We start from the raw sequence: 113,550 nt of genomic DNA, 5'->3' as shown, positions 1-113,550 counted from the left end.
TTTTATCGAAACCTGTCGTGCGGCAAATCAACCGGCCGATGTGCGCTTCCATAAAGGCTACGATCATAGCTATTACTTCATCGCCAGTTTTATTGGTGAGCATATTGCCTATCATGCGGCATTTTTGAAGTAAACCAAAGAAGTGATTCGTGAATCGAACAAACGTTGGAGTGAACGTTAATTTTTCATGTTAACGAAAATAAAAGGCATCAATCTGATGCCTTTTATTTTTATAAATAATAAAAAGTTCTATTAAAATTAGCTACTTCCTAGAATCAGCATAAGGAGGCCTTTGCAAAACCTCCTTGCTCACTCTACTTAAATATCTCCCCATTCCAATCCAAATCGCTGTAAATATTTCCTCAATCGGTCGCTGTCATTAACTTTTGCCCTTTCTGTTCGGGAGACGTTAAACAATGCACGGCCGGCGGCGGCCATGTTGGGGTGTTTGCGGCATTCGTCGATAACGTGTTGCAATTGTAGCTTGTCGAATAAATCCAATGTGTCCCAATCGACTTTATCGGGATAGTCTTGTATTTTTTCAGACGGCCTTTTATGTAGGAGACCGTCTGAAAAGGGTTCTTCCGACCATAACCATTTGAGGCGTTCGATTTCGGCTTGGACTTGTTCTACCTGTATCCTGCCTTGTGGCGCGAGTGTGGCCAGGCGCATGATGCTGGCGGCGAGGTCGCGGAAGTTGCCGCGCCATGGTGCTTGGTTGGAGTGGGCAAAGTCAAGGTAGACGGATAGGGCTTCTTTGTTGAAGCGGGTGGTTCGGCCGAGTTCTTGTGAGGCTAGGGCGAGCTGGTGTTCGACGTTGGGCTCGATGTCTTCGCGGCGGTTGGCGAGTGCGGGCAGTGGGTAATTCCAGATGTTGATGCGGGCGAATAGGTCTTCGCGGAAGCGTCCGGCGCGGATTTCGTGGCGCAGGTCGCGGTTGGTGCCGGCGATAAGTTGGAAGTCGCTTTTAACTTCGCTGTCGCTGCCGACGGGATAAAAGTGTTTTTCTTCAATGGCTTTGAGCAGCATGGCTTGCTCGTCTAAGCTCAATTCGCCGATTTCGTCTAAAAACAATACGCCGCCGTCAGCAGTTTTCAGATAGCCTTCACGTTTTTCTGCGGCGCCGGTAAAGGCGCCTTTTTTGTGGCCGAACAGGGCAGATGCTGCGCCGTCGCCGCGAAGGGTGGCGCAGTTTACATCGACAAACGTGCCTTTAATCAGATGGCGCGCTTTTTTTAATTCAAAAATCCTGCGTGCCAGCATGGATTTGCCTGCGCCTGTGGGGCCGGAAAGCAGAATGGGGGAAGGGGAATTGAGTGCGACTTGTTCGATTTCGGCAATCATGCGGTTGAAGGCGGTGTTTTGGGTGGAAATACCGCTTTTCAGGTAGCGCACTGCGTCATCGCGTACGGCGGCAAGGCGTTCTGCCAGTACGTCGTAACGAGCCAAGTCTAAATCGATGATTTCATAACTGCCAACATCGCCTGAAATCATGCTGCGTCTTTGATTTTTCGGTGGTGCAGTCTGGAGCAACACCCCCGGAATTTGACGCGATTCTACCAATAAGAACAGGCAGATTTGGGCAACGTGCGTACCTGTGGTGATGTGGGTGAGATAGGTTTCTTCTTCAATATTAAATGGATAGCTCGCGGCCCAGTCGTGCAGTTTGGTATAAACCTCGGAAAAATCCCACGGGTTTGCCAGCTCCATAGGTACGAGATTGACGACTGTGTGCGGCGATACCTGCTGAATATCGGCTTTTACATGATCTGCCAGTTCGCGGTATTTCTCCGCATAAAACAGCTCCATGCGGTCAAGATGAAAATCTTGACGTTGATTCATGGCGACATTCGGCCGCCATTTCAACCAACGCTCTTGATTGAAACCTTTATCCAGCACTGTACCGAGAAAGCTGATGGCGACTTGTTTTTTGGGGTGGGTATTCATGTTCAGACGGCCTTCAAATTATTTTTTCCAATACAAATTTGCCGTTTACTTAACTGCCAGCGTTTGTCCAAATCATCGAATCTCATCATATATTCTTTTATATTTTATTTTCTATATAACTATCTATAAATATATTTTTATTATTTTACGCTTCTTGCTGATAAAAGCTACTTTAAAATATATTTTCTTTATATTCAATAAATTAAAAATTATTTTTGTAAAAATTTTATTCTTGGCACGTTGTTGGCTATGTTGTGAATGTAACGATACAGCAGATGCTTCGGGAAATACAGTTACCGGAGAAAAATTTTCCGTAAATTTAGTTGCTGTGGAGTTACAGGGCGAATGCCAACAAGACTACATTTGGATTAACAGGTTCGAATCCTGTCTCGTCTGATAGACGTTGAACGTCTTGTTTATTTAGTCGCCCACCCTTTTCCAATATGGCAGGCAAATGCCTAGGGAAACTACAACATGGATACCCTTGTGTCGCAGGTTCGAGTCCTGCCTCTGTTGTTCCAAATAGCAGAGTAGCTCAGTTGGTAGAGCGAAGGCATGTTTCCCTGAAAAACTTGTTGCGTGCCATATTACTTTATACGGCAGTAGGCTGATGCTTGAAGAGAGTACATTAACCTTTCACGTTAAAACCGTTTCTCTTCATGTTTATCTGCTACGCTGCCATCATTCGAGGCCGTCTGAAATATTCAGGCGGACCGATATAAAAACCGTTTTTGGTGCATTCGGCAAATGCCGGAGGAATTACAGCCTGTAAAGCTCGAGGTCGCGGGTTCGAATCCCGTCTCTGCCGCCAACTATGGCAGAGTAGCTCAGAGGATAGAGCGCGTAAAAATTTCTTCACTCTTCGTTGCCAGATGTGCCACCCCTTATGGGCGAATGCCATTAGGATTACATTCCTTTCTTGCTACAAACCCGAATGATCCTAATAAAACTAGTCGCCCTACGGCAGTAGGCGGATGCCCGGAAGAGAATACATTAGCTTTCAGTTAAAAACGCTTCTCTTCATCTTTAGCCGCCACACTGCCACCCATTCAAGGCCGTCTGAAAAACAAAGCTAAAACAAGTTCAGACGGCCTCAAACCAACAATATGAAAGAAGATGAAAATGGCTAATACTACCTTGTTTCAATCGATTAAAAACCGTTTTACTAAAACCGATACCTATAACGAAGCCGGCGGCATCGCCTACACGCTGACGCCCAAACAACAGCTGGCACAGCTTGCCGCTACCGGTTGTCTGAACAATACTTTCTATGCCGATGCACAAAGCCAGCTTGACCAAGTGTTGAAATTGGCAGAAAGCCTGGATGCCGAGTTTATCGCCAAAACTGCCGTATATGCCCGTCAAAAAGGTTTTATGAAAGATATGCCTGCGCTGTTGCTTGCCGTGTTGGCGCAAAAAGATGTGAACATGCTCGCCCGCGTATTCGACCAAGTAGTGGACAACGGTAAAATGTTGCGTAACTTCGCACAAATCATCCGTAGCGGCGCAGTCGGCAGAAAATCTTTCGGCAACCGTCCGAAAAAACTGATGCAGACTTGGCTTTTGACCGCCACCGAAAAACAACTGTTGAACGCCGCCGTCGGCAATTCGCCGTCGCTGGCAGACGTGGTCAAAATGGTGCATCCCAAACCGCGTGAAGCATGGCGTGCCGCATGGTTTGCATGGCTGATCGGCAAACCGTACGACCGCGAAGCATTGCCGCCCATTACCCGCGCTTTTGAAGACTACAAACAAAGCCGAGAAGGCGAATTGCCCAATGTTCCTTTCCAAATGCTTACAGCTTTAGACTTGAACAGCGGCGACTGGGCGCAAATCGCCCGCAACGGCTCATGGCAGCAGGTTCGTCAAAACCTGAACACTTTCCTGCGCCACGAAGTGTTTGCGAAAAGCAAAAACATCAAAATGGTGGCAGAAAAACTGCGTGACGAAACCGCCATTGCCCGTGCCCGCGTCCTGCCTTACCAATTGCTGACCGCGTATCAGGCAACATCTAATCAAATGCCGTTTGAAATCCGCGAAGCGCTGCAAGATGCGATGGAAACCGCCGTACAAAACGTACCGGCCATTCGAGGCAAAGTCGTAGTTTGCCCGGACGTCTCCGGCTCTATGCACAGCCCGGTTACCGGCTATCGCGGCAGTGCGTCCACCAAAACCCGCTGCATCGATATTGCCGCGCTCGTATCCGCCGCCATGTTGCGTACTAATCCGCAAGCCCGCGTGATACCGTTTGAACAAATCACGGTAAACGTGAAGCTCAACCCGCGCGACAGCATCATGACTAACGCCGAAAAACTCGCCAATGTCGGCGGCGGCGGAACGGCTTGCAGCGCACCGCTCGCTATGTTGAACCGTGAAAAAGCTGACGTGGATTTGGTTGTCATTGTGTCAGACAACGAAAGTTGGGCAGATGACAGTCAACAATGGGGCGCAACAACCAGCCTGATGAAAGAATGGGACATCCTGAAAAAACGCTGTCCAGAAGCCAAACTCGTTTGCCTGGATATCCAGCCTTACACTACGGCTCAAGCACGAAACCGTCAGGATATCTTGAACATCGGCGGCTTCTCCGACCAAGTATTCTCTCTGATTGGTTCCTTTGCCGAACGAGGTATGGGTACAGATTTCTGGGTAGAAGAGATTGAGAAAACACCGTTGGCAACTGTGAACTGAAGCTAAGGCCGTCTGAAAAAAGGGTAGAAATATTTTTCAGACGGCCTATTGATTCAGGACAAGTTGAGAAAAAGAATAAGGAAACAAAATGCAAAAATTTATCTTAATCCGCGGTCATCAAGGTTCGGGAAAATCGACTTTTGCCGAACAAAAAGCCGCCGAATTTAAAGCGCAGTATCCGGATGCAGAAGTTGTCCGTATTGAAAACGATTTGTTCATTACCGATGAATACGGTGAATATCGTTGGTCGGGCGAAGCGGTGGATAAGGCGCAGAAGCGCGGTAATGCCTTGATGACCGAAACTTTGAGGCTTGGGCGTCAAAATCCGAATCGAAATATTTTGATCATTAATTCCAATACCAACCAAAAAGCTTCGCGTTGCCGTCATTTATTGGATCAGGCGGAGAAAAGCGGTTTTGAAACAGAGGTCTACCGACTACACAATTTCTATCCCAACCTACACGGCGTAAAAGAGCATGACGTGTTGGCGGCGTATATCAAGTTGAACCAAAACCGTGTGGCAAACGAAATCCACATCGAGGCCGTGCAACCGGCAAATGCGGAACAGTTAGAAAAAATCGAACAGATGCAGGCTATCGAGCATAAGCCGCTGGTGTTTGATGAGGCACAGCAAACCTTTGTGACCGATCATTATCTGCAATACGGCAGCCGTAACTTTACTGCCAAAGCATCCAAGCGTTATCCTGAATTGCGCGTGTTGAAATACGCACGCAGTGTGTTCTATAACAACCGCTTTGATGATGCTTTGCTGGAAATGCGCGGTTTGATTATCGATGCGCATAATCGAATCATCGTGCGTCCGTTTAAAAAAGTGTTCAATTATTCGGAACGTATTGCCAAAGGCAGCCGTTACCCGATCCGAATCGGCGACGAGAGATTGGTGGACGCGGTAGTAAAAGTAAACGGCTTCCTCGGCTGCTGCACTTTCGTCTCGCTTTCAGACGACCATCCGTCTAAAGGCGCGGCGTTTGACGGCAAAGTGCTGTATTCGACTACCGGTTCGCTTGATAGCGCGTTTGCCGACATGACCGCAGCACACTGCGCGCAATACGAAACCTTGTTCCGTGCATATCCGAACCATACTTTTTTGTTTGAAATCACAGATGCGAAAGACGTACACATCATACGAGAAGAATTGGGCGAAACCTTAATCGGCTGCATTGAGGTGGCAACAGGCCGTCAGTTTAGCGAAGCGGAATTGGACGAAATCGGCAAACAATACGGCATCCGCCGTCCCGAAATGCTGAAAAATATCACGTTCGGCGAGCTGAAAGGCCGTCTGAAAAACGTGGAACACGAAGGCTTTATGGTATTTGATGCCCAAAACGGCGAAATGCTGTTCAAACTCAAATCGCCGTATTACCTGATTTCCAAGTTTTTAGGACGAAGCAACGAGGGCAATATCGACCGCAAACTCGACAAACGCCACGTCGATGAAGAGTTTTACCCCTTAATCGACTACATCCACGAGCATCAGGAAGCGTTCAATGCTATGCCGGAATTGGATAAAATCGCGTTCATTCAGGCGTTTTTGAAGCAGTTGTAAGGCCGTCTGAAAAAATGCTATATGCTTGTGTTAGTATAGCGCTGGCGGATGGAGTGTTTCATCTGCCATACTTTTAGTGAATAAGGAAAAACAATGAAAAAAACAAGTATCGTTAGGAAACTGATGCTCGCCATTGCTATGCTTCCGTTAGCTGTTCAAACTGCGCAGGCTGAGGAGTTTGGGTCTTTCGGTGCTCCGCCTAAAGGCTTCAAAGTCGGCTATCAAACCGCGCAAAATGGTGTGACATTGATAGAACTTGTGCCGCAGAAACAGACTGTGGAAGACTGGACGCAAATGGTCACGCTGCAATCCATGGCAGGTATGAAACCGGGTGTTGAGCAGTTTTTCGGCAATCTTTCAGCCTCATGGCAGAATGCCTGTCCGCAAAGTAGTGTCAACCCAATAACGGCAGGTGAAGAAAACGGCTATCCATTCGCTTTGGTGATGTTGTTTTGCGCCAACAATCCGCAAACCAGTAAACCTGAATTTACTTGGATAAAAGCCGTACAGGGTAACGAAGCTTTGTACGTGAAGCAATATGCTTTCCGTTACGAGCCGACGAAGGCCGAGTTGACCAATGCCGTCATGCATTTGCGCAATTTACGCGTCTGCGACAACAGCGCAGGACATCCTTGCAATAAAAAAGGAAAATAAGCATTTAAATATTTTCAGACGGCCTTACCGGTTTTGCTAAAGCGAAACGTAACAAGGCCGTCTGAAAACATATGGAGCAACACGTATTTATTTTCCGCGCTCGTACGCTTCAATTTCGCCAACCTTAGGCGCATAACCGCTGCTTGTGTCGTGGCGCAAATCCAACCAAATATCGACCAATGCCCAAGCAGCCGGAGCGGCAATCACGTTTTGCCCCATACATAAAACCTGAGCATTATAGTTTTCCACCGAGCCGCGGAGCGTGAGTAAATCGTGCGCTGTCGCTGCCCGTATGCCGCGCACTTTATTGGCGGCGATTGCCGTGCCCACGCCGGTACCGCAAATCAACAGCGCACGATCGGCGCGTCCTGCCGCGACTTCTTCGGCCGCGGCAAACGAGAGTTGCGGATAGGTTCCTTTTGGTGAGGATAAATCGACCAAGCTGCTGACGCGCGGGTCGTTTTGCAGATGCGCTTTGAGCGCGTCTTTCAATATTGCGCCGTTGGCCGGCGCGGCAATAACCAAACGCATAAAAACTCCTTGAAGCACACAATAAACATTATTCAGCATACGCCTGCGCGTGATACGATTCAAGCTTGCAACGCAGAGAGCACGGCATGAGCAAAACCTACTTCACATCAGACCTACATTTTTCACATAAAAACATTGCCAAATTCTGCCCGCAATTTCGACCGTTCGATAACGTGGAGCAGATGGATGAATTTTTAATCCGGACATGGAATGAAACCGTTACGCCTGAAGATACGGTGTACAACTTGGGCGATTTTTCCTTTGCCCAAGACTACAAGCAGATAGAGCGCGTTTTGTCGCGTTTGAACGGGCAACATCACTTGATTTACGGCAATCATGATCATGTGATTCGGCAGCATGCCGATTTTTTTCGCAGCCAAACCAAGCATGACGGGCATCCGCTGCTGTCGTCCATACGGCCGTATTTGAAACTCAAATCGCCGGAAATTAAGAATACGCTGGTTCTCTTTCACTATCCGATTCAGGAATGGGACGGCTGCTATCAGGGCTGGTATCACTTGTACGGCCATTTGCATGACAGGGTGGCGGAAATCAAAGGGCGTGCTTTAAATGTCGGATTTGATTTGCACGGCCGCTTTTTGACGGCGCAAGACGTCGATAAGTTTTTGTGTGATTTGCCTAAAATTTCGTATTTTGGTGAAGTTGGCTTGAAAGCCCAATCGCCGGAAGAAGCGGCAGAGCTGGTGTCTCGGAAACTGGCGCAGTTAAATCAGGTATAATTTCAGACGGCCTTTGCGGATTTTCGGCAAAGGCCGTCTGAATATCAATTTCCCATTTTTGAGTGATACATGGAAAACCTTTTGGCTTACTTACTACAAAAATCAGCCTCCCCAATCAAACCGGCAAGGACAAGTCATGAGCGGTAAGCCTTTGAAGTATCCTGTTTCCGCTTTGGTCGTTTTGCATGATAAAGACGGCAATATCCTGCTGATTGAACGCACGGCGCCGCAAGGTTTTTGGCAGTCAGTTACCGGCAGCTTGGAAGAGGGCGAGCGCATCGAAGAAACCGCATGGCGCGAAGTGTGGGAAGAAACCGGTATCCGCCTTGCAGACGGACAGCTGGAAAACTGGCACGACAGCACCGTTTATGAAATCTATCATCACTGGCGCCATCGCTATCCCAAAGGTGTTTTTGAAAACCGCGAACACATCTTCTCCGCCCAAATTCCGCGCGATACGCCCATCGTCCTGCAACCGGACGAACACGTTGCCTACGGTTGGTTTGGTGCGGAAGAGGCGGCGGAAAAAGTGTTTTCCCCTTCCAATAAACGCGCAATTTTAGAATTGGTCAAAAGGCTGAATGCCAAAAAGGCCGTCTGAATACGACAGTTTCACATTTTCAGACGGCCTTGGGTTTGTTATACTTTCGCCGTTTGACTCTCTTTAAAATCAAAGGAAACCATCATGGCAGACTTCAACAAAATCCTGACCCCGGGCGACGTGGACGGCGGCATCATCAACGTTGTCAACGAAATCCCTGCGGGCAGCAACCACAAAATCGAATGGAACCGCAAACTGGCCGCTTTCCAACTCGACCGCGTTGAACCGGCAATTTTCGCCAAACCGACCAACTACGGCTTCATTCCACAAACGTTGGACGAAGACGGCGACGAATTGGACGTATTGCTGGTTACCGAGCAGCCTTTGGCAACCGGTATTTTCCTGGAAGCACGCGTTATCGGCGTGATGAAATTCGTTGACGACGGCGAAGTGGACGACAAAATCGTCTGCGTTCCGGCCGATGACCGCAACAACGGCAACGCCTACAAAACTTTGGCCGATTTGCCGCAACAACTGATCAAACAAATCGAGTTCCACTTCAACCACTACAAAGACCTGAAAAAAGCAGGTACTACTAAAGTTGAATCTTGGGGCGATGTAGAAGAAGCGAAACAAGTCATCAAAGAATCTATCGAACGTTGGAACAAACAAGCCTAATCGGTTTGTCCCGTTCAATATCAAGGCCGTCTGAAAGCAAAGTTCAGACGGCCTTTTTATGTTTCAAACCAATATAACAAAATCGTCTTTAAAACAAACAAACCATTCTTTCTCATTTTCAGACGGCCTCATTAAAGTAACGCCTATATCAAAAATAAGGAGTGCTTCAATGACTGCTACCACAACCGACCCACGAGCCAAGCTGCCTGAGACGCCTTTGTCCGGTAACGAGGCCTTGAAAGAGCGCAGTGATTATCTGCACGGTACGATTAAGGAAGAGTTGAAAGATGATTTTACCGGCGGCTTTACCGCCGACAACTTTCAGCTTATCCGCTTCCACGGGATGTACGAACAGGACAACCGCGATATCCGTGCCGAGCGTACCGAACAAAAACTTGAGCCCTTAAAAAACATGATGTTGCGTTGCCGTTTGCCCGGCGGCATCATTACGCCGAAGCAGTGGCTGGGTATCGATAAATTTGCCGGTGAAAATACGATTTACGGCTCCATCCGCCTGACTAACCGTCAAACCTTCCAATACCACGGGATTCTGAAAACCGATTTAAAACAGGCACATCAGGCATTGCACAAACTAGGTTTGGATTCCATTGCCACAGCCAGCGATGTCAACCGCAATGTGTTGTGCACCAGTAATCCGGTGCAAAGCACGTTGCACCAAGAAGCTTACGAATGGGCGGCGCGCATCAGTATGCACCTTCTGCCGCGCACGATGGCATATGCCGATGTCTGGCTGGACGGCGAAAAAGTGTTCACGACCGAGCCGACCGAGCCTCGCAATAAAGAAATTGCCGATGAGGTCGAGCCGATTTTGGGTAAAACCTATTTGCCGCGCAAATTCAAAACTGCCGTCGTGATTCCGCCCGATAACGATGTGGACATTCATTCCAATGACTTGGGTTTTGTGGCGATTGCAGAAAACGGCAGGTTGGTGGGCTTCAATGTATTGGTCGGCGGCGGTTTATCCAGCGAACACGGTAATACCAAAACCTATCCGAACACTTCTTACGAATTTGGTTTCGTTCCGCTCGAATACACCCTCAACGCCGCCGAAGCCGTCGTCAGCACCCAGCGCGACTGGGGCAACCGCAGCGACCGTAAAGCAGCGCGTACACGCTATACGCTGCAACGCGTCGGTGTGGATGTGTTCAAAGAAGAAGTCGAAAGACGCATGGGCATTAAATTTGAACCCATCCGCCCTTACAAATTCACCCATCGCGGCGACCATATCGGCTGGGTACAAGGGCATGAAGGCAATTGGCATTTGACTTTGTTTATTGAGAATGGCCGTCTGCTCGATTATCCAGGCAGGCCGTTGAAAACAGGTATCCGCGAAATTGCCAAAATCCATCCCGGCGACTTCCGTCTGACGGCTAATCAAAATCTGGTGGTCGCCAATGTGCCACCGGAATTGAAAGACACGATTGATAAAATCGCCAAAGAACATGGATTAATCAGCAAATCGATTACCATCCAGCGTGAGAACTCGATGGCTTGCGTTGCCTTGCCGACTTGCCCGCTGGCGATGGCGGAGGCTGAGCGTTTCCTACCAACATTCTCCGATAAAATTGACGAAATGTTCGCCAAATATGGTTTGGAAGACGAATACATCGTTTTGCGCGTAACCGGTTGCCCCAACGGTTGCGGCCGCGCCATGCTGGCGGAAATTGGTTTGGTCGGCAAAGCGGTTGGCCGCTACAATCTTTACGCAGGCGGCAACCGTGAAGGCACACGCATTCCTCGCCTGTTTAAAGAAAATATTACCGAACCTGAAATCCTTGAAATTGTCGAAGACTGGGTGGCAGATTGGTCTCAAAACCGTTTGGATGAGGAAGGTTTTGGCGATTTCGCCATCCGTACAGGTATCGTCAAACCCGTATTGGATGCACCTCGCGATTTCTGGTCATAATGCATACAGACAGACCCACAAGTCTGCAATAAGAAAATAGAGAAGGGCTAAAGGCCGTCTGAAAAATCAGGATAACTGGTTTTCAGACGGCCTTTTATATTGGGAGCGTTTATAGCAAAGATGGGATATAAAACGAATCAGCGGCGACGGCCAAAGCCCCGGCCCATGCTGGGGCGGCGGTAGTTGGAAGGCTGACGCGCGGTTTCGCGGTAACGCTGTTGCTGTTGAGCGTTTTGTTGTTGGGCATTTTGCTGTTGGGCACGCAGGGTGCGCGTATTCAGCTGTTGGCTGGTACGTCCGTTTGGACGTGCGGTTTGATAATAGTTGGCACGGGCTTGACGTGCAATCGGGCTGTTTTGATTGCGTGCCTGTGTGAATTTGTTCGCCAATGCGTTGCCGATAAATGCACCGGCTGCCGCTCCCACCAAGCTTTGCAGCAGCCAGCTGCCGGTGGATTGGTCGTAGATGTATTGTTGGCCGTCTGTACCGGTTACCGGTTGGCCGTTGTTGCCGTTGGCTTGTGCTTCGGCAGGAATGGTGTCTTTCACGGCTTCAGGCGTGAGCTGGTAAACCGTATTGTCTTCTTGTTGGCCGTTTTGTTGTGCCAACTGTTGTTGCAATGCTTCGATTTGTTTTTGTTGCTGTTCAAGTTGCGCCTGGGTATTGTCTTTGCAGGCAGCGAGGGCGAAAGTGGAAAGGGCGGCTAAGGCAATCAGTTTTTTCATTGTTTTTCCTGAGAGAGGTTTGTCTTTGCCGAGATTTCGGCGGAGTGTGTTTGCCTAATATTAAACCATTTCCCTGTTTTTCAAGTGGTTTTACAAAATAATATTGGAAAGTTGCGCTGCAAATGCACGGCTGTTGGCGGCCAGATTGCCCAGTGCAGGCATTTCGTGTTCGGTTTCGATAATCAGTAGGTTGGCAGGGCGGCGGGTGTGCAGGGACATTTGCATTTCAGCGGGAGAGAAGGGCATGTGATGGCGTTTGGCGAAAGCTTCGGCGCGTTTGTTGGCGGTTTTGAGCATAGGCAGCAGGGTAATATCCAAATGGAAACGGCGTACTCCCAGAACCAAAATACGCGCTGCAAAGAAATCCGCTTCATCAGTAAAAACGCTGGGGCTGCTTTGATTGAAGTCGTGGCGCTCTGCGGCAATCAAAGTCGCGATGGTGCGCACTTGCGGAATCAGAGCTTCGCTGATGAGGCTGTCAGGCGAATCGGGCAAAGTGTGCATGTTGAGCATACTGTTGTGGCTGTTGCTGTCAACGACCATGCGGCAGGTGTGTAACATTTGGGTTTGGCTGTGGATTTTAGTTGAAGCGGTCATGGCTGTATTCCTTATTTCTTAAAAATGGGTGGATTTAAGCGGCCATGGTGGGTATAAAAAAAGCCGCTCAAATGAGGCGGCTCTAATTTGCGTATTTTTAACTTGGTCTGTTTCAGACAAGCGCAAAAAAGTACCGCACGTTTGTGTGGTACCAATAGAAGAAAGTAGCAGAGCGTTGCGCGGTTTGCATGATGAAAATACGTCTTTAATGTATAAAAGAATGAAACGTAGTTTAAAACAAGAATGCCAGTAATTTCAATATCCAATCGACAAAACCCACCAATAAATCTACAAGTTGTTGTAATCATTCCAATTTATTTTCTTTCGAGTGAGTCAAATTTGCACAATTATAAAGCAAAACCGGGTAAATTGATAACAATCCGAGCTGGCTCTTTAAAAAGGCCGTCTGAAATTTAGCTTTCAGACGGCCTTTATTTTTGTTTATCCAATCAATAAACGTCGCGTTGGTAGCGTTTGTCTTCGCGCAGGTCGTTGAGGTAGTCTTCGGCTTCGTCGTGGCTGAGTTTGCCTTGGGTTTCGATGACTTCGATCAGGGCGTTTTCGACATCGCGTGCCATGCGTGCGGCGTCGCCGCAGACGTAGATGTGTGCGCCTTGTTGCAGCCAGTTCCAAACTTCGGCGGCGCGTTCGGCGATTTTGTGTTGGACATAGACTTTATGTTCGCCTTGTCGGCTCCATGCGAGGTCGGCGCGGGTGAGTAGGTCGTCTTTGCGCCATTCGCTCCATTCGAGTTGGTAGAGGAAGTCGTCGGCCAGGCGTTGGTTGCCGAAGAAGAGCCAGTTTTTGCCGCTGTCGCCATTGGCTGCGCGTTGTTGCATAAAGGAGCGGAAGGGGGCGACACCTGTGCCTGCGCCGATCATGATGATGGGGGTATCGCCGTTTTGGGGCAGGCGGAAGTTGGGGTTGGGTTCGACAAAGACGCGGACTTCGCTGCCTTCTTCGAGGCGTTCGCCTAAGTAGCCGGATGCTGCACCGGTGTAGGTGTGGTCGTGGTGGTCGAAACGGACGACGCCTACGGTAAGGTGGACTTCTTCGCCGACTTCGCCTTGTGCGGAGGCGATGGAGTAAAGACGCGGGGTTTGTGGGCGGAATAGGCTGTATAGGGTTTGTGCATCCAGTGGGTGTGGATGGGCCGCAAATACGCCGACGGGCGGTGTGGTGGCAAGGTAGGCGTCCAGTTGGGCTTTATCTGCGGCTATGGTTTTGAGTTTTTCGTTGTTTGTTAATTCGGCGTATTGTTGGACGAAGGCGGGTGTATTTTGGGTAATGTCTGCGGATTCGGTCAGGGCTGTGCGGATGTCGGTTTCGCGGCCGTCTGAAAGTTGGACGGTTTCGTTGCCGTTCAGTTGGTTGAGGTCGAGGATTTCTTGAACGAGGTCGGCAGCATTAAGCGGCCATACGCCGAGCGCGTCGCCTGCCTGATAATGCAAACCTGAGCCGCAGAGGTCGATTTCGATGTGTTCGACGTCTTTTTCCGCGTCGCGCGAGGTGATTTTTTGGCGCACGGATAGGGTGGCTGTGTAGGGGTTTTCTTTGGTGTATGCGATGCCGCTTGGGGTAGCCGGGCTGTGTGCTGCGGTGTTTGCACTAGGGCTTGCTGCTTGGGCGGTCAATTCGGCTACTTTGGGTACGACGGCGGCTACCCATGCGTCGGCATTTGCTTGGAACTCTAAGTCGCAGATGCCCAAGTCGTTCAGACGGCCTGCGCCCAGTTCGGCAAATTTGGCATCAAAGTCTTTGCCTGCTTGGCAGAAGTTGGGATAGGAGGAGTCGCCAAGTCCTAAGACGGCAAAGGTGAGTTTGCTTAGGTCGGGTTTCTTTTTGCCGTAGATGAATTTGTACAGGGGCAGGGCTTCTTCGGGCGGTTCGCCTTCGCCTTGGGTGGAGGTAACCAAAAGGACGATGTCTTCGTCGGGCAGGGTTTTGCTTTTGAAATCACCTGCGCTGCTGAGGCGTGCTTCTACGCCGGCGGCTTGAAGTTTGGCGTGTAAGGATTCGGCAACGCTGCGTGCGTTGCCGGTTTGGGAGGCGGAGAGGACTAATACGCGGCGGCTGACTGTCGGGGCGGCTGCTTGCAGGGCAGATGGTTCGGCTGCTGCGCCGGATACGCCTTGGCTTTGCGCCCAGCAATAGCCGGAGAGCCAGGCAAGTTGGGTGGGGGATAGTGTGGAGAGTTGGACGGAGAGTTCGGGTGGAAGCGGATTGGCTTGGCTCATTTGGATTCCTTTGTTGGACGGCTATAACCGATTGTTTGAATAATGGACAATCGCCACTTTAAACAGGCCGTCTGAAAAAAGGAAAGAATGCTTGGTTTTAATTTAAGATGATTTCGTTATATTCGGGAAGGTATTAGGTCGTCTGGACATGCTCATTCAGACGGCCTTGGATTGGATAGAAACGAGATTTTCAGTTTCCGCTGGAGAGTTTCATCACTACGACACCTGAGATGATGAGAAATGCGCCGAGCCAGCGGCCGAAGTTGGCGGCATCGTTGAAAAATACAACGCCTACCAAAAAAGCCCCTGCCGAGCCTATGCCTGTCCAAACGGCATAGGCCGTCCCCATGGGTATGTTTTTTGGGCGAGGAATAGAAAAAATCTGTTGTCGACAATGCAGGCCAGGGCGGCTGCAATACCCTGCCAATGGTAGCCTTCTTGTTGAGCTAATTTCAGTCCCAAGGGGCAGCTGATTTCCAGTATTCCGGCCAGTATCAGATAAAGCCAACTCATAATGTGTGTCCTTGATATGTATTTTTGTGCGGCTGCGATTCTAGCCGATTTGGGGAGGGCTGTCTTTTCGCTGCAAAGTTTTCTTTGCTTAATATGTTGATTTTAAGATGAAACTTATAAAATGGATGATTGTTTTCAGACGGCCTTGGAAAAGTTAAAATAATTAATATAGAAACCATATATGTGCCGGGTTCGTTGCCTAGCTGTCCTTCTGAAAATCATCATGATTCATTTCTTATCTCAAAATATTTTATCTAAACAAGCCACTGCCATCGGGCTGCTTGCCGTTGCCTTGTGGAGCTTCGTCATTTCTCTGATACGCTCTTTGAGCCTGCATATGGGGGCAGTGGGCGGCGCGGCAATGATGTACACCTTGTCTACCGTATTGATTTGGCTGATTTTCGGCCGGCCGCATTTGCGCAATTACAACCGCAGCTATCTGTTTTGGGCGAGCGTGTTTTTTGTCGGCTGCGAATTGTGTTTGTCGCTGTCGGTCGGCTTTGCACAAAACGCAAGACAGGCGGTGGAAATCGGCATGGTCAATTATTTGTGGCCGACGTTTACCATCGTCGGGGCGGTATATTTCAACAAACAGCCGTCAAAATGGTGGATAGTCATCGGCTTTGTGCTGTCGTTTTTGGGGATTGCTACTGTACTGGGCGGCGATGTCGGCTTGTCGATTTCCGGCATCTACCACAATGTCCGCACCAATCCCGGCGGCTACATCATGGCATTTGCGGATGCAGTGTTTTGGGCGGCATATTGCACGCTGACGGCACGTGTGAAAGCGGAAGGCAGCAGCGTCGGCTTCTTCTTTGCGCTGGTGTCGATACTGTTGTGGATCGAATACTTTCTCAGCGGCGCGGATACGTTGAATTTTGATACTGTATCGCTCGGCTATGCCGTTGCCGCCGCAGCTTGTATGGGGCTGGGCTATGCAGTGTGGAATATCGGTATTTCGCGCGGCAATCTGACTGTATTGGCAGGCGCATCTTATTTCATTCCAGTGTTGTCTGCGGTGGTGTCATCGTTTGTGATTAGCGCGCCGTTGTCCATGACGTTTTGGCAGGGGGCGGGAATGGTGTGCTTAGGATCGATTGTATGTTGGTTGGCGACACGGAGAAAACGGATGGCGTGAGGCAATATCCCATAGCTTCGCGATATAACGAAAACAGCTTTTTTAACAACCAAACATTCTTTCCCATTTTCAGACGGCCTGTTTAAAGTAGAGACCAGTTTGAGAAATCACGAGAAATAGGAAAGAACCATGACCGCAACCACCGCCCCGCTTTTGCGCTTCATTACCGCCGGCAGCGTCGATGACGGCAAATCCACCCTCATCGGCCGCCTGCTCTACGACAGCAAAACCTTGCTGACCGACCAGCTCGACAAACTCAACCGCGCTGCTGAAAACGGCGAAACGCCCGACTTCGCCAGCCTGACAGACGGCCTTGCCGCCGAGCGCGAACAAGGCATTACCATTGACGTGGCCTACCGTTATTTCGCCACGCCCAAACGCAAATTCATTATTGCCGACACGCCGGGACACGAGCAATACACGCGCAATATGGTTACCGGCGCATCAACTGCCGATGCCGCCATTATTTTAGTCGATGCCACACGTGTCGATTTTTCCGGCAGCGAGCCCGTCCTCCTGCCGCAAACCAAACGCCACAGCGCAATTTTGAAGCTCTTGCGCTGCCCCAACATCATCGTCGCCGTCAACAAACTCGACCTGCTCGACTTTGACGAAGCCAAATATCAAGCCATTACCGAGGCCTATCGCAAACTGGCGGAACAAATCGGCCTCCAAGCCCAAATCCACTTCCTGCCCATCAGCGCCTTAAAAGGCGACAATATCGTCAATGCCAGCAGCCAAACCCCGTGGTATCAAGGTTTGCCGCTTTTACCTTTGCTTGAGAGCCTGCCGGTCAACCGTCAAAATGCCGCTGACCAAGCCGCACATTTTCCCGTACAACGTGTGGCGCGCCAAGACGGCAGCAGCAGCGACGATTTCCGCGGCTATCAAGGCAGATTGGAAGCAGGCCGTCTGAAAGTGGGCGATAAAGTTAAAGTTTTGCCCAGCGGCCATGTTGCCAAAGTTGCCGAAATCTATAATGCAAACGGCAAAACCGAATCTGCCGAGGCAGGGGAAGTGTTGACGGTCGTTTTGGATACAGACATCGATATTTCACGCGGCAACAGCATTGTTTCAGCCGATAGCGTCATTGTTCCCGAACAACAATTTCAAGCCGCGCTTTGCTGGTTTGACGATATTCCGCTCAATCTGCGCCGTAAATATTTGCTGAAGCACACTACCCAAACCACGCCCGTAAAAATCAGCGAAATTGCCTACGTTTGGGACGTGAATACCCTCAGCCGGGTTGAATCTGCCGAAACGCTCAAGCTCAACGATATCGGCAGCGTCAGCTTCAAAACCCAACAGCCGCTCGCCGCTGCCGCATACGAAGACAACCATGCTCAAGGCGCGTTTATTTTGATTGACGAAGCCACCAACCATACTGTCGCGGCAGGCATGATACGCAAAGTCAGCGAAACAAACAGTTTTGAAATTTAAAAGAAAAGTTGAAATAAAAAAAGGCCGTCTGTTGTTCAGACGGCCTGTTATTTTATCCAAGTCAGAAATGCTTATGCGCCGTAAACCGGATATTTATTGCACAAAGCAGTCACTTGTTCGCGGACTTTGGCGAGGTTGGCTTCATCTTCGGGATTGGCCAATACGTCGGCAACCAAGTTTGCCAATACGCGCGCGTCGGCTTCGTTAAAACCACGAGTGGTCATGGCGGCAGAGCCGATGCGGATGCCGGAGGTAACGAATGGTTTTTCCGGATCATTCGGGATGGCGTTTTTGTTGACAGTGATGTGAGCTTTGCCCAAAGCGGCTTCGGCGGCTTTACCGGTGATTTTCATCGGTTGCAGGTCAACAAGGAAAACGTGGCTTTCGGTACGGCCGGAAACGATGCGCAAACCACGTTTAACCAACTCTTCCGCCATGGCGGCAGCATTGATTTTCACTTGTTTTGCGTATTCTTTGAACTCAGGTTGCAACGCTTCTTTAAACGCTACGGCTTTGGCAGCGATAACGTGCATCAGCGGACCGCCTTGCAGGCTTGGGAAGATGGCAGAGTTCAGCGCTTTTTCGTGAGTATTGTCACGGCACAAAATCACACCGCCGCGAGGGCCGCGCAGGGTTTTGTGGGTGGTGGTGGTGACGAAGTCGCAGAATGGCACCGGGTTAGGATATTCGCCGCCGGCAATCAGGCCGGCATAGTGCGCCATGTCGACAAAGAGGTATGCGCCGACTTTATCGGCGATTTCGCGGAATTTCGCCCAGTCGATTTGTAGCGCGTAGGCAGATGCACCGGCCACAATCATTTTGGGTTTGTGTTCAAGAGCCAAGCGTTCTACTTCGGCATAATCGAGAACTTCGTTTTCATCCAAACCATAAGTAATGGCGTTGTAGAGTTTGCCGGAGATGTTAACGCTTGCGCCATGGGTCAAGTGGCCGCCGTGTGCCAGAGACATGCCCAAAATGGTGTCGCCCGGTTTCAAAACAGAAGCATATACGGCTTGGTTGGCTTGGGAGCCGGAGTGCGGTTGGACATTGACATATTCTGCGCCAAACAACTCTTTAGCACGGTCAATCGCTAATTGTTCAACAATATCAACGTATTCACAGCCACCGTAGTAGCGTTTGCCAGGATAGCCTTCAGCGTATTTGTTGGTCAATTGCGAACCTTGGGCTTCCATAACGGCACAGCTGACGTAGTTTTCAGAGGCGATCAGCTCGACATGGTCTTGCTGGCGCTTGTCTTCTTGGGCGATGGCTGCTGCCAAATCGGGGTCATATTGTGCAAGGGTAACGCTTTTTGAAAACATGTTCTCGATTCCTTTGTGATGGGCTGAAAATATAGGATGGAGTGCTGCGAATTGGTTCAAGATGAACTATTTTTCTTGCATTGTCAACAATTGTGTCGGGTGTTTGGTTTCAGACGGCCTGAGATTGAAGGGTTTATTTGAAAATATCATCTTGTTTTAAATGAAAATCCATTTTTTCCAGAAGCGCGGCTAAATCGGCTTCTGCTTGGGCGGCTTTAAGATTTTTTGCCAGTTCTACCAAGGCTACCGCATTTAATCGTTCTTTCTCCAGCCGTAGGGCTTCTTCGCTGAAGATTTTGATATTGTCTGCCGATTCGGCATCTATTTTTTCAAATGGATAAAACGATTCTTCGTGTACGGCCAAACCGTCGGGCAGGGGCGCGGCATGGTTGAAATCGGCATCATTGACCGGCATCCATGAAGGATGGTTCTCAAGCAGGATAAATTGTCCGTCCATGCCGTTGATATGACGGAATAGGGTGGTTCGGCCATTGTGTAAACGCATAAGCCCGATTGTATGCCCAAGTCGGCAAGCCGTCTATAAAGCCGTTTCTTTCTATTTTGGCGCTAACTTATGTTGATATTATTAATTTTGATGTAAAACAGTTTCGACTTAAAAAAGACTGGATAAAACGCCCGTGTTTGTTATAATGAAGCTAAAGATTGATTCGTCCTAGTTTTTGACAGCAGTACTTTTTTATTTAATTAACAAGAGAGGAAAACAAAATGTTTCCAGAATATCGCGATTTGATTTCTAAACTGAAACAAGAAGATGCACACTTTGCCCGTTTGTTTGACGAGCACAATGAGCTGGACGATAAAATCACCGGTTTGGTTAACAACCCTGTTACCAGCGGTGCCGAAGAGATTGAAGAGTTGAAAAAAGCCAAACTCAAACTCAAAGACGAATTGTATGCTCTTCTGCAAAAAGCAGCAGGCAAATAATTAAAAATTGAATAAGGCCGTCTGAACGGTATGATAGGAATCTCGGATTTCGTTTCATACTGTTTCAGACGGCCTTTTTACTTGTTTGGTATTTTGTTATTTCTATTAGCACAATTTAACTTTTAATTGTAAATCACTCTTAATTGCATTGAAAATTCTGTTAAGTTTATTTAAAATCCAAACTAATTTTCATTTTAATTTTAAACAAACAAAACCAAGAGAAACAATGCAATGAAAACATTCACACTCGCCATTTTGCCTTTGGCGTTAATTAGTGCATTCTCACACGCAGCTGAAGAGAAAGCCGTTGAGCAGGCTGAAGTCGATACCGTTTACGTTACTGCCGAGAAACAGTTGCAACAGTCGCTCGGCGTATCGCGTATTTCTAAAGACGACATCGACAAACGCCCTGCAGCCAATGATATTTCCGAATTTGTCCGCACCATGCCTGGGGTCAACCTGACCGGCAATACGGCAACAGGTCAGCGTGGCAACAAACGCCAAATCGACTTGCGCGGTATGGGCCCTGAAAACACTTTGATTTTGATTGACGGCAAGCCGGTTAATTCGCGCCAGTCCGAGCGTATCAGTATGCGCGGTGAACGCAATACGCGTGGCGACAGCAACTGGGTGCCGGTTGAAGAGATTGAATCCATTACCGTCTTGCGCGGTCCGGCAGCGACCCGTTACGGCTCTGGCGCGATGGGCGGCGTGGTCAATATTGTCACCAAAAAAGTGTCTAAAGAATTTAAAGGCCAAGTCAATCTGTATGCCAATCAGCCGCAAGACAGCAAAGAGGGCGCAACCCGCCGTATCGGCTTTAATTTGAGCGGCCCGATTATTCAAGATACTTTGGGCTTCCGCATTTACGGCAACCTGAATAAAACGGATGCAGATGCTGCCGATATTAATGCCGGACACGGTAATGACAGCGCGGCCGGTGTCGAAGGCGTACGCAATAAAGACATTGCAGGCCGTCTGCAATGGAAAATCAACCCAGCGCAAACGCTGATTTTAGACAGCAGTTACAGCCGTCAGGGCAATATCTACAACGGCGATACGCAAAACAGCAATCCGCGTTCTGCTTTGGTTAATTCTTTGGCTGACAACAAAGCCGAAACTGCCCGCTTATACCGTTCCGCTTATTCTTTAACGCATGATGGCGCGTGGGATTGGGGCGATACCAAAAACGTAATCAGTTATGAGCGCACGGTCAACAGCCACTTGCCTGAAGGTTTGGCAGGTGGTCCGGAAGGCAGCTATACAGGCTTGGATTTTGTTCAAAGCCGTCTGAAAAACCTGCGTTTCAGCAGCGAAGCAAATATTCCGTTTAAACTTGGTGTCGATAATGTATTGACGGTTGGTGCGGAATTTACTGACAGTAAATTGGACGATCCTGCTTCCAATACTCAGGGATTTAAAGACCAAGGTAAAACCGATGTGTTTAACGGTATCTCCGCAACGCGCGGCGGTAAGGCTTCGCAACGTAACTGGGCGGCCTACGTTGAAGACAATATTTCGTTGACCGACAAAACCCATCTGATTCCGGCCATCCGCTTCGACCACAACAGCGACAGCGGCAGTAACTGGAGTCCGGCTTTGAACTTCTCGCATCAAATCGGCGAAAACTGGTTGGTCAAAGGCGGTGTTGCCCGCGCGTACAAAGCACCAAACCTGTATCAAACCAATCCTGACTTTATCCTGTACACACGCGGTCAAGGCTGTCCGCTCAATGCGCCGAACAGCGTCCGTTGCTATTACATGGGCAACAACAATTTGAAACCTGAAACCAGTATCAATAAAGAGATTGGTCTTGAGTTCAACAAAAACGGCTGGCAGGCTTCCGCGACTTATTTCCATAATGCGTACCGCAATAAAATCGTAATTGGCGACCAGCTTATTGCCACCAGCAATATCGGCAACTGGCTCCTGCAATGGGAAAATACGCCGAAAGCGACTATTTCGGGTATCGAAGGCAACTTGGTGATTCCGTTGCATGACACACTCAAGTGGAGCAACAATTTCACTTATATGCACAAATCTGAAGATTATCAAGGCAATCCATTGTCTTTGGTGCCGAAACACACCATCAACAGCACATTGTCTTGGACACCGAACGAACGCTTCGATGCCAACCTGACCTTTACCCACTACGGTCGCACCAAGCCGCGCGGCGTGGCGATTAATAGATTGGAACGAGACGGCAATCCTCGTGCAGGCGTGGCAGCGTTGTCTTCCGAACACAGCCAAACCCAAGTCGGCTCTTACGGCATTTGGGGCATCAATGCAGGCTACAACTGGAACAAACGCGTGGCCGTCCGTGGCGGTATCAGCAATCTGTTTGACAAAAAACTGTATCGCACAACTGCCGGCGCACAAACTTATAACGAGCATGGCCGTGCTTTCTACGGCAGTTTGAAAGTATCGTTTTAAGTAGAGGCGTATTAAATCAGGCCGTCTGAAACGGTGTGAAATGAAATCTAGGATTTCTGACACATGGTTTCAGACGGCCTTTTTGATTTTAAATTTAGGAGTATTTGTTGTTACGGAATTTGCTTCACTTTTAAGAAAAGTAAAAGGGTGGCATTCGCCGCCCTGAGAATACAAACTACTTATTCGACCCAAGTCACCATTTCTTCAATCGGTTTGCGTGATTTTTTGGTGATTTCTTTGGCTCGATAGCCGAATGTTGCCGCTACGGATACACCCCATTCATTGGCATCAAACAGGCCTTCTGCTGCCAATACTTCGTTCATTTTATCGTAGTTGAAGCCTTCGATTGGACAGGAATCGATGCCGATGGCGGCTGCGCCTGTGAGCATATTGGCCAAAGCAATATAGGTCTGTTTACCGCTCCAGTCGAAGAGTGCGCGTTGGTCGTCGGCAATTTTAATGTCGGTTTCTTGGAAGCTTTTGTATCTTGCCAATGCTTTTTCCAGCTGCTCTCCTTGCAGACCCCTGCGTTCGGCAACACTGCGGAAGAACGGGGTATCGTAACGGGCATTTTTCTTGGCAAGGATAATCACCAGATGGCTGCAGTCGTCCAGTTGGAATTGCATCCCCCAGCTGAAAGGCTTGATTTTCTCACGCAGGGCTTTGTTTTGAATCACCAAGAATTTCCATGGCTCGGAGCCGACAGAGCTGGGCGAGAGGCGGGCAAATTCTAAAATCGCTGCAAAATCTTCTTGGCTGATTTTTTTGTTGGGATCGTAATAACGGGTGGAGCAGCGATTTTCGAATACTTGCAGCATTTGTTCGCGTGTAATTTTACTCATTGGTTTTTCCTAATAAATGAAGATGTTATTTTGACCGTTTTGCCGATATCCGGTTTGCGTGAATTGGAGGAGAAAATAGGATAGGGCAGCACTATGTTAAATCAAACCCTGCGGTTAGGCTATCTTTTAATTTTGAATTTCGCAGAAAAAATCGATTAAGTATCAATATGAATATGAAAAGGCCGTCTGAAATTTTAAAAGTGAAGTTTCAGACGGCCTTTGATTTCAAATCCTGATTACAGATGCGGATTCATCAGGTTTTCTGGTGAGAGGATGCGGTTGAGCTCTTCTTCGCTCAACAGGCCGCGCTCTAGTACGACTTCGCGTACGCCTTTGCCGGTTTGGGCGCAGATTTTGCCGACCAAATCGCCGCTGTGGTGGCCGATGTACGGATTCAGGTAAGTGACCAAACCGATGGAGTTGAAAACGTAGCGTTCGCAGATTTCGCGGTTGACCGTAATGCCTTTGACGCATTTTTCGGACAGGTTGACCGCGGCGTTGCCCAAGAGGGAAATAGTTTCAAACATACATTGGGCGATGACCGGCTCCATGACGTTCAGCTGCAACTGACCTGCTTCGGCCGCGAAAGTGATGGTGGTGTCGTTGCCGATGACTTTGAAGCACACTTGGTTGACGACTTCAGGAATTACCGGATTGACTTTGGCCGGCATGATGGAAGAACCGGCCTGCAATTCAGGCAGATTGATTTCTTTCAAACCGGCGCGCGGGCCGGAAGAGAGCAGGCGCAAGTCGTTACAGATTTTGGACAGTTTGACGGCTGTGCGTTTCAATGCGCCGTGTACCATCACATATGCGCCGCAGTCGGAGGTCGCTTCGATCAGGTTTTCAGTCAGTTTGCAAGGCAGGCCGCTGACTTCGGAGAGTTTCTCAACGACTAAAGCCGCATAGCCTTTGGGTGTATTCACGCCCGTACCGATGGCGGTAGCGCCGAGGTTGACTTCAAGCAGCAGGGAGCGGGTGCGGTCGAGGTTGAGGATTTCTTCTTCCAGCAATACTTGGAAAGATTGGAATTCTTGGCCGGCAGTCATCGGCACGGCATCTTGAAGTTGGGTGCGACCCATTTTCAAAACGTCTTTAAACTCTTCGGCTTTGGCGGCAAAGGCGTTTTTCAGGATAGCCAGTTTGTCGAGCAATTCGCCGATGCTGTAATACACGGCAAGGCGGAAGCCGGTAGGATAGGCGTCGTTGGTGGATTGGCTGGCGTTGACATGGTCCATCGGATTGACGATGTCGTAGCGGCCTTTTTCGTATCCCAACACTTCCAGTGCAAGGTTGGCAATGACTTCGTTGGTGTTCATGTTGACCGAAGTACCGGCGCCGCCTTGATAAACGTCGGACGGGAATTGGTCGAGGCAACGGCCTTTGACCAATACTTCATCGCAGGCTTTTTCGATGGCGGCCGCGATTTCCGGCTTGATGGCACCCAATGCGCCGTTGGCTTGCGCGGTGGCTTTTTTAACCATGACCATGCTGCGGACAAATTGCGGTACGTCGGAAATTTTTTGTGTGGAAATTTTAAAGTTTTCAATGGCGCGCAAAGTATGGATGCCCCAATATACTTCAGCAGGGATCTCGCGGTCGCCTAGTAAATCGTGTTCGATTCGTACAGTCATTTCTCTTACCTTCTCGTATAGTTGTGTTGGTGTGCATTATGCGTTTGGAACATTAGCCCAGTTCGGCAAGATTGTCCAGTCTATAAGGCTTAATCGTCAGGATGAAAGCGCGCCGCTTCGCGTTCCTTGGCAACCGTATCTTTGTCTTTCAGCTTCGCGCCCAGACCCAACATTTTTTCGTATTCGGATTGCGGTGTGCCGTCTTCCTGCATACCGAACGCGCTGGCATTGACCCAGAGGGCGAGTAGGGAAACGATAATGGCGAAAAAGCCGACGATATACCAAAACATTTTTTTCTTCCTTGTGTGTCTGCGTGTGCAGATTGTTGTGGTTTGTAAAGATGTGAATGTAGCACAAACGCGGTTGGGTTTAAATTCTTCTCCCGCATCCTTTCATTGATTTACCTGTAAGTGTTTAGAAAGGAAAAGGCCGTCTGAAAAGTAAGACTTTTCAGACGGCCTTGAGGCTTTGTCGGGAAGATTAGCCGCCGCATGCGCCGCAGCAACCGCCTTCGCCGTGGCCGCCACGTTTTTCTTCGTTATTGATAACGGGCAGCTCGGTTTCTTCGGTTTGCTCTTTTTTATCTTCAGGCAAATCGTTTACTTTGATTTTGTTTTCTTCGGCCATGATACATCCTTTCAATGGATTGAGGAGTGGAAAGATTCATAAAGATAGCATCTTTAAGCGGATAAACCAAGCAGTACAAAACTGCCTTGTGATAATGCCATGACTTGGAACAATAAATTTGCTTGTAAAAGCGTTAAGGCCGTCTGAAAAAATCCAATGAAGAGTGTTGGTTTTTATGGTTTGAAATGGCAGCAGAAAGATTTAAGAATGCTTGATCTGAAAGGATAAACTGACATTGATTTCAAAAAACAATACAATGTTATCATCATCTGGAACAGTCAATTTATCGGAGCATATATGTATTCACACCACAGCGAACGCCATTTTAGCGACCGTAACAACTGGCTTCGGGCAAGCGTATTGGGTGCCAATGACGGCCTGATTTCCACTGCCTCGCTGTTGACGGGCGTAGCCGCTGCCGCGCCAGATTTCCAAACCCTGCTGTTGACGGGCGTTTCGGCGCTTATCGGGGGCGCAGTGTCAATGGCGGCGGGGGAGTATGTTTCTGTGTCCAGCCAATCGGATACGGAAAAAGCCGATTTGCACAAAGAACGCCACGAATTGGCAAATAATCCTGATGCGGAATTGGAAGAGCTGACGGAAATTTACCGCCGCCGCGGTTTGTCCGACCCGCTCGCCGCAGAAGTGGCCAAAGCCTTGATGGAACACGATGCGCTCGCCGCCCACGCGCGCGACGAAATCGGCATTACCGAAACCTCTGCCGCCCAACCCATGCAGGCCGCGCTGGCTTCTGCCGCTTCATTTTGTGCCGGCGCGATTTTGCCTTTACTGGTTGCATTGACGGCTTCTAGTGCCATTGTTCCGGCCTTGGCGGTTTCCACTTTGTGCGGACTGGCCGGACTGGGCTATGTCTCCGCCAAACTTGGCGGCGCGCCCGTCGTTCCTGCCGTTTTGCGCGTGTGCCTGTGGGGCATTGCGGCATTGGTGATAACCGGATTTATTGGAAAATTGGCAGGCGTGGCTGTCTGAATTTAAGGCCTTATATTCTTTTAAACCTGTATCCAGTAAAATTGAAAATCTATTTGATCGCTAAAGGCCGTCTGAAAATTTTTCAGACGGCCTATGGTGCTTGTATTTACTTATTACAAACTGTTTTGTCATGACTTATCCGATTCCCAAACCCCGTGAAAAATCCCGTTGGCTTAATCTGTCTCAAGGCTCGTTGCCCTTGGCTTTGGCGCGTTATTTGCCGCATAAGCAGCTCAAGGTTGTCTTGACCCAAGATGCGGAACAGGCGCTACGCCTTCAGACGGCCTGGCTGTTTTTCCGTCCGCACGATACGGCAGTGTTTCTGCCGGACTGGGAAACGCTGCCTTACGAGCGTTTTTCGCCGCATCAGGATTTGGTGTCGGAGCGCTTGTCGGCATTGTGGCAGATTAAAAGCGGCGCGGCGGACGTGTTGTTCGTACCGGTTGCCACGGCGATGCAGAAGCTGCCGCCTGTGCCGTTTCTGGCAGGGCGCACGTTTTGGCTGAAAACAGGACAGACTTTGGATATAGGCCGTCTGAAAAGTGATTTGGTGGATGCGGGTTACAACCATGTTTCCCACGTTGTCGCGGCGGGCGAGTTTGCCGTGCGCGGCGGCATTGTCGATTTGTTCCCGATGGGCAGCGAAATGCCGTACCGCATTGATTTGTTTGACGATGAAATCGACAGCATCAAAACCTTTGACACTGAAACGCAGCGCACCATCTCCCCCGTTTCTGAAATCCGCCTGCTGCCGGCGCACGAGTTCCCCACCGACAGCGAGGCGCAAAAAATCTTCCGCAGCCGTTTCCGCGAGGAAGTCGATGGCAATCCGAACGATGCGGCTGTGTACAAAGCCGTCAGCAACGGCCATTTCGGTGCAGGCGTGGAATATTATCTGCCGCTGTTTTTTGAAAACGAGTTGGAAACGCTGTTTGACTATATCGGCGAAGATGCGTTGTTTGTTTCATTGGGCGATGTTCACGCCGAGACAAACCGCTTTTGGAGCGACGTCAAATCGCGTTACGCCATGGCGCAGGGCGATGAAACTTATCCGCCTTTGCTTCCACAGTATTTGTATCTCTCTGCTGATATTTTTGCAGGCCGTCTGAAAAACTACGGACAGGTGCTGCCCGATGTTTCCGGTAAGGAACATACTCTGCCCGACCTTGCCGTCAACCGCCAAGCAGATGAACCGTTGCAGGCATTGAAGGATTTTCAGACGGCCTTTGACGGACGAATTTTGCTGTGCGCTGAAAGTTTGGGACGGCGCGAAACCATGCTCGGTTTCTTGCAGCAAAACGGTTTGAAAGCCAAACCTGTATCCGATTGGCAGGGCTTTTTGTCGGCGCATGAGCCGCTGATGATTACAGTGGCGCCGTTGGCTTACGGGTTTAAATTAGAAGATCAAAACATCGCGGTTATTACCGAATCCGATCTTTATCAATATGTTGCCCGCTCGCGCAAACATCATCGTAAGAAACACGCCGCCGTTTCAGACGGCCTGTTGCGCGACCTTGCCGAAATCAATATCGGCGACCCTGTCGTGCACGAAGAACACGGCATCGGCCGATATATGGGCTTGGTCACAATGGACTTGGGCGGCGAAACCAACGAAATGATGTTGCTCGAATACGCGGGCGAAGCGCAGCTTTATGTGCCTGTTTCGCAACTGCATTTAATCAGCCGCTATTCAGGTCAGGCGCATGAAAACGTTACTTTGCACAAGCTCGGCAGCGGTGCGTGGAACAAGGCGAAACGCAAAGCCGCTGAGAAAGCGCGTGATACCGCCGCCGAGTTGCTCAACCTCTACGCCCAACGCGCCGCCCAATCGGGACACAAATTTGAAATCAACGAGTTGGACTATCAGGCGTTTGCCGACGGTTTCGGCTACGAAGAAACCGAAGACCAAGCCGCCGCCATTGCTGCCGTAATTAAAGACTTGACGCAGGCGAAGCCGATGGACCGCCTTGTGTGCGGTGATGTCGGCTTCGGCAAAACCGAGGTCGCCCTGCGCGCCGCGTTTGTGGCGGTGATGGGCGGCAAACAGGTCGCCGTACTCGCTCCGACCACGCTTCTGGTCGAGCAGCACGCGCAAAACTTTGCCGACCGCTTCGCCGATTTTCCCGTGAAAGTCGCCAGCCTTTCGCGTTTCAACAACAGCAAAGCCACCAAAGCCGCGCTGGAAGGCATGGCAGACGGCACGGTCGATATCGTTATCGGTACGCACAAATTGGTTCAGGACGACATAAAATTCAAAAACTTAGGTTTAGTGATTATCGACGAAGAACACCGCTTCGGCGTGCGCCAAAAAGAACAGCTCAAACGCCTGCGCGCCAATGTTGATATCCTCACCATGACCGCCACGCCGATTCCACGCACCCTCAGCATGGCGCTCGAAGGTCTGCGCGACTTCTCGCTGATTACCACCGCACCCAGCCGCCGCCTCGCCGTCAAAACCTTTGTCAAACCGTTCAGCGAAGGCAGCGTGCGCGAAGCCGTGTTGCGCGAACTTAAACGCGGTGGGCAGGTATTTTTCCTGCACAATGAAGTGGATACGATTGAAAATATGCGCGAGCGGCTGGAAACCCTGCTGCCCGAAGCCCGCATCGGCGTAGCGCACGGACAACTGCGCGAGCGCGAGCTGGAACAAGTCATGCGCGACTTTTTACAGCAACGATTTAACGTGTTGCTCTGTTCCACCATCATCGAAACCGGCATCGACATCCCCAACGCCAACACCATCATCATCAACCGCGCCGACAAATTCGGACTGGCACAATTGCACCAGCTTCGTGGGCGTGTCGGCCGCAGCCACCACCAAGCCTACGCCTACCTGCTCACGCCCGAATACATCACCAAAGACGCAGAAAAACGCCTCGACGCCATCGCGGCGGCAGACGAACTCGGCGCAGGTTTCACCCTCGCCATGCAGGATTTGGAAATCCGCGGCGCAGGCGAAATCCTTGGCGAAGGGCAGTCCGGCGAAATGATACAGGTCGGCTTCACGCTCTACACCGAAATGCTCAAACAAGCCGTGCGTGACCTCAAAAAAGGCCGCCAGCCCGACCTCGACGCACCGTTGGGCATCACCACCGAAATCAAACTGCACAGCCCCGCCCTGCTGCCTGAAAGCTACTGCCCCGACATCCACGAACGGCTCGTCCTCTACAAACGCCTCGCCGTCTGCGAAACCGTGCAGCAAATCAACGCCATACATGAAGAACTGGTCGACCGCTTCGGCCTGCCCGAACAACCCGTCAAAACCCTGATTGAAAGCCACCACTTACGGCTTGCGGCAAAAGAATTGGGTATAGATGCCATCGATGCGACCAGCGAAGCCGTCACCGTTACCTTCGGCAATCACCACCAAATCGACCCGACAGAAATCATCCTGCTGATTCAGACAGATAAAAAATACCGGCTGGCAGGGGCAGACAAGTTGAAGTTTACGGCTCAGATGGAGGATGTGGGGACGAGGATTAAGACGGTGAAGAGTGTGTTGAAGACTTTGAAAGAAAGAGTGATAGCAAACTAGGGGCTAGTGAAAAGAGGTCGTCTGAAATTTTGCAGACGACCTGCAATACCATTTATACAGAAAACAGAATATCATTGGTGATGTCTAGAACAAGTTTAGCCTGTATAAGTATAGTATGCACCATGAAGTACACATATAGTTTAAAAATTTCACACAACTATTTTTTTAGCAATCTATACTACCAAATTGTCAATCAATTTCAAAATAATTAGCATATAAAATATTAAATTAAAAAGGATACGCAATGCTTCATGCTGTTATACATGGTAAAAGCAGTCGCTGGTTAAAAGATGCTAAAAAGAAATTTTCTACTCAATCTGAAGGTAACCATCAACGCATACCACGAGAAGATGAAATTACATCTACTATTTTTGGAGTCATGAAATATCTTGATTCTAAAGCCATATACCGTTTTTTTCGTCTTTTATCTAGGCAAGATATTCCAAACAATATTCATATTACTCATGAAATTGTTTTTTGGAGCCGCAAACAACATAAATGGAAGGATAAATCAATAAAGATTACTGAGCCAGATTTGTTAGTATCTTTTTGTGTTGATGGAAAAAAGGAAAACTATATTGTTGAACTAAAATGGGGAATCAACTCTCATTTTATGGAAGATCAATTAGAGAGAGAGTGGGAGAATTTCCAAGAGGAGAAAACATGTTTAATTTATATAGCCAGTAGTATTCACCCTAATTTTTATGAAAAAAAGAAAAATTATCCTTGGTATGCAGTTACTTGGTTGCAGTTTTTAGAGATAGTGTTAGCAGAATGCAATAATACTGAATTAAAAAATTATCATATTTATATGAATGATCTAAAATTATTTTTAGAAAAGCTGAATATTAAACGATTTAATTTCTTTCCTTTACTTCGTATCCCAAGTTATTTAGTATGGGATAATAAAACATTTGAATTAGTAGATTTTACTAGGATCAATGTTCCTCAATTGAAAAACCAATGGAAGGTTAACAATGGATAATTATTTAGAACAAGGCAGGAATATTACAACTGCATTAAACGAATTGGATAAATTTTTTATAGAAATTAATGCACTAAAGTATCTACTAATCAATACGTTAGATAAATTTCTTGATAGTAGTACAAAATTTAAAGCTTCAAATCATAAAGAAAGTTATCATTATTCAAATAGCGGGTATTTAGTACCTTGGTGTAATATAAGTATCGCCATATTTGATAAGAAAAAAAGAAAATTAACCGATGATCTAGCTTATAGGTTTATTAACTTCCAATTTTCATTTAGTGATGAAAGTGTTGCAATTCCTAATCAAATAGATAGACCTCTAATTCATATTAGTTCATCAGGTATAAGGCATGATAGCGAATGGTTTATTAAATATCCAATAGAAGAAATTTTATATTTTGATGAAGAGCCTGGATCATTTTCGTTAGAAAATAATGCGATTATCTGGTCAAACTATGACTACGGAGATAAATTTTGGCATTATAGTATCGACTTATTGAAAATAAATTCCCATAACTTCCAAGAACTCTTAATTAACCCCGTATACCGTCTTTTACATGAAGAACCATTACAGATAGTACCAAACTCGGCCTTGGATAATGCTTTAATTCGATACGAAAACTTGGAAAGCATCATAAAATAATAATGTGAAACTAACTCAAATTTTTACCAACAATAAGCCATAGCCCGCATGAAAGCTGCAGATAGGGTGTGTACGGCACGAACGCACACGGGCTTTGAATGTAAAAAAGGTCGTCTGAAACAATTTTCCAGCTTTCAGACGACCTTTTGTCAAATATTATTGGCAGCGGCTCAATGCCAACCTTAAGCCCGATCCGATTTCTTCAGGGCTGTTATCCAATGATAAAATTACATCGTCTGCATCAATGGCATCCCACGTTTCCAGCTTGACATGGCGGCTCGGGCTGATTTTCAGGCAGCCGTTGTGCAGCCAAATATCTCCGCTCATCATGTTTTTAAATAGTGCACGTCAAACCTACATACAGGGGAGTGTGCGGCACGCATGCATGCTTTAAGTGTGAATACAGAAGCAGTATAAAAAGGTCGTCTGAAAATAGCAAAACTGTCAGATTAAATAATATCCACTCTACGGCTAATAAATTGATTAGGAAATGATGATGAAAATTAAGGCAACATGCTGGGAGTAACAGGCTTGATATTATCCGGCTGCTTTTTCACTGATGAAATTAAGTTGGAAGATATTCAGAATTTTAAAATTACTGTCAATGAAGCTAAGGATAATAGACAGGTGCATTTGACAGGCTTATTAGGCAATAGTGCAATGGGTATTTCAGATATCAAAACAACTAGCCGCAACGATGAGCTGAATATTACTTTATTTCAAAAATTAGCAGGTTCGGAATACTCAGGAACATTAGATAAAGAAATTGCTCTTGAAAGCAATATCAAGAAGATTACTTATGGTTCTAAACACGAGATGATATGGCAAGACTAAAAATTATAGTAGAGGCCGTCTGAAAAAGATTCAGACGGCCTTTAAAATTATAAATAGGATAGATTTTTTGACTATCCTATTTCGATAACATTTTAAGATTTTTCTGCACAAAAAAAGGAATACAGCAACTGTATCATCTCGGTTACCCTCGGGTCGGCAATGTAATATTGCCGTTCCCGATGGTTTACTTCAAACGATACCAAACCGGCTTCACGCAGTAGCGCTAATTGGCTGGACATTGCCGCTTGCGGCAGTCCGGATGATTCAGCCAACTCGGTTACATTGTGCGGCCTTTCATGTAGTTTGCACAATACGGCGAGACGGTTGGGATTGGCCAGAAGTTTGAGAAAAGCGGTGGCTTCTTCGTAGGGCGGTTGATTGTCGGCAATGGTCATTTTTCACGCTTTTCGGCAAATGAGGAGGTCGAATTATCAGTCATAATGGCCTCAGCAGCAACTTTCAGACGGCCTTTGCTTAATGATTCCATGGCATTTTGGCCAGCAGGCGAGCCATGCCGCAGAATCCGGTTAGCCCGGCCGTTAATAGGCCTGCGCCGACCATCACGTCTATCAGATAAAACCAAGGCGATACCAACCAACCTGCCAGCACGCCCAACAGAATCAAACTGCCCGCAATGGTTTGCACCTGCCGTATGATATCCGGTGCGGCACGGTCGGCAACAATAGGAAGCCCTGCAGCCTTCCATGCCAGTAAGCCGCCTTCTAGAATATAACATTCGCGACCTTGGCCAAGCGTTGACAATATTGTTTCTGCCCGTGTTGTACGTTTACCGCTCAGGCAATAAAAAATCAGGCATGGGGCTGTATCATCGGGCAGTTTGTCTCGCTGCCGTTCAGGCGGAAGGGATAATGCACCGACAATATGCCCGCCCCGATATTCGGCTTGGCTTCGGATGTCCACTGCCAACGCGCCCTCACGGATTTTTGCCATTGCTTCGGAAGGCGTGATTCGCGGGAGTTGTCCGACCGTACTCATGTTTTGCCTTCGTTATTTTTTGTTGATGCGGCAGGTGTTGATGCCCAATAAGCTGTACAGTGCGCAATTGCCAATCAGTGCTGTACCCAGGGGGATGATGCCCAGCCAACCCCACCAGCCAATTTGTCCGGTAGCGGCTGCAGCAATCAGCGCTACGCCGATAACAATACGGATTACGCGATCCAAAGTACCCAAGTTTCGTTTCATTTTATTGCTCCTTGTTTCAGAATGAATCATCTATAAATAAATATATATAATAAAAATCATATATTAGAAATATTATATCCCTAAAAATGACTTTGTCAAATTATTTGTAACCATGCAGTTTGGAATAGGGATAGGTATTGGTTTGTTTGGTTGGTGTAAATGATCGCTTAAGCATCTGATTTAAAATAAAAGAACGATATGATTTTTATATATAAAAAAGGCCGTCTGAAAACTGAATTTCAGACGGCCTTTGGTTTTAATAAGTTCGGTTATACAGTTTGTGAGTATGTAAACGAAGGGGCTTTTTTATTTGGAAGGTGGTTGGGCATATCCGTTATCGGCTGGAAATGCGTCAGGTTCGCTGGTTTTTTGTGTCGGTTCGTACAGTTCAAAAATTGCTGTACCAATTACACCGGTGTTTTTGATGGAGCCTTTATCCGAGTTTGCGGCGTAAGAGTCTTCTGGATTGCTGAATACAAAAGATGCTACAGCATCGTCACTTTTACGGAAGCCTTCGATTACCAGTGAATCATGTGGGTACAGAACATAGCCATCTGAGTATCTGCTGGCTGCTTGGCCTGAGACGACATCCAAACCATCTACGCTGGCTACGATTTCCAAAGTTTTATTGCTATTGTTCTTATAAACCAAACGGTATGACTGACCGTCTTTCCCTTGTAAAAAGTAGTTGCTGCCGTCGCGGAAGATTGGAAACAGGTCGCCATTGTCAGATTGTACGGATAATTCTACTTTACCTGCGGCTAAAGAAATCGAGTTGATTTTTTTACCACGATAATCTTTGGCAGAGTAATTCAATACGCCTTCTGCCAAAGGGTTTTTAGTAACACGGCGCAAATCTACGGAATGAACGGAAGACTGTACTTCATCTCCCCAGCTGGTCCCTAGTTTTTCTGCTGTTTCTACGCTTTGGTTGGCTATTTCTGATTCGGCTGTGGCAGGAGCTTCGGACGAGGGGGATTGTTGAGAACAAGCAGCCAAAATTGCAGCCAATAGCATTGGCAGCCACAATTTAAATTTTATTTTGAACATAATTGCTCCTGAGATAATTTAATTGGTTAACAATTTGAATACGTTAGATAATATGAAAATTATCCGTATTCTATCCTATTAATCTAATTGGGTAGAAAGCCTGGCTGTAAAAATAAGATAAATTATTTATAGCAATTAAAACATAATGGGATATCTCGAACTGATTTAAAAATAAACCGGACTTTGATTTTATGAGCTTGTATAGTCGATTAATCTGTTTCCGCATAAAAAGGCCGTCTGAAAAGTATCTTTCAGACGGCCTAAATATTTATGTTTTACAGCAAAGGACTCATCAGGCGGACGGCATTTTCCACGAGGCCGCGGAGTTTGGAGCGTTGTTGCCATGATTTGATGGCAATATAGCTGCTGTTTTTAAGGTAGCTGCGCTGCAGGTGGCAGATTTGTTTGGTGGTGTCGCGATCGTAGATAGCGAGGCTGATTTCTAGGTTGAGGAAGAAGCTGCGCATGTCCATGTTGACCGTGCCGAAGAGGGAGTAGTCTTCGTCAATGGTCATGGTTTTGGCATGTAGAAGACCGTCTTCAAACATGGCGATATTGACACCGGCTTCCAGCAACATAGGGTAGTAGGCGCGTGAGGCATAGCGCACCATCAGTGAATCGACTTTGGCAGGCAGTATCAGGGTCACTTTGACACCGCGTTTGGTGGCAACGGTTAATGCCATGAGAAGCGGCTCGTCGGGGACAAAGTAGGGGGTAGTGATCGTGATTTGTTTGGTGGCGGCATAGATGGCGCTGATGATGGTTTCGTAGATAACGAAGCTGCCTTGCTCGGGAGCGGATGGAATAATTTGGGCAACAATATCGCCTTGCTGCATTTTTTCAGGAAGGATTTGGGGCAGCAGGCTTTGGGCTTGGTTGAGGTATGTTTGTACGTTTTGGAGGTTTTCATCGGTTTCGACGGCGAGGTCGGCGAAGAAGACGGCAGACAGTTCCAAAACCATAGGACCTGTACAGCGCATCATGGCATCGACCCATTCTCCGACGCCGGAGTTTTGTTTGAAATAGCGTGGGTCGACGAGGTTGAAGCTGCCGGTATAACCGATTTTACTGTCGATAACGAGGATTTTACGGTGGTTGCGCAGGTCGGTGCGCGTGAATAATGTACGCCAGATGCCGACAGGCAATGAGGTATGTACTCCAACGCCTGCTTGGCGCAGTATCTCTATCCAATTGCTTTCAAAAAAACTCCTGCTGCCGACGGCGTCGGCCAGAATAGCGCAGTCAACGCCTCGATCTGCTGCAGCAAGAATTTCATTTAGAATTTCTTCGATGCGGCCTTTGGGCTCGATAATGTAAAAGGCCAGCAGGCAGGAATGGGTTGCGGCGCGTATGTCTGCAAGCATGCTGTCGATGATGGCATCGGTGGTGGAGAGCAGGCTCATGGCGTTGCCTTTGGTTGCACCCAGCCCCGTTCCTTTTTCGGCAACTTTACTGATGCCGTGGTAACGTGATTTGACTTGGTCGGCAATGTCGAGATAGATATCGGCTAGATGGGTGGCGGCAAAGTTGCGGTAGAAGCGGTTCATTTCTCCGGTACGTTTGGCGCGGGCAATGCCTAGACGAGGCTCGCCGATAAGGATGTAGGCGATGGTTCCGAATACGGGGAAAAGGAATAGGATAATCAGCCAGGCAAAGGTTGAGCCGATGTTTTTTTGTTTGTACAACACGCGCAGCATACAGACGAGTGCGGCGCAGGTGTGGGCGAAGATGAAAATTTCGGTCCAGGTGATGTCTTTTAAAAAATTCATATTCGGTAGCGGGAATGGATGTGTTTTTAAGTTTGAAGGTGTCAGCTGATAAGCTTCAGATATTAAGTATATAGAAAAACCGTCTGAAAGCAAATTTACTCGATAATCGTATTTTTGCTTTCAGACGGCCTTTGAGTTGCTTTAATTAACGGTGATACTGACGGGATAATTCGTGTACGGTATCGACCAAAATTTTGGCGTGTTCCGGATCAGCGTGTTGGTTGATGCCGTGTCCGAGGTTGAATACATGGCCGCTGCCGTTGCCGTAGTCGGCAAGGATGCGTGCGACTTCGGTGCGGATAGATTCCGGTGTGCCAAAGAGGGCGAACGGATCAAAATTGCCTTGCAGGGCAACTTGTTCGCCGACGCGACGGCGGGCTTCGCCGATGTTGCAAGTCCAGTCCAAGCCTAATGCGTCTGCGCCGATTTCTGCCATGCTTTCCAGCCATAAGCCGCCACCTTTCGCAAATACGATAACAGGCACGCGGCGGCCTTCGCTTTCGCGTTTGAGTCCGGCAACGATTTGTCGGATGTACTTCAGGCTGAATTCTTTAAATGCGGCATCGCTCAACACGCCGCCCCAAGTGTCGAAAATTTGTACGGCTTGTGCGCCGGCATCGATTTGGGCGTTGAGATAAGCGGTAACGGCTTGGGCATTGGTGTCAAGGACCTTATGCAGCAAATCAGGGCGTGAATACATCATGGTTTTGATGGTGCGGAATTCTTTGCTGCTGCCGCCTTCAACCATGTAGCAGGCGAGTGTGAACGGGCTGCCGGAGAAGCCGATCAGCGGAACTCGGCCGTCCAGTGCTTTACGGATGGAAGTCACTGCATCAAAGACGTATTGCAGTTTTTCCATGTCGGGAACTTGCAGTTTTGCAATGTCGGCTTCGTGTTGCAAGGCGCGTTCAAATTTCGGGCCTTCGCCTTCGGCAAAATACAGGCCCAAACCCATGGCATCGGGAACGGTCAGAATATCGGAAAACAGAATTGCTGCGTCCAGATCAAAACGTTCTAAAGGCTGGATGGTAACTTCGGTTGCCAGCTCGGTGTTTTTGCACAAATCGAGAAAGCTGCCTGCGCGTGCGCGCGTGGCTTTGTATTCCGGCAGATAGCGTCCGGCTTGGCGCATCATCCAGATGGGCGTGTATTCGACAGGCTGTTTGAGCAGGGCGCGGAGGAAAGTGTCGTTTTTCAGAGCAGTCATGATAAATAGGCTTTCTGATTTGGTGTGTTGGACAAAGTTCAGACGGCCTTAGATATGTATTGAGGCCGTCTGAAATGATTAAATGGTTGGTTCTGTTGTAGATTTCATATTGTCGCTTAATGCGAAATCAGCACATCAATTTGGTTGAGGGAGTGCTGCCGGATGTTCTTCTTCGGCCACGCTTTCCAAAACCAGATTGCGTTGTTCTTGCGCTTTTTGCGGTTGGTCGGTTTCATCAAACACGCGCGCTAGGACTAAATGTGCGGATACGCTGGGTTGCAGGGCGATGCTGGCTTCGAGGTAGCCTTGGGCTTTGCCCCAAAGTTTGCGGCCGTAGGCCAGTTGGCCAAGATACATCAACAGCGGTGCATTGTCGGGTTGTTCCTGCAGCCAAGAATCTGCCAAGTCGATGGCTTTTTGTTGCTCGCGCTCGCTTAGGAAACGCACGGATTCGACAAATGCTTCCAATAGCTCGGGTTGGCGGGTTTGCGGATAATGGGTTTTAACCCATTTGACCGCTTCGGCATACAAGCCCAAGCGCTCGTATTTTTCGGCAATCGCGACGCACAATTCGCCAGACTTCACACTTTCGGGAATCTGTTTCAAACAGGCTTTCAGACTGCCTGCATCGGTTGCTTCGCTTAAGAGGCGGCGATATGCCCAATTTTGATACTGTTCAGCTTCGTAATCGTTGATGGCGCCGGCTTTGACCAGTTTTTCCGCTTTTGCCAAGACATCTGAAGCATCGCCATGATCAAAGGCATAACGTAATTGCAGGCGGACCAGGCGGCTTAAGTTGCTATTGATTTTTGCTGCGGCTTCAAGGTTTTGTGCGGCAGTCGGATAATCGCGGCGGCTCAGTGCAGATTCGGCCAGCAAAAGATGGCGGGAAAGCTGTTGTTTTTGTGGCAGCTGTTCGATTTCGTGCAGGTAGTGGTCGCGCAATTCGAAGTTTTCCATTTGGTCGGCCGCGTGCGCGCCCAACATCAAAGCCAGGGTACGGTTGTCGCCTGCTTCTTTGTTTTGCAAGACTTTGGCGGCTTCTTGTTCGGCTTTTTCAAAACGGCCTTCAAAATATGCCAGACCTGCGCTGTTCAAAGAGGCAGAAGCCTGACGGCCTTTGCGGGCAATGCCGAAGCGTTGCATACGCGCCGGAATGTTCAAGAGGCCGAACACGAATTTAATCAGGAAATACAAGACGAATACGCTCAACAGCAGACCTAAAACAAAGGCATGCAGATTGATACGCAGCATGGTTTGCTCAACAACGACGTACACGTTGCCGGTATAAATGCCGGAAGCTAAGGCTAAACCGACGGCGGCGGCAAACAGAATGACAATCCAAACGACGGTTTTCATGCTTGCTCTCCTTTAATTTTGGCAGCAGGCTTGGTTTGGTTTTGTGGTTTGGCAGCTTCGGCGGCCGGTTCTTTTTTGTTTTCAGACGGCAAAGCAGGTGCTTCCAGAGATTGAGGTGCAGAAGCGGCAGCCGGTGCAGCAGTTGTGGCTTGCTCGGTAGTCGCAGCCGGAGCGGAAGCGGTTTTGTCGGCAGCTTGGGTTTGCGTAGCTTCTTCGGTCGTCATTTGTGTACGCGAACCTTCTTGATAAGCACGAACTGCGCTTAAGCTGGCTTTCAGGCTGTCGTCTGAAATCATGCGGACATCAAGGGCTTTGAGTTCGGCCAACTCTTTCAGCCATGACTGCGTAGCAGGGGATTTGCTGTCAAAGTATTGCTTCACGCTTGCTTCAACGTTGTTCAAATCGCTTTGATACACTTCGCCGTTGTGTTGCAACAGGGCAATGCGCGCATCCAAAAGGCGCAGGCGCAGGTTTTCACGGATGAAGTAGGTTTGTTCGGGCGAAATCAACATGGCGTCGTTGCTGTCCAGATGACGGACTTCAACCAAGCCTTTGAGGGCATTGAGGGATTTCTCCCATGTATTTTCCCACCAAGTTCCTGAATTGGCAGCTTCGACAGGCGCGGCACCTGGTTTCAATACGCCGTCCAAGACTAAAGGCAGGCCGGAAATACCGGTTTCCAGACGGTCAATACGCAAGGCAGTAGCGGAAATATCGACATAAGGACGGTTTTTCAGTGCGGCCAAATCATTGCTGATGGCTTGCTTGATGGGGATAAGCTCAGGCTGTTCAAAACGGCTTAAACGGCTGTCAATGTGTTCCAATACGCTGACCGCGCCTTGGAGGTTGCCTGACAGCATCAATTGTTGCGAAGCAGTGTTCAACATGGATTCGGCTTCGTCGACCAGCCAGTTGATACGGCCTTTGAGTAACTCTTGATAAGCTTTCTGCATTTGCAGGATTTGATCGCTATTGCTTTTTTGACCGTTGTTCAGGCGGTCTAACTCGGCCTGAATAGCGGTTTGGCGGTTGAGGTTGTCTTTTAAAAGGCTGGCGTTTTCAGATTCGCCCAACGCAGCTTTGTCGATTTTTTGGTTGAATTCGAGCTCTTGATTTTTTAAAACATTTTGACCCTGTACAAACAGGAATCCGCTCGCGCCCAAGCCAAGCAGTGCTAAGACGGTCGCACCTGCGGCCAAGGCTTTGCCGCCAGATTGTTTGATGATAACAGGGGCGTTGTTTTGTGGGAGATTGTTGGACTCGGGCATGCTCGCCTCCACTTGCTGAGGTTGGGTAGGTTTGATTTGTTCAGACGGCCTGGTGTTTTCAGAATGTTCAGGCGCCGGAGCTGCCGTATTGGCAACTTGTTGGGTATCTTTATTATCTTTGACTTTGTTCACTGCTTGGCTCCTTTGTGGCATGGATGAAAGTGCTGCGGATAAAGAAGTGACGGTTTCTACATGTTTGGCGCCGACAATGCGAAGTGCATCGGCAATGCGCGGATGATGGGTAAAGTATAGCAAGGATTTGAAGAATCGGGAAAATTGCGGCGGAATCTGATGGAAAAATTCGCGCGCGAGTTCGCCGGATGTGACGTAGGCGGCGGCGATGTCTTCGATTTTAAAGTTCTGCCAATCGATGGGGTGTGGCCGTCTGAAATAGATCTCGGCGATGTCGATTTGGAAACCCAGTTCGGTCAGTTTGTCTGCCAGAAAATCACGGCCGCTATGGCCTCGAATGATTAAAACTCGGGCGTTGAGTGGCAGGTTTTTCCAAATAGGCATTCTCAAGACGGCTTCGCTGTCGTTGCCATCTTCGGGAGAGAAGACGGGGTAAGGGGAGAATTGCGCCAAAGTATGTTGGCTGGTTTGGCCGACGGTAATATGTGCTTTAGGGCCGTCTGAAAAGTTCAGATGAGGCGCTGCGGTTTCAATAGCGGTGGGGCTGACCCAAAACACCACATCGGCTTGCTTGAATTGTTCGGGAAGTTTTTTTAGCGCCGAACGATCCGCCTCTATTTCAATCGGACTCAATACCTGAGCCTGCCAACCGGCTGCATGGCAGGTTTGGATATCTTGCTGTGGACGGTTGGACGGACGGATGATGAGTAGAGTAGGCATAATGTGGGATAAATTATTAAGGTTTTAGGCCGTCTGAAAGAAGGGTTTCAGACGGCCTGTTGCTGACGTACGTTATTGATCGACGAATGCGCGCTCAATCAGGTAGTCGCCGCGAACGCCGGTTTTCGGAGAAACGGTCAGGCCGAATTCGTCCAAGACGTTGCAGGTATCTTTCAACATGGCTGGGCTACCGCACAGCATGGCGCGGTCGTCTTGCGGATTGATTTTAGGCAGGCCGATGTCTTCAAAGAGTTTGCCACTGCGCATTAAATCGGTCAGACGGCCTTGGTGTACATATTCTTCGCGTGAAACGATCGGGTAGTAAATCAGTTTTTCTTTAACCAAGTCGCCCAAGTATTCGTGTTCGGGCAATTCTTTGGTGAAGCGGTCGTAGTATGCCAAGTCTTTTTTGTAGCGTACGCCGTGAACCAAGATGATTTTTTCGAATTGCTCGTAAACATCAGGGTCTTTGGTAATGCTCAAGAAAGGGGCGATGCCGGTACCGGTGCTCAAGAGGTAGAGATGTTTGCCCGGATTCAGGTCGCCGGCAACCAATGTGCCGGTCGGTTTTTTACTGATGAGGACATCGTCGCCGACTTTAAGGTGTTGCAGGCGGCTGGTCAATGGGCCGTCTTGTACTTTAATACTGAAAAATTCCAGGTGCTCTTCCCAGTTGGCAGAAGCCACGCTGTATGCGCGCATCAGCGGTTTGCCGTCTACCATCAGGCCGACCATGACGAATTGGCCGTTTTCAAAGCGCAAAGATTCGTCACGGGTACAGGTGAAAGTGAAGTAAGCGTCGGTCCAGTGGTGTACGGACAAGACTTTCTGGGTGTTGAATGCTGCCATTGATATTTCCTGTCGGATAAGGCCGTCTGAAAAGGATAGGTCGGGGCGGCCGAGGTTAATAAAAAGAATGGAATATGGTGTTCAGCTACTGGCTTGCCGGTTTGGCTGATTTTTCGCTGAGGCTGTGCAGGTCGGAATAGCGTCCGCCTGCGCTGATTAGTTCATGATGAGTGCCTTGTTCGACTACATTGCCTTCGTGCATCACAACGATATTGTCGGCTTTTTCGATGGTTGAAAGTCGGTGGGCAATCACTAAAGTGGTACGGTTTTGCATTAGGTTTTCCAATGCGGTTTGCACTAAACGTTCGGATTCATTATCCAATGCGCTGGTGGCTTCGTCCAAAATCAAAATCGGCGCATTTTTCAAAAGCGCACGTGCAATGGCGAGGCGTTGACGTTGGCCGCCGGACAGTTTTAAACCGTTTTCACCAACTTCAGTGTGCAAGCCTTGCGGCATTTTTTGGATAAATTCCCAAGCATTAGCTGCTTTTGCAGCATTAATAATTTCTTCTTCGCTGAAGTTACCGGCTTGAGCATAGGCAATGTTTTCAGCAATCGTACCATTAAACAGGACAACGTTTTGGCTGACGAATGCCATGCGACTGCGCAGACTTTCTAGTGTATATTCATTGATGTTAACGCCGCTAATCAAGACCTTGCCTTCATCCGGATTAAGGAAGCGCGGCAACATATTGGCCAGGGTGGTTTTGCCGCAACCCGATGCGCCGACCAATGCAGTCACTTTGCCTTGTGGGACAAGCAGGTTGATATGGTTTAAACTGTTGCGTTCGGCTTCGGGATAACGGTGTACAACATCGCAAAATTCGATATCGCCAGGGTTTGGGCTGAGAATCTGTTTGCCTTCGTTGCTTTCTTCAGGTTGATCCAAAAAGGTGAAGACACTTTCTGCCGCCGCCAAACCGCGCTGCAGGGATTGCATCACGCCAGTCATGCGTTTGATGGGGTCAAACATCATGATCATGCTCGACAAAAACGACATAAAATCGCCTGCGCTAAATCCTGAAAGCCCTGCTTGGCGGGCTGCTGCGTAAATAATCGCGGCCAGTGCAACCGAAGCCATTAATTGCGTAATGCCGGTACCTGCAGAGCTGGCGGAAACCTGTTTGAGCAGGTTGCGGCGCACATCATCGGCAATGCAGTTGAAGCGGCGGTTTTCATAATCCTGACCGCCGTAGATTTTTACAACGCGTTCACCATTAATGCTTTCACCCAAGACCTGCATCAGCTGGCCAAGATAAATTTGGTTGTTGGCAGACAGTTTGCGCAGGCGTTTGCTGACTGTTTGGATACATACAGCAACAACCGGCAAGATGATAAAAGTAATCAGGGTCAAACGCCAGTTTAGATAAGTCAGCAAACCCAACAGGCCGACTACGCTTACGCCGTCTTTGGCAATCACGGTAATGACGTTAAATCCCGCATCGGTAATTTGATTGACGTCGTTCAAGATACGAGACATCAAACGGCCGCCGGTATTGCTGCTGAAATACGAAGTAGGCAGGTGCATCATTTTGTTGAACATTTCACCGCGCAAGCGCTGCACCAAGTGGCTGGACAGATACGTCGTGCAATATTCGTTAATGAAGTTGAACAGGCCGCGAACGAAAAACAGCGCCACAATTGCCAGCGGCAACCATGACATGCTTTTCATGTTTTTATCGACAAAACCTTCATTAATCAAAGGTTTGAGCAAGTAACCGAAAGCCGGCATCGTACCGGCGACAATCAGCATGGCCACTATGGAGACGATAAACATCTTCCAATAGCTTTTTAAATATCCAAGCAAACGCTTGTACAGCTCCCAGTTGGATGTGGCTTGTGTTGTCTGCATATCAATCCAGATTTAGAGCAAACATGCAATTCTAAACGAAAATATCTGTCATTACAATGTTTGCAATTGAAAGTCAAAAGGAGTTGGTATTATTTTAACGCCTTGATTTTATAATAAGAACGACTGTGATGCGGTAGGATTGGCAATATGTTATCCACTTCTCAAGCACCAGTTGTGGCCGTCTGAAAAGTTTCAGACGGCCTCTTCAGTCGTCAAAGACAGCCGGTTAAGCCAAAGCTTCCTTAATGATGTCTTTTACTGTCGTTGCGTTATTAGGGACAACACGGACACGTTGCGGCAGGTTTTCCAAGCCCTCCAATGCGGCCGGACGGGGGATGGAAACTTCGCCGACAGCCTCATGGATGGTGGCTTCAAATTTGGCAGCCAACGCGGTTTCGAGGCAGACGATGGTTTCGCTGGCTTCGCGGACTTCACGCGCTACTTTGATGCCATCAGCAGTATGCGGATCAATCAATTCGCGGTCTTGTTCGTAAACCTGTTTGATGGTGGCAAGGCGGTTGGCATGGGTCGATTTGCCGGAAACAAAGCCATATTGTTGATGTACTTTGTTTAATACAAATTCCAAATTGAAACCTTTGCCGGAGTCTACTTCAGCCCATAAGGTTTTGATTTCGTCTGCATCGCGGTCCATCAGGTCAAACACAAAACGCTCGAAGTTGGAGGCTTTGGAAATATCCATAGACGGGCTGGAAGTAACGTGGGTGTGTTCGCTGTTGCGCGGGCGGTATGCGCCGGTTTTGAAAAATTCGTCTAATACGTCGTTTTCATTGGTGGCAACAATCAAGCGGTGGATAGGCAGGCCCATTTGACGGGCGATATGGCCGGCGCAGACATTGCCGAAGTTGCCGCTTGGCACGCAGAAGCTGACTTTTTCGTCATTGCTCGAAGTGGCATTGAAATAACCGGCAAAGTAATACACGACTTGGGCGACGATACGGCCCCAGTTAATAGAGTTGACTGTGCCGATGTGGTATTTGGCTTTGAATTCGGCATCGTTTTGTACGGCTTTGACGATGTCTTGGCAGTCGTCAAACATACCTTCAACGGCGATATTGTGGATGTTGGCATCTTGCAGGCTGAACATTTGTGCGCGTTGGAATGCGCTCATTTTACCTTCCGGCGACAGCATGAAGACATTGACGCCTTTTTTACCGCGCAGGGCATATTCGGCGGCAGAGCCGGTGTCGCCGCTGGTGGCGCCTAAGATATTGAGTTCTTTGCCTTCTTTGTTCAATACATATTCAAACGCATTGCCCAAGAATTGCATGGCCATGTCTTTGAATGCCAAAGTCGGGCCGTTGGAGAGGGCTTGGATTTTGATACCGTCTGAAAGTGTACGCACCGGAGTAATGGCTTTGGTGCCGAATACTTCTTCGGTGTAGGTGCGGTTGATGATGTCGCGTAAATCATCAGCAGGGATGTCGGTGGCAAACAGGCTCATGACTTCAAACGCCAACTCAGGGTAGCTGAGTGTGCGCCATTGGTCTAAGGTAGCACGGTCGATTTGAGGATATTGCTCAGGCAGCATCAAACCGCCGTCAGGAGCCAAGCCCATCAATAAAACTTCGCTGAATTGCTTGCGTGCGGTTGCACCGCGGGTGCTGATGTATTTCATGGTTTCTTCTCTATATATTTAAAATTCAAATAGAAAGTCAAAACGAATTCAGACGGCCTCGATATTAAAAAAGGCCGTCTGAACGATTATTTGTAGAGTCGTTTGAAGCAGGCGGTAACCGTTTTCGCGGTAACGGAAGCAATGGCCTGCTCGCGGGTTGCAGGGCTCAATACCTGCATCATTTCGGTTGCAGTCAATTGGTTTGGCGCTTCTTCGCTGGCGCAGCCGCAGATTTTATTTTCCCATTCGGCTTGTTTTTCCGCGCTCATGGCCAAAGCAATGACGCGCCATTCGTTGCGTTTGTTTAATTCGGTACGGCATTGGCTGTCTACCGCCATTTTCACTACGCTGCTTCCGATACCTGTACCGCTGCCCAAACCGCCGAAAGATTCTCCGCCGGTAGCGCATGCACCCAATAAGAAAGCTGATGTAACAGCTGCCAAAAGAGTTTTTGAAGTCATGATGTTTCCTGTAAGCAAGGCCGTCTGAAACGCCTGAAGAGTTCTCAAAATAGCATGTATTATACCGTAATGCGGCCCGATATGTGCGTTTGCGAAACTGCCGTATAATGCTAGAGAGTTTTCTTTTCAATCAGCCAGCACGAAAGCCACTATGTCCGACCTTTTCGCCCGCCAACCCGAAGCCCCTTTAGCCGAACGCCTGCGTCCGCACTCTTTAGACGATGTCATTGGGCAGCAGCACTTAATCGGCGAAGGTAAACCTTTGCGCGTGGCGGTCGAGGGAGAAAAGCCGCATTCTATGTTGCTGTGGGGGCCACCGGGTGTAGGCAAAACCACGCTGGCACGGATTTTGGCGCAGAGTTTTAATGCCCAGTTTCTGCCTGTTTCTGCAGTATTTTCCGGCGTGAAAGACATACGCGAGGCAATCGAGAAAGCTGAAATTGCCTTGCAGCAAGGGCGCGCGACGATTTTGTTTGTTGACGAGGTACACCGCTTCAACAAAGCGCAGCAGGATGCATTCTTGCCTTATGTCGAAAGCGGCTTGTTAACTTTTATCGGTGCTACCACGGAAAATCCGTCATTTGAAGTCAATCCTGCGCTGTTGAGCCGCGCGCAGGTGTATGTTTTGCAATCCTTGTCTTCAGACGATCTCAAGAAACTGATTGCCAAAGTATTGGCCTTGCCCGAATACCGAGATTTCACGATTGAAGCCGATGCGCAGGAATTGTTCGTCAATACTGCCGACGGCGATGCGCGCAGATTGTTGAACTTGATCGAACAGCTTTTACGCGCTGCCGATACACGCCGTCTGAAAACCTTAACCGCCGAATTTCTTGCCGACAGCTTGGGCGCGCAAATCCGCCGTTTTGATAAGGGTGGAGAGAGTTTCTACAACCAAATTTCCGCGTTGCACAAATCCGTGCGCGGTTCGCATCCGAATGCCGCGCTGTATTGGTTCTGCCGTATGCTCGACGGCGGTACCGATCCGCGCTACCTCGCCCGCCGCATTGTCCGTATGGCATGGGAAGACATCGGACTTGCTGATCCGCGTGCGTTAACGATTGCCAATGATGCCGCTGCTACTTATGAGCGATTGGGTTCTCCAGAAGGCGAACTCGCTTTGGCGCAAGCCGTGTTGTATCTCGCCGCCGCTGCCAAATCCAATGCAGGCTATAAGGCATACAACCAAATGCGCCGTTTCGTCAAAGAAAATGCCAGCGACGAAGTGCCTGTCCACCTGCGCAATGCGCCGACCAAGTTAATGAAAGAATTGGGTTACGGACGCGAATACCGCTACGCCCATGACGAACCCAATGCCTACGCCGCCGGCGAAAGCTATATGCCTGATGGTTTGGACGAACCCAATTTCTACCAACCTGTACCTCGCGGATTGGAAATCAAAATTGGCGAAAAGCTGAAATGGTTGAAATCCTTGGATGAAGAAGCGCTGGATGATTAAAACAATAAATATACATAATACAAATCTAAGATCAAATTGAATTTTTCAGACGGCCTTTGCTGTTTGAGTATTTTTAACCTATACCATACACACATATTTTCATGAATATTTTTGAAGCCTTACTATTATTGTGCCTGCTGATTATTATTAGCGCGTTTGTGTCCTGTTCCGAACTTGCGCTTGCTTCGGCACGCAAAATCAAATTGCAGGTCATGGCGAAAGACGGCGGCGATACGCGTGCGCTTGACGTAATCAATATGCAGCAGCAGCCGGGCAGTTTTATTACCGTTGTCCAAATTGGTTTGAACGCCGTCGCCATTCTTGCCGGTATTGTCGGCGAGGCGGCAATACGTCCGTATTTTGGCAAACTTTTGGAGAACGCAGGCAGTTGGGGCAGCACAGTTGCCTCTTTGCTGACTTTCTCGCTGGTTACAGGCAGCTTTATTTTAATTGCCGACCTGATGCCCAAGCGCATGGCAATGACCCATCCCGAAGCGGTGGCGGTACGCATTGTCCGTCCAATGATGTTTTTGATTTTTATCTTAAAGCCCCTTGTCTGGGTTTTTGACGGATTGGCAAACGCAATATTCAAACTCTTCAAAATCTCAACCGTCCGTCAGGAGCAGCTGACCTCGGAAGATATTTATGCCGTCGTTGATGCAGGCGCGCAGGCTGGTGTATTGAAAGAACAAGAACACTATCTGATTGAAAATATTTTCGATATGCAGGAGCGTACGGTTACTTCCACCATGAGCACGCGCGAATATATCGTCTATTTTGATAAACATGACGACAGCGATACCGTGTTGGAAATGATGTCGGATAAACCGCACAATAAATTCCTCGTGTGCGACGGCGACTTGGAACGCGTCATCGGCTATATCGAATCGCATACGCTGCTGACTTTGTTTTTAAAAGAAAAAGACGTCCGCCTGACTGACAAGCGTGTATTGCGTAAAGCCTTGTTCATCCCCGACACGCTGTCACTTTATGATGTATTAGAAACCTTCAAAACTTCCGGCGAAGACTTTGCCGTAGTGGTGAACGAATACGCGCTGGTGGTCGGCGTGGTAACACTGAAAGATGTGATGAGCATTGTGATGGGCGAGCTGGTTAATACCGAAGAAGAGCTGCAAATCATCCGCCGTACCGAAGATACATGGTTGGTGGACGGTGCTACGCCGCTTACCGATGTCATGCGCGCGCTGGATATTGAAGAGTTTCCCAATTCGGAAAATTATGAAACCATCGCCGGCTTTATGATGTATTCCCTGCGCAAAATCCCGAAGCGTACGGATTTTCTGGTTTATGCCGGTTATAAGTTTGAAATCATCGATACTGAAAATTTGAAAATCGACCAGCTTTTGGTTTCCAAACAAGGAAATATGGTGGAGAAAATATAATAGGTTTTAAAGGAATATTTGTAGTATCAGATGAAAACGGGACATCTTGAAATAAGTTGCTTATGATTTATGTCTTTTCTTAAGCTGTATAAAAGGCCATCTGAAAATCGAATAATCAAAAAAGAAAACCGGATTTCCATCAACTGGGAATCCGGTTTGTTTTATTTTCAACTTAGAACGTCAGTCTTACACCAGCGCGGACGGAGCGGCCAGGCAATGGTGCGATATTTGAGCATGGAGTTTTGCGGTCTTGCGGTACGGTTGGCAAGGTTGCGTGCATCTTTATTTTATGCCTCTTGTTTATAAAACTGACCTGTTCTTTCAAAAATAGCTATACTATGTGCTGCCAACGATTTTTATATGTCATGCTTGGCGTGATGGAAGCTATCGTCATTGACTTGGCTTCCAATGACACATTAGTTAGCATTAGAGCAAGCTACAGGCAGTAAAAGACCAAATAATCCAATAAATTCAGGAATAGTATCATGAAGAAATTAGCTTTCATTCTTTGCATGGGTCTGTTTCCCATATTTTCTTTTGCTTGTTCTCCGGGTGTAGGTGGCGGCCAATCAGGAGATCCACACTGTATGGCTCCCATTTTGGCAAATGATCCTTACTACAACGGCTCCATGAATCAACAACAAACTCCAGTTATTGTTCATATCCCTTCTAAATACGGTGCCGTGGCGATGAATATGGATACAGCCGATGTAAGCGGTGTATTAAACCAAGATTCTTTATCTAAAGCAAAGAAAGCGGCGTTGACTCAATGTAGGCAAGGGGACTCTAAGGCCCCTTGTAAAATAGTTACTTGGGTTAGAAATAGTTGTATTGCAATGGCAGAAGGACAAATAAATAAACAACCAGACAAATCGAAATCTTTCTTCGAAACAAAAGAAAAAGGAAAGGCTGAGGCTGCTGCTATGGCACGATACAAAGCAGATCAAACTGTCAAGAATTGTAAGATTTTGTTACCTGAAGGCTGCTCCCTACCTTAATAGCTATCTCAAAAAGGCTGTCTGAAACAATCCAATGTTTCAGACGGCCTTTTTATGGAATCAGAAATAAGACAGAGTTCTTTATTCGCAACTCAAGTTTTTTGTTTTTTCAGCAAATGTATCCATGGCAATTTGGCACATGCGTTCACGTTGGCCTACGTCGGCGGCAGGCAGGATTTGGCGCAGGTATTTTGTGTTGTCGCGTTGGAACGATGCTTTATCGCCTGCTTTTTGGTAACACGCATCCGCTCGGGTAAAGTATTGCTGGCAGATTTTCGGCAATTCTTCAAAGGACAAGGGTTTGCTTTTGTGCATGCCGTGCGCGGAGACGGATAGGGAGGAAAGGGCACACAACGCGATGATTAAGGTTTTTGAAATGTTTTTCATGGTAAGCCTGTTTATTGAAGTTGGTTAAATTAATTGTTCGCCCCAGTGCAGCTTTTGACGCAGGGTTTTGAAGTATTGGTAATCGGTAGGATGAAGGACGCGCAAGGGGTTATGATAGCGGCGGATGATGATGCGGTCGAAGTTTTGCACGTCGATATGGGATTGTCCGTCAAAATGTGCGCGTGCGTCGCCGCTTTTGGTAATGAGGATTTCGATCACGCTGGTGTCGGAGATAGCAATCGGACGGTTGGTCATGGATTGCGGGCAGATAGGCACAAGTGTGAAGGCGTGCAGGCCAGCCTGCATGATGGGGCCACCGGCGGCAAGCGCGTAGGCGGTCGAACCTGTCGGCGTGGAAATAATCAGGCCGTCCGAACGTTGGGTATAGACAAATTCTTGATTGATAAATACTTCAAATTCAATCATTTGGCCTGCGCCGCCACGAGACAGTACGGTGTCGTTGAGGGCGAGGGCGCGTTCAATGGTTTCGCCGTCGCGAATGATGCTGGCTTCAATGAGGATGCGCTCTTCGGGCAGATATTTGCCTTCCAGTACGGGGCGGATGCCCTCAACCATGGTGTCGCGTGAGATTTGGGTGAGGAAGCCCAAGTGGCCTTGATTGATGCCGATGATGGGGACGGCGCGAGGGGCTACTTCACGGGCGGCGGAGAGGAAGGTGCCGTCGCCGCCGAGTACAACGACAAGGTCGCAGTATTTGCCCAGCTGGGCTTTGTTTACGGTTTCGCAGTAGGCGGAATCTTGGATATAGACGCAGTGTTCTTCTACGCTCAATTCATCCAGATAGATGGTAAAGCCGTTTTCGCGCAGAAAAGAAACCAATGTGTGGACGGTATCTTGAATTTCAGGCGTATTGGGACGTGTAACGATACCGATGTTTTTAAATGGGCTTTTCATGATAGTAGGCCGTCTGAAATTAAGTGTCTAATCTATCCAGATATCGCGCTCGAGGCGGTCGAGGCGTTCGTTTAGGCGGGCAACGTCGTCACGCAGTTTGTCCACTTCTTCCAGCCATGCGGCAAGCGTGGCTTGGTCGATAACAGGGGATTCGGGTTCGCGTGAAAAGTCGCTGATTTGTTCGGCAATGCTTTTGCCGATTTTTTTCATGGTGCGGCCGATGTCGCCGGCGCGTGAGCTGATGCTTTCTGCGGCCACATGACCGAATACACGCGCCAAATCTTCGCTCGGATAATAGCGCAGCCCACCCAAAATAGGAAGGACGGACATGCCCAATACCAAGTCGCCTTCAAGGCTGATGTCACCCACGCCGGGCTGGCCGCCTTGGAGGATTTTTTGGATGGCGCTGTTGTGGAATGTGATGTTGGTGTCAGCGGTTTCGTTTGCAGTTTCAAGAAAACCTTGTTCGTTGATGCGTCCGGTCAGTCTGAAACCGGTCAGGCTGATGCAGATGATGCTGCCTGCAAATTCAGACAGCTCGCGCTGTTGCTCTGGATTTTGCTGTATCAGGTGGTTGATAAGGGGAAATAGGGCGGACATGGTTTACTCTAAATGCCGTCTGAAACGGATGAATGGGTTGAGTCGCAATTTTACAGGCTTAGCCCGTCTGCGCAAACGGTATTTACAATTTTGCCGTTGCTTTTGTCATCAACGATGAAATCAGGAGCCGGCAGGCCGAGTTTGGCCGCTTCGGCAGTATAAAATTCAGCCCGGGTTGGGTGGCGGGGTTCGACAATATTGCGGATACGCTTGCCGTCAGCTTGGCAGGCCGTCTGAAAAAGGACTTGGACGGCAAGATCCTTATGAAGAATATTGACGGGTTGATTGCCGCCTTGAATGCGTGTTTTTTGAACCAGCTTGGTAACGGGATGACGGTCGGCAGAATAAAGTCCGCCCAGTCGCAGTATGTCGATATGGGGGACGGCGCTTTCAAGCAAGGCTTGCTCGACTGTGAGGATTTGATGGGCAGATTCGGTTTGAGGATCGGGCGGCGTGGTTTCATCGCATATGCGTGCTTGGTTGCCATACACGCTGGTACTGCTGGTAAAGATGATGTGTTTTACCTTGGACTGTTCGGCAAGTTGAATCCATTTTTTCAGGGTATAGGCGTAATGGTTTAATGACGAAGGCGGAAGCAGGCAAAACCATATCGGCTTGTTGATATGGTTTTGCCACAATGTCGAATTGTGAAAAATATCGTCTTGATTCAAATCGATGATGTCGAGTTCAATCGGCAGATTGATGTCGTCGGAAGTTAGGGTGCGTTTGATGGCGGCTACCTGACTGCCTTGTTCATAACATTTTTGCGCCAGCGGTAGGCCGAGATAGCCTAAGCCGAGAATGGAAATATCGGGAAGGTGCATAAATAAAGCATCCGAAAATTAACAGGCCGTCTGAAAATCGCTTTAACTTGGTTAAAGCCACGTTTTCAGACGGCCTTTGTATGGAAAAATTAATGGTTGCTGCCGATTTTTTGGTCGAATTCGGCACGGTGTTCCGGTAGGAGGTAAGGGCGCAACAGGCTGAGTGTGCGGCTGATGCCCCGTACTTTGGAATCTTCGGTCAACTTGGCACGACCGCGCAGGGAGCTGTCGAAGTCGAACCAGTATTTCGTCACCATCCACATATTGACGGCAAGGTCATTCATGGCGGTTTGGTCTGCGCTGATGATGTTCAGGCCGTTGAGCTGGGTCAGCAGGTTGACCAACAGCGGGGAAACTTTGGCTTGGGTAAAGGTATTGTGCTCGCCCAATAATTCGGCACTGCGGGCAAGCAGGGTATTCACATCGCTGAAAAGGAAACGGTATTCCCACATCACATCATAAATACCGGCCATGTAGTTGATGGAGTCTTCCACATTAGACGGTAATACGGCTTCGTTAAGATAGGCAAGCAGGGCTTCGCTGTAACGCTTAAACAATTGGACGATGATTTCGTCTTTGTTGCGGAAATGGTAGTAGAGGTTGCCCGGGCTGATGCCCAAGTGGGCGGCAATATGGTTGGTGCTGATATTGCGCTCGCCTTCTTCGTTGAATAAGGCGAGGCTGGCATTGATGATTCGTGTGTAAGTGTTGACTTTAGCAATGCGCGGCATGGGATACACTCCTTTGTTTTATAGGCTGTATGAAGTAGGCAGCCAGTTGGGTTCTGCGTGTAATTCTACCTGAAATTGAGTAAATACTGTATTACAAACATATTGTGCCAGCTGGTAGACATCTTGCGCGGATGCCTTGTTTTTATTCACCAAAACCAAAGCTTGTCTGTCATGCACTGCCGCGCCGCCGATCTGATGACCTTTCAGACGGCATTGGTCAATCAGCCAGCCGGCCGCGAGTTTGACCGAACCGTCAGGCTGCGGATAGCGTGGCATATTGGGGTATTGCTGCAACAAATCGGCCGCTTTTTCAGCGCTGACAACAGGGTTTTTAAAGAAACTTCCGACATTACCAAGTACGTTAGGATTAGGCAGTTTACTGTTGCGGATTGCACACACTGCCTCGGAAACATCTTTGGCCGTTGCCTCACGGCCTTGGCTCAGTTCGGCAACCGCGGCCGCCAAATCGCCATAGCCCAAGTTCGGCACAAAATGCTCTTTCAACGCAAATACAACCGAAACAATCACATAACGGCCTTTGCCTTCCTGTTTGAACAGGCTTTCACGATAGGCAAAGTCACAGTCGGCATTGGAAAGTTCGACAAAGGTTTCCGTATCCAAATCAAAGCAACGTACGCTATGGATAACATCTTTCGCTTCAACACCATATGCACCGATGTTTTGTACCGGAGACGCGCCGACCGTGCCCGGAATCAGGCTCAGGTTTTCCAGTCCGCTTAAACCCAGTCCAACCGTATGCAAAACAAAATCATGCCAAATTTCCCCGGCTTGCGCTTCGATATAAACCAGGCCGTCTGAACGCTCAATTTCGCATATTCCCCTGTTTTCCATATGCACGACCAGACCGGCATAGTCTTCCATCAAAAGGATATTGCTGCCGCCGCCGAGCCATAAAACAGTATCTTGGTTGAACTCAGGCAGCCGGACGATGTCGCGCAACTCGTCGGCATGTTTGAGCGCGATAAAGGCTTGGGCTTTGGCTTTCAGGCCGAAAGTGTTGTAAGGGGTAAGGTCGGTTTGGTATTGGATGGGTTGCATGATGATTTGTGATTTTGTGGATTCAGGTCGTCTGAAAACTTACTATTTAACAATTACGATAGGTAATGGGGTTTTGGGGCGCTTTATAATTTTCTTGGGAAGAATAAGTCAGCTTATCCACGATTTCTTGATAAATATTGGACTCTTTTGGTAACGGCTTGCCTTCAAACATCCAACGGCCTTGAATAATATCGTCGGCAGAAATCCATCTTTCGATTTCATATACTGCCAATGTCCAGCCGCGATAGACTGCAACTGCATATTTTGCTTTTTCACGTCGGCTTCCGATTTTCCAATATTTCCGTGTGCGTTCGTAAATTTCCTTATACTTATCGGCTTCAGGAATATTTCCGGATCTAATGTCTTTTTTCAGTTTCTCGTATTCTTTATTAATCGTAATTAAAACAATGGGTTTATCAGTTTTTAATTCTTGAGCATCATACTTCCGTTTTAATTCCGACAAACTCATTAATCCTACTTCTGAAGAATGCGTGCCGCCTTGAATATTAGTCAGCGGCTGCTGGCTCGGCTTGACTAGGGAGAGTAGGTCTATTGCCATTGCTTCATATTCAAAAGCCTGTTTGTCTGTTTGGATGTTGTGCCGCAGAATGTAATACACAGGCTGATGTCCGCTTTTATGTATTTCCCTAATCAAGGCAATTTTATCACTTGGCGTTTCTATTTCTTGTAATGAACCTAAGGCATGATGGAAAACGCGATTACCCACGCCTTTACCTACATAGAAAATATTGCCGTCTCTAGGGTCAATCAAGCAATAAACATAGTAAGCAAGTTTTTCTATAATAGAAGTTGAAAACATTTTTTCCCCTTAAAAGTGAATAAGTCGTAAATAAAATATCAATGGAGGTCGTCTGAAAGAAATTTCAGACGACCTTATGCGATTTGACCCTCTCTTTACTGCAAAGCTCCAAGCACCATACCAATGCAATGGCGGCAATCGTCAGCGAAACGGTCAGCGCAGTCCAGAAGCCGTAAATGCCCATATCGGCATGATAGGCAAGCAGGTAGCCGGGCAACAGGCCGCAACCCCAGAAAGCCACGGCATGGATGAACATCGGCATTTTGGTCACTTTATAGCCGCGCAACGCATATGAAGCGATACATTGGGTGGCATCTGCCAGTTGGAATAGGGAGGCGAAAAATAAAACGGTCGCGGCAATGCCTAATACGGCCGCATCGTTGGTGTACATACCGGCCAACTGAAAGCGAAAGATGACCAAGAGCAGTGCGGTGCAGGCAGCAAGCATCCAGCCCAACACCAGCGACACGCCTGAAATATAACGCGCCCGCAAAAAATCGCGCCGTCCGAGCGAAAAGCCAACGCGTACCGTGCTTGCCGAGCCGACGCTTTGCGGAACCATATACAAAATGCCTGACAGGCTGATGACGACTTGTTGCGCGGCGACATAATCCTCGCCAAATGGCGCCACCAAAAAGACGATAAACGAAAACGCGCTAGCTTCTAGAAAATAAGACAAGCCGATGGGGGCGCCGATTTTCCAAATCTGTTTGAAAGCCGTCAAATCGGGTTTGCCGATTTTTGCCGTCAAACCAAACGGACGGAAGAATTTTTCTTTGGCGATATAAAGCCACAAGGCCAATGCGCTGAACCAAAATACCGCCGCCGTTGCCACGCCGCAACCTGCGCCGCCCAAAGCAGGCATACCGAATTTGCCGTAAACAAACACATAGTTCAGCGGCACATTCAACACAAATGCCGCGAAGCTGACCAACATAATCACGCGTGGACGGTTCAAGCTGGAGGCATAAGCGTGCAGGGCGCGGTGTATCATGGCGGCCGGCATTGCCAAGCTGGTGAAGAACATATATTGCGCCATCGTGTCTTCGACATAATCGTTCAATGTCAGCCAATGACGGAAAGGCGTAATCATCGCCCACATCAACAACATGCCGAATACGCCCAAACACAAGCCAAACCAAATGCCCTGCATTCCTGTTTTGCCGACTTCTTCGGTTTTACCTGCGCCGTACAGCTGGGCAATCATCGGGTTCAAAGCCGCCATCACGCCCATAAAGGTAATGTAAATCGTCGAAAACGCGCTGCTGCCCAATGCCACTGCGGCCAAATCTTCCTTACCTGCGCCACCGGCCATCACCGTATCGACAAAACCAATACCCACTTGCGCCACTTGCGCCAACAGCATAGGCAGGGCGAGGGCGGTAAGCAGGCGGGTTTCTTTTAAGAAAACAGGAAAGGCAAAGCGGTTGAGGTTCAGTAGCATAATTGTGTGTGGATTGAGGATAAAGGCCGTCTGAAATGGAAACTTAAAATTATAAAGGGTAAAGCTGATAAGCAGGCAATATGTTGTTTAATCGCTAAATTTTTCAGACGGCCTTAAATGTCGGATGTCTTTTTACTGCTTCCAACCAGCTGTCCGGCGTTTGGAACTGCATCAGGCCGTCTGAAAGCGAAACCGCGGCTTGGGTAGTCGAAGCGCGGGTCAGTTTTTCGTTGGTTTCGGCATCGTAAATGGTGTAATCGATACGCAGGCAACTTTCGATTTCGATAATGTCCATATCAACGCGGATTTTTTGGCTGAAACGGGCAGGGCGGATGTATTTGAGGTTCATCTGCACAATCGGCCAGCTGTACCCCTGCCGTCCCATTTCGTTGTAGTCGTAACCGATGGAAGACAGAAAAGCACAACGTGCGGTTTCAAGGTATTTGACATAGTTGCCGTGCCACACGATGTGCATGGCATCTACGTCAAAAAAAGGAACTTCGGTTTCAAAGCTGTGTTGGCAGTAGATGTGTTTTTTCATGGTTTAAAAGAGTAAGTGTGATGGTTTCAGACGGCGTCTTCGCCCCAAAAATCATAAAAATTGAACCATTGTAGCGGATTTTGCGCACATTCTTGCGCCAGAATGTCGGCAAAACCCTGCATCGCGTCTTTGACGGCAGCCTCGCGGTTGCCGCGTTTCCAGCTGGAAGTATCGGTAAAGCGGCGCAGTTTCAAATGATAGCGGCCGTTTTGTTTGACGCAAAACAGCGTGTTTACCTGTGTTTTTAAAAGCGAAGCCAATAGCCATGCGCCTTGCGGCATAGGAGCGGTATGGCCTAAGAAATTAATGTCGGCGGTTTTCTCGCCGCGTACAGGCACTCGGTCGGCAGCGATGGCAATCCATTCACCGTCTTCGATACGGCTGTTTAATTCCATCATCAGGGTGGTGTCCAAATCTGTTACCTGAATCAGACGGATATGATCTGCGCCGGCTTTTTGCAATGCCTCGTTAAATGCCTGTGCGTGTTTGCTGTGCACCAATACATTGAGTCTGAAATCTTTATGGTGCGACACCAGCGCACGGCAAACTTCGGTATTGCCCAAGTGCGAACAGGCAAAAATCTGGCCGCGTTCGTTGCGCTTGACTTGCGAATAGATATCGTCCGGATCTTCAATCACCAAATTTTCATAACGGATTTTGCGTTGCCACACGGCAAAACGGTCGCAAACTGCTTCACCAAATGCGATGAATTGTTTGAATACGCTGTGTTTCGGCAGGACGGTATGGGGAAAGGCCGTCTGAAGACGGGTTTGATAGCGTAAAACATGACGGCGCGGTTTGGGCGCGGTTGCATAAAAATACAACACCACAAACCAAATGCACGGTCTCATGAAAAAAGCCGGCAGATAGCGCACCATCAATGTGGTCAGGGCAAGAAACAGGCGGCTGCCGCGTTCGGGCTGCGCCGCCCAATGGGTTTGTTTATTATCGGTCATGGTTTCAGACGGCCTTTCCGAAAACTTTACCCAATCGGTGTTTCAACATGCCGAAAAACAGCCGTGTGTGCATTTTGCTGATGCGGACATTGTCGGCAAAGGCATCGAAGTGGGACACACCATCGGCGGCGTATTGGACGGGCGTTTTAATCCAAACCGGTTTGACGTTTCGCCAGTATAGGCGGATAAGGATTTCCGTATCGAAGTCCATGCGATCGCCTACGGTTTCTTCGCGGACGACGGATAGCGCGGGTGCAAGCGGATAGAGGCGGAAGCCGCACATGCCGTCTTTGATGTCGCATGACCAAGTGTGCAGCATATTCCAAAAATCGGTAATTTTACGTCCGTAAAGCCGTGCTTTGGGCGCATCATCGCCGTATTGCGGCCAGCCGCAAACAACGGCTTCAGGATTTTGTTCTGCTGCGGAAAGGAGTTTGGGTGTGTCGCTCAAGCAATGCTGGCCGTCTGCATCAACCTGCAAAACGTGGGTATAACCATGTTCTTGAGCGTATTCCAAGCCGGTTTTGACCGCTGCGCCTTTGCCGCCGTTGATGGGGCGGTAAAGGACATCGATGCCGTCTGAAACCAAAGCCTGCAATACCGGTTTGCATTCTTCGCGTGAACCGTCGTCCACAATCAAAACGTTTAAACCAAAGCCGCGCATGGTTTGGGCAACGTGGCTGATGGTGGTCGGGTGGTTGTAATGTGGAATAAGGGCCAGTGTTTTCATAAATATTTTTTAGACGACGTTAACACAATGCAGAGTATAGCAAATAAACATGCCATGGCGTTTGAAAAGGCCGTCTGAAACGGCGAGGACAAAATCGTTTGATTTCGTTTTTCACTGTTTCAGACGGCCTTTGATATGCCATTAATTCAGCATTGTACATGACCGACATCAAGGCATAAATCATGGAACTCGTTGAGCGTACTGCGGTGTCCGATACTGATGATGATGCTGTCGGGCAGTTTTTGCTTTAAGGCGCGGTAGAGCATGGCTTCGGTCGGTTCGTCCAGGGCGGCGGTGGCTTCATCGAGCAGGATGACTTTGGGCTGAGAGAGCAGGGCGCGGACGAAGGCGACGCGTTGCAGTTCTCCCGGGGAGAGTTTGTGCTGCCAGTCATCGGTTTTATCTAATTTATCAACCAGATAACCTAATCGGCAGGTATTCATGGCTTCGATCAGTTCCGGATGCTGCTTGTCGATGTCGGGGTAACAAATCGCATCGCGCAGACTGCCTTGTGCCGTGTACGGGCGTTGCGGCAGGAAGAGAATCTCTTGATGTGGCGGATGACTGACCTTGCCGCTGCTGCCGAAAGGCCAAAGCCCTGCCAGCGCGCGCAGCAATGAAGTTTTACCGCAACCGCTCGGACCGCGTATCAGCAGGGAGTTGCCGCTTTTGAGGTTGATATTGATACCGTCTAATAAAACTTCGCCGTTGTGGCGGTATAGGGCAACGTTTTCCAGTACAAGGCCGTCTGAAACTTCGGTAAGGTCGGGTTGCCGCGCGGTGTGTTTTTCTTCCGTACTCAACAAGAATCCGTACAGACGCTCCAGTCGGGCGCGGTAGGCAGTGAATTTGTTGTAGAACATCCGGAAGAAAGACAGCGCGTTTTGCAGTCGTGCGAAGGCTTGGACAGTCTGCTGGATGTCGCCGATTTTGATTTGTCCGGCAAACAGGCGCGGAGCTTGCAAAATAATGGGGAAGAGTTTGATGCCGTTGGTGAACATATCGTTGAAGCCGCTCAGGCAGACGCTTTGCCGCGCAATGCGCCAACGGTTGCGGATAATGGCTTTAAAACGGTCGGAAAGCTGGTCGTGTTCGTGTTTTTCGCCGCTGTAAAACGCCACGCTTTCGGCGTGGTCGCGTACGCGGATGAGGGAATAACGGTAGTCGCCGTTGAGTTTTTCGTTTTCATAGTTGTAACGAATCAACGGGTTGCCTATCCACATGGCGATAAAGGTCGCCAAAATCACAAAGATAAAGACGAACCAAACAATGCCGCGCGGAATGTCAAAGCCGAACACGGTCAGGATGCCTGCCAAGCCCCATAAAACCACGGCAAATTCCAGCGAGGTAACGACCGAATTGACCATGCCGCGCACAAATTCGATGGTCGAGGCAATGAAATCCTGCGCATCTTGTTGGATACGCTGGTCGATATTGTCTGGCGCATGGCGGCGCATTTGCAGGCGGTAGTAGTTTTTGTCGGCAAGCCAGCGCGTCGTCAGCACTTCATTGAGCCGCTCCGACCATTTAATCGCCAAGCCTTGATCGAGAAAGTCGTTGACGACGTTGTTAAACGCCCGTATCAGCACCACGCCCGCGTTCATCGCTGCAAACATCCAAAACGCGGAGGCGTTCAAATCCTGCATCGAGTCGTAAAGCCCTTTGGACATAAAGGTACTCAACACATTCAGCCGTACTTCGGTTAACAGCAGCGTAATCATCGCTGTAATCAGCAGCAATACTTTAACTGCACTTTTCGGCGTCAGACACAGCCGCAGGATATAGCTAAACTCGCGCCCGAAGCGTGTGTTGCGTGCAAAAAACAGAATGACCGTCGAGGCTGCAGCGACCATCAATAAGGTCTGCAATAGCCAAGACGGCGTGGAATAAAGCTCGATTTGCCATTTTTGCATGGAGTGTTCTCTGAAAGGATGTAAAGGCCGTCTGAAAGGACGGCAAATTTATTTGACTATGGTAACTGTAATAATAGTTTTCTGAACTGTTGTATTTTTTGTATGTACAAACGGTTCTTATTTGTTTTTGTGGAAGGCGGAAATCTTATCAAATATAATCGCAAAACCAAATTACTTTGTAATTTTTTACTCGATATAAGAATTATTAATATTTCAAACCAGAAGGTATTTTATGAACAGCAAATTAGCCCTGATGCCGCTTGTGGTTGCAAGCGCATTCGCCTACGCCGCCGATGAAGCCACTTCTGCTCCCGAAGCATATGCAGAAGTGCAGGAAGTCAAAGTCCACGCCGACGCTAAACGCGTGAAGGCCGCACGCTCGTATTCTATTGCCAGTGACGGCGATATGCGCGACCGTGTGAATTTGGGTGTGTTGGGTAAAGCGAATGCCTTTACCGCTCCGATTACCGTGGTCAATTACGACGAAAAAGCCCTCAACAATACCGAAGCGCGTACTTTGGTGGATGCCGTAGCGAAAAAAGACGCTTCGACTTGGCAGTTTGGCGGCGAAAGCAACACCTTGACCGGCCTGTATTTCCGCGGTTACCAACTTGATGCGCGCCAATTCAGCGTCAACGGCTTGGCCGGTATGTACGGCACGCAAGGTACGGCTAGCGTGCAAGTCGGCTCCGCGCAACTGATTAAAGGCGCGTCCACCGCCGTAAACGGCATGGACCCTGAAGGCGCGGTATCCGGTTCCGTCAATATCGAAACTAAAAAAGCCGCGGACGAAGGCAACCGTAAAATCGGTTTGGGCTGGTTCAGCAACAACCGCGCCCAAGGTACGTTTGACTTGGGTCAACGCTTCGGCGAAAACAAAGAATTCGGCGTGCGCGCCAACGGCAAACTGCGCCACGGCGACACCCCGCGCCACGGTTACAGCGAGGACAACAAAGAATTTGCTTTGAATGCAGATTATCGCGGCGAAAAACTGCGCGTAGCGCTCGACTCTATCTACGCAAAACGCAAAACCAACGGCGGCCGTGCGCGTATGCAGGATATTCAAAACGCTGATGGTCGTTTGTTTGATGCGCCTGATGGTAAACTGAATTTGCTACCAAGTTGGAACTGGCAAAATACCGTCGGCCAAACCAATATGCTGACCTTTGAATGGGATGCGTTTGAAAATGCACAAATTACCGGCGGTATCGGCTACAACAAAGCGCGTTATTACGGTACGCTGATTTCTCCGACTATATGCGGTAAAAATGGGGCAAGCAGCCAGACTGCAACCTGCTCAAGTGCCGACCAATACCACACCGGCACGGCGCGTCTGACCGACCAATATTTCCGTACTTTGAGTATGAATTTATCCGCGCGCGGCGAATTTGAAACCGGCCCGGTAACGCATAACTGGAGTACTGCTTTTGACCGTATCATTCGTCAGCGTGCGACTGTCCGTGGTTTGGCTGCAGGTAAAAGCCGCGTTGAGGTTGATGCAAACGGTAATATTGAAAATCAACTGGCTTCTTTTGTTCCTAATTACGCGACAGGCTGGGAAAGCTCAGCAAACTTGGATGCCAATATCAAAGTCAACAGCTTGGCCTTGTCCGACACACTGGGCTTTGCCGACAACAAATACCGTCTGACTTTGGGCGGTCGTTTCCAAGCGGTTGAATATACCGATAAAAAAGAAGGTAAAAGCGGGGATTCCAAACGCTTCAGTCCGATGCTGATGGCTGCATGGGTACCACAACCTGACTTGGTCGTTTACGGCAACTATATGGAAGACTTGGAGCCTGCGGATATCAAAACCGACGATGACGGCAATACCACCATGTCCAAACCGCGTGTCAGCCGTCAGTTTGAAGTGGGCGTGCGTAAAAACTGGGGCAATTTCGTGACCACGTTAAATGCGTTCCAAATCAAACGTCCGGGCTACTGGCGCGGTTCTACCACCAGCAAAACAGACTTCGCAGCGTATAAAGCCTTGGGCGGTTCAGCCGGAGACGAGCAAGGCATGGAACGCAGCCGCGGTATTGAGTTCAACACCTACGCGAACTTGCTCAACAATACTTTGCGTCCGTCTTTGGGCCTGATGTATCTGCAATCGACCGTGAAGAATTATCCGAATTCGCACGATATGCTGGTTAACGGCGTACAAGTCGCCAATCCGCACGTGATTGCCAAAGCAGGCGTTGAGTGGGATACACCGTTTGTCAAAGGTCTGACCTTGAACGGCAATGTTTCGTACTTCGGCAAGTCTTACCAAGACACGCAAAAACAATATGCCTTCCCATCTTACACTTTGGTTGACGTAGGCGCGCGCTACAAAACCAAGCTCGGCAAAAACACACTGACCGTCAGCAGCTCGGTAGAAAACCTGTTCAACAAAAACTACTGGCAGGTACAGCGCGGCCAATACGACCGCAGCTTCGCCGTCGTCGGCATGCCGCGCACTTACTGGCTGAAAGCGGAATTGGATTTCTAATCTGATTTCGGTTTGACCGTCATAACAGGCCGTCTGAAAGAGAATGATAAAGAGCAAGAATTTGGTTTTTATCCTTTTTCAGACGGCCTGATTTGATTGCCGTATGTTTTTTGCTTGAAAAATCTTACATGTTTTTTATGGATTTCACGCGAAACAAGGTTAATATTCCATTTTCACAATACATCATTCGAGAAGACATATGAAAAAATCCATCAAACTGACCCTGTGCGCCCTCGCACTCTCACTTTCCGTGCAAGCGCAAGCGGTTACCCATGCTGTGATCGAAACCAATATGGGCAACATCCAACTGGAGCTGGATGAAGTCAAAGCGCCGAAAACCGTGGCAAACTTTGTCAATTACGCCAAAAAAGGTTTTTACGACAACACGATTTTCCACCGCGTTATCGACAATTTTATGATTCAAGGCGGCGGATTTACCGAGAATATGGTTCAAAAACCCACCGATAAAGCCATCACCAATGAAGCATACAATGGCTTGAAAAATAATGTCGGCACCATCGCCATGGCGCGCACCGGCGATCCAAATTCAGCAACCAGCCAGTTCTTTATCAACACAGCCGACAATGACTTTTTGAATTTCAAAAGCAAAACCCCGCAAGGCTACGGCTATACTGTTTTCGGTAAAGTCACTTCCGGCATGGACGTGGTCCGTAAAATCAGCAAAGTAAAAACGGCGACACGCGGTTTCCACCAAGACGTTCCAACCGAAGCCGTGATTATCCGCAAAGTCAGCATCAAATAATTTTGATTGTTTGAACACAAACAACAGGCCGTCTGAAACATTCAGACGGCCTGAATTTATTTATTTGATAATAAGCAGCAATTTGGGCGATAATTCAGCATCTACAATTTAAGGAGTCGATTATGCAAACCCGCCTGCCTTTTTTCGGCGTTGTCCGTGTCAGCGGTGAAGACAGAGCTTCATTTCTTCATGGTCAATTATCCAATGATATTAATAATTTAGCTTCCGGTCAGGCATGTTACGCCACATACAATACGCCTAAAGGCCGTGTGTTGGCGAATATGCTGGTCGTCAATCGCGGAGAAGATTTACTGTTGGTCATGGCGCAAGACCTGGCCGAAGCCATCGTCAAACGCCTGAGAATGTTTGTCTTGCGTGCAAAAGTCATCTTCGAGCTTATGCCTGATTTAGCAGTCAGCGGCGAGTTGGCAGACAATGCAGAGCCTCATCCCGCTGCCGAACCGAAACTGTCTTTCCCAGCCCAAATTCAAGAAAACACCGTAGAAATTGCCTTGCCGCACACAGGCCGTCTGAAAATTTCAGCAGCCGAAAACGCAGCCAAATATCAAGCAGGAGCCGAAAACGCGTGGAACCTGCACGAAATCCGTAGCGGCTATCCGTGGATTTGCGCCGCAACCAAAGAAGCGGCAGTTGCCCAAATGCTCAACCAACACATCATCGGCGCAGTCCATTTCCGTAAAGGCTGCTACCCCGGCCAAGAAATCATCGCTCGCGCCCAATACCGAGGCCAAGTCAAACGCGGTCTGGCCGTATTAAGCGGTGATTCTTTGGAAGCCGTCGGTATTGCCGTCAAAGTCGGCGAAGAAGAAGCAGGCGTCATCCTCAACACAGCATTGGCTGAACAAGGCAGCCTCAGCCTCGCCGTTATCAAGTTTTCCGCAGCAGAAGCAGCATTAACCGATGCAGACGGTAATGCTTTGAAACAGGAAGAGCTGTTTTTTACGGTTGAGAAAGATTGATGTTAGATGATTGAACAAAAAGCTGAAATTTAAGCATTAATCAGCTTGAAATGAAAAAAGAAAGGCCGTCTGAAAATTATTTTTCAGACGGCCTTTGATATTGTGTTTTGTTGGTACATGACACAAGCTGCGTTTGCTGCCGACTGGATTACGTCATAGTTTGGAATCATTCGGTAACAACGAAAACCGCGTGCGTGGGTACGACTTACTATAGGTTTAAATCAAGTCCATCGCAGCATTATTAACTTTAAAGTCATGATAAATGGTTAAGAAATCTTGTTGTGATTTCAATACGTCACGCAAAATACCGCGTTTATGCAAAGCACAGAACAAAGCAACCGAATAGGCTTGGCAGTTAATGGATTTTTCAGGGTTAAATTCAATATCGCTGAATGCGGCATAAGAAAGCAAATCTTCATGGTATTCTTCATGTTGTTTTAAAGCATTTACATATACCCAGTCGTAATAGGCAGTTAGCGGGTTCAGGTTCCATTCTTTATCTTTTTTTCCGTTAGGGCGGAAGGCGATTAATTTTCCGGACTCTTTTAAACGAGGGTCTTTTTTAGCTTCGCGGGACGATACTTTGAGTAGATCCAAAAACTGCTTATCGCCTTCAAACACTTTACTGCTCTGAAAAACGCATTCCACGCTAGCAAGGGGTTTACCTGCTGCAGTCAAAACCATCAGGTTGAACGCACTCAAAGCTACGCCTAAAGACTCTTTTGACTTACTGGAGATTTCCAAAATCGGGTTTAGGTTTGAATCTTTTTTCAATGCGGCAGTGTGGAGAGAATGGATGGATTTTTGCTTTTGAGAAACGGAAAAACCAGCAAACCATTCAAAATCAACCATATCAGTCCTTACTAAATAATTTCCTTCAGTTTGAGGAATATAAATCGGTCTTGTTGCCATAATTATCTCCAATTGACGTTTTCCCTAAATCCATAAAAAATATGTTTGGTGTTTTTTCTAACCCATTCCTCATTGGGGAAGAAGGCAAAATCGGGATAATCATCCTTTAATTTTGAAGCAACATCCCCAAGTTTCCAATGAAAATAACATTCAAAAATATAATTGGTTGATATATTATTAAAAACCAAAACTTCAGCCTGAACATCAGTTGGTAAATAAGCTTTTAAATCTACTGGGCGAGAAATATTCTCTATTTCAAATCTCGTCTCTCGAATCACCGTATCGGCAAACATGGTCTCAAAAGCAGACGCGGTTTTAAATTTTTCAACAGGTTGGTAATGTAAACCTGTAGAGGCGGCATTTGTCGGATAAAAGGCACAATCACATTCCCATAAGATATCAGGGCGTAATAATAGAAATACCCAATATTCATCAGAGTACTCCTTCCTTTTGTGCCATAACATCTTATTATTGGGAAACATAATGCTTAAGCAAGAAGCATTTTTCCCATCGGTACGATATCGGTCGGGAAAAATAAATTCCCCCTTCGAAGATTCATTTAATTGTTCTGTTTGTAGGCGAGGAATAATGCCATGTTTTAAAATGCTCTCTAGATTTTTAATATGGGTAAAATGTACCAGCCATTCAATCCCACGTTCTTCTGCCCTTGCTTTAATTTGTTCTTTATCATTATCCATATTTTCCCTTTGTATAAAAATGGCCTGAAATATCGTTTCAGGCCATTCTATCATCATTTACAGCTTTTCTCTAACCCAGCCTTCTGCTGAATCCAGCATTGCACCGACTTGGGAGGCATCTGTGCCGCCCGCCTGCGCCAAGTCAGGACGGCCGCCGCCTTTACCGCCGACTTGTTCGGCTGCAAATTTAACCAGATCGCCTGCTTTGACTTTAGCAGTCAACGGTTTGGATACGCCGGCGCATAGGGAGACTTTGCCGTCGTTGACAGCGGCAAGTAATACGATGGCTTGTTCTGATTTGCCGGTCAAGTCGGTCACGATTTCGCGCAGGGCGGCGGCATCGGCTTCGATTTGTGCGGCAACGAGTTTGGCTGAACCCAAGTCTTTTGCATCGTCCAAGAGTTTGGCGCCTGCATGGACGGCGAGTTCGGCTTTGGCGCGTGCCAATTCTTTTTCCAATGCTTTGGCGTGTGTTGCGCCTGCTTGGATTTTCGCCAGTACGTCTTTTTCGGTTTGGGCTTTGGTTTCGGCAATAATGTCTTTCACCAAACGCTCTTGTTCTTGCGCCCATTTGAGTGCGTTCAGGCCGGTGATGGCTTCGATACGGCGTACGCCTGCGGCAATACCGCCTTCGCTGATAATTTTGAAGAGGCCGATGTCGCCGGTGCGTGAAACGTGTGTACCGCCGCACAATTCGGTAGAGAAACCGCCCATTTGCAGTACGCGTACTTCGTCGCCGTATTTTTCGCCGAAGAGCATCATGGCGCCGGTTTTTTGGGCATCTTCCATGCTCATAATGGCTGCGTTGACGGCAACGTTGGCCAAAATGGCTTCGTTGACTCGGCGTTCTACTTCGGCGATTTCTTCGGCAGTTACCGCTTGAGGATGGGAAATGTCGAAACGGGTGGATTCGGCGGTAACCAAAGAGCCTTTTTGTTCAACGTGTTCGCCCAATACGTCGCGCAGGGCTTTGTGCATCAAGTGGGTCGCGCTGTGGTTGCGCATATTGGCATTGCGGATTTCGTCATCCACTTTGGCGGTAACGCTGTCGCCGACTTTCAGACGGCCTGAAGTCTGTACGCCGAATTGGCCGAATACGGCCGCTTTGATTTTTTGGGTATCGCGTACTTCAAAGCGGTTTTCGCCTGCGAAGATATAGCCGACGTCGCCGACTTGGCCGCCGGATTCTGCATAGAACGGGGTAAAGTCGATAACGACGGCACCTTCGTCGCCTTCGTTCAATTCGTTGACTTGCTCGCCGTTTTTGTAGAGGGCGAGGACTTTGGATTCGGTTTGGCGTTCGCTATAACCTTTAAACTCGGTGTCCTGACCTTCGTAAGGCAGTTGAGCGTTGGCTTTGAAGCTTTGTGCGGCGCGTGCGCGTGTGCGTTGGGCTTCCATCTCACGCTCGAAGCCTGCTTCGTCCAGTTCGATGCCCAGTTCGCGCGCCATGTCGGCGGTTAGGTCGTAGGGGAAACCGTAGGTGTCGTAGAGTTTGAAGATGTGTTCGCCGCCGATAACGAGTTTGCTGTTGGCGATGTTGTCCATCAAGTAGGTATTCAAGGCTTCGGCAAACGGTTTTTTCGCGTCGGGAATATGGGCGGTTTCCAAAGCAGCCTGCAAATCGATATACATGCCTTCGTTCAGGCTGCCTGAAACTCGAGGACGGATAACGATTTGCTTTTTGCTCGGAGCAACACGGGAAGCGGCGGTAAATTCCACACCATCTGCGGTTTTCAATGTCAGAGGTTTGCCTACACCGTCTTGCGGCAACAAGCTTTCCAGTTTCAGGAATTTCATGCCGTTGAGCACTTGGTTGAACAAGCCCATGCCTTTTTCCAGCGTTTCGCCGAAGCGGCTTTCTTCCGCGCGCAAGGCTTCCATAATCTGTGTCTGTTTCTCTTTCAACTCAGGATACGCGGCGCCCATTTCTTTCACCAAATCGGGCACGAGTTTGTAGAAAAACGCCTGTTTCTGGCCTAGTTTGTAACCGTGGCGCACGGCGCGGCGGATGATGCGGCGCAATACGTAGCCGCGGCCTTCGTTGGAAGGCAAGACACCGTCTGCAATCAGGAAGGAGCAGGATCGGATGTGGTCGGCGATGACTTTCAGGCTGGGTTCTTCCATGCTGAAAGCTGCGCCGGTTTCGCGGGCAACGGCTTTGAGCAGGTCTTGGAACAAGTCGATTTCGTAGTTGCTGTGAACATGCTGCATGACGGCGGCCATGCGCTCCAAGCCCATGCCGGTATCGACGGAAGGCTTAGGCAGTGGATTCATATTGCCTTGTTCGTCGCGGTTGAACTGCATAAATACGCAGTTCCAAATTTCGATCCAGCGGTCGCCGTCTTCTTCAGGGCTGCCCGGAATGCCGCCCCAGATTTCTTCGCCGTGGTCGTAGAAAATTTCGGAGCAAGGGCCGCAAGGGCCGGTGTCGCCCATTTGCCAGAAGTTGTCGGATGCGTATTTCGCACCTTTGTTGTCGCCGATGCGGACGATGCGTTCGGCAGGCATACCGATTTCGTTCAACCAGATGTTGTAGGCTTCGTCGTCTTCTGCGTAAACGGTTGCCAACAGTTTGTCTTTAGGGATGTTCAACCATTCGGGGGAAGTCAGGAATTCCCAAGCGAAGTGGATGGCATCGCGTTTGAAGTAGTCGCCGAAGGAGAAGTTGCCCATCATTTCAAAGAAGGTGTGGTGACGGGCGGTGTAGCCTACGTTTTCCAAGTCGTTGTGTTTGCCGCCTGCACGTACGCATTTTTGCGCGGTAGTGGCGCGGTTGTAGGGGCGTTTGTCAAAGCCGAGGAATACGTCTTTAAATTGGTTCATACCTGCGTTGGTAAACAGCAGGGTTGGGTCGTCGTGTGGCACGAGCGAGGAGGAGCGGACGATGGTGTGGCCTTTAGATTCGAAAAATTTCAGGAATTTTTGGCGTAGTTCGGTGGTTTTCATAATGTCTCGATAAAATTTTGTACAAAGATTTCAGACGGCCCGGACGGCACGTTGAGATTAAAAACGAATGGGCGTTATCTTACCGCAAAACCATATTTCAAGCTATCGGCAGAAAGGTTTTAAGTTGGCGGCAAGCTGTCTTTCAGACGGCTTCAAGCGGGTCGATATCTTTTAGCAATGAAGCCTATCCGCCCCGGCTTGCCTGCTTTATAATGCCTTTCTCTTTTCAACCGGATACGCAAGGAATGATAATGGCCAAACATCTGCCCCTCATCGTACTGACTGCGCTGGCACTGGCCGGCTGCGGCGGCTCGGATAAGACTTCTGCCGACAAGGCGGCTCAAACCGATAATCAAAAGGTATTGAGCATTTACAACTGGTCGGAATATGTCGATCCCGAGACGGTTACTGCGTTTGAGAAAAAACACGGTATCGCAGTAACTTACGATGTATATGACAGCGATGAAACGCTGGAGAGCAAGGTATTGACCGGCAAGTCGGGTTACGACATCGTGGGTCCTTCCAATGCGTTTGTCGGTAGGCAGATTAAGGCAGGTGCGTATCAAAAAATCGACAAATCCCTGATTCCAAACTATAAAAATTTGAATCCTCAGTTGATGAAGCTGATGGAAGGCGTCGATCCGGGGCATGAATATGCGGTGCCATTTTATTGGGGTACCAATACTTTCGCCATCAATACCGAGCGTGTGAAAAAGGCTTTGGGCACGGATCAGCTGCCGGACAATCAATGGGATTTGGTGTTTAACCCCGAATACACGTCCAAACTCAAACAATGCGGCATCAGCTATTTGGACAGCGCGGCGGAGATTTATCCTATGGTGTTGAACTATATGGGTAAAAATCCAAACAGCAGCGAAACGGCGGATATTAAGGCGGCTACGGAAGTCTTGAAGAAAAACCGTCCGTACATTAAGCGTTTTACTTCGTCCGGTTTTATCGATGATTTAGCGCGCGGCGATACTTGCGTAACGATTGGTTTTGGCGGCGATTTGAACATTGCCAAACGCCGTGCCGAAGAAGCGGGCGGCAAGGAAAAAATCCGTGTGATGATGCCGAAAGAAGGCGTGGGGATTTGGGTAGATTCGTTTGTGATTCCGAAAGATGCCAAACATGTGGCCAATGCCCATGCGTATATCAATGATTTCTTAGATCCTGAAGTTGCGGCGAAAAACGGCAATTTTGTTACTTATGCGCCGTCCAGCAAACCGGCTCAAGAGCTGATGGATGAAGAGTTTAGAAACGACAATACGATTTTCCCGACCGATGAGGATTTGAAAAACAGCTTTATCATGGTGCCTATCCAACCGGCGGCGTTGAAATTTATGGTCCGCCAATGGCAAAGCGTGAAAGCAGGGACATAAGCTGATTTAAACGTATTAAGGCCGTCTGAATGGTGTAACCGAAATGTTTGATTTCGTTTTACGGCTGTTCAGACGGCCTTTGGTTTGTGTCAGATTGGCTTGGAAGGTTTAAAAACAAAGGGCGTGTCTATCAATCACGCCCTTTGTGTTTGTTTCAGACGGCCTTAGAATTTCACGCCTTTATGCAGGGCAACAATGCCTGCGCTCATGTTGTGGTAATCCACGCTGTCGAAGCCTGCATCCAGCATCATTTGTTTCAAGGTTTCTTGGTCGGGGTGCATACGGATGGACTCGGCGAGGTATTGGTAGCTGTCGGCATCTTTGGCAATCAGTTTGCCCATAATCGGCAACAGTTTGAAAGAATAGAGGTCGTACACGCCTTCCAAAGGTTTGTACACTTTGGAGAATTCCAACACCAGCAGGGTGCCGCCCGGTTTCAATACGCGGTACATTTCTTTTAGCGCGGCATCTTTGTGCGTCATATTGCGCAGACCGAATGCGACGGAAACCAGATTGAAATAGTTGTCGGGGAACGGCAATTTTTCAGCGTCTGCCAATGATACGGGCAGAATCATGCCTTCGTTGAGCAGGCGGTCGCGGCCGACGGTCAGCATGGAGGAGTTGATGTCTGTCAGCCAAACTTCGCCTTCTTTGCCCACACGTTTCGCCCAACCTCGGGACAAATCGCCAGTACCGCCGGCGATATCCAATACTTTGTCGCCTTTTTTCAGGCGGGCGGTATTGATGGTGAAATGTTTCCAAACGCGGTGCAGACCGCCGGACATTACGTCATTCATAATGTCGTAGTTTTTTGCCACGGAGTGGAAGACTTCGGCAACTTTGCCTGCTTTTTCGTCTTCGTCAACGGTAGAGAAGCCGAAATGGGTTTTGTGGTCGCTCATAGTGTCTGCCTTCTTAAAATAATACGGATTCAGATATCGAATACGTCGAAATCGCCAACCACTTTCGACGCGGGAAATATAGTTTGTGCCTGCCGCTCCAGCATCAGGCGTTGTTCTTCTTCGGTATAAAGTGCGCTGATGTGGATCAGATAAAGTTGTTTCACATTGGCTTGCAAAGCCAGCTTGGCTGCATCGGATACGGTTGAATGGAGCTGTCTCTTCATCGCCTGCCGAAAAGGTTGCTTCATGCACCAAAACGTCTGCGTTTTGTGCGGCGCGCACTGCCTGCAGGCAAGTTTTGGTATCGCTAAAGATAGTCGCTACCCATCCTTTTTTGGGCGGGGAGAGAAACGCTTTGCCGTCAATGATTCTGCCATCATCCAATATTACGGTCTCGCCTTTTTCAGACGGCCTTTCCGCCGCAACCGCCGCTGCCGCAGGAATGTGTGCGTTTGGGTTTCAAATCTTCGGCACTTGGTGTTCTGGACGCGCCGGCTTTTTTGAGGCGGTCGAGATAGTCTTGCCAAAGCGCGTCTTGATTGTGCGCCAGTCGGTAGAGATAGTCCCAGTCGTAAAGGCCGCTGTCGTGGCCGTCTGAAAAAGTAATTTTCAATGCGTATTGGCCGACAGGGTCTAAATCGGTAATGCTGACTTCGGCTTTGCCTGTTTGCAAAACATCTTGACCTGGACCGTGTCCGCGCACTTCCGCGCTGGGGGAGTACACGCGTAGGTATTCGGCAGGAAGGCTTTTGGCACCGTCAACATAGACCAAAGTCAGTACGCGCCGCTCTTGCTGGAGGCGGATTTCTTGTGGAATTTTATCGGCTTGGGTCATGTCATGCTCCGTTCTTTGTACGCAAATAGGCAACGCATACAGAAAAAATACCGCCAAGTACGGCAAACAGCACGATTGCGTAGAGTGAAAACCGTATTAGGCTCACTTGTGTGTCTGCCGTCAGTCCCAAAGGCAGCAACATCACGGCAACGAACAGTAAAAACGCGGCCAACATGGCGGCAATGCTGGCAAAGGCATAGCGGGTATTGGCTGCTGTTTGCGGATGTTTGGTCATATTGGATAGCTTGCCGTAGGGTGGTGAGGCGGTATTTTATCAGCTTTTTGGTGCTTCATGCCGTCTGAAAACGGCTTTATTTCCATAAATAAAGTGTAATGGCGCGCCTGTCTTCGCCTTCGGGCATTAAGCGGATGCTGCTGCCTTTGCTTCCGTTGACGCGAATAATGATGCCGCCGGCCTGCCGCTCGATAATGTCGATTTGGGTGTCACGGTTCGTTCGGTAGTTGTAGCGTTCACATTGTTTCAAGCACCAAAAATCCTGCCAATGGATAAAATATTTTTGTCCGGATTCGATGGCCAGTGTTTCGCCGCCTTTGACGATGAAGTAAGGATAATCGGGTTTTTGTGTGCTGAATGTCCATTCGGCCGTTCTGTCTTTTCCGTTTTGACGGTATTCGAACACGGCACGGTAATCGGTGTCGTATTCCAATGGCTGTAAGGGAAACAGCGCAAATTGGCGTTCGGTCAGGAGGCGGTTTGGGTCATTATCTTTATCTAAGATTTTGACATCTCTGATTTCTTTTGTGTCCTGATACAGTTTGAACGAACGCATTTTGACCGGAGGCGATTGTTCTGAGAACGCGATGCTGACCGGATTGCCGGTCATTTCATAATGCGGCATAGGGTCGGGACGCTCGCCATGGAAAACCGGCGAAGCGAAGTTGCCTTGCGGATAGGTGATGTAAGGCCGGAGATTGCGGTTGGAAATTTCATCCGCATAAACAATGGCATGGCCATGACAGGCATCTTGATAAAATGAGCGGCTGAGGTCGGATAGGGGGCGGTTTTTTTGGCAGAGGCTGTTGAATCTGCTGTCGCCCTGATTGATGCTCAACGCGATTTGTTTACCTTGCGATTCATATGCGGCTCCGGCCTCGTCGATATTTTGATCGAGTAAGGAGAGACGGTGGTAAATCGCCGTCATTAGGTTGTCCAGCTGATGTTGGGCAGGTAGGTGGTCGTTGATTTTTTCGTTTGGCGGATGCTGGCCGGTACTGACGTTTTCATGCACGCCTTTATAGGCATAACCGGCTTTGCGCGTGCGGTCTGATGGGCGTGGGCCTGTATAAAAGGGATTGCGCGTATTGTGTTCGTCATGGCCGTCGTCAGGGTTTTGCAGCAGATAGCGGGCATGATTGCGCGCTGCGCGTTCGAGTGTGGCTGAGTGCGCCAGTGCGGGCAGATTGGCTGAGTCGCGGAGGAAGTTTAAATACGCCAAGGCGTCAAAATCGGCAACGGCAGAACGATTTTGCGGCGGTTGGGCGTAGATGAGCTGGTCTTCGGAATAGCGATGGGTTTCGTAGTATTGGAATATGCCGAGGGCGATGGCAAAACCACCCAGCCAGTAAAGAATGTGTTTCATTATATGTACTGCGTTCAGACGGCCTTGAGCTACGGCTCTTTCCCCTTGAAACCCATGCCGTTAAATGATTATTTTGATAGCGGCTTGACTTGGAATGCGTCAGGATGGGATTTGAAATATTCGACAGCGATAAATCCGCCGCCAATAATAATCAACAGGGCAATGGCCATGCCGATCATCGCTAAAATGAATTTGTCCATATGTGTCCGTTTGAATGAAGGCCGTCTGAAACACTTGAAAGCGTTCAGACGGCCTTAAAGTCAGGTTAATTAACGTTCGATTTGCGATACGTCGCGTACTGCGCCTTTGTCGGCGGAAGTCGCCATCGCGCCGTAGGCACGCAGGGCGGCGGAGACGTAGCGGTCGCGGTTTTCCGGTTTCCACGCTTTGCTGCCGCGCGCTTCCATTTCGGCACGGCGTGCGGCAAGCTCTTCATCGGAAATGACAAGGTGGATGCTGCGGTTTGGAATGTCGATTTCGATGGTGTCGCCTTCGTGTACCAAACCGATGGCGCCGCCTTCTGCCGCTTCAGGTGAAGCGTGGCCGATGGACAGGCCGGAAGTACCGCCGGAGAAGCGGCCGTCGGTCAGCAGGGCGCAGGCTTTGCCCAAACCTTTGGATTTCAGGTAAGAAGTCGGGTACAGCATTTCTTGCATGCCCGGGCCGCCTTTAGGGCCTTCGTAGCGGATGATGACGATATCGCCTGCCACAATTTGGTTGCCCAAAATGCCTTCTACTGCATCTTCTTGGCTTTCAAACACGCGGGCGCGGCCGGTAAATTTGAGGATGCTCTCGTCCACGCCTGCGGTTTTTACCACGCAACCGCGCTCGGCGATGTTGCCGAACAATACTGCCAAGCCGCCGTCTTGCGAGTAGGCATGTTCGACATCGCGGATACAGCCTTTTTCGCGGTCGAGGTCGAGGGTTTTCCACATACGGTTTTGTGAGAACGCCTGAGTAGTGCGCACGCCGCCTGGAGCCGCTTTGAAACGCTCGATGGCATGAGTGTTTTCAGGGTTGGTCACGTCCCATTTTTCAATCGCGTCTTTCAGGGTCGGCGCGTGGATGGTGTACACGTCGGTGTGCAGTTTGCCTGCTTTGTCCAATTCTTTCAGGATGGCGAAGATGCCACCGGCACGGTGCACGTCTTCCATGTAGTAGTCGTGGTTGTTTGGCGCGGTTTTACAGATGCAAGGTACAACGCGGCTTAAGCGGTCGATGTCTGCCATTTTGAAATCGACACCGGCTTCGTTGGCAACGGCCAACAGGTGCAAAATGGTATTGGTAGAGCCGCCCATGGCGATGTCCATGGTCATGGCGTTTTCAAACGCTTTTTTAGTGGCAATGCTGCGCGGCAATACGGTTTCGTCGTCTTGCTCGTAATAGCGTTTGGTGATTTCGACAATCATGCGGCCGGCTTCGAGGAACAATTCTTTGCGGCCTGCGTGGGTCGCCAAGTATGAACCATTGCCGGGTAGGGAAAGGCCGAGTGCTTCGGTCAGACAGTTCATGGAGTTGGCGGTAAACATGCCGGAGCAGGAGCCGCAAGTCGGACAGGCGTTTTGCTCGACTTCTTCGACTTGTTTGTCGGTGATATTGTCGTCAGCCGATTCGATCATGGCATCAATCAAGTCCAGACGGCGTTCTGGTTGAATATTGGCTACGCCGATAACTTTACCGGCTTCCATCGGGCCACCAGAAACGAAGATGGTCGGAATGTTCAGGCGCATGGCGGCAATCAGCATGCCCGGAGTGATTTTGTCGCAGTTGGAAATGCACACCAGCGCGTCGGCGCAGTGGGCATTGACCATGTATTCGATGGAGTCGGCAATCAGGTCGCGGCTGGGCAGGGAGTAGAGCATACCGCTGTGGCCCATGGCGATACCGTCGTCAATAGCGATGGTGTTGAATTCTTTGGCAATGCCGCCGGCTTTTTCGATTTCACGGGCAACCAGTTGACCCATATTGTGCAGGTGTACATGGCCTGGGACGAATTGGGTGAAGGAGTTGGCAATGGCGATAATTGGTTTGCCGAAGTCGGTTTCCATCACGCCGGTCGCACGCCACAATGCGCGCGCGCCTGCCATATTGCGGCCGTGGGTAGAGGTTTTGGAGCGGTATTCAGGCATTTTTGTTCCTTTGTTTTATGCTGAGGCCGTCTGAAATAGGCTGGTTGGTTGGCGGCCTGTTGTAGAAATAACTCGATATTTTATACCAATTACGAGCGATGAAGCACGCTATTTTGTAATAAAACTAAACTGTATTTGCTTCACCTGAATTTGCTGCACAATTTTTTCAGACGGCCTGAAGTTTTCTTAAGATGAAACGCTGTCTTTCCCAGTTGCAAAAGATGTTGGCATCAAAAAGTGATATGATAGGGAACTTCTCACATTTCTAAGGATAAGACGATGAAAAAAATCATGTTTGCATTGTGTTCGGCCATGTTGGCTTCTGCTGCGTCTGCCGCTGTTTATAAAGTGGACGAATTCCATGCCAATGCCCGCTTTGCCATCGACCATTTCAACACCAGCACCAACGTCGGCGGTATTTATGGTTTGACCGGCAATTTGGAATTTGACCGTGTCAAACGCCAAGGCTCTATCGATATCGTATTGCCTTTGTCCAAACTGCAAACCGGTTCGGACCACTTTACCCAACACTTGAAATCTGCCGATATTTTCAATGCAGACAAATACCCTGAAATCCGTTTTGTATCCACCAAATTCAATTTCAACGGCAAAAAACTGCTGTCTGTTGACGGCAATCTGACCATGAACGGCAAAACTGAGCCGGTAAAACTCAAAGCCGACAAATTCAACTGCTACCAAAGCCCGATGGCTAAAGCAGAAGTGTGCGGCGGCGACTTCAGCACCACCATCGACCGTACCAAATGGGGCTTGGATTATTTGGTAAGCGCCGGTATGAGCAAAAAAGTTAACATCAATATTCAAATCGAAGCCGTGAAACAATAATCCTGTTTGATTTCAAAATAAAGGCCGTCTGAACGGAATCTGTTCAGACGGCCTTATGATTAAAAACGTTTAGGATTCTTTATTTTTATCGGCTTTGGCTGCCCAATAAGTTGCCAGAAGCGAGCCGGAGATATTGTGCCACACGCTGAACAATGCACTGGGAACGGCAACAACCGGCGCGGCGGCAAAGTGTGCGGCGGCAAGGGCGGCGCCTAAGCCTGAGTTTTGCATACCGACCTCGATGGCCAGCGTTTTTTGTGCATCATAAGGCAGGCCGGTCCATTTGGCAGCAAAGAAGCCGAGCAGATAGCCAATACCGTTGTGGAGTACGACAACTGAAAAAATCAGCAGGCCGCTTTCAATAATCTTGCCTTTGCTGGCGCCGACTACCGCGCCGATAATCAGCACGATGGCGGCAACGGAAACCAGCGGCAGCGCATCGGTCAGTTTTTCAGTTTTGTTGCCCAAGACTTTATGGACAATCAAACCCAAAACGATGGGGAGTAAAACCATTTTGACGATGGACATCAACATGCCGCCCGCTTGGATTTCAAGCATTTCGCCGGCAAGCATCAGGAAGATGGCAGGGGTCAGCAATGGGGAAATCAGGGTAGAAACCGATGTAACGGCAACCGACAAAGCCACATTGCCGCGCGCCAAATAGGTTATCACATTGGAAGCCGTACCGCCCGGACAGCAGCCGACCAAAATCACACCGACTGCGATTTCGGCAGGCAGGTTCAACAGTTTCGCCAGTAGATAGGCAGTCGCAGGCATGATGGCGAATTGGGCAATCACGCCGATAATGACGGCTTTGGGGTGTTTGAACAAAATGTCAAAGTCGGAGGGTTTGAGGGTCAAGCCCATGCCGAACATGATGACGCCCAGTAGCCAAGGAATGTAAGGGCCGACCCATTTGAAGGTGTCGGGTGCGAAAAAAGCGATGCCGGCAAAGAGCGCGGCCCAGAGGGAAAAGGTCTTTCCGATAAAATTACTGATTTTGTTGAGGGTATTCATGATGATATGTTGTGAAGTTGTTTTTAAGGGAAACCAAGGATACACGCCTTAACCTTAATTTGCAAAATGGCTTAAAATAAATAAGGCCGTCTGAAAATAAGGATTGATTTTCAGACGGCCTGCAATTTGTATTTATGATATAGACAGTATTACTCTTTTGATAAAATATTGCGCAGCCATCGGGCGGTAGGTGCGATTTCTCCAGCGAGCATACCGGTTTCGATTTGGCCGCTGTGTTTGATGACATCGGCCGCCGCACCATGCAGCCATACGCCGGCGCAGGCGGCTTGGAATACCGGAATGCCTTGTGCCAGCAGGCTGCCGATAATGCCGCTCAAGACATCGCCGCTGCCTGCGGTAGCCAATCCGGCATTGCCACTGGTGTTGGTATAGACTATGCCGTCTGCCGTGGCCACTAATGTATGATGGCCTTTCAATACGACGGTCGCGCCATATTTACGGCTGATTTCGGTTACGGCTTTTCGTCTGTCTGCCTGAACTGATTGGGTATCGGTACCGAGCAGGCGGGCGGCTTCGGCCGGATGAGGTGTCAGGACGATATGTTTGTACGATTTGAGGCGTTCGGCCAATTCGGAAGAACGGGCGAGCAGTGTCAGGGCATCGGCATCGAGCAATAAAGGCTGATCATGGTGTGTAGACAGGATTTGGGACAGCAGCTGCCCTGATAATCCGTCCAAGCCAAAGCCGCAGCCGATTACGCGTGCGCTGATATCGTTGCGTTTCATCAATTGGGCCGCAGTAGCGAGCATGATTTCAGGGCGTTCGGGAATAATGGCAAAAGGCAGCGTGGCCTGGTTGAAGCCTGCCCAAACCTTGCCGCACCCTAGATATATGGCGGCTGTGGCTGCCAAAACCACCGCACCGCTCATGCCTGTTGCGCCGCCGATAATGGCAAGCGTGCCGTATGTGCCTTTGTGTGATTCTTGGGCGCGGGGGCGGAATACGTCGGGAAATGCTAAGGCCGTCTGAAAAGCTTGAAGCGATTCAGGAAGCGTGTAGATGGGCTGCATGGCGTAACCTTCCAAGATAAGAAATTTAATTTTAAATCAGAAAGTAAAAGGTAATGAAGCAAAAAATAAAAGTTTGGGACGCACCTACGCGCCTGTTCCATTGGCTCTTGGTGTTATTAATGGGATTTATGTGGTACAGCGCAACCCAAGGCGGCGATATGCTGGTATGGCACTTGCGCGGCGGCTTGTTGATGCTGGCGTTGGTGGTTTTCCGCTTGTGCTGGGGGATATGGGGCAGCGATACGGCAAAATTCAGCCGATTTGTGCGTCCGTTTTCCGAAATCCGCCGCTACACGCAAGGCCAAATGTCTGAAAACGAATTGGTCGGCCACAATCCTTTGGGAGCACTGATGGTCATCGCTTTATTGGCTGCCTTGGTTTTTCAGACGGCCACAGGCTTATTTGCCGCCGATGAAAATACGTTTACCAATTCCGGCTTTTTGAATCATTTGGTTAGCGAACACGCCGGTACGCTGGCGCGAAAAATCCATGTCAATTTCTTTAATGCTTTAGCTGTTTTGGCGGGCGTACATATCGCGGCTGTTTTGCTGTATCGCTTTGTGAAAAAACAGGATTTGATTACGCCGATGATTAACGGCTTTAAAACCATCGATGCCAAGCAGCCTAAATTGGCCGGAGTGGGGCAACTGTTTGCCGCTTTGTTGGTAGCGATTGCGTTAGTGTACGCAGTATGGATGTTGCGCGGCTGATGTTTTAAGGCTGATACCTAAAACAAACCGACCCTGATAGCGAAATGGCTGTTGGGGTCGGTTTCTTTTAGGGTTTAAAAGATGATGTTCAGACAGCCTTAACGCAGCGCAAGATGCTGTGGCCGCGGCCGATGCCGTCTGAAATTTCTGCTACTTTCAATCCGGCTTTTTCAACGCAACGGATCAGGTCTTCAGAATGGAAGATTTTGCTGTTGCCGTTGGCCATGGCAGTGAAATACAGACTGGTCATGGTCAGGCAGTAGGCGGCGGTTTCGTAGCGTTGTCTGTCCCAGAAAGGCTCCATGATGTAGAGGTTGGTGTTTTCGCTCATAGAAGCAGAGGCGCGTTGAAGAATGCTGGTGGCTTGTTCCTCGGTGAAACAGTCTAGGAATTGGCTCATCCAGATCGCGTCAAAACCGGTCGGGAATGGAATCTCAGGATCAAGCAGGTTGGCCGGATGGGCGTGGATACGGTCTGCGCCGTTTTTGCCTTTGGTCGCTTCGCGCATCAAGCCGATTTGTTGCGGCAGATCCATGATGGTTACTTCGACTTCGGCATTGTGGTTGACGCATTGCTCCGCCCAACGACCGGTATTGCCGCCGACATCGAGCAGTTTTTTAACCGGTTTGGCGAACACAGTGTTGAGTGCTTCGGCGAAGGAGTTGTCGGAATAATAATGGTCGAATGCAAACCATTTTTCCTGTGCGATGCTTGGCAATGAAGACAAGCCTTCGTAAATGGTCGGCCAGTCGCCGAATACTTTCAGGCCTTCGGGCTTGCCGGTTTGCAGGGTTTTTTCCAAATCAAACATGCCTAGGTAGCAGATTTCTTGTGTGAAATCCATGTTGACGCGGGCCATTTTGTCTTTGAGGACAAACCAACCGGCCTTGCTGATGAAATAGCGGTTGTCGCGAGTTAAGACAGTACCGATAGACAGAGAAGCTTCCAGCAGGACTTGTGCCGCGTAGTTGCTGATTTTCGTTTTTTCAGCGATTTCGGCTTGAGTGAGGCCGTCTGGATGGTCGTTCAGCAGGTCCAGAATGCCAAATTTCACCATCAGGCGGGAAACTTGGAACACAATCGGTGCAAAAGCGATTTCTTGAGCCAGACGTTGAGCCTCGCCTGCGGACTGGTGTTCGTGGGAGTAGCGTTGTTCTAGGGCGGGGAAGAGTTGCATATTGTTGGTTTTCCACTAAAAAGTTAATAAGTATATTCAGACGGCCTCAAACACAATCCGTCCTGATGCACACGGATGCTCTCCGTTGTTGATTTTAAAGCTCAGTTTGTTTTTACTTTCATCAAATTTCAGCTCTACCGACACTTCATCGTGAGGACGGATAAACTGTTGATATTTTAGATTTTCGATGCGGATGACGCGCTGTTTACTCCATGGCTGGGGCGCGATCAGGTTGCGCACCCATTGCAGTTCGACCACGCCGGGAACCAGCGGGAAGGTGGCAAAATGGCCGCCGAAATAAACCAAATCCAAAGGCACGCGCCCGATAAAAGTTTCGGTATTGGTTTCATCGTCAGATGATGTTTTCGACCAAACGGGCGAAGTTTGGGCAACGGTAAAGGCCGTCTGAAAATCTGCCGCGGCGATTTTGGCTTGGGCGTTGCGCGGCAGGCTGTCGGTAAAACGCCAGTAGCGCGGTAGGGCGATGGTGTCCTGTGTGGCGGCCAGATGGCGTTTGAGCGTATCGGCAACCGCAGCACGGCCTTTCTCACGCAAGGCGGCGATACCGTCTGCGTTCAACGCCGCCCATATGGCGATGCGTTGATGTTGCGGATGGCGGCCGCAGTGGGCGTCGGCAATCCAAGGGTGTTGTAAAAGTTCGTGTTCGATTTGGGTCAGCGACACGCGTTTGTCCTCAAATTTAATAATGCGGTCTTGGCGACCGAGTAACAGAAAACCGTCATTTTGCGGCTCGATCAAATCGGCTGTTTGACGGCGTTCGGGCGACCAAGGCGAAGAAGCCCACAGTGCGCCTTCTTCATTTTGCCCGATTTCCACGCCTTTGAAAGGCTGCCATTCTTGGCGTTCGCAACGTGAGGCAATCACGCCGGTTTCGGTACTGCCATAAACTTCAAACGGGCGGACGGCAGCCTGTTGCAGCAAATCCGCCGTGGCGGAAGGAAGCGCGCCTCCGGCCGAGACAATGCCTGCAATTTTATGGCCGATACTTTGCCAGTTGCGGTTTTCACCCAAGCGGTTGAGTACGGCCGGACTGGCAATCCACACCACTTTATTATGTGCGGCCGTGCTGGAAAGCAGGTTTTCTGGATAAACCGCCTGCTGTCGCTCCATAGTCCAACCCATTGTCAGAGCGAGTGCGAAGCGAAACGTGAAGCCGTAAAGGTGTTGCGGAATCACGCTACCGATCACAGTTTCACCATGTTGTCCAAATGGCAGCGTATTTGCCAAAGTCAGGGCTTCTGCCTGCATTTGCGCGGCGGTTTTCACAATAATCTGCGCTTCGCCGCTGGAGCCCGACGTTTTCAGCCATGCTTCGGCATGGTAGGGAATCAGATGGTTTTCAGGATAGGTGTTCAGCCCTTCCAAATCTGTTTTAGCTAACACATCAGGCAAGTGCCAGATGTTCAGGCCGTCTGAAGACAGCTTTTTATCTGTTGAATCCGTTAAAAACGCTTCTGCCGTTTTCCCCCAATCCAAATTGTCTTGCGCCAAATTGGGCAACAATAAAACCTTTCCGCCAGAATGCCATACTGCCAACACGGCACAGGCAAACAGCGCGGCATCGTCAAACCACAGCGCGGCCGTTTGCACGCCTGCCTGTTTCAGACGGCCTGACAGATGAAAAACCGCACGGTTGAAGTCAGTACGCGTCCAATTCGGATGGGCGGCGATAAGGTCGTGTTGGGGTAGGTCGGGGGATAGGATTTGGGTTAGGTGCATGATGGTTCTAAGGTTTTATAATTTTGATGTATTTGCCTTGGTATCTTCTTTGAATTGGGCCAAGCATTCATCGTATTGTTTGTTTGTCGTTTGGCGTACCAATTCGTAATCATTTGCCTGCCACTCTTCCAATGAATGGCTTTCACTTCTTTTGAAGCAATGGAGTAACCGATCGGTTTTGCCGTTTTGTCCGTCTAAAAAAAGGCTGACTTCATTGTTCAGAAAGAATCGGTCTCGTTTATTGAATTTTTCATAAACCAAATAGAAACGGCCCGGTTGGACAAATAGTTTTTTATTGGCACTATTGCCTTTAAATGATCGTTTTGTCGCCCAGTCGCGAACTTTTGGGGAGAATTGTTCAAAAGCAGGATTCGCAAAATTCGGTTTAATGGGCTTCCCGCTTAAACTGTGTTTGTCCAGCAGGTCAGGGCCTTCATATCCAATATGGTTGCTGTTGCGCGCAAGAATCAGTAATGCAAAAGTTGCTGTAAATACGGCTGTTTGTGCAACCCTTGCTTTTACCGTATTGGATTTACGGATAATCATCAAATTCATGCTGCTGGCTGTAGTATCGTCAGAATAACTATTGTGTATTCGGTCAATGACGGTCAGGTTTCCCGAGCGCGTTTTGATGGTGTGGCTGGCAACTTCCGTATAATTTTTCTTGTATTCGGCTTCTGCCTTTTCTTCAGGGGATAAAGGCGTTTTAGACGTTGAAGAACATGCGGTAAATGTGAAGGAAATCAGAGTAAGTAGGATGATTTTTTTCATTATGGTTATTCGTCTAATTGATGAAATATTTTTAATGGTTTAAACCTTCAAAACCAATTTCCGATAAATCCACTCTCCGGCAAATAAGATTCCCATTAACACATACGACACGACGCCTGTATAAGCCGCCCACCAATCGTAATATTGCAAGCCTGCCAAAATGGCGGCGGTTGCGCCGTTGAAGATAAAGAACGCGCACCAGATTTGCGTGACACGACGGGTATGCAGCACACCTTCGGGCGGCAGGTCGGGATGTTGCAGTCGGGCGAGGCGTTCGATAACGGTTTGTTTGGCAAACAGGCTGCCGCCGAAAACGGCAAGCATCAGAGCGTTGACGGCAACGGGATACCAATACATCGAGTCAGGCCGTCTGAAAACCAGTACCGCCGCAAAAAAGGTGGCAAGGATAATCGCCGTAATGCGTTGGGCTGTGGTTTGCGGCATGGCGGCGCGTATCAGCCATAACACACACATGGCCGCTGCAAGCCAGAAAAACGCGCCGTTTTTCCTTCCGTAATACCATAGAAGCGGATAGGCGAGGCTGGCGAGGGTCAGTAGGAGTTTTCCTAGTATTTTCATGGTTATTGTTATTTTTCAGGCGAGTTTCGTTGAGGGGTCGTCTGAAAATGTCGGGGTAAGGGCGTTTGGGTGGCAGAGATTTTCAGAGGACCATTTTTGAGAATTTCTGCGATATTGGGTTATTCGTTTTCTTCCTTATTTTTGCTTTTGTTAAAGTCGTCATATTCTTTGAACAGTTTAGAATATGTTGGATAAAGCTTGGCGATGCGGTTATGGTTTTCCGAGGTGCAGAATTTTGCAACCTCTTTGGGTTCATGAGATTTCGGATAGCGGGAAAACATTTCAGCCTGCTCTTGTTTGGTCATTTTTTTGACCGTTGGGCAGATAGGGGACATTTCTGATTTGCTGTTGACAAATCCAGCCATAGTCCATGCCAGCATCCCGTTACGTTGAGTTTCCTCGTTCGTGTTTTTTTCACAAAATTCCATATCGTTATACATATCCAATGAATCATTAATGACTTGCATGCACTCGGTATGTGACATTTTTTTGATAAGAGAAATTTCGGCGTGAGCAGATAAGGCAGGGAGTAAGAGAACAAGAGGAATAAGTTTTTTCATGGTGTTAGCTGCACATTAATGAGTAAGCGATAACTGTGACTGACGATGTCGTGATTGACTTTCAGACGACCTTGCCGATTGACAAGGCAGTCTGAAAATATGCTGATTCAAAGCGGAATCAGGAATCTTGTTGTACTTTCAAAACCGCTTGAACCACGTCTTCTACGGTGCGCACATTGCGGAAGTCTTCGGCTTGCAGTTTGCGGCCGGTTTCGCGTTTGATGTGATCGATAAGGTCGATGGCGTCGATGCTGTCGATTTCCAAATCTTCGTAGAGGTTGGTTTCGGGTTTGATGCGTTCCGGTTCGATTTCAAACAGGTTAACCAGTGCATCGGTCAGCAGGGTGCGTACTTCTTGTTCGGTCATCTTGTCTCTCCCTTATGCTTGGCGGCTCTTGACGAACTCGGCCAGTGTTTTGACGTTGGCGAAGTTTTCGCGCAGGTTGTCGTTTTCACCGTCAAGCTGGAAGCCGAAGGTTTTTTGTACGGCCAAACCAAGTTCCAATGCATCAACCGAATCCAGACCCAGGCCGTCGTCGCCGAAAAGCGGATCTTCGCTGCCGATGTCGGCAACGGTAATGTCTTCCAAGCCCAAGCTGTCGATGATTAATTGTTTGATTTGATTTTCTAAATTGCTCATGTGGTTTTCCTTGTAAAATAGTCTTGCAGGTATTCGTTTAAGCGGCGTGCGGCGATGGGCAGGGGTTTTTCTGCCAGCCATTCTTCCGGCAGGATGTCGTCGCTGACGGTAATTTCATAATGAATTTTTTGTGGCGGAATTTTGTACCACGGTTGCCCTTTTTTAAAATTGGGCGGCGTCATCTTGATGCACACGGGCGTGATGACTGATGCGCTGCGCAAACCGAGCGATACGGCGCCGCGGTGCATTTTAACCTGTCCGTCCCAACCTGTGCGCGTGCCTTCGGGGAAAATCAGCAGACTTTGCCCGCTTTTGAACACGGCGTCGATTTCTTCCAGCATTTCCATGCTTTCATCGTTGGGGATGTAGCCGGAAGCGATAATTTGGCTTTTCATGCTGGGGTTGTGCAACAGGTCTTTTTTAACCAGTACGTTCGGCTCCGAATAGTGGCTGATCAGCAAGACAACATCCAAAAGCGAGGGATGGTTGGCAAGAATGAGCTGGCCGGGCCTGCCGAGTTTTTCCAAGCCGTTGAAACGGACGCTCAATACTCCTGACCATTGCAGGTAGCCGACGAAGAAACGCCAAACTTTGCCTATCATGCGCCTTGCTTTAAGTTGGCGTTTGATGTCGCCTTTGGTCGATTTGAGCGTATAGGGCAAAAGTGCGATTTTGAACAATACGCCTGCAACGCCGAAGAGGATGAAGCCGAAAAGTGTGGCAAAAAAGCGACGGAAATAGTCTAAAGTCTTCATGCGTTTTTCTGCCAGTGCCAGTTTCTACCGGCATAGTGTTGCGTGTGTTGTCGGCCGTCTGAAAGCAGGAAGCGTACCCACTCCAAGCTGCTCCAATAGGGCTCGACTGTTGTATCGTTAGGGTTTTCAGACGGCCTTGCGGATGTGGTTTCCAAGCTTAAGGTATAGTCTTCGCCTTTGGTGATGACCAGTGCCAATGCATAGGCAAACGGCGCACGTGTGGCCAAGACGGGATAGTCTTCGGACAAGGGATCATCGGCGACAATTACTAAAACGGATGGCGCTCCGTCTTGTAAAAGCGCAAATGCCTCGGTCAGCGCGGTTTCAAAGGAATCGGCGGCAACGGCCAACGCGGTATGCTCGCTCATGTCTTTGCGCAACATCGACCATTGCCCAATCGTCGCGTTGTGGACGGACAGGCCGAATGAGGTCGGAGAGACGGTATGCGTGTTCAAAAGCTCTTGCCACAATTCAAAGCTGCGGTTGCTTTCGCCGTCGTGCGAAACGTACACCGGTACACTTTCAGGATATTGGTCGGCCAGATTCCATGCGGCATCACAAACCAAGCGCGCCGCTTTTCCCAAGCGGCGGCGTTGCATAGGCGGCAAAAAGGAGAGTGCGGGCTTGCACTCCGTCAGTGATGCGGTATCGAGTTTTCCCTGCGCCCAGTCCTGCCATTGCTCCGGCGTACTGATTTTGCTGGAGGAGGCATGCCATGCGGCAATATTGAAGCTGAAACGGCAAACGTTTTGAGGCATGATGTCTTTCAATGTTTTACATTTTCATACATTGTAATGAAATGGGTTAGTAAAAGCTAGGCTCTGTTATAATGCATATTGTAACGTAATTTATTCCCGGATGACATTTATGCCTTCAATACCGAGTGCTCCGATTTATGATGTGGCTTCGCTGCTTCCGCACAGCGGACATATGGTGCTTATCGATTGTGTGAAAGAATTTGGCGATGACTACACGGTTTGCCGTGCGCCGGTTGGCGACAAGCATATTTTGCTGCAGGACGGCGTGTTGCCGTCTATGGCTTATATGGAATTGATGGCGCAGGGCATAGGCGCGTTTGCAGGCATTGAGGCTTTAAAGGCCGGAGAGCCTGTACGCTTGGGTTTTTTATTGGGAACGCGCAAGCTGGATTTGTTTGCCGATTCCGTGCCAGTCGGTACCGAGCTGGAAGTCAGGGCGCATGTGTCCATTCAGGATTTGGGCGGCATGGGCGTATTTGATTGCGAGTTGCGCTGGACGGATGCGCCGGAAAATGTGAAGCATCTGTTGCCGCCGGACGGTTTGCTGGCAAAAGCTTCTTTAAATGTGTACAGTCCGAAAGACGGTCAAATCATTTAAACCGTTTACAAGGCCGTCTGAAAAGACAAAGATTCAGACGGCCTGTCGATATAGTGAGAAAACGTATGAGTGAAACTATTTTAATTACAGGATCTAATCGCGGTATCGGCAAAGCCGTCGCGCTTGGTTTGGCACAGGACGGCTTTGATATTGTCGTCCACTGCCGCAGCCGCCGTGATGAAGCGGAAGCCGTTGCGGAAGAAATCCGTACATTGGGTAGGAATGCGCGCGTGTTGCAGTTTGACGTGTCCGACCGCGAAGCCTGCCGAGAAATTTTGACTACCGACATTGAGGCAAACGGCACATATTACGGCGTGGTGCTGAATGCCGGCCTGACGCGAGACAATGCGTTTCCTGCTTTTACAGATGATGATTGGGACTTGGTGCTGCGTACCAATTTGGACGGTTTTTATAATGTGTTGCACCCTTTGACCATGCCGATGATCCGCCGCCGCAAAGCCGGACGGATTGTGTGTATGGCGTCGGTATCCGGTTTGACGGGCAACCGCGGTCAGGTCAATTACAGCGCGTCCAAAGCGGGCCTGATCGGCGCGGCGAAGGCCTTGGCGGTCGAACTGGCGAAACGTAAAATCACTGTCAACTGCGTGGCGCCGGGCCTTATCGATACCGATATTATCGATGAGAACGTACCTGTCGAAGAAATCTTAAAGGCCGTCCCAGCCGCGCGTATGGGATTGCCTGAGGAAGTGGCGCATGCGGTGCGCTTTTTGATGGATGAAAAAGCGGCGTACATTACGCGCCAAGTGATTGCTGTGAACGGAGGTTTGTGTTGAATACCAGAAGAGTCGTAGTAACAGGTATCGGCGGTATTACCGCCTTCGGCCGTGATTGGCAAAGTATTCAGACGGCCTTTAAAGCCGAAAAAAACGCGGTCAAATACATGGACTGGAGCGAACGCTTTCCTGAATTGGAAGCGCAACTGGGTGCGCCGATTGAAGGCTATTCTCCTCCCGAACATTGGACGCGCAAGCAACTCAGAAGCATGGGGCGCGTGTCGCATTTGTGTGTCGATGCGGCGGAACAAGCCTTGACGGATGCAGGCTTGCTGGGTGATGAAAGCATTACAGACGGCCGTATGGGCGTAGCGTGCGGCTCGTCTGTCGGCAGTACCAAAGACATCGGCGATATGGGTGAACTTTTGCTCACCGGCACATCGCGCAATTTCAACGCCAATACTTATGTGCGCATGATGCCGCATACGACTGCCGCCAATATCGGCATTTTCTTCGGCTTGAAAGGCCGCATTATCCCGACTTCGAGCGCATGTTCTTCCGGCAGTCAAGGCATTGGTTATGCCTACGAAGCGATTAAATACGGCCTGATCGATATGATGTTGGCTGGTGGCGGCGAAGAATTTTGTCCGTCTGAAGTGTATGTTTTCGATTCACTCTATGCTGCCAGCCGCCGTAACGGCGAACCTGAGTTGACGCCGCGTCCTTACGACAACGCTCGAGACGGCTTGGTTATCGGCGAAGGCGCAGGCATTTTTGTATTGGAAGAATTGGAGCACGCCCGTGCACGCGGTGCAAAAATCTATGCCGAACTTGTCGGCTATGGTGCCAACAGCGACGGCAGCCACGTTACCCAGCCGCAAAAAGAAACTATGCAAAAATGTATGGAGCTTGCGCTGAAAGACGCCGGTATTACGCCTGATAAAGTCGGCTATGTCAGCGGCCACGGTACGGCGACCGAAAAAGGCGATATTGCCGAAACATTGGCGACTGAGGCAGTGTTTGGTTTTGTGCCGATGAGTTCGCAAAAAAGCTATCTCGGCCATACACTCGGCGCCTGCGGTGCATTGGAAGCCTGGTTTACCATCGAAATGATGAACAACGGCTGGTTTGCGCCGACCGTCAATTTGGAAAACATCGATCCGCGTTGCGGCAAGGTGGATTACATTCAAACAGGCGGACGCGAGATTCAAACCGATTATGTGGTCAGCAATAACTTTGCTTTTGGCGGCGTCAATACATCGCTGGTGTTCAAACGTTGGCAAGAATAATTATTGCTTGATGTTATGATTAAAGGCCGTCTGAAACTTATCTTGAGTCTCAGACGGCCTTTATTTCATTTAGGGCTTGAGATGCTTGCGAATTTTATTCGTTTGTTTTCTTCTGATTTAAATCCACCAGCCTTGTTCCGGCCAAGAAGTCGTAGAGGAACTGGCGGTCGGGATGGAACAGGGCGAAGCCCCATGGCAGGATGAGCCAAATAAGCGCGGCGCCGAATGCGCCTTTGGGCGGTATATTGAGCAGATGACGCAATCCGGCGTAGGCAAATAGGGGAATGAAGACAATAAAAATGCTTGCCCAAATAAAGCGCAGGCGCAGCTGCGGCAGGGGCGGCTGAGTATCGTTTTTATCGGCCAAGCCGATTTTCCATGTCTGCATGGCGAGGGTTTGGCCTTTTTTTTGCCAGTTGGTGCGGAAGTAGAGCCACCATGCGTAGAACAGAATCAGACAGGTTGCCAGCATGGACAGGCGCGTGGAAACGGGATTGAGAAAGATGGCGACAATGCCGGCTGCAAGGGCGGCAATGCTGGTAACGGCGCCGGTCAGCAGAAGTTCGTAAACCAGTGCGGCAAGGCGGCGTTTGAGTGGGGAGGTGGGAAGACGGGTCATAATGCGATGGAAACGGAAATAGGTTTGATGGAAATAAAAACAGGCCGTCTGAAACGGGATAGGATGTTCAGACGGCCTGTTACTGTCGGGATTAACGATGTGGACGTTTTTGACCGCGTGCCTGTTGGGCAGCCATTTGGTTCATTTCCTGACGGGTCGGACGTTTTTTGAAGATGGCGTGCGCTTCGTCAACGGAACATTTTTGTGACAGGCAAACCAAGGTAATCGCGTCTTTTTGATGTTGGCCGCCGCTGTGGTACATGCGGCGCAGGTTGGCTTCGTTGATACGGCCTTTTTCCGGATCGATGTCGAATTTTTTCAGGCGCTCGAGGAATTGGCGTTGCTGACGGCGTGAAGTCCAAACGAAACCGCCTGTGGCAGCGGCCACGATGATGACGGCCAGCAGGATGGCGAGCGGCCATGAATCGACGATCAGAACGATGATGAGGCTTAATACGGCAGTGGTCAGCAGGGCCAGACCGCCGATGCGAAGTTTGGTTTTATTATCCATATGGTTGGTGTTTCCTTGTTTTTTGCTGGAAGAGGCCGTCTGAAATGCGAGGTTCAGACGGCCTGAATTTGAGTTTACGCTATTTTACAGTATTTTCTGTTTTTGGGGCGTATTGCGTGCAAGTTTCTTGACGCGTGGCAACGGTTTTCAAGCGGCCAGCGAAGTGACGAGCTGTTTGAACTCGGTCCATGCATCGCCTTCTTCCGCGCCTTTGATAATGCGGTCGATTTTGGCGCAGGTTTTGAGCGCGTCGAGCAGGCGGTTGATGGAAATGCGTTTGGCCGCCATCGGTGCAAGGGTCTGCTTGTCGCCCCATAAGCGCAGGCTGTTGCACAGGCTTTGGATGTTTTGGCCTTGCTTGAGTGCGGCAGTGAGGCGGATTAGGGTGCGGATATCTTCGGCAACTGCCCACAACAGCAAAACCGGCTCTTCGCCTTCTTCTTCCAAACCGTCCAGCAAACGGGAAACGCGCAGGGCGTCGCCTTTCATCCACGCGCCTGCCAGTTGGAATACGTCGAAGCGGGCGACGGTGGCAACTGCGGCTTCTGCGTCGGCAATATTGATTAAATGGCCTTGAGGATGGAGAAGAGCGAGTTTTTCGATTTCCTGACGGGCGGCCAAAAGATTGCCTTCGACGCGCTCGGCAAAAAGGGCGAGTGCTTCAGGTTCGATATCCAAACCCTGCTGTTTAAGACGGCCCTGTATCCATTGCGGCAAAGCATGTGGCGCAACGGCTTTGGCTTCTAAGACGATGCCTTTGCCTGCCAATGCGGAAAACCATTTGGACTGGATTTGCGCTTTTTCAAGCTTGGGCAGTAGGATGAGCGTAACCGTATCTTCGGGCAGGCGTTCGGCGAAGGTTTGCAGGGCATCACCTCCGTTTTTGCCGGGTTTGCCGTTGGGAATGTGGATTTCCAGCAGTTTCAAATCGGCAAACAAACCTGCGCTGCCGGCACTTTGCAACAGCTCGTTCCAGTCAAAATTGTTTTCGGCGGTATAGACTTCGCGGTTGAGATAACCTTGTTTTTTTGCGGCTGCGCGCAGCGTATCCAAAGCCTCGATGCGCAACAAATCCTCTTCGCCGTGGATGATGTACAACGGTTTGAGCGGCGTATCGGGGCGCAGGCTCTCAATGGGCGCGGCAGCCATTATTGCGCCTTCAGGAAAGTCAGGCGGCGGACGATTTGATCTGCAGCATCGATGCGCATTTCAGACCAAATGGTTTCTTCCTCTTCCTGTTTGCCCAAAACTTCGCTGTCGGCGTAGTCCATGGTGCGGTGAACCTTGACTTCCATCGGTTCGCCAACCGGCTCGCCGTTGCGGAAGGCTTGGGCTTTGACGGTCATGGCCAGCAGGTATTCATTGATTGCGGCGGCGCGGGTGATGGTGTAGATGTCACGGCGTTTTTGAAAGTCGACAACGCGCAGGGTGATTTGTGATTCGGCTTCGCTAACCGGATGACCGTCGGCACGGCGTAAGGCATTTTCCAGCGCTTTTTGCATGACGGCTCCGCCTTCTACATGCCAGTTTTGATAAGGTAGCGGCTGCGAAGTCACGCCAGTGCCTTTCAGGTGGAAACCGCAAGAGGCAAGCAATAGGGCGAGTGCAGGCAATAGGATTTTTTTCATTGGATATTCCTTCGTTGAAACCGGTTACGGTATCGTCGGATTATAACGAATAATGTTTAGGCCGTCTGAAACCGTAAACGGAAAGTATTTCAGACGGCCTTGTCTTTGATGGCGAAAATCTTATTTTTCCAACCAAATCAGGCTGACCATGCGGCCGGTTTGTCCGTCGCGGCGGTAGGAGAAGAAAGTATCGCGTTCCAAGACGGTGCAATGGGTGCCGCCATAAATCATGTTCACGCCTTCACGGTGCAGAACCATGCGCGCCAAAGCGTAAATGTCGGCAAGGTATTTGCCGCCGCCGATGTCTTCAAACGCATCGACAGCTTCCGGCATAGGTGTGCAAAACGCATCAAATACATCTTGCCCCACCTCAAACGCATCAGGGCCGATGGCAGGGGCGAGATAGGCCATGATTTCCAACGGCTCGACATTCATTGCCGCAATGGTATTTTGCAAAACGCCGCCGGCCAAACCGCGCCAACCTGCATGAGCTGCCGCAACGACTGTACCTGCTTTGTCGCAAAACAAGACAGGCAGGCAATCGGCAGTCATCGAAGCACAGGCGACCGTACCCGTCGTATCAACCGAAGCATCGGCGTCGGGCGTATTGCCTAATGCTTCGGCGGCATTTACAACAATGCTGCTGTGGATTTGATTAAGGTAGGCTACGGGCAGGCCGACTTGTTCCTGTACGATTTCGCGGTTGCGGAGTACGGCTTCCAGATTGTCGCCGACGTGCGAACCGACATTCAGGCTGCGGTACGCGCCTTCGCTGACACCGCCGTTGCGCGTGGTAATAAGCGTTTTGACATTGGCAGGGGCAGGCCAGTCGGCAGTCAAAAAATTCTTGCCTTGCGGGGCGAGGTTTAGGGTTTCTGTGATGGTTTTCATAATCTTTGAATCGCTGAAATATTGGAACGGATTGATTTCAGACGGCCTCAGATAATATTTTAGGCCGTCTGAAAAATGGGTTTAATCCCTTACATAAACGACTTCGACATCGTAGTCGTCTTCATTCCAATCGTCGTTATCGTCCATGCCGAATTTCTCTTGCCATTCTTCCTCGTTGCTTAGGGATGAATCTAAACCGGCTTCCAGACGCAGGACGGAAAGCAGGTGGTACATATCGTCAGGCATAGGCGCTTCAAAGGAAACGGTTTCGCCGGTTTTCGGGTGCACAAAGCTCAAACGGTAGGCATGCAGGGCTTGGCGTGCGCCGAGGGCTTTGATGGCTTCTTTAACCGCGTCGCTGCATGGATGGCGCAGGTTGCCGTAAACAGGGTCGGCGGCCAGCGGATGGTTGGCTTCGCGCATATGAACGCGGATTTGGTGTGTACGGCCGGTTTCGAGCGAGCATTCGATGTAGCTGTGGGAAAGATAGCGTTCCAACACTTTGACGTGGGTAATGGCAGGTTTGCCGCCGAATTTGACGACTGCCATTTTCAGGCGGTTGTGCGGATCGCGGCCGATTTGGGTTTCGATTTTGCCGTCAAAAGGAACAATGCCGTTGGCGACTGCGCGGTAAATGCGTTTGACTGTGCGCTCTTGAAGTTGTTGAACCAGTGAGTTTTGTGCCGGCAAGGTCTTGGCGACCACCATCAGGCCGCTGGTTTCTTTGTCCAAACGGTGTACGATGCCCGCACGCGGCACTTGGCTTAATTCGGGACAGTGTGCCAACAGGCCGTTGAGCAGGGTGCCGCTCCAGTTGCCTGCGGCAGGGTGGACGACCAACCCGGCCGGTTTGTTGATGACGATGACGGTATCGTCTTCATAAATGATGTCCAAATCCATCGGTTCGGGCGTGAACGCGAGGTTTTCTTCGCTCGGACGTACCGTAACGGCAATCAATTCACCGCCTATCATTTTATCTTTGGGTTGCGCGGGCTTATCGTTTACAATGACTGCACCCTCTTTAATCCACGAACTCAGGCGGCTGCGCGAGTAGTCGGGCATGAGTTTGGCCAATACGGCATCCAGCCTTCCGCCCGCCATTTCGAGCGGAACGGTCAAATTAACACAACTTTCTGTTTCAGGGGATGACGGAAAGTCTAAATCATCGCTATAATCGGCTTCGTTATCAAAGGAAGTATTCTGCATGAAAAAAATTCTTTTAGTAGTTTCTTTAGGTTTGGCACTGAGTGCCTGCGCAAATAAAGGCACAATCGATAAAGACGCCCAAATTACTCAAGATTGGAGTGTGGAAAAGCTTTATGCCGAAGCGCAAGACGAATTGAACAGCAACAATTATACGCGAGCTGTCAAGTTATACGAAATTTTAGAATCCCGTTTTCCAAACGGTCGCTATGCACAGCAGTCCCAGTTGGATACGGCGTATGCCTATTATAAAGACGATGAGCCGGAAAAGGCCTTGGCTGCCATTGCGCGCTTCCAACGCCATCATCCGCAACATCCGAATATGGACTACGCGCTGTACTTGAAAGGTTTGGTCCTGTTTAACGAAGACCAGTCTTTCTTGAACAAGCTGGCTTCCCAAGACTGGTCCGACCGCGACCCGAAAGCCAACCGCGATGCTTATCAGGCGTTTGCCGAGTTGGTGCAACGTTATCCAAACAGCAAATACGCTGCCGATGCAACCGAGCGTATGGCCAAGCTGGTGGACGCTTTGGGCGGTAACGAGATGTCTGTGGCGCGTTATTACATGAAACGCGGTGCTTATGTCGCAGCGGCCAACCGTGCGCAAAAAATCGTCAGCCGTTACCAAAATACCCGTTACGTTGAAGAAGCTTTGGCGATGATGGAATTGGCGTACAAAAAACTGGACAAGCCGCAACTGGCTGCCGATACACGCCGTGTCTTGGAAACCAACTTCCCGCAAAGCCCGTTCTTGCAACACGAATGGCGATCTGACGATATGCCTTGGTGGCGTTACTGGCGTTAAGCGTCGGGTTGTTCAGGCATGAATAAGGCCGTCTGAAAACGATGCAGCTATGCATTTGGTTTTCAGACGGCCTTTGTTTTTAATGTTTTTTTACGTTCTCTGTAAACAGGGTGCAAAATTCGTTTTAATATGGTAAAGTCTGATTTTAATAACTCGACGGTTTGAAGCCGTTACTCAGGGGCTGTTTAAATTTAAAATCAGTTTTGTTGAAGCTGCATCGGATTTGCTATTGATGCATTCAGGAAAATTTCAGTCGTTAGGCTGATTTGGTTTTAAATTTAAGCAGCCCTTTATGTTTACAAAAAAAAACAGAGGTAGATTCTCATGAAGTCTTGGCAGCTTCCTGAACACGTTGCCGACGTGTTACCGACCAATGCCCGACAACTGGAAAGCGCCCGTGAGCGGCTGTTGGCTTTGTTCCGCGTACATGGTTATGAATTGGTGCAACCGCCGTTGATGGAATACAGCCATTCCTTATTGACGCATATCGATGCTGGTTTGTCTTTGAAAACCATTTTGGTCGTCGATCAGCTCAGCGGCCGTCAGCTCGGTATCCGCGCGGATATTACGCCGCAGGTGGCGCGTATTGATGCCCACTTGCTTTCCGCCAACCAAGGCATCAACCGTTTATGCTATGCCGGTTCGGTGCTTCATGCACGGCCTGACGGATTGCTCAATATGCGCGAGCCTTTGCAGGCGGGTGCGGAAATGTACGGCTTGGAAGGCATTGAAGCGGATATTGAATTGATTGATTTGATGCTGAAAAGCATGAAGATTGCCGACATGGGCGAAGTTTTGCTTTCATTGGGCCATATCGGCGTATTCCGTGCTTTGGCAAATGCCGCGCATTTGGATGAGCAGCAATCGGCAATCCTGCTTTCATCAATGCAGGACAAGGATGCCGAGGCTGTCAGCCAGTTGGTCAAAGAGTGGAAACTCGACGGTATGTGGGCAAAAGCGTTTTCATTGTTGCCCCGATTGTACGGGGGTCGTGAAGTGCTGACTTTGGCTCGTGAGAAATTACCGGAATTGTCTGCAGTCAGTGCGGCTTTGGATGAATTGCAGGCAGTATGCGATGCATTCCCCAATCAAAAAGTGCATATCGATTTGTCGGAATTGCGCGTTGACAATTACCACACCGGTTTGCTTTACGCGGCTTATGATTCAAACCGTCATGATGCCGTGGCACGAGGCGGCCGTTATGACGGATTGGGCGGATACTTCGGACGCGCGCGTCCTGCAGCAGGATTCAGTTTTGATTTGCGCAGCTTTATCGGCCGTCTTCCTGCTATCGGACGGGAATCCGTGGTGGCTGTCGATGTGAAAGACATGCCTGCGGCACAAGAAGCGGTAGATACTTTGCGCGAACAAGGACAATGTGTCGTTATCGATTACGGTATCGGCTATAACGGTTCGGAAGAGGTTACAGGCCGTCTGAAACAGGTAGACGGCGTTTGGAAAGTAATCGCTTTGAACGATTGAGTTTTATTTTGAAATTTTGTATCTGAAATAAGGTTAGATGGCTATGGCTAAAAATGTTGTCGTAATCGGTGCCCAATGGGGTGATGAAGGCAAAGGTAAGATTGTTGACTGGCTGGCGGAAGAAACCAGCGGTGTAGTACGTTTCCAAGGCGGCCACAATGCTGGCCATACTTTGGTCGTCGGTGGCAAAAAAACCATTTTGCGCCTGATTCCAAGCGGCATTTTGCATGAGACTTTGGACTGCTTCATCGGTTCAGGCGTTGTCGTTTCTCCTGAAGCATTGTTGGGTGAAATCGACGAATTGAACGCTGCCGGTGTGAAAAACGTCGAAGGCCGTCTGAAAATTGCGCCGACCTGCCCATTGATTCTGCCTTACCACATTGCGCTTGACCAAGCACGCGAAGCTTCCCGCGGTAAAAGCAAAATTGGTACAACCGGTCGCGGCATCGGCCCAGCCTATGAAGATAAAGTTGCCCGTCGTGCGATTCGCGTGGTGGACTTGTTGCACCCTGAAAAACTGGTTGAAAAACTGGAAGCTGTTTTGGCTTATTACAATGTTCAGTTGCAACACCTGCACAATGCCGAGCCGGTAAAAGTTGAAGATGTGATGGCGGTCATTGAAAAAGTTGCGCCGCGCATTACGCCGATGATTACTGATGTTTCCCGTGTTTTGAACGAGAAAAATCGCAAAGGCGAAAGCCTGTTGTTTGAAGGCGCGCAAGGTACGTTGCTGGATATCGACTACGGTACTTATCCGTTTGTAACTTCCTCCAACTGCTTGGCAGGTGCTGCTTCTGCCGGTGCAGGCGTAGGTCCGCAAATGCTGGATTACGTCTTGGGTATCGTTAAAGCCTATACAACCCGCGTGGGTTCCGGTCCATTCCCGACTGAATTGTTTGACGAAGTGGGCGCAGGCTTGGCTGAGCGCGGCCATGAATTCGGTTCTGTAACCGGTCGTGCGCGTCGTTGTGGCTGGTTTGACGCGGCTGCTCTGAAACGCTCTATTCAAGTTAACGGCATTTCCGGTATGTGTATTACCAAGCTGGACGTAATGGACGGTATTGAAAACATCAATATCTGCGTAGGTTATGAATTGCCTGATGGCAGCAAAACCGACATTCTGCCTTGCGGCTCTGATGCGGTAGAAACCTGCAAACCGATTTACGAAACCATGCCAGGTTGGAGCGAGTCGACTTTCGGCGTGAAAGAATATGACAAGCTGCCTGAAAACGCTAAAGCTTATCTGAAACGTATTGAAGAAGTGTGCGGTGCGCCTGTGGCTATTGTTTCAACCGGTCCTGACCGTGAAGAAACCATCGTTTTGCATCATCCGTTTGCTTAATTGATTAAGTGGATAAAAGGCCGTCTGAATGTTTCAGACGGCCTTTTATATGAAATGCAATAAAAACTCAGCCCTAAAGGACGCCTGTCTTCAGGGCTGAATTTTGTATTTTACGCCGTTTTTTAACGCGAGTGTTTGGAAACCGAGATGTAGTGCCAAGTAACAATTATTCTCATTGATGTAAGTCAAGAAAAGGCTAGTCTGTAATTTTATTTCAAGAAAACTCCTGTAAATGGAAGGGTATTAGTGCTATCCTTTCAGAAAAATTACGGTCTATATTTTCAATAAAATTAGGAGCTTGATATGTCAAATGATGTTCAGCAACGTCCAGCCGCTTGGGAAGGTTTTACTGGCGGTAACTGGGAAACCAACGTAGATGTTCGCGATTTTATTCAGAAAAACTACACGCCTTATGAAGGTGATGCCTCTTTCTTGGCACCTGCAACCGAAGCCACAACCAAACTGTGGGCGGACGTATTGGAAGGCATTAAAGTAGAAAACCGTACGCACGAGCCGTACAAAATCGACGCGCAAATCATATCCGGTATTACCAGCCACGCTCCAGGCTACATCAACAAAGATTTGGAAACCATCGTCGGCCTGCAAACAGACGAGCCTTTGAAACGCTCCATCATGCCGTTTGGCGGTTTGAAAATGGTGCAAGACGCGTGCAAAGTGTACAACGTTGAGCTGAACCCTGAAGTCAGCGAAATCTTTACCAAATACCGCAAAACCCATAACCAAGGCGTGTTTGACGTTTACACTCCCGACATCCGCCGTTGCCGTAAATCAGGCGTGATTACCGGTCTGCCGGATGCTTATGGCCGTGGCCGTATTATCGGTGACTACCGTCGTGTTGCATTGTACGGTATCGACTTCTTGATGAAAGACAAACTCAACCAGTTCAACTCACTGCAAGCCGATTTGGAAAACGGTGTGGACTTGGAAGAAGTGATCCGCCGCCGCGAAGAAATCAATGAGCAATACAAAGCATTGGGCCAAATGAAAGAAATGGCGGCTTCTTACGGTTACGATATTTCCGGCCCTGCAAAAAATGCACAAGAAGCCATCCAATGGACTTACTTTGCCTACCTCGCTGCCGTTAAATCTCAAAACGGTGCGGCAATGTCTTTCGGCCGTGTATCTTCATTCTTGGACATCTACATCGAACGCGACCTGAAAAACGGTGTGATTACCGAAACCCAAGCGCAAGAATTCATTGACCACTTGGTGATGAAACTGCGTATGGTTCGTTTCCTGCGTACTCCGGAATACGATCAACTCTTCTCCGGCGACCCGATTTGGGCAACCGAATCCATCGGCGGTATGGGCTTGGACGGTCGTACCTTGGTAACACGCACCAACTTCCGCGTGTTGCACACCTTGTACAACATGGGTCCGTCTCCTGAGCCAAACATCACCGTATTGTGGTCTGAACAACTGCCACAAGGCTTTAAAGAGTACTGCGCAAAAGTATCCATCGACACTTCGTCTATCCAATACGAAAACGACGACTTGATGCGTCCTGACTTCAATAGCGATGACTACGCTATTGCCTGCTGCGTGAGCCCGATGATTGTCGGCAAACAAATGCAGTTCTTCGGCGCCCGTGCCAACTTGGCAAAAACCCTGCTGTACGCAATCAACGGCGGTGTGGATGAAAAATCTAAAGAACAAGTTGGTCCGAAAACCGAACCGATTATGGACGAAGTCTTGGACTACGACACTGTCTTTGCGCGCATGGACAAATTCATGGATTGGCTGGCAACCCAATACGTTACTGCCTTGAACATCATTCACTACATGCATGACAAATACAGCTACGAAGCTGCATTGATGGCATTGCATGACCGTGATGTGATCCGTACGATGGCTTGCGGTATTGCCGGTCTGTCTGTGGCTGCCGACTCTCTGTCTGCCATTAAATACGCCAAAGTGAAACCGATTCGCGACGAAAACGGCATTGCCGTTGACTTTGAAATCGAAGGCGAATACCCACAATTTGGTAACAACGATGACCGAGTTGACGATATCGCCTGCGATTTGGTTGAACGCTTCATGAAAAAAGTGGCAACCCACAAAACTTACCGCAACGCCACTCCGACTCAGTCCGTACTGACCATTACTTCCAACGTTGTTTACGGTAAGAAAACCGGTAATACTCCAGACGGCCGCCGTGCAGGCGCTCCGTTTGGTCCGGGTGCAAACCCAATGCACGGCCGTGACGTCAACGGTGCAGTCGCTTCATTGACTTCCGTAGCCAAACTGCCATTTGAGTTTGCTAAAGACGGTATTTCCTATACCTTCTCCATTATTCCTGGCGCGTTGGGTAAAGACGAGCATTCTCGCGAACGCAACCTTGCCGGTCTGATGGACGGTTATTTCCACCATGAAGACGGTATTTTGGAAGGTGGTCAACACTTGAACGTCAACGTATTGAATCGCGAGACTTTGGAAGATGCGATGCACCATCCGGAGAAATATCCGCAGTTGACCATTCGTGTGTCCGGTTATGCGGTTCGCTTCAATTCGTTGACCCGCGAACAACAGCTTGACGTGATTACCCGTACGTTCACAGAAACCATGTAATCCGGGTGGAGAAACAAACTGGAGGCTAAATTTGCATTTGGTTTGTTTTGAAACAAAGCTCCAAGGCCGTCTGAAATGTTCAGACGGCCTTTATTATCGTACAATCCATATAAGCAAAAATATTTTTGAGCCGAACACTATGTCCACGACTTTTGCCATTACCCCCGAGCCGGAACTGAAAGACCTTGGTCACCGTCACTATAACGGCAAAGGCATTATTCATTCGATTGAATCTTGCGGTGCTGTCGATGGTCCGGGTTTGCGCTATGTGCTCTTTTTGCAAGGTTGCCTGATGCGCTGCCTGTATTGCCATAATCGCGATACTTGGGATTTTCATACCGAGCAGGCGCAGGAACTGGATGTGGCAACCGTGATGAAGCAGGTCATGACCTATCGTCATTATCTGCGTGCGACAGGCGGAGGCGTAACGGCAACCGGCGGCGAGCCGTTATTGCAATATGAGTTTGTACGCGATTGGTTTACGGCCTGTCGGGAACACGATATTCATACCTGTCTCGACAGCAATGGCTATGCTTTGCACTATGATTCGATTTTGGATGATTTGCTCGATCATACCAATTTGGTCATGCTCGACTTAAAACAAATCGATCCTGAAATCCATAAAGTGCTTGTCGGTATCCCAAATACCAAAACGCTGAAATTCGCACGCTATCTTGCCGAACGCAATCAGCCGACGCGGGTGCGTTATGTGGTTGTTCCCGGTTATACCGATGATGAGCGTTCAGCGCATTTATTGGGCGAGTTTATCGGTGATATGGAGAATGTCGAAATGGTCGAGCTTTTGCCGTATCACGAATTGGGCGCACATAAATGGGCTTTGTGTGGCGATGAATACAAATTAAAAGGCGTACATCCGCCGCCTAAAGAAACCATTTTGAAAATCAAAGAAATATTAGAGAGCTACGGAAAAAACATTATTTATTAAAACAGAAAAAGGCCGTCTGAAACGAAATAATCAGTTTCAGACGGCCTTTTCATGATTAAAAAAGACTTAAGCGTTCAATGCGGCCAAAACCTTGGCGACAACTTCTGATACCGCAACGGCTTGAGCCTGATTGTCACGGCGTTCGGCATATTCGACATTGCCTTCTTTTAAGGCGCGATCGCCGATTACGATGCGCTGAGGAATACCCAACAGCTCGGAGTCATTCAGCAATACGCCCGCACGTTCGTCGCGGTCATCCAACAATACATCCGCACCGGCAGCCAAAAGCTCGGCATAGATTTTGTCAGCGGCTTCGCGTACGGCTTCTGATTTTTTGTAGTTCATCGGTACAATCACGACTTCAAACGGCGCCATTGCTTTGGTCCAAACAATGCCTTTTTCGTCGTTGTTTTGCTCGATGGCGGCAGCCACAACGCGGGTAATACCGATACCGTAGCAGCCCATTTCCATGATTTGGGATTTGCCGTTATTGTCCAAGAAGCTGACATTCATGGCTTGGGTATATTTGTCGCGTAATTGGAAAACGTGGCCGACTTCAATACCGCGCGCCAGTTTCAGACGGCCTTGTTCGTCGGGGCTGATGTCGCCTTCGATGACATTGCGTAAATCGACAAATTCAGGCTCGGCAGCATCGCGGCCGAAGTTGAAGCCGGTATAGTGGTAGTCGTCTTCGTTCGCGCCGATAACCCAGTCTGCGCCTTTTTCGGTAGCGAAATCGGCATAGACTTTACCTTTGAAGTTGACAGGGCCGAGAGAGCCGCCATTTGCGCCGAACTGTTCAACAATTGCGGCAGTGCTTGCCATGGTCAGTGGCGATTTCACGCCGGCCAGTTTTTCTGCCTTGATGTCGTTAAATTCATGGTCGCCGCGTAACAGAAGCAGGACGAGTTCGCCTTCGTTTTCGCCTTCAACCACGATGGATTTGAGGGTTTGTTCAACCGGAATATTGAGGAATTCAACCAAAGATTCAATGGTTTTAACGTTTGGCGTATGTACTTTGGTCAACTCGGCCTGAGCAGCAGTGCGTTCGCCTTTAAGCGGCAAAGTCGGTGCCAATTCGATATTGGCGGCGTAATCGGAAGTGTCGCTATATGCAATAACGTCTTCGCCGCTTTCAGCCAATACTTGGAATTCGTGAGAGCCGGTACCGCCGATGCTGCCGGTATCCGCAGCAACAGGACGGAATTCCAAACCCAAACGGGTGAAGATACGGCAATAAGCGTCGTACATATCTTGATAGGTCGTCTGAAGCGAGGCATAGTCGGCATGGAAGGAATAAGCGTCTTTCATGATGAACTCGCGCGCGCGCATCACACCAAAGCGCGGACGTACTTCATCGCGGAATTTTGTTTGGATGTGGTAAAAGTTTTTTGGCAGTTGTTTGTAGCTGTTGATTTCTTTGCGCACGATGTCGGCAATCACTTCTTCACAAGTCGGACCCATGCAGAAATCGCGGTCATGACGGTCTTTCAGGCGCAGCAGTTCTTTACCGTAAAACTCCCAGCGGCCGGATTCCTGCCACAGTTCGGCAGGTTGTACCACCGGCATCAGCAGCTCCACGCTACCTGCGCGGGCCATTTCTTCGCGCACGATATTTTCAACTTTGCGCAATACGCGCAGGCCCATCGGCATCCAAGTATAAAGACCGGATGCGTTGGCTTTGATCAAGCCGGCACGAATCATCAGCTTGTGGCTGGCAAGTGCGGCTTCGGCAGGGGCTTCTTTAAGGGTAGAAATGAAGAACTGGGAGGCTTTCATGGCGTATTTTTCTTTCTTAAAAATAAGTGCGTATTGTAACGCAAAATGTGTGGCCGCGCGTCTTTTGAATGGCATCTGATGAAATCGGCCGTTGTTTCACGGAGCTTTTGATTCGGGGCGATTTTTAGGGATGTCAACCCTAATTTATACACAAAACCGCATAACCTTGTTTTACCTATAAATTTTCACTGTATGATTATAGTAAAATCTTATAAATATAACTATTTGATTTTATTATGTTTTATTTGATTAAATTTTAGTCAATTTAAGACTTGGTTTGTTCCTAAAGAAAATTTTACGATTACCCAAAGCTTATCAACAGATTTATCCACAGAGATTGTGTATAGATTTTAAATGCTGTCGGCGTAATGATTTCGCATGATTGGCAAGCCTTGTTTAAAGCAGATTTGGTTGCCTTAAAAAGATGGGGCAACAACACGATGGGCAGGTTTTGCGCTAACATTCTGCTTATTGTTGGTTGTTTCCTTACAAGGGATAAAATGAAAAATTCAGAATTGCATTTGCTGGAACGCAGAAAGATGTTTAACGGGCATCAGGAACGCTACCGCCACTTTTCTCAAACCTGCCAGACGGATATGGTATTTGATGTCTATCTGCCGCCACAAGTCTTAAAAGGTTATCCCGCGCCTGTTTTATATTTTCTTTCCGGCTTAAATAGTGATGGTTCTGAATTGGTTCGGCAAAGCGGAATTCAACGTTTTGCGGCGCAATGGAATATTATCGTGGTTTTTCCGGATACCTCGCCACGCGGTCAGCATGTTGCCGACAGTGAGGAACATTATCTTGGACAGGGTGCCGGATTTTATGTTAATGCAACTGAAGCACCTTGGGCACAGCATTATCAAATGGAAAGCTATATCAGCCAAGAATTGCCTGATTTGATCGAGCATAATTTCCCGGTAACGAAAGAGCGCAGCATTGCAGGTTTCAGCATGGGTGGGCATGGCGCGCTGCATTTGGCTTTGAACTATCCCGGCCGATATGCTGCGGTTTCTGCCTTTGCGCCTTTATGTCATCCTATCGATACGGAAGGCGGCAGGCAGGCGTTTTCAGCTTATTTGGGTCAAAACGTGGAAACATGGAAACACTATGACAGTACAAAGCTGCTTCAGACCGCCTCGCATAAATTGCCTGTTTTGATTGATGTCGGCAGTGAAGATGCTTTGTATCCTGAAGTTCTGCAACCGGAAGGGTTTGTCCGCTCAGCACGCGAAAAAGGTTTCAATATCCAATATAAAGTACGTCCAGGCTATGGGCATGACTATTTCTTTATTGCCAGCTTTATCGATTCGCATATTGAGTTTCACGCTCAGGCATTGGGGCTTTAAGCGATATTGAATAAAAGGCCGTCTGAAATCCGATTAATGGTCGGATTTCAGACGGCCTTTTATTTAGGCTTTTTTTAACCTTTAATTTCAAACAGACTTATTCTTCAGGACGTTCGCCGTCGGTATCGTCCAATTTGCCTTCGGTGATATCCATATTGATACCGACTGCCGCACGGATTTTGGCATCGATTTCGTTGGCAATATCAGGATTTTCTTTCAGCCAAACGCGTACATTGTCTTTACCTTGGCCGATTTTTGCACCGTTGTAGCTGTACCATGCACCGGATTTTTCAACGATGTCGTGTTTGACGCCCAAGTCGATCAATTCGCCTTCCCAGCTGATGCCTTCGCCGTAAAGAATATCGAATTCGGCTTGACGGAATGGAGGCGCAACTTTGTTTTTGATGACTTTGACTTTGGTTTCGTTACCAATAACGTCATCGCCTTTTTTAATCTGACCGGTACGGCGGATGTCGAGGCGGACGGAGGCGTAGAATTTGAGCGCGTTACCGCCGGTTGTGGTTTCAGGGCTGCCGAACATCACGCCGATTTTCATACGGATTTGGTTAATGAAAACAACCAATGTATTGGTGCGTTTGATGTGGCCGGTCAGTTTGCGCAGGGCTTGGCTCATCAGGCGGGCTTGCAGGCCGACGTGGCTGTCACCCATTTCGCCTTCGATCTCGGCTTTAGGCACAAGTGCGGCTACGGAGTCGACAACGACCATATCGATACCGCCAGAGCGTACCAATGTATCGCAGATTTCCAATGCCTGCTCGCCGGTATCTGGTTGGGAGAGATAGAGCTCTTCGACTTTTACGCCGAGTTTGCGGGCGTAAATCGGGTCAAAAGCATGCTCGGCATCGATGAATGCGCAGATGCCACCATTTTTTTGGCATTGGGCAATGGCTTCGAGACAGAGTGTGGTTTTACCGGAGGATTCCGGGCCGAAAATTTCAACCACGCGGCCGCGGGGCAGACCGCCAACGCCGAGTGCCAAGTCTACGCCGAGGGAGCCGGTGGAAATAACATCAAGGTTTTCTTCCTGTTGGCTGCCGTCCATTTTCATGATGGAGCCTTTGCCGAAGTTTTTTTCGATTTGGGCAAGGGCGGCGGCTAAGGCTTTGCTTTTTTCGTCTGACATGTTTTCTCTCCGAAAGGAAATATGAATCGCTAAGAATTTATTTAGCTATTATCGCATAAATTAAGAAAAAGTATAGTTTTATTTTTATTTTTCAGACGGCCTGTGTTTTTTGTATGCAACAGGCCGTCTGAAACGTTGAATAATCAATCAGTTGGTCAATGATGCAAAAACTTGGAAATAGTCGGGGAAAGTTTTATGCGTACATTTCGGGTCGTTGATGATGACGGGGACGCCCAAAAGCGAAGCCAGCGAGAAACACATGGCCATGCGGTGGTCGTCGTAAGTGTCGATGACGGCATCAGGTGTAAGCGTTTCGGGCGGCGTAATATGGATGGCTTCGGCTTCTTCGATAACTTCTGCACCCAGTTTGCGCAGTTCGGTTGCCATGGCGGCGATACGGTCGGTTTCTTTGACGCGCCATGAGCCGATATTGCGCAGGGTGCAGGGCTGTTTGGTGGCCAGTGCGACGATGGCCAAGGTCATGGCCGCGTCTGGAATATGGTTGGCATCCAAATCAAAAGCCTGAATCTTGCGCTCGGCAGGGCGGGAAATTTCAACAAAATTTTCGCCCCAAATCACATCTGCACCGATTTTCTCCAATTCACGCGCAAAGGCAACATCGCCTTGAATGCTGTGTGCGCCGATACCGGTTACGCGGATGGGTGTACCTGCAATCAGGCCTGCGCCTAAGAGATAAGACGCGCTGGAGGCATCGCCTTCTACATATAAATGTTCGGGCGCATGATATTTGGCACCGGCCGGGATTTTAAATACACGGTAGTCTTCATTGATGATGTCCACACCGAACTGCGCCATCAGCTTGAGCGTGATGTCGATATAAGGTTTGGAAATCAATTCGCCTACCATGTGGATTTCAAAAGCTTGTCCGGTCAAAGGCAAAGCCATCAGTAGGGCGGTCAGGAATTGGCTGGAAACATTGCCTTTAATCGGAATAACGCGCTCGCCGTTGTCTTGGCGTTTACCGATCTGAAGCGGCGGATAGTTTTCATTGCCCAGATATTGTACGTCCGCACCGGCAATGCGCAGCGCATCCACCAAATCGCCGATGGGGCGTTCGTGCATACGCGGCACGCCATGCAGATGATAGTTACCGCCCAAAACGGCAAGCGCGGCAGTCAAAGGACGGAATGCCGTACCGGCGTTGCCTAAAAACAAATCGGCGGTTGGGTTGGGAAAGCGGCCGCCGGTGCCATGAACTTTCAGACGGCCTTCAGGTAAAGATTCAATGTGTACGCCGAGTTTGTCGAGTGCTTCAAGCATTCGGTCGGTATCGTCGGATTTGAGCAAAGAATGGATTTCGCAAACGTTGTCGGAGAGTGCGGCCAAGAGCAGCGTGCGGTTGCTGATGCTTTTGGAGCCGGGTAGGGCAACGGTGGAAGGCTTGAGTGTGGAAGCGGGCAGGCGGATGGATTCGGTCATGGCTGGACTAAGCTCGTTTGAATTGTAAATAGACCGATATTATACGCAGGCAAAGGCCGTCTGAAAAATGAAGAAGGCGCAATTTATTTGTGAAAAAATGAATTTTTATATCGTTACACTATTTTCCAGTCGTTTATTTTGAAATTTTCTGCTCCTGTTTTGTGTTTGCCGCTATAACTTATTTTGTTGTGGTAGGTATATAACCAAACACCATAAGAAAATCAGAAACCATTCTTTCCTATTTTTTCAGACGGCCTTTAATATCGGCGGATAATCATTGATAAAACAAGAGCACGACCATGAGCCATTATCCTCTGTTTGCCGATTTGAAAAACCGCCCTGTTTTGCTGGCAGGCGCGGGCAAGGTTGCCGAGCGCAAGGCGGAAAGTCTGTTGTCTGCCGGAGCGCGCGTGCGTGTTGTTGCGGAAACTTTGAATCCGCAGTTTCAGCAATGGGCGGCTGAAGGGAAAATAGTTTGGCTGGGCGGCTTGTTTGAAGAAGCCATGCTGGACGAGGTGTATTTCGTTATTGCGGCGACGGATGATGATGGGTTTAACCGCCGTGTTTTTGAAGTGGCGGAGCGACGGGCGAAATTATGCAATACGGTGGATACGGCGGATTTGTGTTCGTTTATCGTGCCTGCCGTGGTGGATAGGGGGCCGTTGAAGATAGCCATATCCAGTGGTGGTACTGCGCCTGTATTGGCGCGGAAATGGCGGCAGATTATTGAGACATTGATTCCGCTGCATACGGGCACGATGGCGCGTATTGCAGGTAAATGGCGCGAAAAGGTTAAACGGACGATTCATCATGTCGAACGACGCCGTTATTTTTGGGAAAAGTTGTTCGACAGCCGTTTCAGTATTTTTGCGGCTCAAAACAATATCGAGGCGGCAGAACGTGAATTGATCACGCAGTTAAACCGGGAAACGCCGTTTGGCGGCGAAGTGGTTTTGGTGGGCGCAGGGCCGGGAGATCCGGGCTTGCTGACTATACATGCTTTGCAGGCGATACAGGCTGCGGATACCGTGTTTTACGATGCTTTAGTGTCGGATGAGATTTTGGCGATGGTGCGTAAAGATGCGGTGAAAATCAGCGTGGGCAAACGCGCCGGTGCGCACCATGTCCAGCAGGAAGAAACCAACCGTCTATTGGTTGAACACGCTCAAAAAGGTGAGCGCGTAGTGAGGTTGAAAGGCGGCGATCCTTTTGTATTCGGGCGCGGCGGGGAGGAAGTACAAACCCTGCATCAGGCCGGGATTGTCTACCGCATTGTGCCGGGTATTACTGCCGCCTTGGGTGCTACTGCTTATGCTGGTATTCCGTTAACCCATCGCGATTGCGCCCAAAGTGCTTTATTTGTAACCGGCCACAGCAAACACGAGGGCAGTCAGCCCGATTGGCAGACTTTGGCTTTAAGCCGTCAAACGTTGGTAATCTATATGGGGACGCTTAAAGCGGCTGAGATTGCGGAAAAACTGATGGCTTATGGCAGGCAGCCTTCTACGCCAGTCGCCGTGATTTCCAATGGGACTTTACCGAATCAGACCGTGCGGACAGGCCATCTGAAAGATTTGGGCGTGTTGGCTGCCGAAGCAGAGCGTCCGGCTTTAATGGTGATTGGTGAAGTGGTTGCCCTGCGCGATGAGATGAAATGGTTTGGAGAATTTGTCGAATGCTATGAAGAAGCTGCGTAAAGAGGATTGATCAAGCAAGGCCGTCTGAAATTGGTTTTCAGACGGCCTTGCCTTATTTAAAAGCTTGGCAATATTGCTGATAACGTTCTGCCAGTCCATATAGGATGATTGCTGTCAGCCCCCAGATGTCGTAGTGTCGGAAAGGCAGGGCGGGGAGGGCGAGGGTTTGATTGTTGTGATGAAGCTGACGGAATGTGTAGTTTTGCAGGTTTAAGGCGAAATCCAAAGGCAGATAAAAAATTTCAGCTACTTCATCGGGATTTGCTTTTGGGTTGACGGGCTGGGTGCAAATTGCCGGAACAGGCGTAACACGATAGCCGGAAGGCGTGTCATAAAAGGGTAGCGGCGCAAAAGTCTGCCATGCGGTAATCGGAATGGCAGTTTCTTCATAAGCTTCTCTTAACGCCGTTGCCGTTAGGCTGTCGTCTTGGGCATCTTTGCGGCCGCCTGCAAAGGCGATTTGTCCGGTGTGCTGCCTTAAGGTCTCGGCCCTTTGGGTCAGTAGGATTTGCCACGCTCCTTTATGCAAGACAATGCCGACCAAAACGGCTGCTTCTTTGACCGTTTGCGCGGTAACTAATTGATTGCGCTCTGCTTGCATACGGCTGCTGAAGCGTGAAGCTTGAGTTAGGAAATGGATAAGGTGGTCGGTATTCATTTTTGGCGCTGATCGTTTTATGCAGATGAGGATTACACAAGGTTTACGGTTACCGTGTCAACAAAATAGGGTGCGTGTGTTACAGTTATGCCTGAATGATAAATAAAGCTTTGCGTCTGTTTTGCAAGTGCTTAGGCCGTCTGAAAATGTCGGCAGGTTCTCAAAAAGGATAGTTATGTTGTTTTCCCCATCCAGTATTCGAGTGGCAGCCGCGGCTGTAATGATGTTGTTTGCTACACAAACTTTTGCCGCGCCAGGCGATTCAAATACAGTTTTTGAATCGGCTAAGATTATTAAAAAGAAAAGCCGTGCCGACCGTTTTTCTCCTGAAGAGCGCGAGCAGGAGCGGATACGTCTGTTGGGTATACAAAACCGCACCTCGCAGGTTTTCACTTTGTTAAATTCAGAACTGGCACTGCAAAAGGGCGATGCGGCTTCTGCTTTGTTTACTTATATTTTAACGTTGCATCGCACCAAATCTCCCGAAGTGGCCGAACGCGCTTTGGAGATGGCGGTTTCTTTAAACGCCTTTGAACAGGCTGAAGCCATTTACCAAAAATGGCGCGAAATCGAGCCGGAGCCTGGTGAAGCACAAAAGCGTATGACTTGGTTGCGTAATTTGCTGCTGGGCAAAGCCGATAAGAATTTGAGCGGATTGGACAAGGTGATTGCCGGCGGTAGTGAAGACGAGCAAAAGCGCGTGTTCCTGCTTTTGGCGCAAACCGCAGCACAACAGCCGAATCTGACCAGCGATGCAGTCAAACAGGTGCATAAAACGGCACTGAATTATAAAGACTTTCCAGAAGCAGCGATTGCGGATGCAATTTTTAGTGCAAAAGACGGTCAACACAAACACGCCATTGCGGCATTGCAGCGATTGGCCAAGTTGGATAACGAAATCCTGCCGCCGACTTTTGTCACCCTGCGGCTGATGGCGCAACGGCATCCTGATATTCTGGACGGCTTCTTCAAAGAGACAGACACCAAAACCTTATCTCTGATTTGGCAGGAATTGGACATCGCCAATTTAATCGCCCATGGTCAAAATGATAAGGCATTCAAACGTTTGCAGACTTTGTTGGAAGAAAATCCCAACCCTGATTTGTATATTCAGGCTGCTTTATTGTCAGCCAGCAAGACGGAAAATATTTCTGCAGTAAACAGCTATCTGGAAAAGGCTTATAAAGCCGGTACGGAGGATCAGCGCAGCCGTGCGGCGTTGATTGGCGCGGTTTCTTATAATGATGCTGAAGAATTTGCCAAAGCCAAACAATGGCTGGATAAGGTAACGGCAACGGCTTATACGTTTGATAAAACCATTTTGGCTGCTTCCATCGAAGCCAAACAGGGCAACCATAAAGAGGCTTGGGCTTTGGTGCAACGTGCCCAAAAAATGCCCGAGCAAAGAGGACGTTATTTTGAAGCCAGTGATTTGCTGAATACGGCTTTGTTTGTATTGTCTAAAAATACCAATCTTCAAGAATCGTTGAACGCTTTGAACAGCTTGGTAAACTCCACCGAAAAATCCTTGAAAACCCGAGCTTCTCCCGAGCTGCTTGCCAATGTGCTGTATCAGCGTTCGATGGTTTATGAGAAGCTGAATCAGCCAGGCAAGGCGATTGCCGATTTGCGCCGTGTGGTAGAGCTGTATCCGGATAATCCGCATGGTTGGAATGCTTTGGGCTATACCTTGCTGTCCAGCGGCAAGGATTTGGAGGAGGCATTCAAAATGGTTCAGACGGCCTATCAAATGGAGCCGGAAAGTGCAGCAATTAATGACAGTGTAGGTTGGGCATATTATCTTAAAGGCGATGCCCAAATGGCGCTTCCATATATCCAATATGCCTACGAAAAAGAACCTGAAGCCGAAGTCGCCGCGCATTTGGGCGAAGTCTTATGGACGCTTGGCGACCAAGACAAGGCCAAAGAAATTTGGAATGATGGTTTGAAACGCGGAAGCAATCTCCGAGTATTAAAAGAGACAATGTCCAAATTCGGTATAACGTCCAGTAAACCACATACTCAAAAACACAAATAAAACCAAAAGGCCGTCTGAAAAGCGTTTGATTCCAGACGGCCTATGAAGGAATATCCATGAATTTAAAACAATTATCATCGGTTGCAGCTTTATTGCTTTTGGCTGCTTGTGCGCAGCCAAACTTACCTCAGCAAAACAGTTGGCAAGCAGCAGAGCAGGTGCAGGATTTTAGCGCAGACGGTCGATTAGCTGTCAAAGTGGAAGGTAAAGGCTCTTATGCCAATTTCGACTGGACTTATCAGAATGCGGTTCAAACCATTGATGTTAATACACCGTTGGGCAATACCGTAGGCCAGCTGTGTCAAGACAGTGAAGGCGTATTGGCGGTAGACAGTAAGGGTAAAGTTTATCAGGCGGAAACGGCTGAGGAATTGAGCAGACAGCTTTTAGGCTTTGCTTTGCCGGTTCAATATCTGCATATTTGGGCTGATGGTAAACGCGTTGCCAATGCGCCATACAAAATCCTGCCTGATGGCCGTCTGGAGCAGTTTGACTGGACAATATCGCGTACTTTAAATAGTTTGGGACAGCCCAAAACGCTTCAACTTGAGAATGCTAAGTTTAATATCCGCTTGGTGTTTGACACGGTAAACCACTCTTTAGATAAGAATGGACAAACCCGATGCGCAGCACGCAAATAGAGGATGCCATGTCTGTTTCAGAGGAAATCCAAGCCTTTCCTGCGCCGGCCAAATTAAATTTGGATTTGAGGATTACCGGCCGCAGGAGCGATGGTTATCATAATTTGGAAAGTATTTTCTGTTTGATCGGCTTATACGATACCGTTCATCTGAAAATGCGTACTGATGGGCAGATTATTCTGCATACGCCGGTCGAAGGGCTTGAGCCCGAACAGGACTTGGCTTATCGGGCGGCTAAATTATTACTGCCATATGCAAGCGTACCGCACGGCGTCGAAATCTGGTTGGATAAAGTGATTCCGACCGGAGGCGGATTGGGCGGCGGCAGCTCTGATGCGGCCACAGTTTTAATGGTTTTAAACCAATGGTGGCAATGCGGTTTGAGCAGGCAGCAACTGATTGATTTAGGTGTAAGTCTTGGTGCGGATGTTCCTTTTTTTATTTTTGGAAGAAGTGCTTTTGCCAAAGGCGTAGGCGAGAAGCTGGCTGAAATAGATGTCCCTAAACAATGGTATGTTATCGTTAAGCCCCCCGTCCATATAGCAACAGTTAAAATTTTTGCACATGAAGGCTTGACACGGGATTCCAAACCCAGCATAATGCCGACTTTCCAATCGTTACAGCCGTTTCAAAATGATATGCAGGCGGTTGTGTTTCAGGAATATCCTGAAGTTTGGAAGGCTTATGTTGAGTTATCCCAATATGGTCATGCATTAATGACTGGTTCTGGGGCTTGTTTGTTCATAGCAAGTGAATCTCATCAAGAAGCACATACAATTTACCAACAGGTTTCTCAATCATATGAAGCTTATTGTGTGGAAGGATTAGATATTCATCCGCTATATCATATGATTTAGTAAGTTGGGGAGTCGTCAAGCGGTTAAGACACTGGATTTTGATTCCAGCATGCGAAGGTTCGAATCCTTCCTCCCCAGCCAA

The 113,550-nt window shown here is 49.0% G+C and carries 106 protein-coding genes, 1 tRNA gene and 1 pseudogene (1 of these 108 running past the window's edge); 40 read left to right on the top strand and 68 right to left on the bottom strand.

Annotated elements, in window-relative coordinates; all coding sequences use genetic code 11:
- Positions 1–133, top strand: the end of a protein-coding gene (gene fghA / locus ACTHS8_RS01120) for an S-formylglutathione hydrolase (protein WP_440372734.1). 695 nt of this gene lie to the left of the window's left edge; 133 of the gene's 828 nt are visible here — the last part of the coding sequence; its start codon lies beyond the left edge, outside the window; its stop codon occupies positions 131–133.
- Positions 134–318: 185 nt separating this feature from the next.
- Here the strand turns inward: fghA (ACTHS8_RS01120) and rtcR are convergent, their stop codons facing one another.
- Positions 319–1,947: an RNA repair transcriptional activator RtcR gene (gene rtcR, locus ACTHS8_RS01115; RefSeq protein ID WP_440372733.1), complete on the bottom strand. Its 1,629-nt coding sequence runs from the start codon at positions 1,945–1,947 to the stop codon at positions 319–321.
- A gap of 1,116 nt (positions 1,948–3,063) precedes the next feature.
- Between rtcR and ACTHS8_RS01110 the strand changes: the two genes are divergently transcribed.
- From ACTHS8_RS01110 to ACTHS8_RS01100, 3 genes are all read left to right on the top strand, one after another.
- Positions 3,064–4,638: a vWA domain-containing protein gene (locus ACTHS8_RS01110; RefSeq protein WP_440372732.1), complete on the top strand. Its 1,575-nt coding sequence runs from the start codon at positions 3,064–3,066 to the stop codon at positions 4,636–4,638.
- A gap of 88 nt (positions 4,639–4,726) precedes the next feature.
- A complete protein-coding gene (locus ACTHS8_RS01105) occupies positions 4,727–6,205 on the top strand; it encodes an RNA ligase (protein ID WP_440372731.1) in 1,479 nt (492 codons plus the stop codon).
- A gap of 93 nt (positions 6,206–6,298) precedes the next feature.
- Positions 6,299–6,859, top strand: a complete 561-nt coding sequence (locus tag ACTHS8_RS01100; RefSeq protein ID WP_003746257.1) for a hypothetical protein — start codon at positions 6,299–6,301, stop codon at positions 6,857–6,859.
- A gap of 87 nt (positions 6,860–6,946) precedes the next feature.
- Here the strand turns inward: ACTHS8_RS01100 and ACTHS8_RS01095 are convergent, their stop codons facing one another.
- Positions 6,947–7,390: an RpiB/LacA/LacB family sugar-phosphate isomerase gene (locus tag ACTHS8_RS01095; RefSeq protein ID WP_440372730.1), complete on the bottom strand. Its 444-nt coding sequence runs from the start codon at positions 7,388–7,390 to the stop codon at positions 6,947–6,949.
- 86 nt (positions 7,391–7,476) lie between these two features.
- On the opposite strand from ACTHS8_RS01095, the gene ACTHS8_RS01090 reads away from it, so the two are divergent.
- The 4 genes from ACTHS8_RS01090 to cysI all read left to right on the top strand — a co-directional run bounded on the left by ACTHS8_RS01090 (position 7,477) and on the right by cysI (position 11,276).
- Positions 7,477–8,130: a phosphoesterase gene (locus ACTHS8_RS01090; protein ID WP_440372729.1), complete on the top strand. Its 654-nt coding sequence runs from the start codon at positions 7,477–7,479 to the stop codon at positions 8,128–8,130.
- Between the two features lie 136 nt (positions 8,131–8,266).
- Positions 8,267–8,731 (top strand): dihydroneopterin triphosphate diphosphatase, encoded by a 465-nt coding sequence (gene nudB, locus ACTHS8_RS01085; protein WP_070838221.1) that lies wholly within the window; start codon positions 8,267–8,269, stop codon positions 8,729–8,731.
- 84 nt (positions 8,732–8,815) lie between these two features.
- The gene (locus ACTHS8_RS01080) at positions 8,816–9,349 is read left to right on the top strand and encodes an inorganic diphosphatase (RefSeq protein ID WP_003678634.1); all 534 of its coding nucleotides are present in this window, start codon (positions 8,816–8,818) and stop codon (positions 9,347–9,349) included.
- 169 nt (positions 9,350–9,518) lie between these two features.
- On the top strand, positions 9,519–11,276 hold the full coding sequence (gene cysI, locus ACTHS8_RS01075; RefSeq protein ID WP_440372728.1) for an assimilatory sulfite reductase (NADPH) hemoprotein subunit: 1,758 nt from the start codon (positions 9,519–9,521) through the stop codon (positions 11,274–11,276).
- Positions 11,277–11,413: 137 nt separating this feature from the next.
- Here cysI and ACTHS8_RS01070 read toward each other — a convergent pair whose 3' ends face one another.
- From ACTHS8_RS01070 to ACTHS8_RS01055, 4 genes are all read right to left on the bottom strand, one after another.
- Entirely contained in the window at positions 11,414–12,001 is a 588-nt protein-coding gene (locus ACTHS8_RS01070) for a hypothetical protein (RefSeq protein ID WP_049351404.1), read from the bottom strand.
- 90 nt (positions 12,002–12,091) lie between these two features.
- Positions 12,092–12,598, bottom strand: coding sequence for a hypothetical protein (locus ACTHS8_RS01065; RefSeq protein WP_440372727.1), 507 nt, complete (start codon positions 12,596–12,598; stop codon positions 12,092–12,094).
- A 449-nt stretch (positions 12,599–13,047) separates the two neighbouring features.
- Complete coding sequence (locus ACTHS8_RS01060; RefSeq protein WP_440372726.1) at positions 13,048–14,835, bottom strand: assimilatory sulfite reductase (NADPH) flavoprotein subunit; 1,788 nt, start codon at positions 14,833–14,835, stop codon at positions 13,048–13,050.
- A 190-nt stretch (positions 14,836–15,025) separates the two neighbouring features.
- Positions 15,026–15,184, bottom strand: a complete 159-nt coding sequence (locus ACTHS8_RS01055; protein ID WP_432761038.1) for a DMT family transporter — start codon at positions 15,182–15,184, stop codon at positions 15,026–15,028.
- Between the two features lie 387 nt (positions 15,185–15,571).
- Here ACTHS8_RS01055 and yddG point away from each other — a divergent pair, with 387 nt between their 5' ends.
- Positions 15,572–16,486 (top strand): aromatic amino acid DMT transporter YddG, encoded by a 915-nt coding sequence (gene yddG, locus ACTHS8_RS01050; RefSeq protein ID WP_440372725.1) that lies wholly within the window; start codon positions 15,572–15,574, stop codon positions 16,484–16,486.
- Between the two features lie 129 nt (positions 16,487–16,615).
- On the top strand, positions 16,616–17,926 hold the full coding sequence (locus ACTHS8_RS01045; protein ID WP_440372724.1) for a sulfate adenylyltransferase subunit 1: 1,311 nt from the start codon (positions 16,616–16,618) through the stop codon (positions 17,924–17,926).
- Between the two features lie 71 nt (positions 17,927–17,997).
- Here ACTHS8_RS01045 and glyA read toward each other — a convergent pair whose 3' ends face one another.
- Both glyA and ACTHS8_RS01035 read right to left on the bottom strand, forming a co-directional pair.
- On the bottom strand, positions 17,998–19,248 hold the full coding sequence (gene glyA / locus ACTHS8_RS01040; RefSeq protein ID WP_070631430.1) for a serine hydroxymethyltransferase: 1,251 nt from the start codon (positions 19,246–19,248) through the stop codon (positions 17,998–18,000).
- Positions 19,249–19,381: 133 nt separating this feature from the next.
- Positions 19,382–19,753: a hypothetical protein gene (locus tag ACTHS8_RS01035; RefSeq protein ID WP_188209769.1), complete on the bottom strand. Its 372-nt coding sequence runs from the start codon at positions 19,751–19,753 to the stop codon at positions 19,382–19,384.
- 221 nt (positions 19,754–19,974) lie between these two features.
- Between ACTHS8_RS01035 and ACTHS8_RS01030 the strand changes: the two genes are divergently transcribed.
- Positions 19,975–20,193, top strand: coding sequence for a YdcH family protein (locus tag ACTHS8_RS01030; protein ID WP_003685475.1), 219 nt, complete (start codon positions 19,975–19,977; stop codon positions 20,191–20,193).
- A gap of 231 nt (positions 20,194–20,424) precedes the next feature.
- Entirely contained in the window at positions 20,425–22,626 is a 2,202-nt protein-coding gene (locus tag ACTHS8_RS01025) for a FepA family TonB-dependent siderophore receptor (protein WP_440372723.1), read from the top strand.
- A 179-nt stretch (positions 22,627–22,805) separates the two neighbouring features.
- Here ACTHS8_RS01025 and ACTHS8_RS01020 read toward each other — a convergent pair whose 3' ends face one another.
- From ACTHS8_RS01020 to ACTHS8_RS01005, 4 genes are all read right to left on the bottom strand, one after another.
- Positions 22,806–23,468 carry an NAD(P)H-dependent oxidoreductase gene (locus tag ACTHS8_RS01020; protein ID WP_440372722.1) on the bottom strand — a complete coding sequence of 221 codons (663 nt, stop codon included), beginning with the start codon at positions 23,466–23,468 and terminating at the stop codon, positions 22,806–22,808.
- 236 nt (positions 23,469–23,704) lie between these two features.
- Positions 23,705–25,102: an aspartate ammonia-lyase gene (gene aspA / locus ACTHS8_RS01015; protein WP_440372721.1), complete on the bottom strand. Its 1,398-nt coding sequence runs from the start codon at positions 25,100–25,102 to the stop codon at positions 23,705–23,707.
- Between the two features lie 89 nt (positions 25,103–25,191).
- Positions 25,192–25,392, bottom strand: a complete 201-nt coding sequence (locus tag ACTHS8_RS01010; RefSeq protein WP_003685538.1) for a hypothetical protein — start codon at positions 25,390–25,392, stop codon at positions 25,192–25,194.
- 190 nt (positions 25,393–25,582) lie between these two features.
- Positions 25,583–25,729, bottom strand: coding sequence for a hypothetical protein (locus ACTHS8_RS01005; RefSeq protein WP_049336812.1), 147 nt, complete (start codon positions 25,727–25,729; stop codon positions 25,583–25,585).
- Between the two features lie 297 nt (positions 25,730–26,026).
- On the opposite strand from ACTHS8_RS01005, the gene ACTHS8_RS01000 reads away from it, so the two are divergent.
- The 4 genes from ACTHS8_RS01000 (at position 26,027) to ACTHS8_RS00985 (ending at position 31,885) form a co-directional block, all read left to right on the top strand.
- Positions 26,027–26,719, top strand: a complete 693-nt coding sequence (locus ACTHS8_RS01000; protein WP_440372720.1) for a VIT1/CCC1 transporter family protein — start codon at positions 26,027–26,029, stop codon at positions 26,717–26,719.
- A gap of 130 nt (positions 26,720–26,849) precedes the next feature.
- Positions 26,850–30,254, top strand: coding sequence for a transcription-repair coupling factor (gene mfd / locus ACTHS8_RS00995; protein ID WP_440372719.1), 3,405 nt, complete (start codon positions 26,850–26,852; stop codon positions 30,252–30,254).
- Positions 30,255–30,498: 244 nt separating this feature from the next.
- Positions 30,499–31,239, top strand: a complete 741-nt coding sequence (locus ACTHS8_RS00990; protein ID WP_440372718.1) for a hypothetical protein — start codon at positions 30,499–30,501, stop codon at positions 31,237–31,239.
- A complete protein-coding gene (locus ACTHS8_RS00985; RefSeq protein WP_254342339.1) occupies positions 31,232–31,885 on the top strand; it encodes a hypothetical protein in 654 nt (217 codons plus the stop codon). The genes ACTHS8_RS00990 and ACTHS8_RS00985 overlap by 8 nt, the downstream gene beginning before the upstream one ends.
- Before the next feature lie 156 nt (positions 31,886–32,041).
- On the opposite strand, the pseudogene ACTHS8_RS00980 reads toward ACTHS8_RS00985, so the two are convergent.
- A pseudogene (locus tag ACTHS8_RS00980) lies at positions 32,042–32,233 on the bottom strand (contact-dependent growth inhibition system immunity protein); the annotation flags it as partial.
- Between the two features lie 165 nt (positions 32,234–32,398).
- On the opposite strand from ACTHS8_RS00980, the gene ACTHS8_RS00975 reads away from it, so the two are divergent.
- Positions 32,399–32,719, top strand: a complete 321-nt coding sequence (locus tag ACTHS8_RS00975) for a hypothetical protein (protein ID WP_254342337.1) — start codon at positions 32,399–32,401, stop codon at positions 32,717–32,719.
- Between the two features lie 92 nt (positions 32,720–32,811).
- Here the strand turns inward: ACTHS8_RS00975 and ACTHS8_RS00970 are convergent, their stop codons facing one another.
- From ACTHS8_RS00970 to ACTHS8_RS00915, 12 genes are all read right to left on the bottom strand, one after another.
- The gene (locus ACTHS8_RS00970) at positions 32,812–33,114 is read right to left on the bottom strand and encodes an ArsR/SmtB family transcription factor (protein WP_049322138.1); all 303 of its coding nucleotides are present in this window, start codon (positions 33,112–33,114) and stop codon (positions 32,812–32,814) included.
- Positions 33,115–33,193: 79 nt separating this feature from the next.
- Positions 33,194–33,715 (bottom strand): rhodanese-like domain-containing protein, encoded by a 522-nt coding sequence (locus ACTHS8_RS00965; RefSeq protein WP_254342335.1) that lies wholly within the window; start codon positions 33,713–33,715, stop codon positions 33,194–33,196.
- Between the two features lie 12 nt (positions 33,716–33,727).
- On the bottom strand, positions 33,728–33,922 hold the full coding sequence (locus tag ACTHS8_RS00960) for a YgaP family membrane protein (RefSeq protein WP_003685761.1): 195 nt from the start codon (positions 33,920–33,922) through the stop codon (positions 33,728–33,730).
- Between the two features lie 306 nt (positions 33,923–34,228).
- Positions 34,229–34,972 (bottom strand): hypothetical protein, encoded by a 744-nt coding sequence (locus ACTHS8_RS00955; protein ID WP_440372717.1) that lies wholly within the window; start codon positions 34,970–34,972, stop codon positions 34,229–34,231.
- A 275-nt stretch (positions 34,973–35,247) separates the two neighbouring features.
- Positions 35,248–36,741, bottom strand: a complete 1,494-nt coding sequence (gene cls, locus ACTHS8_RS00950) for a cardiolipin synthase (RefSeq protein ID WP_440372716.1) — start codon at positions 36,739–36,741, stop codon at positions 35,248–35,250.
- Positions 36,742–36,886: 145 nt separating this feature from the next.
- On the bottom strand, positions 36,887–37,948 hold the full coding sequence (gene hemE, locus ACTHS8_RS00945) for a uroporphyrinogen decarboxylase (RefSeq protein ID WP_250590106.1): 1,062 nt from the start codon (positions 37,946–37,948) through the stop codon (positions 36,887–36,889).
- 135 nt (positions 37,949–38,083) lie between these two features.
- Positions 38,084–39,307, bottom strand: coding sequence for a heme biosynthesis protein HemY (locus ACTHS8_RS00940; RefSeq protein WP_440372715.1), 1,224 nt, complete (start codon positions 39,305–39,307; stop codon positions 38,084–38,086).
- Entirely contained in the window at positions 39,304–41,427 is a 2,124-nt protein-coding gene (locus tag ACTHS8_RS00935; protein WP_440372714.1) for a uroporphyrinogen-III synthase, read from the bottom strand. Before ACTHS8_RS00935 ends, ACTHS8_RS00940 begins: the two co-directional genes overlap by 4 nt.
- A 72-nt stretch (positions 41,428–41,499) precedes the next feature.
- A complete protein-coding gene (locus ACTHS8_RS00930; RefSeq protein WP_049328975.1) occupies positions 41,500–42,276 on the bottom strand; it encodes a ferredoxin--NADP reductase in 777 nt (258 codons plus the stop codon).
- 85 nt (positions 42,277–42,361) lie between these two features.
- Entirely contained in the window at positions 42,362–44,128 is a 1,767-nt protein-coding gene (gene msbA, locus ACTHS8_RS00925; RefSeq protein WP_440372713.1) for a lipid A export permease/ATP-binding protein MsbA, read from the bottom strand.
- Positions 44,129–44,354: 226 nt separating this feature from the next.
- Positions 44,355–45,764 (bottom strand): threonine synthase, encoded by a 1,410-nt coding sequence (gene thrC / locus ACTHS8_RS00920; RefSeq protein WP_440372712.1) that lies wholly within the window; start codon positions 45,762–45,764, stop codon positions 44,355–44,357.
- 86 nt (positions 45,765–45,850) lie between these two features.
- Positions 45,851–46,225, bottom strand: coding sequence for a hypothetical protein (locus ACTHS8_RS00915; protein WP_063068685.1), 375 nt, complete (start codon positions 46,223–46,225; stop codon positions 45,851–45,853).
- 151 nt (positions 46,226–46,376) lie between these two features.
- On the opposite strand from ACTHS8_RS00915, the gene ACTHS8_RS00910 reads away from it, so the two are divergent.
- The 3 genes from ACTHS8_RS00910 (at position 46,377) to ACTHS8_RS00900 (ending at position 50,085) form a co-directional block, all read left to right on the top strand.
- Positions 46,377–47,684 (top strand): replication-associated recombination protein A, encoded by a 1,308-nt coding sequence (locus ACTHS8_RS00910; RefSeq protein WP_440372711.1) that lies wholly within the window; start codon positions 46,377–46,379, stop codon positions 47,682–47,684.
- A 101-nt stretch (positions 47,685–47,785) separates the two neighbouring features.
- Positions 47,786–49,087: a hemolysin family protein gene (locus ACTHS8_RS00905; RefSeq protein WP_295709536.1), complete on the top strand. Its 1,302-nt coding sequence runs from the start codon at positions 47,786–47,788 to the stop codon at positions 49,085–49,087.
- A gap of 485 nt (positions 49,088–49,572) precedes the next feature.
- Positions 49,573–50,085, top strand: a complete 513-nt coding sequence (locus tag ACTHS8_RS00900; protein WP_295709533.1) for a DUF4189 domain-containing protein — start codon at positions 49,573–49,575, stop codon at positions 50,083–50,085.
- A gap of 81 nt (positions 50,086–50,166) precedes the next feature.
- On the opposite strand, the gene ACTHS8_RS00895 is transcribed toward ACTHS8_RS00900, so the two are convergent.
- From ACTHS8_RS00895 to ACTHS8_RS00840, 12 genes are all read right to left on the bottom strand, one after another.
- Positions 50,167–50,472: a hypothetical protein gene (locus tag ACTHS8_RS00895; RefSeq protein WP_003685482.1), complete on the bottom strand. Its 306-nt coding sequence runs from the start codon at positions 50,470–50,472 to the stop codon at positions 50,167–50,169.
- A gap of 24 nt (positions 50,473–50,496) precedes the next feature.
- Entirely contained in the window at positions 50,497–51,387 is an 891-nt protein-coding gene (locus ACTHS8_RS00890) for an NAD(+) kinase (protein WP_039863638.1), read from the bottom strand.
- Positions 51,388–51,414: 27 nt separating this feature from the next.
- Positions 51,415–51,987: a ubiquinone biosynthesis accessory factor UbiJ gene (locus ACTHS8_RS00885; RefSeq protein WP_295709528.1), complete on the bottom strand. Its 573-nt coding sequence runs from the start codon at positions 51,985–51,987 to the stop codon at positions 51,415–51,417.
- Between the two features lie 50 nt (positions 51,988–52,037).
- Positions 52,038–52,811 carry an NAD(P)-dependent oxidoreductase gene (locus ACTHS8_RS00880; RefSeq protein ID WP_063075877.1) on the bottom strand — a complete coding sequence of 258 codons (774 nt, stop codon included), beginning with the start codon at positions 52,809–52,811 and terminating at the stop codon, positions 52,038–52,040.
- 89 nt (positions 52,812–52,900) lie between these two features.
- Positions 52,901–53,542: a TetR/AcrR family transcriptional regulator gene (locus tag ACTHS8_RS00875; protein WP_036491149.1), complete on the bottom strand. Its 642-nt coding sequence runs from the start codon at positions 53,540–53,542 to the stop codon at positions 52,901–52,903.
- 18 nt (positions 53,543–53,560) lie between these two features.
- Entirely contained in the window at positions 53,561–54,601 is a 1,041-nt protein-coding gene (murB, locus tag ACTHS8_RS00870; RefSeq protein WP_440372710.1) for a UDP-N-acetylmuramate dehydrogenase, read from the bottom strand.
- A 46-nt stretch (positions 54,602–54,647) separates the two neighbouring features.
- A complete protein-coding gene (locus ACTHS8_RS00865) occupies positions 54,648–55,421 on the bottom strand; it encodes an LEM-3-like GIY-YIG domain-containing protein (RefSeq protein WP_440372709.1) in 774 nt (257 codons plus the stop codon).
- Positions 55,422–55,485: 64 nt separating this feature from the next.
- A complete protein-coding gene (locus tag ACTHS8_RS00860) occupies positions 55,486–56,865 on the bottom strand; it encodes an MATE family efflux transporter (protein WP_440372708.1) in 1,380 nt (459 codons plus the stop codon).
- Positions 56,866–56,968: 103 nt separating this feature from the next.
- Positions 56,969–57,406, bottom strand: a complete 438-nt coding sequence (locus tag ACTHS8_RS00855) for an acyl-CoA thioesterase (RefSeq protein ID WP_440372707.1) — start codon at positions 57,404–57,406, stop codon at positions 56,969–56,971.
- A gap of 26 nt (positions 57,407–57,432) precedes the next feature.
- Positions 57,433–58,362: an LpxL/LpxP family acyltransferase gene (locus ACTHS8_RS00850; RefSeq protein WP_440372706.1), complete on the bottom strand. Its 930-nt coding sequence runs from the start codon at positions 58,360–58,362 to the stop codon at positions 57,433–57,435.
- Positions 58,363–58,366: 4 nt separating this feature from the next.
- A complete protein-coding gene (locus ACTHS8_RS00845; RefSeq protein WP_440372705.1) occupies positions 58,367–59,092 on the bottom strand; it encodes a glycosyltransferase family 2 protein in 726 nt (241 codons plus the stop codon).
- Between the two features lie 146 nt (positions 59,093–59,238).
- Entirely contained in the window at positions 59,239–61,005 is a 1,767-nt protein-coding gene (locus ACTHS8_RS00840) for an ABC transporter ATP-binding protein/permease (protein ID WP_440372704.1), read from the bottom strand.
- Between the two features lie 232 nt (positions 61,006–61,237).
- On the opposite strand from ACTHS8_RS00840, the gene ACTHS8_RS00835 reads away from it, so the two are divergent.
- The 3 genes from ACTHS8_RS00835 (at position 61,238) to ygfZ (ending at position 65,239) form a co-directional block, all read left to right on the top strand.
- Positions 61,238–63,496, top strand: a complete 2,259-nt coding sequence (locus tag ACTHS8_RS00835) for a TonB-dependent receptor (protein WP_440372703.1) — start codon at positions 61,238–61,240, stop codon at positions 63,494–63,496.
- Between the two features lie 199 nt (positions 63,497–63,695).
- A complete protein-coding gene (locus ACTHS8_RS00830) occupies positions 63,696–64,259 on the top strand; it encodes a peptidylprolyl isomerase (protein WP_440372702.1) in 564 nt (187 codons plus the stop codon).
- Positions 64,260–64,381: 122 nt separating this feature from the next.
- On the top strand, positions 64,382–65,239 hold the full coding sequence (gene ygfZ / locus ACTHS8_RS00825; protein WP_440372701.1) for a CAF17-like 4Fe-4S cluster assembly/insertion protein YgfZ: 858 nt from the start codon (positions 64,382–64,384) through the stop codon (positions 65,237–65,239).
- A gap of 216 nt (positions 65,240–65,455) precedes the next feature.
- Here ygfZ and ACTHS8_RS00820 read toward each other — a convergent pair whose 3' ends face one another.
- The 3 genes from ACTHS8_RS00820 to alaS are packed head-to-tail and all read right to left on the bottom strand — an operon-like array spanning position 65,456 to position 69,798.
- Positions 65,456–66,151: a DarT1-associated NADAR antitoxin family protein gene (locus ACTHS8_RS00820; protein ID WP_070589230.1), complete on the bottom strand. Its 696-nt coding sequence runs from the start codon at positions 66,149–66,151 to the stop codon at positions 65,456–65,458.
- A gap of 2 nt (positions 66,152–66,153) precedes the next feature.
- Positions 66,154–66,906, bottom strand: coding sequence for a DarT ssDNA thymidine ADP-ribosyltransferase family protein (locus ACTHS8_RS00815; protein WP_440372700.1), 753 nt, complete (start codon positions 66,904–66,906; stop codon positions 66,154–66,156).
- A complete protein-coding gene (gene alaS, locus ACTHS8_RS00810; RefSeq protein ID WP_440372699.1) occupies positions 66,907–69,798 on the bottom strand; it encodes an alanine--tRNA ligase in 2,892 nt (963 codons plus the stop codon).
- Between the two features lie 251 nt (positions 69,799–70,049).
- Between alaS and ACTHS8_RS00805 the strand changes: the two genes are divergently transcribed.
- The gene (locus ACTHS8_RS00805; RefSeq protein WP_440372698.1) at positions 70,050–71,180 is read left to right on the top strand and encodes a polyamine ABC transporter substrate-binding protein; all 1,131 of its coding nucleotides are present in this window, start codon (positions 70,050–70,052) and stop codon (positions 71,178–71,180) included.
- 164 nt (positions 71,181–71,344) lie between these two features.
- On the opposite strand, the gene ubiE is transcribed toward ACTHS8_RS00805, so the two are convergent.
- The 7 genes from ubiE to ilvD form a co-directional block, all read right to left on the bottom strand.
- On the bottom strand, positions 71,345–72,082 hold the full coding sequence (ubiE, locus tag ACTHS8_RS00800; RefSeq protein WP_004519946.1) for a bifunctional demethylmenaquinone methyltransferase/2-methoxy-6-polyprenyl-1,4-benzoquinol methylase UbiE: 738 nt from the start codon (positions 72,080–72,082) through the stop codon (positions 71,345–71,347).
- Between the two features lie 29 nt (positions 72,083–72,111).
- The gene (locus tag ACTHS8_RS00795; RefSeq protein WP_440372697.1) at positions 72,112–72,330 is read right to left on the bottom strand and encodes a hypothetical protein; all 219 of its coding nucleotides are present in this window, start codon (positions 72,328–72,330) and stop codon (positions 72,112–72,114) included.
- 155 nt (positions 72,331–72,485) lie between these two features.
- Complete coding sequence (locus ACTHS8_RS00790; protein WP_070589238.1) at positions 72,486–72,917, bottom strand: gamma-butyrobetaine hydroxylase-like domain-containing protein; 432 nt, start codon at positions 72,915–72,917, stop codon at positions 72,486–72,488.
- Between the two features lies 1 nt (position 72,918).
- A complete protein-coding gene (locus ACTHS8_RS00785; protein WP_440372696.1) occupies positions 72,919–73,152 on the bottom strand; it encodes a cytochrome b6 in 234 nt (77 codons plus the stop codon).
- A gap of 76 nt (positions 73,153–73,228) precedes the next feature.
- Complete coding sequence (locus ACTHS8_RS00780) at positions 73,229–74,518, bottom strand: CAP domain-containing protein (protein ID WP_440372695.1); 1,290 nt, start codon at positions 74,516–74,518, stop codon at positions 73,229–73,231.
- A 68-nt stretch (positions 74,519–74,586) separates the two neighbouring features.
- Positions 74,587–74,718 (bottom strand): hypothetical protein, encoded by a 132-nt coding sequence (locus tag ACTHS8_RS00775; protein WP_283122181.1) that lies wholly within the window; start codon positions 74,716–74,718, stop codon positions 74,587–74,589.
- A 69-nt stretch (positions 74,719–74,787) separates the two neighbouring features.
- Positions 74,788–76,647, bottom strand: coding sequence for a dihydroxy-acid dehydratase (gene ilvD, locus ACTHS8_RS00770; protein WP_049328469.1), 1,860 nt, complete (start codon positions 76,645–76,647; stop codon positions 74,788–74,790).
- A gap of 279 nt (positions 76,648–76,926) precedes the next feature.
- On the opposite strand from ilvD, the gene ACTHS8_RS00765 reads away from it, so the two are divergent.
- Positions 76,927–77,490 carry a YceI family protein gene (locus ACTHS8_RS00765; RefSeq protein ID WP_440372694.1) on the top strand — a complete coding sequence of 188 codons (564 nt, stop codon included), beginning with the start codon at positions 76,927–76,929 and terminating at the stop codon, positions 77,488–77,490.
- Positions 77,491–77,559: 69 nt separating this feature from the next.
- On the opposite strand, the gene ACTHS8_RS00760 is transcribed toward ACTHS8_RS00765, so the two are convergent.
- Positions 77,560–78,507, bottom strand: a complete 948-nt coding sequence (locus tag ACTHS8_RS00760) for a bile acid:sodium symporter family protein (protein WP_250580229.1) — start codon at positions 78,505–78,507, stop codon at positions 77,560–77,562.
- Between the two features lie 149 nt (positions 78,508–78,656).
- The gene (locus ACTHS8_RS00755; RefSeq protein WP_440372693.1) at positions 78,657–79,538 is read right to left on the bottom strand and encodes an NAD(P)H-hydrate dehydratase; all 882 of its coding nucleotides are present in this window, start codon (positions 79,536–79,538) and stop codon (positions 78,657–78,659) included.
- Between the two features lie 53 nt (positions 79,539–79,591).
- On the opposite strand from ACTHS8_RS00755, the gene ACTHS8_RS00750 reads away from it, so the two are divergent.
- Positions 79,592–80,248, top strand: a complete 657-nt coding sequence (locus tag ACTHS8_RS00750) for a cytochrome b/b6 domain-containing protein (RefSeq protein ID WP_440372692.1) — start codon at positions 79,592–79,594, stop codon at positions 80,246–80,248.
- A gap of 88 nt (positions 80,249–80,336) precedes the next feature.
- On the opposite strand, the gene ACTHS8_RS00745 is transcribed toward ACTHS8_RS00750, so the two are convergent.
- The 9 genes from ACTHS8_RS00745 to ACTHS8_RS00705 form a co-directional block, all read right to left on the bottom strand.
- Positions 80,337–81,425, bottom strand: a complete 1,089-nt coding sequence (locus tag ACTHS8_RS00745) for a methyltransferase (protein ID WP_440372691.1) — start codon at positions 81,423–81,425, stop codon at positions 80,337–80,339.
- A 36-nt stretch (positions 81,426–81,461) separates the two neighbouring features.
- Positions 81,462–83,165: an AMP-binding protein gene (locus tag ACTHS8_RS00740; RefSeq protein WP_440372690.1), complete on the bottom strand. Its 1,704-nt coding sequence runs from the start codon at positions 83,163–83,165 to the stop codon at positions 81,462–81,464.
- A gap of 15 nt (positions 83,166–83,180) precedes the next feature.
- Complete coding sequence (locus ACTHS8_RS00735; RefSeq protein WP_440372689.1) at positions 83,181–83,936, bottom strand: hypothetical protein; 756 nt, start codon at positions 83,934–83,936, stop codon at positions 83,181–83,183.
- A 39-nt stretch (positions 83,937–83,975) separates the two neighbouring features.
- Complete coding sequence (locus ACTHS8_RS00730; RefSeq protein ID WP_440372688.1) at positions 83,976–84,515, bottom strand: hypothetical protein; 540 nt, start codon at positions 84,513–84,515, stop codon at positions 83,976–83,978.
- 119 nt (positions 84,516–84,634) lie between these two features.
- On the bottom strand, positions 84,635–85,075 hold the full coding sequence (locus ACTHS8_RS00725) for a hypothetical protein (protein ID WP_440372687.1): 441 nt from the start codon (positions 85,073–85,075) through the stop codon (positions 84,635–84,637).
- 118 nt (positions 85,076–85,193) lie between these two features.
- Entirely contained in the window at positions 85,194–85,442 is a 249-nt protein-coding gene (locus tag ACTHS8_RS00720) for an acyl carrier protein (RefSeq protein WP_003680823.1), read from the bottom strand.
- A 12-nt stretch (positions 85,443–85,454) separates the two neighbouring features.
- Positions 85,455–85,715: a phosphopantetheine-binding protein gene (locus ACTHS8_RS00715; RefSeq protein WP_003680822.1), complete on the bottom strand. Its 261-nt coding sequence runs from the start codon at positions 85,713–85,715 to the stop codon at positions 85,455–85,457.
- The gene (locus ACTHS8_RS00710; protein ID WP_250580209.1) at positions 85,712–86,470 is read right to left on the bottom strand and encodes a lysophospholipid acyltransferase family protein; all 759 of its coding nucleotides are present in this window, start codon (positions 86,468–86,470) and stop codon (positions 85,712–85,714) included. The genes ACTHS8_RS00715 and ACTHS8_RS00710 overlap by 4 nt, the downstream gene beginning before the upstream one ends.
- Positions 86,467–87,228, bottom strand: a complete 762-nt coding sequence (locus ACTHS8_RS00705) for a beta-ketoacyl synthase chain length factor (RefSeq protein ID WP_440372686.1) — start codon at positions 87,226–87,228, stop codon at positions 86,467–86,469. The genes ACTHS8_RS00710 and ACTHS8_RS00705 overlap by 4 nt, the downstream gene beginning before the upstream one ends.
- A gap of 109 nt (positions 87,229–87,337) precedes the next feature.
- Between ACTHS8_RS00705 and ACTHS8_RS00700 the strand changes: the two genes are divergently transcribed.
- The 3 genes from ACTHS8_RS00700 to ACTHS8_RS00690 all read left to right on the top strand — a co-directional run bounded on the left by ACTHS8_RS00700 (position 87,338) and on the right by ACTHS8_RS00690 (position 89,849).
- Positions 87,338–87,826 (top strand): ApeP family dehydratase, encoded by a 489-nt coding sequence (locus ACTHS8_RS00700; RefSeq protein ID WP_440372685.1) that lies wholly within the window; start codon positions 87,338–87,340, stop codon positions 87,824–87,826.
- Between the two features lie 65 nt (positions 87,827–87,891).
- A complete protein-coding gene (gene fabG / locus ACTHS8_RS00695; protein ID WP_063075852.1) occupies positions 87,892–88,620 on the top strand; it encodes a 3-oxoacyl-ACP reductase FabG in 729 nt (242 codons plus the stop codon).
- On the top strand, positions 88,614–89,849 hold the full coding sequence (locus tag ACTHS8_RS00690; protein ID WP_063075851.1) for a beta-ketoacyl-ACP synthase: 1,236 nt from the start codon (positions 88,614–88,616) through the stop codon (positions 89,847–89,849). The genes fabG and ACTHS8_RS00690 overlap by 7 nt, the downstream gene beginning before the upstream one ends.
- Before the next feature lie 94 nt (positions 89,850–89,943).
- Here the strand turns inward: ACTHS8_RS00690 and ACTHS8_RS00685 are convergent, their stop codons facing one another.
- The 6 genes from ACTHS8_RS00685 to rluD form a co-directional block, all read right to left on the bottom strand.
- Positions 89,944–90,468, bottom strand: coding sequence for an RDD family protein (locus ACTHS8_RS00685; protein WP_440372684.1), 525 nt, complete (start codon positions 90,466–90,468; stop codon positions 89,944–89,946).
- A gap of 91 nt (positions 90,469–90,559) precedes the next feature.
- Complete coding sequence (locus tag ACTHS8_RS00680) at positions 90,560–90,979, bottom strand: hypothetical protein (RefSeq protein WP_440372683.1); 420 nt, start codon at positions 90,977–90,979, stop codon at positions 90,560–90,562.
- A gap of 147 nt (positions 90,980–91,126) precedes the next feature.
- Positions 91,127–92,128 carry a DNA polymerase III subunit delta gene (gene holA, locus ACTHS8_RS00675; RefSeq protein ID WP_440372682.1) on the bottom strand — a complete coding sequence of 334 codons (1,002 nt, stop codon included), beginning with the start codon at positions 92,126–92,128 and terminating at the stop codon, positions 91,127–91,129.
- Complete coding sequence (locus ACTHS8_RS00670; protein WP_003680809.1) at positions 92,128–92,607, bottom strand: LPS-assembly lipoprotein LptE; 480 nt, start codon at positions 92,605–92,607, stop codon at positions 92,128–92,130. The genes holA and ACTHS8_RS00670 overlap by 1 nt, the downstream gene beginning before the upstream one ends.
- 120 nt (positions 92,608–92,727) lie before the next feature.
- Positions 92,728–93,498, bottom strand: a complete 771-nt coding sequence (pgeF, locus tag ACTHS8_RS00665) for a peptidoglycan editing factor PgeF (RefSeq protein WP_063075847.1) — start codon at positions 93,496–93,498, stop codon at positions 92,728–92,730.
- Between the two features lie 81 nt (positions 93,499–93,579).
- On the bottom strand, positions 93,580–94,704 hold the full coding sequence (rluD, locus tag ACTHS8_RS00660) for a 23S rRNA pseudouridine(1911/1915/1917) synthase RluD (protein WP_063075846.1): 1,125 nt from the start codon (positions 94,702–94,704) through the stop codon (positions 93,580–93,582).
- On the opposite strand from rluD, the gene ACTHS8_RS00655 reads away from it, so the two are divergent.
- The 5 genes from ACTHS8_RS00655 to pflA all read left to right on the top strand — a co-directional run bounded on the left by ACTHS8_RS00655 (position 94,703) and on the right by pflA (position 101,865).
- Positions 94,703–95,506 (top strand): outer membrane protein assembly factor BamD, encoded by an 804-nt coding sequence (locus tag ACTHS8_RS00655; RefSeq protein WP_004519923.1) that lies wholly within the window; start codon positions 94,703–94,705, stop codon positions 95,504–95,506. The genes rluD and ACTHS8_RS00655 overlap by 2 nt on opposite strands.
- A 324-nt stretch (positions 95,507–95,830) precedes the next feature.
- Entirely contained in the window at positions 95,831–96,988 is a 1,158-nt protein-coding gene (locus ACTHS8_RS00650; RefSeq protein ID WP_296186123.1) for an ATP phosphoribosyltransferase regulatory subunit, read from the top strand.
- A 43-nt stretch (positions 96,989–97,031) separates the two neighbouring features.
- Positions 97,032–98,330, top strand: a complete 1,299-nt coding sequence (locus tag ACTHS8_RS00645) for an adenylosuccinate synthase (protein ID WP_070585699.1) — start codon at positions 97,032–97,034, stop codon at positions 98,328–98,330.
- Between the two features lie 303 nt (positions 98,331–98,633).
- Positions 98,634–100,919, top strand: coding sequence for a formate C-acetyltransferase (gene pflB / locus ACTHS8_RS00640; RefSeq protein WP_070633587.1), 2,286 nt, complete (start codon positions 98,634–98,636; stop codon positions 100,917–100,919).
- Between the two features lie 139 nt (positions 100,920–101,058).
- Positions 101,059–101,865 carry a pyruvate formate lyase 1-activating protein gene (gene pflA / locus ACTHS8_RS00635; RefSeq protein ID WP_070747956.1) on the top strand — a complete coding sequence of 269 codons (807 nt, stop codon included), beginning with the start codon at positions 101,059–101,061 and terminating at the stop codon, positions 101,863–101,865.
- A gap of 66 nt (positions 101,866–101,931) precedes the next feature.
- Here the strand turns inward: pflA and ACTHS8_RS00630 are convergent, their stop codons facing one another.
- Positions 101,932–103,644: a proline--tRNA ligase gene (locus ACTHS8_RS00630; protein WP_440372681.1), complete on the bottom strand. Its 1,713-nt coding sequence runs from the start codon at positions 103,642–103,644 to the stop codon at positions 101,932–101,934.
- Between the two features lie 500 nt (positions 103,645–104,144).
- Here ACTHS8_RS00630 and fghA (ACTHS8_RS00625) point away from each other — a divergent pair, with 500 nt between their 5' ends.
- A complete protein-coding gene (gene fghA / locus ACTHS8_RS00625) occupies positions 104,145–104,993 on the top strand; it encodes an S-formylglutathione hydrolase (protein ID WP_440372680.1) in 849 nt (282 codons plus the stop codon).
- A 97-nt stretch (positions 104,994–105,090) separates the two neighbouring features.
- Here fghA (ACTHS8_RS00625) and recA read toward each other — a convergent pair whose 3' ends face one another.
- Both recA and aroA read right to left on the bottom strand, forming a co-directional pair.
- On the bottom strand, positions 105,091–106,137 hold the full coding sequence (gene recA / locus ACTHS8_RS00620; RefSeq protein WP_063075842.1) for a recombinase RecA: 1,047 nt from the start codon (positions 106,135–106,137) through the stop codon (positions 105,091–105,093).
- Between the two features lie 147 nt (positions 106,138–106,284).
- Complete coding sequence (gene aroA, locus ACTHS8_RS00615) at positions 106,285–107,577, bottom strand: 3-phosphoshikimate 1-carboxyvinyltransferase (protein ID WP_440372679.1); 1,293 nt, start codon at positions 107,575–107,577, stop codon at positions 106,285–106,287.
- A gap of 299 nt (positions 107,578–107,876) precedes the next feature.
- On the opposite strand from aroA, the gene cysG reads away from it, so the two are divergent.
- Positions 107,877–109,274, top strand: coding sequence for a siroheme synthase CysG (cysG, locus tag ACTHS8_RS00610; protein ID WP_440372678.1), 1,398 nt, complete (start codon positions 107,877–107,879; stop codon positions 109,272–109,274).
- 52 nt (positions 109,275–109,326) lie between these two features.
- On the opposite strand, the gene ACTHS8_RS00605 is transcribed toward cysG, so the two are convergent.
- Positions 109,327–109,932, bottom strand: coding sequence for a CoA pyrophosphatase (locus ACTHS8_RS00605; protein WP_440372677.1), 606 nt, complete (start codon positions 109,930–109,932; stop codon positions 109,327–109,329).
- 175 nt (positions 109,933–110,107) lie between these two features.
- Here ACTHS8_RS00605 and ACTHS8_RS00600 point away from each other — a divergent pair, with 175 nt between their 5' ends.
- The 4 genes from ACTHS8_RS00600 (at position 110,108) to ACTHS8_RS00585 (ending at position 113,549) form a co-directional block, all read left to right on the top strand.
- Positions 110,108–111,970 carry a tetratricopeptide repeat protein gene (locus ACTHS8_RS00600; RefSeq protein WP_440372676.1) on the top strand — a complete coding sequence of 621 codons (1,863 nt, stop codon included), beginning with the start codon at positions 110,108–110,110 and terminating at the stop codon, positions 111,968–111,970.
- A 56-nt stretch (positions 111,971–112,026) separates the two neighbouring features.
- Positions 112,027–112,611, top strand: a complete 585-nt coding sequence (gene lolB / locus ACTHS8_RS00595) for a lipoprotein insertase outer membrane protein LolB (protein WP_440372675.1) — start codon at positions 112,027–112,029, stop codon at positions 112,609–112,611.
- Between the two features lie 8 nt (positions 112,612–112,619).
- Positions 112,620–113,468, top strand: a complete 849-nt coding sequence (gene ispE / locus ACTHS8_RS00590) for a 4-(cytidine 5'-diphospho)-2-C-methyl-D-erythritol kinase (protein WP_440372846.1) — start codon at positions 112,620–112,622, stop codon at positions 113,466–113,468.
- Between the two features lie 5 nt (positions 113,469–113,473).
- A tRNA-Gln gene (locus ACTHS8_RS00585) sits at positions 113,474–113,549 on the top strand.
- The last annotated feature ends 1 nt before the right edge of the window (position 113,550 follow it).

It is taken from the genome of Neisseria sp. P0016.S008, assembly GCF_051957775.1.
GTDB classification, from domain to species: domain Bacteria; phylum Pseudomonadota; class Gammaproteobacteria; order Burkholderiales; family Neisseriaceae; genus Neisseria; species Neisseria flavescens_B.
This window is presented reverse-complemented; position numbering and strand designations above follow the sequence as displayed.

What these genes read in the sequence shown, in the direction of transcription:
- rtcR (WP_440372733.1), bottom strand. Translation starts at nt 1,947, where the DNA reads ATGAATACCCACCCCAAAAAACAAGTCGCCATCAGCTTTCTCGGTACA.
- ACTHS8_RS01110 (WP_440372732.1), top strand. Translation starts at nt 3,064, where the DNA reads ATGAAAATGGCTAATACTACCTTGTTTCAATCGATTAAAAACCGTTTT.
- ACTHS8_RS01105 (WP_440372731.1), top strand. Translation starts at nt 4,727, where the DNA reads ATGCAAAAATTTATCTTAATCCGCGGTCATCAAGGTTCGGGAAAATCG.
- ACTHS8_RS01100 (WP_003746257.1), top strand. Translation starts at nt 6,299, where the DNA reads ATGAAAAAAACAAGTATCGTTAGGAAACTGATGCTCGCCATTGCTATG.
- ACTHS8_RS01095 (WP_440372730.1), bottom strand. Translation starts at nt 7,390, where the DNA reads ATGCGTTTGGTTATTGCCGCGCCGGCCAACGGCGCAATATTGAAAGAC.
- ACTHS8_RS01090 (WP_440372729.1), top strand. Translation starts at nt 7,477, where the DNA reads ATGAGCAAAACCTACTTCACATCAGACCTACATTTTTCACATAAAAAC.
- nudB (WP_070838221.1), top strand. Translation starts at nt 8,267, where the DNA reads ATGAGCGGTAAGCCTTTGAAGTATCCTGTTTCCGCTTTGGTCGTTTTG.
- ACTHS8_RS01080 (WP_003678634.1), top strand. Translation starts at nt 8,816, where the DNA reads ATGGCAGACTTCAACAAAATCCTGACCCCGGGCGACGTGGACGGCGGC.
- cysI (WP_440372728.1), top strand. Translation starts at nt 9,519, where the DNA reads ATGACTGCTACCACAACCGACCCACGAGCCAAGCTGCCTGAGACGCCT.
- ACTHS8_RS01070 (WP_049351404.1), bottom strand. Translation starts at nt 12,001, where the DNA reads ATGAAAAAACTGATTGCCTTAGCCGCCCTTTCCACTTTCGCCCTCGCT.
- ACTHS8_RS01065 (WP_440372727.1), bottom strand. Translation starts at nt 12,598, where the DNA reads ATGACCGCTTCAACTAAAATCCACAGCCAAACCCAAATGTTACACACC.
- ACTHS8_RS01060 (WP_440372726.1), bottom strand. Translation starts at nt 14,835, where the DNA reads ATGAGCCAAGCCAATCCGCTTCCACCCGAACTCTCCGTCCAACTCTCC.
- ACTHS8_RS01055 (WP_432761038.1), bottom strand. Translation starts at nt 15,184, where the DNA reads ATGGGGACGGCCTATGCCGTTTGGACAGGCATAGGCTCGGCAGGGGCT.
- yddG (WP_440372725.1), top strand. Translation starts at nt 15,572, where the DNA reads ATGATTCATTTCTTATCTCAAAATATTTTATCTAAACAAGCCACTGCC.
- ACTHS8_RS01045 (WP_440372724.1), top strand. Translation starts at nt 16,616, where the DNA reads ATGACCGCAACCACCGCCCCGCTTTTGCGCTTCATTACCGCCGGCAGC.
- glyA (WP_070631430.1), bottom strand. Translation starts at nt 19,248, where the DNA reads ATGTTTTCAAAAAGCGTTACCCTTGCACAATATGACCCCGATTTGGCA.
- ACTHS8_RS01035 (WP_188209769.1), bottom strand. Translation starts at nt 19,753, where the DNA reads ATGCGTTTACACAATGGCCGAACCACCCTATTCCGTCATATCAACGGC.
- ACTHS8_RS01030 (WP_003685475.1), top strand. Translation starts at nt 19,975, where the DNA reads ATGTTTCCAGAATATCGCGATTTGATTTCTAAACTGAAACAAGAAGAT.
- ACTHS8_RS01025 (WP_440372723.1), top strand. Translation starts at nt 20,425, where the DNA reads ATGAAAACATTCACACTCGCCATTTTGCCTTTGGCGTTAATTAGTGCA.
- ACTHS8_RS01020 (WP_440372722.1), bottom strand. Translation starts at nt 23,468, where the DNA reads ATGAGTAAAATTACACGCGAACAAATGCTGCAAGTATTCGAAAATCGC.
- aspA (WP_440372721.1), bottom strand. Translation starts at nt 25,102, where the DNA reads ATGACTGTACGAATCGAACACGATTTACTAGGCGACCGCGAGATCCCT.
- ACTHS8_RS01010 (WP_003685538.1), bottom strand. Translation starts at nt 25,392, where the DNA reads ATGTTTTGGTATATCGTCGGCTTTTTCGCCATTATCGTTTCCCTACTC.
- ACTHS8_RS01005 (WP_049336812.1), bottom strand. Translation starts at nt 25,729, where the DNA reads ATGGCCGAAGAAAACAAAATCAAAGTAAACGATTTGCCTGAAGATAAA.
- ACTHS8_RS01000 (WP_440372720.1), top strand. Translation starts at nt 26,027, where the DNA reads ATGTATTCACACCACAGCGAACGCCATTTTAGCGACCGTAACAACTGG.
- mfd (WP_440372719.1), top strand. Translation starts at nt 26,850, where the DNA reads ATGACTTATCCGATTCCCAAACCCCGTGAAAAATCCCGTTGGCTTAAT.
- ACTHS8_RS00990 (WP_440372718.1), top strand. Translation starts at nt 30,499, where the DNA reads ATGCTTCATGCTGTTATACATGGTAAAAGCAGTCGCTGGTTAAAAGAT.
- ACTHS8_RS00985 (WP_254342339.1), top strand. Translation starts at nt 31,232, where the DNA reads ATGGATAATTATTTAGAACAAGGCAGGAATATTACAACTGCATTAAAC.
- ACTHS8_RS00975 (WP_254342337.1), top strand. Translation starts at nt 32,399, where the DNA reads ATGCTGGGAGTAACAGGCTTGATATTATCCGGCTGCTTTTTCACTGAT.
- ACTHS8_RS00970 (WP_049322138.1), bottom strand. Translation starts at nt 33,114, where the DNA reads ATGACCATTGCCGACAATCAACCGCCCTACGAAGAAGCCACCGCTTTT.
- ACTHS8_RS00965 (WP_254342335.1), bottom strand. Translation starts at nt 33,715, where the DNA reads ATGAGTACGGTCGGACAACTCCCGCGAATCACGCCTTCCGAAGCAATG.
- ACTHS8_RS00960 (WP_003685761.1), bottom strand. Translation starts at nt 33,922, where the DNA reads ATGAAACGAAACTTGGGTACTTTGGATCGCGTAATCCGTATTGTTATC.
- ACTHS8_RS00955 (WP_440372717.1), bottom strand. Translation starts at nt 34,972, where the DNA reads ATGTTCAAAATAAAATTTAAATTGTGGCTGCCAATGCTATTGGCTGCA.
- cls (WP_440372716.1), bottom strand. Translation starts at nt 36,741, where the DNA reads ATGAATTTTTTAAAAGACATCACCTGGACCGAAATTTTCATCTTCGCC.
- hemE (WP_250590106.1), bottom strand. Translation starts at nt 37,948, where the DNA reads ATGACTGCTCTGAAAAACGACACTTTCCTCCGCGCCCTGCTCAAACAG.
- ACTHS8_RS00940 (WP_440372715.1), bottom strand. Translation starts at nt 39,307, where the DNA reads ATGAAAACCGTCGTTTGGATTGTCATTCTGTTTGCCGCCGCCGTCGGT.
- ACTHS8_RS00935 (WP_440372714.1), bottom strand. Translation starts at nt 41,427, where the DNA reads ATGCCTACTCTACTCATCATCCGTCCGTCCAACCGTCCACAGCAAGAT.
- ACTHS8_RS00930 (WP_049328975.1), bottom strand. Translation starts at nt 42,276, where the DNA reads ATGGCAGCATTCAACACCCAGAAAGTCTTGTCCGTACACCACTGGACC.
- msbA (WP_440372713.1), bottom strand. Translation starts at nt 44,128, where the DNA reads ATGCAGACAACACAAGCCACATCCAACTGGGAGCTGTACAAGCGTTTG.
- thrC (WP_440372712.1), bottom strand. Translation starts at nt 45,764, where the DNA reads ATGAAATACATCAGCACCCGCGGTGCAACCGCACGCAAGCAATTCAGC.
- ACTHS8_RS00915 (WP_063068685.1), bottom strand. Translation starts at nt 46,225, where the DNA reads ATGACTTCAAAAACTCTTTTGGCAGCTGTTACATCAGCTTTCTTATTG.
- ACTHS8_RS00910 (WP_440372711.1), top strand. Translation starts at nt 46,377, where the DNA reads ATGTCCGACCTTTTCGCCCGCCAACCCGAAGCCCCTTTAGCCGAACGC.
- ACTHS8_RS00905 (WP_295709536.1), top strand. Translation starts at nt 47,786, where the DNA reads ATGAATATTTTTGAAGCCTTACTATTATTGTGCCTGCTGATTATTATT.
- ACTHS8_RS00900 (WP_295709533.1), top strand. Translation starts at nt 49,573, where the DNA reads ATGAAGAAATTAGCTTTCATTCTTTGCATGGGTCTGTTTCCCATATTT.
- ACTHS8_RS00895 (WP_003685482.1), bottom strand. Translation starts at nt 50,472, where the DNA reads ATGAAAAACATTTCAAAAACCTTAATCATCGCGTTGTGTGCCCTTTCC.
- ACTHS8_RS00890 (WP_039863638.1), bottom strand. Translation starts at nt 51,387, where the DNA reads ATGAAAAGCCCATTTAAAAACATCGGTATCGTTACACGTCCCAATACG.
- ACTHS8_RS00885 (WP_295709528.1), bottom strand. Translation starts at nt 51,987, where the DNA reads ATGTCCGCCCTATTTCCCCTTATCAACCACCTGATACAGCAAAATCCA.
- ACTHS8_RS00880 (WP_063075877.1), bottom strand. Translation starts at nt 52,811, where the DNA reads ATGCACCTTCCCGATATTTCCATTCTCGGCTTAGGCTATCTCGGCCTA.
- ACTHS8_RS00875 (WP_036491149.1), bottom strand. Translation starts at nt 53,542, where the DNA reads ATGCCGCGCATTGCTAAAGTCAACACTTACACACGAATCATCAATGCC.
- murB (WP_440372710.1), bottom strand. Translation starts at nt 54,601, where the DNA reads ATGCAACCCATCCAATACCAAACCGACCTTACCCCTTACAACACTTTC.
- ACTHS8_RS00865 (WP_440372709.1), bottom strand. Translation starts at nt 55,421, where the DNA reads ATGTTTTCAACTTCTATTATAGAAAAACTTGCTTACTATGTTTATTGC.
- ACTHS8_RS00860 (WP_440372708.1), bottom strand. Translation starts at nt 56,865, where the DNA reads ATGCTACTGAACCTCAACCGCTTTGCCTTTCCTGTTTTCTTAAAAGAA.
- ACTHS8_RS00855 (WP_440372707.1), bottom strand. Translation starts at nt 57,406, where the DNA reads ATGAAAAAACACATCTACTGCCAACACAGCTTTGAAACCGAAGTTCCT.
- ACTHS8_RS00850 (WP_440372706.1), bottom strand. Translation starts at nt 58,362, where the DNA reads ATGACCGATAATAAACAAACCCATTGGGCGGCGCAGCCCGAACGCGGC.
- ACTHS8_RS00845 (WP_440372705.1), bottom strand. Translation starts at nt 59,092, where the DNA reads ATGAAAACACTGGCCCTTATTCCACATTACAACCACCCGACCACCATC.
- ACTHS8_RS00840 (WP_440372704.1), bottom strand. Translation starts at nt 61,005, where the DNA reads ATGCAAAAATGGCAAATCGAGCTTTATTCCACGCCGTCTTGGCTATTG.
- ACTHS8_RS00835 (WP_440372703.1), top strand. Translation starts at nt 61,238, where the DNA reads ATGAACAGCAAATTAGCCCTGATGCCGCTTGTGGTTGCAAGCGCATTC.
- ACTHS8_RS00830 (WP_440372702.1), top strand. Translation starts at nt 63,696, where the DNA reads ATGAAAAAATCCATCAAACTGACCCTGTGCGCCCTCGCACTCTCACTT.
- ygfZ (WP_440372701.1), top strand. Translation starts at nt 64,382, where the DNA reads ATGCAAACCCGCCTGCCTTTTTTCGGCGTTGTCCGTGTCAGCGGTGAA.
- ACTHS8_RS00820 (WP_070589230.1), bottom strand. Translation starts at nt 66,151, where the DNA reads ATGGCAACAAGACCGATTTATATTCCTCAAACTGAAGGAAATTATTTA.
- ACTHS8_RS00815 (WP_440372700.1), bottom strand. Translation starts at nt 66,906, where the DNA reads ATGATGATAGAATGGCCTGAAACGATATTTCAGGCCATTTTTATACAA.
- alaS (WP_440372699.1), bottom strand. Translation starts at nt 69,798, where the DNA reads ATGAAAACCACCGAACTACGCCAAAAATTCCTGAAATTTTTCGAATCT.
- ACTHS8_RS00805 (WP_440372698.1), top strand. Translation starts at nt 70,050, where the DNA reads ATGGCCAAACATCTGCCCCTCATCGTACTGACTGCGCTGGCACTGGCC.
- ubiE (WP_004519946.1), bottom strand. Translation starts at nt 72,082, where the DNA reads ATGAGCGACCACAAAACCCATTTCGGCTTCTCTACCGTTGACGAAGAC.
- ACTHS8_RS00795 (WP_440372697.1), bottom strand. Translation starts at nt 72,330, where the DNA reads ATGAAGCAACCTTTTCGGCAGGCGATGAAGAGACAGCTCCATTCAACC.
- ACTHS8_RS00790 (WP_070589238.1), bottom strand. Translation starts at nt 72,917, where the DNA reads ATGACCCAAGCCGATAAAATTCCACAAGAAATCCGCCTCCAGCAAGAG.
- ACTHS8_RS00785 (WP_440372696.1), bottom strand. Translation starts at nt 73,152, where the DNA reads ATGACCAAACATCCGCAAACAGCAGCCAATACCCGCTATGCCTTTGCC.
- ACTHS8_RS00780 (WP_440372695.1), bottom strand. Translation starts at nt 74,518, where the DNA reads ATGAAACACATTCTTTACTGGCTGGGTGGTTTTGCCATCGCCCTCGGC.
- ACTHS8_RS00775 (WP_283122181.1), bottom strand. Translation starts at nt 74,718, where the DNA reads ATGGACAAATTCATTTTAGCGATGATCGGCATGGCCATTGCCCTGTTG.
- ilvD (WP_049328469.1), bottom strand. Translation starts at nt 76,647, where the DNA reads ATGCCTGAATACCGCTCCAAAACCTCTACCCACGGCCGCAATATGGCA.
- ACTHS8_RS00765 (WP_440372694.1), top strand. Translation starts at nt 76,927, where the DNA reads ATGAAAAAAATCATGTTTGCATTGTGTTCGGCCATGTTGGCTTCTGCT.
- ACTHS8_RS00760 (WP_250580229.1), bottom strand. Translation starts at nt 78,507, where the DNA reads ATGAATACCCTCAACAAAATCAGTAATTTTATCGGAAAGACCTTTTCC.
- ACTHS8_RS00755 (WP_440372693.1), bottom strand. Translation starts at nt 79,538, where the DNA reads ATGCAGCCCATCTACACGCTTCCTGAATCGCTTCAAGCTTTTCAGACG.
- ACTHS8_RS00750 (WP_440372692.1), top strand. Translation starts at nt 79,592, where the DNA reads ATGAAGCAAAAAATAAAAGTTTGGGACGCACCTACGCGCCTGTTCCAT.
- ACTHS8_RS00745 (WP_440372691.1), bottom strand. Translation starts at nt 81,425, where the DNA reads ATGCAACTCTTCCCCGCCCTAGAACAACGCTACTCCCACGAACACCAG.
- ACTHS8_RS00740 (WP_440372690.1), bottom strand. Translation starts at nt 83,165, where the DNA reads ATGCACCTAACCCAAATCCTATCCCCCGACCTACCCCAACACGACCTT.
- ACTHS8_RS00735 (WP_440372689.1), bottom strand. Translation starts at nt 83,936, where the DNA reads ATGAAAAAAATCATCCTACTTACTCTGATTTCCTTCACATTTACCGCA.
- ACTHS8_RS00730 (WP_440372688.1), bottom strand. Translation starts at nt 84,515, where the DNA reads ATGAAAATACTAGGAAAACTCCTACTGACCCTCGCCAGCCTCGCCTAT.
- ACTHS8_RS00725 (WP_440372687.1), bottom strand. Translation starts at nt 85,075, where the DNA reads ATGAAAAAACTTATTCCTCTTGTTCTCTTACTCCCTGCCTTATCTGCT.
- ACTHS8_RS00720 (WP_003680823.1), bottom strand. Translation starts at nt 85,442, where the DNA reads ATGACCGAACAAGAAGTACGCACCCTGCTGACCGATGCACTGGTTAAC.
- ACTHS8_RS00715 (WP_003680822.1), bottom strand. Translation starts at nt 85,715, where the DNA reads ATGAGCAATTTAGAAAATCAAATCAAACAATTAATCATCGACAGCTTG.
- ACTHS8_RS00710 (WP_250580209.1), bottom strand. Translation starts at nt 86,470, where the DNA reads ATGAAGACTTTAGACTATTTCCGTCGCTTTTTTGCCACACTTTTCGGC.
- ACTHS8_RS00705 (WP_440372686.1), bottom strand. Translation starts at nt 87,228, where the DNA reads ATGCCTCAAAACGTTTGCCGTTTCAGCTTCAATATTGCCGCATGGCAT.
- ACTHS8_RS00700 (WP_440372685.1), top strand. Translation starts at nt 87,338, where the DNA reads ATGCCTTCAATACCGAGTGCTCCGATTTATGATGTGGCTTCGCTGCTT.
- fabG (WP_063075852.1), top strand. Translation starts at nt 87,892, where the DNA reads ATGAGTGAAACTATTTTAATTACAGGATCTAATCGCGGTATCGGCAAA.
- ACTHS8_RS00685 (WP_440372684.1), bottom strand. Translation starts at nt 90,468, where the DNA reads ATGACCCGTCTTCCCACCTCCCCACTCAAACGCCGCCTTGCCGCACTG.
- ACTHS8_RS00680 (WP_440372683.1), bottom strand. Translation starts at nt 90,979, where the DNA reads ATGGATAATAAAACCAAACTTCGCATCGGCGGTCTGGCCCTGCTGACC.
- holA (WP_440372682.1), bottom strand. Translation starts at nt 92,128, where the DNA reads ATGGCTGCCGCGCCCATTGAGAGCCTGCGCCCCGATACGCCGCTCAAA.
- ACTHS8_RS00670 (WP_003680809.1), bottom strand. Translation starts at nt 92,607, where the DNA reads ATGAAAAAAATCCTATTGCCTGCACTCGCCCTATTGCTTGCCTCTTGC.
- pgeF (WP_063075847.1), bottom strand. Translation starts at nt 93,498, where the DNA reads ATGAAAACCATCACAGAAACCCTAAACCTCGCCCCGCAAGGCAAGAAT.
- ACTHS8_RS00655 (WP_004519923.1), top strand. Translation starts at nt 94,703, where the DNA reads ATGAAAAAAATTCTTTTAGTAGTTTCTTTAGGTTTGGCACTGAGTGCC.
- rluD (WP_063075846.1), bottom strand. Translation starts at nt 94,704, where the DNA reads ATGCAGAATACTTCCTTTGATAACGAAGCCGATTATAGCGATGATTTA.
- ACTHS8_RS00650 (WP_296186123.1), top strand. Translation starts at nt 95,831, where the DNA reads ATGAAGTCTTGGCAGCTTCCTGAACACGTTGCCGACGTGTTACCGACC.
- ACTHS8_RS00645 (WP_070585699.1), top strand. Translation starts at nt 97,032, where the DNA reads ATGGCTAAAAATGTTGTCGTAATCGGTGCCCAATGGGGTGATGAAGGC.
- pflB (WP_070633587.1), top strand. Translation starts at nt 98,634, where the DNA reads ATGTCAAATGATGTTCAGCAACGTCCAGCCGCTTGGGAAGGTTTTACT.
- pflA (WP_070747956.1), top strand. Translation starts at nt 101,059, where the DNA reads ATGTCCACGACTTTTGCCATTACCCCCGAGCCGGAACTGAAAGACCTT.
- ACTHS8_RS00630 (WP_440372681.1), bottom strand. Translation starts at nt 103,644, where the DNA reads ATGAAAGCCTCCCAGTTCTTCATTTCTACCCTTAAAGAAGCCCCTGCC.
- fghA (WP_440372680.1), top strand. Translation starts at nt 104,145, where the DNA reads ATGAAAAATTCAGAATTGCATTTGCTGGAACGCAGAAAGATGTTTAAC.
- recA (WP_063075842.1), bottom strand. Translation starts at nt 106,137, where the DNA reads ATGTCAGACGAAAAAAGCAAAGCCTTAGCCGCCGCCCTTGCCCAAATC.
- aroA (WP_440372679.1), bottom strand. Translation starts at nt 107,577, where the DNA reads ATGACCGAATCCATCCGCCTGCCCGCTTCCACACTCAAGCCTTCCACC.
- cysG (WP_440372678.1), top strand. Translation starts at nt 107,877, where the DNA reads ATGAGCCATTATCCTCTGTTTGCCGATTTGAAAAACCGCCCTGTTTTG.
- ACTHS8_RS00605 (WP_440372677.1), bottom strand. Translation starts at nt 109,932, where the DNA reads ATGAATACCGACCACCTTATCCATTTCCTAACTCAAGCTTCACGCTTC.
- ACTHS8_RS00600 (WP_440372676.1), top strand. Translation starts at nt 110,108, where the DNA reads ATGTTGTTTTCCCCATCCAGTATTCGAGTGGCAGCCGCGGCTGTAATG.
- lolB (WP_440372675.1), top strand. Translation starts at nt 112,027, where the DNA reads ATGAATTTAAAACAATTATCATCGGTTGCAGCTTTATTGCTTTTGGCT.
- ispE (WP_440372846.1), top strand. Translation starts at nt 112,620, where the DNA reads ATGTCTGTTTCAGAGGAAATCCAAGCCTTTCCTGCGCCGGCCAAATTA.